This window comes from Flagellimonas sp. (genome assembly GCF_965233845.1).
In the GTDB taxonomy this organism is placed as follows: domain Bacteria; phylum Bacteroidota; class Bacteroidia; order Flavobacteriales; family Flavobacteriaceae; genus Flagellimonas.
The window spans coordinates 2,884,271-2,999,613 of the sequence record NZ_OZ247584.1; the positions used below are offsets into that span (position 1 = coordinate 2,884,271).

102 protein-coding genes and 1 other RNA gene (2 of these 103 running past the window's edge) are annotated in these 115,343 nt (G+C 42.2%); 50 read left to right on the forward strand and 53 right to left on the reverse strand.

The window, feature by feature from the left end; genetic code table 11:
- Both secDF and mdh read right to left on the reverse strand, forming a co-directional pair.
- Positions 1-1,497: the 5' portion of a protein translocase subunit SecDF gene (secDF, locus tag ACO6S0_RS12855; protein ID WP_422348764.1), read on the reverse strand. Its footprint begins 1,473 nt before the window's first position; only the first 1,497 of its 2,970 coding nucleotides appear in the window; it begins with the start codon at positions 1,495-1,497; its stop codon lies beyond the left edge, outside the window.
- 214 nt (positions 1,498-1,711) lie between these two features.
- Complete coding sequence (gene mdh, locus ACO6S0_RS12860; RefSeq protein WP_422348765.1) at positions 1,712-2,638, reverse strand: malate dehydrogenase; 927 nt, start codon at positions 2,636-2,638, stop codon at positions 1,712-1,714.
- 247 nt (positions 2,639-2,885) lie between these two features.
- On the opposite strand from mdh, the gene ACO6S0_RS12865 reads away from it, so the two are divergent.
- Entirely contained in the window at positions 2,886-3,257 is a 372-nt protein-coding gene (locus ACO6S0_RS12865; RefSeq protein ID WP_422348766.1) for a hypothetical protein, read from the forward strand.
- Positions 3,258-3,344: 87 nt separating this feature from the next.
- Here ACO6S0_RS12865 and ACO6S0_RS12870 read toward each other — a convergent pair whose 3' ends face one another.
- Positions 3,345-4,358: a DUF6588 family protein gene (locus ACO6S0_RS12870; RefSeq protein ID WP_422348767.1), complete on the reverse strand. Its 1,014-nt coding sequence runs from the start codon at positions 4,356-4,358 to the stop codon at positions 3,345-3,347.
- 268 nt (positions 4,359-4,626) lie between these two features.
- On the opposite strand from ACO6S0_RS12870, the gene ACO6S0_RS12875 reads away from it, so the two are divergent.
- On the forward strand, positions 4,627-7,203 hold the full coding sequence (locus ACO6S0_RS12875; protein ID WP_422348768.1) for an alpha/beta fold hydrolase: 2,577 nt from the start codon (positions 4,627-4,629) through the stop codon (positions 7,201-7,203).
- A 73-nt stretch (positions 7,204-7,276) separates the two neighbouring features.
- On the opposite strand, the gene gyrB is transcribed toward ACO6S0_RS12875, so the two are convergent.
- The gene (gene gyrB / locus ACO6S0_RS12880) at positions 7,277-9,217 is read right to left on the reverse strand and encodes a DNA topoisomerase (ATP-hydrolyzing) subunit B (protein ID WP_422348769.1); all 1,941 of its coding nucleotides are present in this window, start codon (positions 9,215-9,217) and stop codon (positions 7,277-7,279) included.
- 238 nt (positions 9,218-9,455) lie between these two features.
- A complete protein-coding gene (gene asnB / locus ACO6S0_RS12885) occupies positions 9,456-11,126 on the reverse strand; it encodes an asparagine synthase B (RefSeq protein ID WP_422348770.1) in 1,671 nt (556 codons plus the stop codon).
- A 245-nt stretch (positions 11,127-11,371) separates the two neighbouring features.
- Between asnB and ACO6S0_RS12890 the strand changes: the two genes are divergently transcribed.
- The gene (locus ACO6S0_RS12890; protein WP_422348771.1) at positions 11,372-11,914 is read left to right on the forward strand and encodes a DUF2911 domain-containing protein; all 543 of its coding nucleotides are present in this window, start codon (positions 11,372-11,374) and stop codon (positions 11,912-11,914) included.
- Positions 11,915-11,961: 47 nt separating this feature from the next.
- Here the strand turns inward: ACO6S0_RS12890 and ACO6S0_RS12895 are convergent, their stop codons facing one another.
- Together ACO6S0_RS12895 and ACO6S0_RS12900 are read right to left on the reverse strand one after the other, a co-directional pair.
- Positions 11,962-13,584: an amidohydrolase gene (locus ACO6S0_RS12895; protein WP_422348772.1), complete on the reverse strand. Its 1,623-nt coding sequence runs from the start codon at positions 13,582-13,584 to the stop codon at positions 11,962-11,964.
- A gap of 137 nt (positions 13,585-13,721) precedes the next feature.
- Complete coding sequence (locus ACO6S0_RS12900; protein ID WP_422348773.1) at positions 13,722-14,810, reverse strand: OmpA family protein; 1,089 nt, start codon at positions 14,808-14,810, stop codon at positions 13,722-13,724.
- Between the two features lie 151 nt (positions 14,811-14,961).
- Between ACO6S0_RS12900 and ACO6S0_RS12905 the strand changes: the two genes are divergently transcribed.
- On the forward strand, positions 14,962-15,303 hold the full coding sequence (locus ACO6S0_RS12905; protein ID WP_422348774.1) for a carboxypeptidase-like regulatory domain-containing protein: 342 nt from the start codon (positions 14,962-14,964) through the stop codon (positions 15,301-15,303).
- 27 nt (positions 15,304-15,330) lie between these two features.
- Here the strand turns inward: ACO6S0_RS12905 and ACO6S0_RS12910 are convergent, their stop codons facing one another.
- From ACO6S0_RS12910 to ACO6S0_RS12920, 3 genes are all read right to left on the reverse strand, one after another.
- Positions 15,331-16,422: an OmpA family protein gene (locus ACO6S0_RS12910; protein WP_422348775.1), complete on the reverse strand. Its 1,092-nt coding sequence runs from the start codon at positions 16,420-16,422 to the stop codon at positions 15,331-15,333.
- Positions 16,423-16,523: 101 nt separating this feature from the next.
- A complete protein-coding gene (locus ACO6S0_RS12915) occupies positions 16,524-18,275 on the reverse strand; it encodes a TonB-dependent receptor (protein WP_422351828.1) in 1,752 nt (583 codons plus the stop codon).
- Between the two features lie 11 nt (positions 18,276-18,286).
- Positions 18,287-21,304: a tetratricopeptide repeat protein gene (locus ACO6S0_RS12920; RefSeq protein ID WP_422348776.1), complete on the reverse strand. Its 3,018-nt coding sequence runs from the start codon at positions 21,302-21,304 to the stop codon at positions 18,287-18,289.
- Positions 21,305-21,513: 209 nt separating this feature from the next.
- Between ACO6S0_RS12920 and ACO6S0_RS12925 the strand changes: the two genes are divergently transcribed.
- The gene (locus tag ACO6S0_RS12925) at positions 21,514-22,197 is read left to right on the forward strand and encodes a cell division ATP-binding protein FtsE (protein ID WP_422348777.1); all 684 of its coding nucleotides are present in this window, start codon (positions 21,514-21,516) and stop codon (positions 22,195-22,197) included.
- A 208-nt stretch (positions 22,198-22,405) separates the two neighbouring features.
- Positions 22,406-23,179, forward strand: a complete 774-nt coding sequence (ppgK, locus tag ACO6S0_RS12930) for a polyphosphate--glucose phosphotransferase (protein ID WP_422348778.1) — start codon at positions 22,406-22,408, stop codon at positions 23,177-23,179.
- A 77-nt stretch (positions 23,180-23,256) separates the two neighbouring features.
- On the opposite strand, the gene typA is transcribed toward ppgK, so the two are convergent.
- From typA to ACO6S0_RS12945, 3 genes are all read right to left on the reverse strand, one after another.
- Positions 23,257-25,056 carry a translational GTPase TypA gene (typA, locus tag ACO6S0_RS12935; RefSeq protein WP_422348779.1) on the reverse strand — a complete coding sequence of 600 codons (1,800 nt, stop codon included), beginning with the start codon at positions 25,054-25,056 and terminating at the stop codon, positions 23,257-23,259.
- Positions 25,057-25,152: 96 nt separating this feature from the next.
- Complete coding sequence (locus ACO6S0_RS12940) at positions 25,153-25,695, reverse strand: hypothetical protein (protein ID WP_422348780.1); 543 nt, start codon at positions 25,693-25,695, stop codon at positions 25,153-25,155.
- A gap of 59 nt (positions 25,696-25,754) precedes the next feature.
- Positions 25,755-28,154 carry a TonB-dependent receptor domain-containing protein gene (locus ACO6S0_RS12945; RefSeq protein WP_422348781.1) on the reverse strand — a complete coding sequence of 800 codons (2,400 nt, stop codon included), beginning with the start codon at positions 28,152-28,154 and terminating at the stop codon, positions 25,755-25,757.
- 184 nt (positions 28,155-28,338) lie between these two features.
- Here ACO6S0_RS12945 and ACO6S0_RS12950 point away from each other — a divergent pair, with 184 nt between their 5' ends.
- Positions 28,339-29,397 (forward strand): sensor histidine kinase, encoded by a 1,059-nt coding sequence (locus ACO6S0_RS12950; RefSeq protein WP_422348782.1) that lies wholly within the window; start codon positions 28,339-28,341, stop codon positions 29,395-29,397.
- On the forward strand, positions 29,394-30,116 hold the full coding sequence (locus tag ACO6S0_RS12955) for a LytR/AlgR family response regulator transcription factor (RefSeq protein WP_422348783.1): 723 nt from the start codon (positions 29,394-29,396) through the stop codon (positions 30,114-30,116). Before ACO6S0_RS12950 ends, ACO6S0_RS12955 begins: the two co-directional genes overlap by 4 nt.
- 4 nt (positions 30,117-30,120) lie before the next feature.
- On the opposite strand, the gene ACO6S0_RS12960 is transcribed toward ACO6S0_RS12955, so the two are convergent.
- Positions 30,121-30,678 (reverse strand): hypothetical protein, encoded by a 558-nt coding sequence (locus ACO6S0_RS12960; protein WP_422348784.1) that lies wholly within the window; start codon positions 30,676-30,678, stop codon positions 30,121-30,123.
- 70 nt (positions 30,679-30,748) lie between these two features.
- Here ACO6S0_RS12960 and kdsA point away from each other — a divergent pair, with 70 nt between their 5' ends.
- The 6 genes from kdsA to ACO6S0_RS12990 all read left to right on the forward strand — a co-directional run bounded on the left by kdsA (position 30,749) and on the right by ACO6S0_RS12990 (position 39,139).
- A complete protein-coding gene (kdsA, locus tag ACO6S0_RS12965; protein ID WP_422348785.1) occupies positions 30,749-31,567 on the forward strand; it encodes a 3-deoxy-8-phosphooctulonate synthase in 819 nt (272 codons plus the stop codon).
- 12 nt (positions 31,568-31,579) lie between these two features.
- Positions 31,580-33,553 carry a DUF3857 domain-containing protein gene (locus ACO6S0_RS12970; RefSeq protein ID WP_422348786.1) on the forward strand — a complete coding sequence of 658 codons (1,974 nt, stop codon included), beginning with the start codon at positions 31,580-31,582 and terminating at the stop codon, positions 33,551-33,553.
- 221 nt (positions 33,554-33,774) lie between these two features.
- The gene (locus tag ACO6S0_RS12975) at positions 33,775-36,111 is read left to right on the forward strand and encodes a TonB-dependent siderophore receptor (protein ID WP_422348787.1); all 2,337 of its coding nucleotides are present in this window, start codon (positions 33,775-33,777) and stop codon (positions 36,109-36,111) included.
- An 85-nt stretch (positions 36,112-36,196) separates the two neighbouring features.
- Positions 36,197-36,919: a DUF4198 domain-containing protein gene (locus ACO6S0_RS12980; protein ID WP_422348788.1), complete on the forward strand. Its 723-nt coding sequence runs from the start codon at positions 36,197-36,199 to the stop codon at positions 36,917-36,919.
- 341 nt (positions 36,920-37,260) lie between these two features.
- Positions 37,261-37,560 (forward strand): hypothetical protein, encoded by a 300-nt coding sequence (locus ACO6S0_RS12985; RefSeq protein WP_422348789.1) that lies wholly within the window; start codon positions 37,261-37,263, stop codon positions 37,558-37,560.
- Positions 37,561-37,564: 4 nt separating this feature from the next.
- Positions 37,565-39,139, forward strand: coding sequence for a PepSY-associated TM helix domain-containing protein (locus ACO6S0_RS12990; protein ID WP_422348790.1), 1,575 nt, complete (start codon positions 37,565-37,567; stop codon positions 39,137-39,139).
- A gap of 5 nt (positions 39,140-39,144) precedes the next feature.
- On the opposite strand, the gene ACO6S0_RS12995 is transcribed toward ACO6S0_RS12990, so the two are convergent.
- Positions 39,145-39,510: a DUF1801 domain-containing protein gene (locus ACO6S0_RS12995; RefSeq protein ID WP_422348791.1), complete on the reverse strand. Its 366-nt coding sequence runs from the start codon at positions 39,508-39,510 to the stop codon at positions 39,145-39,147.
- A gap of 333 nt (positions 39,511-39,843) precedes the next feature.
- Between ACO6S0_RS12995 and ACO6S0_RS13000 the strand changes: the two genes are divergently transcribed.
- The 5 genes from ACO6S0_RS13000 to ACO6S0_RS13020 all read left to right on the forward strand — a co-directional run bounded on the left by ACO6S0_RS13000 (position 39,844) and on the right by ACO6S0_RS13020 (position 44,350).
- Complete coding sequence (locus ACO6S0_RS13000; protein WP_422348792.1) at positions 39,844-40,611, forward strand: YARHG domain-containing protein; 768 nt, start codon at positions 39,844-39,846, stop codon at positions 40,609-40,611.
- Positions 40,612-40,788: 177 nt separating this feature from the next.
- Entirely contained in the window at positions 40,789-41,394 is a 606-nt protein-coding gene (locus tag ACO6S0_RS13005) for a hypothetical protein (protein ID WP_422348793.1), read from the forward strand.
- Between the two features lies 1 nt (position 41,395).
- On the forward strand, positions 41,396-41,692 hold the full coding sequence (locus ACO6S0_RS13010) for a winged helix-turn-helix domain-containing protein (protein ID WP_420400599.1): 297 nt from the start codon (positions 41,396-41,398) through the stop codon (positions 41,690-41,692).
- Positions 41,693-41,743: 51 nt separating this feature from the next.
- The gene (creD, locus tag ACO6S0_RS13015) at positions 41,744-43,093 is read left to right on the forward strand and encodes a cell envelope integrity protein CreD (protein ID WP_422348794.1); all 1,350 of its coding nucleotides are present in this window, start codon (positions 41,744-41,746) and stop codon (positions 43,091-43,093) included.
- A 141-nt stretch (positions 43,094-43,234) separates the two neighbouring features.
- Positions 43,235-44,350, forward strand: coding sequence for an Sb-PDE family phosphodiesterase (locus ACO6S0_RS13020; RefSeq protein WP_422348795.1), 1,116 nt, complete (start codon positions 43,235-43,237; stop codon positions 44,348-44,350).
- Here ACO6S0_RS13020 and ACO6S0_RS13025 read toward each other — a convergent pair.
- Both ACO6S0_RS13025 and ACO6S0_RS13030 read right to left on the reverse strand, forming a co-directional pair.
- A complete protein-coding gene (locus tag ACO6S0_RS13025; protein ID WP_422348796.1) occupies positions 44,347-44,622 on the reverse strand; it encodes a hypothetical protein in 276 nt (91 codons plus the stop codon). The genes ACO6S0_RS13020 and ACO6S0_RS13025 overlap by 4 nt on opposite strands.
- Positions 44,623-44,705: 83 nt before the next feature.
- Positions 44,706-45,911 (reverse strand): NAD(P)-dependent oxidoreductase, encoded by a 1,206-nt coding sequence (locus ACO6S0_RS13030; protein WP_422348797.1) that lies wholly within the window; start codon positions 45,909-45,911, stop codon positions 44,706-44,708.
- Positions 45,912-46,149: 238 nt separating this feature from the next.
- Here ACO6S0_RS13030 and ssrA point away from each other — a divergent pair.
- The 10 genes from ssrA (at position 46,150) to ACO6S0_RS13080 (ending at position 52,404) form a co-directional block, all read left to right on the forward strand.
- Positions 46,150-46,549: a transfer-messenger RNA gene (gene ssrA / locus ACO6S0_RS13035) on the forward strand.
- A 126-nt stretch (positions 46,550-46,675) separates the two neighbouring features.
- A complete protein-coding gene (locus ACO6S0_RS13040) occupies positions 46,676-46,921 on the forward strand; it encodes a GIY-YIG nuclease family protein (protein WP_422348798.1) in 246 nt (81 codons plus the stop codon).
- A 91-nt stretch (positions 46,922-47,012) separates the two neighbouring features.
- Positions 47,013-47,297: a DUF2188 domain-containing protein gene (locus ACO6S0_RS13045; RefSeq protein WP_422348799.1), complete on the forward strand. Its 285-nt coding sequence runs from the start codon at positions 47,013-47,015 to the stop codon at positions 47,295-47,297.
- A gap of 215 nt (positions 47,298-47,512) precedes the next feature.
- On the forward strand, positions 47,513-47,638 hold the full coding sequence (locus tag ACO6S0_RS13050) for a hypothetical protein (RefSeq protein ID WP_422348800.1): 126 nt from the start codon (positions 47,513-47,515) through the stop codon (positions 47,636-47,638).
- A gap of 182 nt (positions 47,639-47,820) precedes the next feature.
- Positions 47,821-48,135: a hypothetical protein gene (locus tag ACO6S0_RS13055; protein ID WP_422348801.1), complete on the forward strand. Its 315-nt coding sequence runs from the start codon at positions 47,821-47,823 to the stop codon at positions 48,133-48,135.
- A 140-nt stretch (positions 48,136-48,275) separates the two neighbouring features.
- Positions 48,276-48,644, forward strand: coding sequence for a hypothetical protein (locus ACO6S0_RS13060; protein WP_422348802.1), 369 nt, complete (start codon positions 48,276-48,278; stop codon positions 48,642-48,644).
- Between the two features lie 11 nt (positions 48,645-48,655).
- Entirely contained in the window at positions 48,656-50,227 is a 1,572-nt protein-coding gene (locus tag ACO6S0_RS13065) for an FAD-binding protein (RefSeq protein ID WP_422348803.1), read from the forward strand.
- Between the two features lie 28 nt (positions 50,228-50,255).
- On the forward strand, positions 50,256-50,936 hold the full coding sequence (locus ACO6S0_RS13070) for an N-acetylmuramoyl-L-alanine amidase (RefSeq protein ID WP_422348804.1): 681 nt from the start codon (positions 50,256-50,258) through the stop codon (positions 50,934-50,936).
- 11 nt (positions 50,937-50,947) lie between these two features.
- Positions 50,948-51,487: a hypothetical protein gene (locus ACO6S0_RS13075; protein ID WP_422348805.1), complete on the forward strand. Its 540-nt coding sequence runs from the start codon at positions 50,948-50,950 to the stop codon at positions 51,485-51,487.
- Entirely contained in the window at positions 51,475-52,404 is a 930-nt protein-coding gene (locus ACO6S0_RS13080; RefSeq protein WP_422348806.1) for a ComEC/Rec2 family competence protein, read from the forward strand. Before ACO6S0_RS13075 ends, ACO6S0_RS13080 begins: the two co-directional genes overlap by 13 nt.
- On the opposite strand, the gene ACO6S0_RS13085 is transcribed toward ACO6S0_RS13080, so the two are convergent.
- From ACO6S0_RS13085 to ACO6S0_RS13130, 10 genes are all read right to left on the reverse strand, one after another.
- Entirely contained in the window at positions 52,397-54,352 is a 1,956-nt protein-coding gene (locus ACO6S0_RS13085; protein ID WP_422348807.1) for a hypothetical protein, read from the reverse strand. The genes ACO6S0_RS13080 and ACO6S0_RS13085 overlap by 8 nt on opposite strands.
- Before the next feature lie 7 nt (positions 54,353-54,359).
- Positions 54,360-55,841, reverse strand: coding sequence for a DUF2779 domain-containing protein (locus ACO6S0_RS13090; protein WP_422348808.1), 1,482 nt, complete (start codon positions 55,839-55,841; stop codon positions 54,360-54,362).
- 27 nt (positions 55,842-55,868) lie between these two features.
- Positions 55,869-56,654, reverse strand: coding sequence for a hypothetical protein (locus ACO6S0_RS13095; RefSeq protein WP_422348809.1), 786 nt, complete (start codon positions 56,652-56,654; stop codon positions 55,869-55,871).
- A gap of 24 nt (positions 56,655-56,678) precedes the next feature.
- On the reverse strand, positions 56,679-58,199 hold the full coding sequence (locus tag ACO6S0_RS13100) for a hypothetical protein (protein WP_422348810.1): 1,521 nt from the start codon (positions 58,197-58,199) through the stop codon (positions 56,679-56,681).
- Positions 58,200-58,201: 2 nt separating this feature from the next.
- Positions 58,202-60,229 (reverse strand): hypothetical protein, encoded by a 2,028-nt coding sequence (locus tag ACO6S0_RS13105; RefSeq protein WP_422348811.1) that lies wholly within the window; start codon positions 60,227-60,229, stop codon positions 58,202-58,204.
- A gap of 12 nt (positions 60,230-60,241) precedes the next feature.
- Complete coding sequence (locus ACO6S0_RS13110; protein ID WP_422348812.1) at positions 60,242-60,886, reverse strand: YEATS-associated helix-containing protein; 645 nt, start codon at positions 60,884-60,886, stop codon at positions 60,242-60,244.
- A 376-nt stretch (positions 60,887-61,262) separates the two neighbouring features.
- Positions 61,263-61,877 (reverse strand): response regulator, encoded by a 615-nt coding sequence (locus ACO6S0_RS13115; RefSeq protein ID WP_422348813.1) that lies wholly within the window; start codon positions 61,875-61,877, stop codon positions 61,263-61,265.
- Positions 61,874-63,562, reverse strand: a complete 1,689-nt coding sequence (locus tag ACO6S0_RS13120; protein ID WP_422348814.1) for a sensor histidine kinase — start codon at positions 63,560-63,562, stop codon at positions 61,874-61,876. The genes ACO6S0_RS13115 and ACO6S0_RS13120 overlap by 4 nt, the downstream gene beginning before the upstream one ends.
- 169 nt (positions 63,563-63,731) lie before the next feature.
- A complete protein-coding gene (locus tag ACO6S0_RS13125; protein WP_422348815.1) occupies positions 63,732-64,514 on the reverse strand; it encodes a hypothetical protein in 783 nt (260 codons plus the stop codon).
- 9 nt (positions 64,515-64,523) lie between these two features.
- Entirely contained in the window at positions 64,524-65,558 is a 1,035-nt protein-coding gene (locus ACO6S0_RS13130; protein ID WP_422348816.1) for a hypothetical protein, read from the reverse strand.
- A gap of 492 nt (positions 65,559-66,050) precedes the next feature.
- Here ACO6S0_RS13130 and ACO6S0_RS13135 point away from each other — a divergent pair, with 492 nt between their 5' ends.
- The gene (locus tag ACO6S0_RS13135; protein WP_420400615.1) at positions 66,051-66,185 is read left to right on the forward strand and encodes a hypothetical protein; all 135 of its coding nucleotides are present in this window, start codon (positions 66,051-66,053) and stop codon (positions 66,183-66,185) included.
- Positions 66,186-66,392: 207 nt separating this feature from the next.
- Complete coding sequence (locus ACO6S0_RS13140) at positions 66,393-67,199, forward strand: FkbM family methyltransferase (protein ID WP_422348817.1); 807 nt, start codon at positions 66,393-66,395, stop codon at positions 67,197-67,199.
- A 3-nt stretch (positions 67,200-67,202) separates the two neighbouring features.
- Here ACO6S0_RS13140 and ACO6S0_RS13145 read toward each other — a convergent pair whose 3' ends face one another.
- The 6 genes from ACO6S0_RS13145 to ACO6S0_RS13170 all read right to left on the reverse strand — a co-directional run bounded on the left by ACO6S0_RS13145 (position 67,203) and on the right by ACO6S0_RS13170 (position 74,068).
- Entirely contained in the window at positions 67,203-67,862 is a 660-nt protein-coding gene (locus ACO6S0_RS13145; RefSeq protein ID WP_422348818.1) for a hypothetical protein, read from the reverse strand.
- 84 nt (positions 67,863-67,946) lie between these two features.
- Positions 67,947-69,353: a putative oxidoreductase C-terminal domain-containing protein gene (locus tag ACO6S0_RS13150; protein ID WP_422348819.1), complete on the reverse strand. Its 1,407-nt coding sequence runs from the start codon at positions 69,351-69,353 to the stop codon at positions 67,947-67,949.
- A 46-nt stretch (positions 69,354-69,399) separates the two neighbouring features.
- Positions 69,400-70,599 (reverse strand): mannonate dehydratase, encoded by a 1,200-nt coding sequence (uxuA, locus tag ACO6S0_RS13155; RefSeq protein ID WP_422348820.1) that lies wholly within the window; start codon positions 70,597-70,599, stop codon positions 69,400-69,402.
- 3 nt (positions 70,600-70,602) lie between these two features.
- Positions 70,603-71,421: an SDR family oxidoreductase gene (locus ACO6S0_RS13160; RefSeq protein WP_422348821.1), complete on the reverse strand. Its 819-nt coding sequence runs from the start codon at positions 71,419-71,421 to the stop codon at positions 70,603-70,605.
- Positions 71,422-71,430: 9 nt separating this feature from the next.
- Positions 71,431-72,807, reverse strand: a complete 1,377-nt coding sequence (locus ACO6S0_RS13165; RefSeq protein ID WP_422348822.1) for a Gfo/Idh/MocA family protein — start codon at positions 72,805-72,807, stop codon at positions 71,431-71,433.
- Between the two features lie 13 nt (positions 72,808-72,820).
- Positions 72,821-74,068: a PmoA family protein gene (locus ACO6S0_RS13170; protein WP_422348823.1), complete on the reverse strand. Its 1,248-nt coding sequence runs from the start codon at positions 74,066-74,068 to the stop codon at positions 72,821-72,823.
- Between the two features lie 352 nt (positions 74,069-74,420).
- Here ACO6S0_RS13170 and ACO6S0_RS13175 point away from each other — a divergent pair, with 352 nt between their 5' ends.
- The 3 genes from ACO6S0_RS13175 to ACO6S0_RS13185 all read left to right on the forward strand — a co-directional run bounded on the left by ACO6S0_RS13175 (position 74,421) and on the right by ACO6S0_RS13185 (position 77,904).
- Positions 74,421-75,371, forward strand: coding sequence for a ThuA domain-containing protein (locus tag ACO6S0_RS13175; RefSeq protein ID WP_422348824.1), 951 nt, complete (start codon positions 74,421-74,423; stop codon positions 75,369-75,371).
- 72 nt (positions 75,372-75,443) lie between these two features.
- On the forward strand, positions 75,444-76,463 hold the full coding sequence (locus ACO6S0_RS13180; protein WP_422348825.1) for a LacI family DNA-binding transcriptional regulator: 1,020 nt from the start codon (positions 75,444-75,446) through the stop codon (positions 76,461-76,463).
- A 79-nt stretch (positions 76,464-76,542) separates the two neighbouring features.
- Positions 76,543-77,904, forward strand: a complete 1,362-nt coding sequence (locus tag ACO6S0_RS13185) for an exonuclease domain-containing protein (protein ID WP_422348826.1) — start codon at positions 76,543-76,545, stop codon at positions 77,902-77,904.
- 280 nt (positions 77,905-78,184) lie between these two features.
- Here the strand turns inward: ACO6S0_RS13185 and ACO6S0_RS13190 are convergent, their stop codons facing one another.
- The 4 genes from ACO6S0_RS13190 to ACO6S0_RS13205 all read right to left on the reverse strand — a co-directional run bounded on the left by ACO6S0_RS13190 (position 78,185) and on the right by ACO6S0_RS13205 (position 82,750).
- Entirely contained in the window at positions 78,185-78,958 is a 774-nt protein-coding gene (locus ACO6S0_RS13190) for an aldose 1-epimerase (RefSeq protein WP_422348827.1), read from the reverse strand.
- Complete coding sequence (locus ACO6S0_RS13195) at positions 78,955-80,256, reverse strand: M20/M25/M40 family metallo-hydrolase (protein ID WP_422348828.1); 1,302 nt, start codon at positions 80,254-80,256, stop codon at positions 78,955-78,957. The genes ACO6S0_RS13190 and ACO6S0_RS13195 overlap by 4 nt, the downstream gene beginning before the upstream one ends.
- A gap of 32 nt (positions 80,257-80,288) precedes the next feature.
- Positions 80,289-81,269: a PLP-dependent cysteine synthase family protein gene (locus tag ACO6S0_RS13200; RefSeq protein WP_422351829.1), complete on the reverse strand. Its 981-nt coding sequence runs from the start codon at positions 81,267-81,269 to the stop codon at positions 80,289-80,291.
- A gap of 239 nt (positions 81,270-81,508) precedes the next feature.
- Complete coding sequence (locus ACO6S0_RS13205) at positions 81,509-82,750, reverse strand: ABC transporter permease (RefSeq protein WP_422348829.1); 1,242 nt, start codon at positions 82,748-82,750, stop codon at positions 81,509-81,511.
- Between the two features lie 3 nt (positions 82,751-82,753).
- Between ACO6S0_RS13205 and ACO6S0_RS13210 the strand changes: the two genes are divergently transcribed.
- Positions 82,754-83,980 carry an exo-beta-N-acetylmuramidase NamZ family protein gene (locus tag ACO6S0_RS13210; protein WP_422348830.1) on the forward strand — a complete coding sequence of 409 codons (1,227 nt, stop codon included), beginning with the start codon at positions 82,754-82,756 and terminating at the stop codon, positions 83,978-83,980.
- On the opposite strand, the gene ACO6S0_RS13215 is transcribed toward ACO6S0_RS13210, so the two are convergent.
- Both ACO6S0_RS13215 and ACO6S0_RS13220 read right to left on the reverse strand, forming a co-directional pair.
- A complete protein-coding gene (locus ACO6S0_RS13215; protein WP_422348831.1) occupies positions 83,977-84,807 on the reverse strand; it encodes a sterol desaturase family protein in 831 nt (276 codons plus the stop codon). The two genes, ACO6S0_RS13210 and ACO6S0_RS13215, sit on opposite strands and share 4 nt — an antisense overlap.
- A 21-nt stretch (positions 84,808-84,828) precedes the next feature.
- Positions 84,829-85,323: a YkgJ family cysteine cluster protein gene (locus ACO6S0_RS13220; RefSeq protein ID WP_422348832.1), complete on the reverse strand. Its 495-nt coding sequence runs from the start codon at positions 85,321-85,323 to the stop codon at positions 84,829-84,831.
- A gap of 78 nt (positions 85,324-85,401) precedes the next feature.
- Between ACO6S0_RS13220 and ACO6S0_RS13225 the strand changes: the two genes are divergently transcribed.
- Together ACO6S0_RS13225 and ACO6S0_RS13230 are read left to right on the forward strand one after the other, a co-directional pair.
- On the forward strand, positions 85,402-86,109 hold the full coding sequence (locus ACO6S0_RS13225) for a class I SAM-dependent methyltransferase (protein WP_422348833.1): 708 nt from the start codon (positions 85,402-85,404) through the stop codon (positions 86,107-86,109).
- Positions 86,110-86,154: 45 nt separating this feature from the next.
- Positions 86,155-86,955: a hypothetical protein gene (locus ACO6S0_RS13230; protein ID WP_422348834.1), complete on the forward strand. Its 801-nt coding sequence runs from the start codon at positions 86,155-86,157 to the stop codon at positions 86,953-86,955.
- A 23-nt stretch (positions 86,956-86,978) separates the two neighbouring features.
- Here ACO6S0_RS13230 and ACO6S0_RS13235 read toward each other — a convergent pair whose 3' ends face one another.
- Positions 86,979-87,611 (reverse strand): 7-carboxy-7-deazaguanine synthase QueE, encoded by a 633-nt coding sequence (locus tag ACO6S0_RS13235; RefSeq protein ID WP_422351830.1) that lies wholly within the window; start codon positions 87,609-87,611, stop codon positions 86,979-86,981.
- 172 nt (positions 87,612-87,783) lie between these two features.
- Between ACO6S0_RS13235 and ACO6S0_RS13240 the strand changes: the two genes are divergently transcribed.
- The 3 genes from ACO6S0_RS13240 (at position 87,784) to ACO6S0_RS13250 (ending at position 91,023) form a co-directional block, all read left to right on the forward strand.
- Entirely contained in the window at positions 87,784-89,304 is a 1,521-nt protein-coding gene (locus ACO6S0_RS13240) for a helicase HerA-like domain-containing protein (RefSeq protein ID WP_422348835.1), read from the forward strand.
- Positions 89,305-89,441: 137 nt separating this feature from the next.
- On the forward strand, positions 89,442-89,987 hold the full coding sequence (locus tag ACO6S0_RS13245; RefSeq protein WP_422348836.1) for a hypothetical protein: 546 nt from the start codon (positions 89,442-89,444) through the stop codon (positions 89,985-89,987).
- 73 nt (positions 89,988-90,060) lie between these two features.
- Positions 90,061-91,023 carry a YybH family protein gene (locus ACO6S0_RS13250; RefSeq protein ID WP_422348837.1) on the forward strand — a complete coding sequence of 321 codons (963 nt, stop codon included), beginning with the start codon at positions 90,061-90,063 and terminating at the stop codon, positions 91,021-91,023.
- On the opposite strand, the gene ACO6S0_RS13255 is transcribed toward ACO6S0_RS13250, so the two are convergent.
- Complete coding sequence (locus ACO6S0_RS13255) at positions 91,020-91,448, reverse strand: winged helix-turn-helix transcriptional regulator (protein WP_422348838.1); 429 nt, start codon at positions 91,446-91,448, stop codon at positions 91,020-91,022. The genes ACO6S0_RS13250 and ACO6S0_RS13255 overlap by 4 nt on opposite strands.
- Before the next feature lie 92 nt (positions 91,449-91,540).
- Here ACO6S0_RS13255 and ACO6S0_RS13260 point away from each other — a divergent pair, with 92 nt between their 5' ends.
- Positions 91,541-92,380: an alpha/beta hydrolase gene (locus ACO6S0_RS13260; protein WP_422348839.1), complete on the forward strand. Its 840-nt coding sequence runs from the start codon at positions 91,541-91,543 to the stop codon at positions 92,378-92,380.
- 65 nt (positions 92,381-92,445) lie between these two features.
- On the opposite strand, the gene ACO6S0_RS13265 is transcribed toward ACO6S0_RS13260, so the two are convergent.
- From ACO6S0_RS13265 to ACO6S0_RS13275, 3 genes are read right to left on the reverse strand one after another with little or no spacing between them, the layout of a single operon-like run.
- Complete coding sequence (locus ACO6S0_RS13265; protein WP_422348840.1) at positions 92,446-93,888, reverse strand: Gfo/Idh/MocA family protein; 1,443 nt, start codon at positions 93,886-93,888, stop codon at positions 92,446-92,448.
- Between the two features lie 16 nt (positions 93,889-93,904).
- Positions 93,905-94,588: a 3-keto-disaccharide hydrolase gene (locus tag ACO6S0_RS13270; protein WP_422348841.1), complete on the reverse strand. Its 684-nt coding sequence runs from the start codon at positions 94,586-94,588 to the stop codon at positions 93,905-93,907.
- Positions 94,588-95,376: a 3-keto-disaccharide hydrolase gene (locus ACO6S0_RS13275; protein WP_422348842.1), complete on the reverse strand. Its 789-nt coding sequence runs from the start codon at positions 95,374-95,376 to the stop codon at positions 94,588-94,590. The genes ACO6S0_RS13270 and ACO6S0_RS13275 overlap by 1 nt, the downstream gene beginning before the upstream one ends.
- A 193-nt stretch (positions 95,377-95,569) precedes the next feature.
- Between ACO6S0_RS13275 and ACO6S0_RS13280 the strand changes: the two genes are divergently transcribed.
- Together ACO6S0_RS13280 and ACO6S0_RS13285 are read left to right on the forward strand one after the other, a co-directional pair.
- Positions 95,570-95,992: a VOC family protein gene (locus ACO6S0_RS13280; RefSeq protein ID WP_422348843.1), complete on the forward strand. Its 423-nt coding sequence runs from the start codon at positions 95,570-95,572 to the stop codon at positions 95,990-95,992.
- Between the two features lie 14 nt (positions 95,993-96,006).
- A complete protein-coding gene (locus ACO6S0_RS13285; RefSeq protein ID WP_422348844.1) occupies positions 96,007-96,849 on the forward strand; it encodes a 3-keto-disaccharide hydrolase in 843 nt (280 codons plus the stop codon).
- A gap of 4 nt (positions 96,850-96,853) precedes the next feature.
- On the opposite strand, the gene ACO6S0_RS13290 is transcribed toward ACO6S0_RS13285, so the two are convergent.
- On the reverse strand, positions 96,854-97,480 hold the full coding sequence (locus ACO6S0_RS13290) for a DUF2306 domain-containing protein (protein WP_422348845.1): 627 nt from the start codon (positions 97,478-97,480) through the stop codon (positions 96,854-96,856).
- A gap of 114 nt (positions 97,481-97,594) precedes the next feature.
- Here ACO6S0_RS13290 and ACO6S0_RS13295 point away from each other — a divergent pair, with 114 nt between their 5' ends.
- Positions 97,595-97,774: a hypothetical protein gene (locus ACO6S0_RS13295; protein WP_422348846.1), complete on the forward strand. Its 180-nt coding sequence runs from the start codon at positions 97,595-97,597 to the stop codon at positions 97,772-97,774.
- Here the strand turns inward: ACO6S0_RS13295 and folD are convergent, their stop codons facing one another.
- The 3 genes from folD to ACO6S0_RS13310 form a co-directional block, all read right to left on the reverse strand.
- The gene (folD, locus tag ACO6S0_RS13300) at positions 97,775-98,659 is read right to left on the reverse strand and encodes a bifunctional methylenetetrahydrofolate dehydrogenase/methenyltetrahydrofolate cyclohydrolase FolD (RefSeq protein WP_422348847.1); all 885 of its coding nucleotides are present in this window, start codon (positions 98,657-98,659) and stop codon (positions 97,775-97,777) included.
- A 73-nt stretch (positions 98,660-98,732) separates the two neighbouring features.
- A complete protein-coding gene (ffh, locus tag ACO6S0_RS13305) occupies positions 98,733-100,061 on the reverse strand; it encodes a signal recognition particle protein (protein ID WP_422348848.1) in 1,329 nt (442 codons plus the stop codon).
- A gap of 99 nt (positions 100,062-100,160) precedes the next feature.
- Positions 100,161-101,912 carry a hypothetical protein gene (locus ACO6S0_RS13310; RefSeq protein WP_422348849.1) on the reverse strand — a complete coding sequence of 584 codons (1,752 nt, stop codon included), beginning with the start codon at positions 101,910-101,912 and terminating at the stop codon, positions 100,161-100,163.
- A 111-nt stretch (positions 101,913-102,023) separates the two neighbouring features.
- On the opposite strand from ACO6S0_RS13310, the gene ACO6S0_RS13315 reads away from it, so the two are divergent.
- From ACO6S0_RS13315 to ACO6S0_RS13325, 3 genes are all read left to right on the forward strand, one after another.
- Entirely contained in the window at positions 102,024-102,521 is a 498-nt protein-coding gene (locus tag ACO6S0_RS13315) for an RNA polymerase sigma factor (protein WP_138835116.1), read from the forward strand.
- Between the two features lie 179 nt (positions 102,522-102,700).
- The gene (locus ACO6S0_RS13320) at positions 102,701-103,612 is read left to right on the forward strand and encodes a FecR family protein (protein ID WP_422348850.1); all 912 of its coding nucleotides are present in this window, start codon (positions 102,701-102,703) and stop codon (positions 103,610-103,612) included.
- On the forward strand, positions 103,593-106,160 hold the full coding sequence (locus tag ACO6S0_RS13325) for a TonB-dependent receptor (protein ID WP_422348851.1): 2,568 nt from the start codon (positions 103,593-103,595) through the stop codon (positions 106,158-106,160). The genes ACO6S0_RS13320 and ACO6S0_RS13325 overlap by 20 nt, the downstream gene beginning before the upstream one ends.
- 16 nt (positions 106,161-106,176) lie before the next feature.
- Here the strand turns inward: ACO6S0_RS13325 and ACO6S0_RS13330 are convergent, their stop codons facing one another.
- From ACO6S0_RS13330 to argS, 3 genes are all read right to left on the reverse strand, one after another.
- Positions 106,177-106,965 carry a phosphatidylinositol-specific phospholipase C/glycerophosphodiester phosphodiesterase family protein gene (locus tag ACO6S0_RS13330; protein ID WP_422348852.1) on the reverse strand — a complete coding sequence of 263 codons (789 nt, stop codon included), beginning with the start codon at positions 106,963-106,965 and terminating at the stop codon, positions 106,177-106,179.
- A 178-nt stretch (positions 106,966-107,143) separates the two neighbouring features.
- Positions 107,144-107,962 carry a zinc-dependent peptidase gene (locus ACO6S0_RS13335; protein ID WP_422348853.1) on the reverse strand — a complete coding sequence of 273 codons (819 nt, stop codon included), beginning with the start codon at positions 107,960-107,962 and terminating at the stop codon, positions 107,144-107,146.
- Positions 107,962-109,740 (reverse strand): arginine--tRNA ligase, encoded by a 1,779-nt coding sequence (gene argS, locus ACO6S0_RS13340; protein WP_422348854.1) that lies wholly within the window; start codon positions 109,738-109,740, stop codon positions 107,962-107,964. Before argS ends, ACO6S0_RS13335 begins: the two co-directional genes overlap by 1 nt.
- A 106-nt stretch (positions 109,741-109,846) precedes the next feature.
- Between argS and ACO6S0_RS13345 the strand changes: the two genes are divergently transcribed.
- The 3 genes from ACO6S0_RS13345 to ACO6S0_RS13355 all read left to right on the forward strand — a co-directional run bounded on the left by ACO6S0_RS13345 (position 109,847) and on the right by ACO6S0_RS13355 (position 113,465).
- Positions 109,847-110,272, forward strand: a complete 426-nt coding sequence (locus ACO6S0_RS13345; protein ID WP_422348855.1) for a hypothetical protein — start codon at positions 109,847-109,849, stop codon at positions 110,270-110,272.
- A 226-nt stretch (positions 110,273-110,498) separates the two neighbouring features.
- Entirely contained in the window at positions 110,499-111,983 is a 1,485-nt protein-coding gene (locus ACO6S0_RS13350) for a carboxypeptidase-like regulatory domain-containing protein (RefSeq protein WP_422348856.1), read from the forward strand.
- Between the two features lie 144 nt (positions 111,984-112,127).
- On the forward strand, positions 112,128-113,465 hold the full coding sequence (locus ACO6S0_RS13355) for an IPT/TIG domain-containing protein (RefSeq protein ID WP_422348857.1): 1,338 nt from the start codon (positions 112,128-112,130) through the stop codon (positions 113,463-113,465).
- A gap of 54 nt (positions 113,466-113,519) precedes the next feature.
- Here ACO6S0_RS13355 and ACO6S0_RS13360 read toward each other — a convergent pair whose 3' ends face one another.
- The gene (locus ACO6S0_RS13360) at positions 113,520-114,440 is read right to left on the reverse strand and encodes a hypothetical protein (RefSeq protein ID WP_422348858.1); all 921 of its coding nucleotides are present in this window, start codon (positions 114,438-114,440) and stop codon (positions 113,520-113,522) included.
- 62 nt (positions 114,441-114,502) lie between these two features.
- Positions 114,503-115,343, reverse strand: partial view of a citrulline utilization hydrolase CtlX gene (gene ctlX, locus ACO6S0_RS13365; RefSeq protein ID WP_422348859.1) — the 3' portion only. The gene runs 92 nt beyond the window's last position; 841 of the gene's 933 nt are visible here — the last part of the coding sequence; its start codon lies beyond the right edge, outside the window; its stop codon occupies positions 114,503-114,505.

The window sequence follows — 115,343 nt, forward strand, 5'->3', positions numbered from 1 at the left end:
ACCGCTATCGATAGCTTCTTGACCCAAAGATGGCCCAACTACTTCCGATTGGATAATTTCTGCTTGTGCGGGAAGCTTACCAGCTCTCAATACGTTGGCAATATCCTTGGTCTCGTTAACCGTAAAGGTTCCCGTGATTTCAGAACGTCCACCAGATATGGGTCCGTTGGTAACTCCTGGTGCCGTGTATACTTTACCATCCAATACAATAGCAATACCTGTTTGGTTGTTATAGGCATCCCCTGTCAACTTTTCCCAATCCTTGGCCCCTTTGGTATTCATGGTCATGCTTACCGCAGGCTTGTTGTATTGGTCAAAAGTATCCTGTGCATCAGATACTACATCCCCACTTATTCTGGGAACGTTATCCCTATTTGATTTAAGGGCGTATAACTCAGCAATCTCAGAATCCTTTGCAGGACGCTCCCATAAAAATTTGGTGAACTGGACATCAGCAGGCAACAATCTTCTAATTTCTCGCATCCTAAGATATCCGCCAATCTCAGCGGTATCAGAAACCAATGCTCTTGCAATGGCATGGCTCCCTGGGTTACCTGGAATCAGTTTGCCCAGTAATGGATTTACCTGAGGTGTCAAGTCCAAGGAATCTTGTGCAACATCGGATAACAAGGAATCAATCTCTGATTCTGGAGTAGCCTGCCCTTCCACTTCTTCCTCAACGGGCTCTAAAATCTCTTTTAAGCGTTCGTTGGCGTTCACAAAAAACGCACCTAAACTTTGATTGCTTTGCTGATAGGTTTCCCAGAATTCCAATTGTGCCGTACTGGAAAGTAGTTCCTGTGCCCTGGCAATGTCCCTGGCTCCAGGCAGTTCTACCAAAATACGACCGGAATTTCCTTCCCTTTGGATATTGGGTTGAGTTACCCCAAAACCATCGATACGCTCACGCAATACCTCAAATGCAGAAACAATGGCCTCATCAATTTTGGTTCGGATAATGGGCTTAACCTGGTCATCTGTCATCTGGAAGTTGATCACATCGCTTAGCCCCTTATTTGCAAAAATATCCGGAGACGCCAATTTGGTATCGCCTTTAATGGCATCAAAAGCATCAAAAAACAGTTCCAAATAGGTATCAGGGCTATTCTTGGATGCCGTATCCGCATCATCCAAAGCTTTATTGAAAACCGGGTTTTTGGAGTTATTTGCCAAACCTTGCAGGATATCCCTAACAGAAATTTGGAGGGTTACGTTGATACCCCCTTTAAGGTCCAATCCCTTATTAAGTTCTTTCTTTTTGGCATCTTCATAACTGGTAAAGCCCAAAATAGGATTGCTCCCAATGGAGTCCAGATACGATGCCTCTAAAGCCTCACGCTTTGCCACATACCCTTCTTCATCTTCCGAAATCTGGCTAATGGCGTAGGTTTCAGCATCCTTTTCCAACTTGCTTGTAATGAAAGTATAGGATAGCTGATAAACACTCACCAAACCAAAAAGGAGTGCAAAAAGCTTTATAAGTCCTTTATTTTGCATTGATTATTAAATTTTTATGATGTTTTGCTAAACAGCGTGCAAATATATCATTTCCCATAAGATTTGCCAATAGAAATTATGGGAATTGCAATAAGCAACTGGCGGGAATACTGTTAAAACAAAAATGTCATTTCAGCACTGACCAAAATCCATCCGTAGCAGACAGATTTCTCGCTCACGCTCGAAATGACATTTTATATGGTGGAAATTCAGCTTACAGCTGAAGCAGTCCGTTGGTTTTTTTCACGCCTTCGGCACTTTCCTGCATTTTGGCTTTTTCAGCATCGCTCAAATCAATTTCCACAATTTTCTCGATGCCATTTTTTCCCAGAATTACTGGTACTCCAATGCTCAAATCATCCAATCCATACTCTCCTTCCAACAAGGCAGAGCAAGGGAACATTTTCTTTTGATCACATGCTATGGCCTGCACCAATCCGGAAACGGCAGCTCCGGGAGCGTACCAGGCGCTAGTACCCAACAATTTGGTCAATGTGGCGCCGCCAACTTTGGTTTCTTCAACCACCCATTGCATTTTGTCCGCTTCAAGAAATTCGGAAACTTTAACGCTGTTTCGGGTAGCATGTCCAATAAGTGGCACCATACCCTTATCACTATGTCCGCCGATGACCATGCCGTCCACATCAGAAATGGGAGATTCCAAAGCCTCAGCCAATCTGTATTTGAAACGGGCACTGTCCAAGGCTCCACCCATTCCAATAATCTTGTTTTTGGGCAGATCTGTGGTTTTGTGCACCAAATAGGTCATGGTGTCCATAGGGTTGCTCACCACAATAATTATGGTATTGGGTGAATGCTCCAACAAACTGGAAGCAACAGACTTCACAATTCCAGCATTGATTCCAATCAATTCTTCGCGGGTCATTCCAGGTTTACGTGGAATTCCAGAGGTAATTACCGCAATATCGCTACCTGCAGTTTTGGAATAATCACCTGTGGTACCAGTGATTTTGGTATCAAAACCATTCAAAGAGGCGGTTTGCATCAAATCCATGGCCTTCCCTTCGGCATAGCCCTCTTTAATATCCAACAAAACCACTTCCGCGGCAAAATTTTTCATGGCAATATATTCGGCACAGCTAGCCCCAACTGCACCTGCTCCAACTACGGTAACTTTCATTTTTATAAGATTTTATTTTAAACGTTCAAAAATAAGGCATTTGTAGCAGATAAAACCTGACATTTTACCATTTTAAGTTGGATTGGAATCCTCCAACAAATTGTAGGTAAAGTATGTACAATGTTAACAAATTGTGCAGTTCACCGAAGAAATGGCAAAGACCTTTACCATACATCGATTTTCCAACAATACTTGGATCAAAAACACCGTTGTATTAGTCCCAAATTACATTTAACCTACTTAACCTATGAAAAAGTTCTTTTCATTGTTGGCCATTGCATCCATAGTTGCTGTTAGCAATTGCACCAGTATTCCTGAAAACAACGATCCCATTCTCGGGATTTGGGTAAGGGACGATGCCAATGGAGACGAAAACAAAAATGGAAGTACTTCGCGAGAGGAGTGGATTTTCAACGATGTATACCTAGGTCGATATCAAAGCTACTCCAACTCTAGCCTTACTTTTTATACCGATTTTAAATGGTCCGAGGAAAATGGTAAATACACCATTACCTATTCGGATGAACAGGTCACGGATGTTATTGTGAGCCTGGAAGAGACCAGCAACCCTGAAATATTAGCCTTGGAGAATGGTTCTGTCTTCGCCACCAGGGAATAATGGAAGGCACACCATATGAAAATAGGAAGCCCCAACAATTGTTGGGGCTTTCTTTATGTTTTGAGTTGGAATAGCTTAGCTTGCTTTCTACCTAAATCCGAAGTTGATACCAAAGGTCAAGGTACTGAATTCCGCAATGTTGTAATCCGCATTGACCCTAAAGAACCCTAATTTTAATTTGGTGCCGATATTGGCAGAGACCCCACTTGCTTTTTTGCTAATGGAGAATGGGTCTTCATAGGTTGTTTGAAATGGGCCTGAGGTCACCACATATGTTCCCAAAATATCGGTCTCAGATTTTCCGGTAATATAATTTAGCCCTCCATAAAAATTGATAACAGGTAAACGCGTGGAAACCGCTGCCCCAAAATTCCAGGAGTTAAATTTAGTGTCGATCCTCTGATTTTCACCATCTATTACCTGAGTATCGGTAAAATCATATTCTCCCGTAAGACTGGTATATCCAATGATTGCGGAAATGGCAACCGGAAGCAACTTGTCCGCAGGAAGGTGTTTGGTAAAATCATGCTGTAATCCAAAACCTATGAGTCCAATTTTAACATCATCGGTATCTATTTTGGGCAAAAATCTGGCTTTCACCTCTGTACCCTTAATAAGGCCCACACTGGCTTGAATATATCCGGAGGGAACAAAGTTTATGTCTTCTGAAGCCAGTCCTGATGGCAGTTCGAAATCAGCTCTTTCAGTTACACCTGGAGCAATTTCAGCTTCAATATAAACATCTATTCCTTCAATATCTCCCAAAGCGGTGGACACTTGTTTGGAAGCACTCCCGTCAGCAAATTGCAGATTTTCGTAATCAGCGGTATTTAGGGTAAAGGATTTTTTATCGTTTTTGTTTTTGAATCCCGTGATGTTCCCCACGATGGAAATTTCAAATCCGCCTAGGGGTTTGGCATCGGCAGAGTTATACCACCCATTGGAGATACTGTAAACACCTGCTTCGGTAACCGGAGCCAGCCACGCTGTGGTAAATCGCTCCGCATCGTTAAGTCCAGCAGCCAAAAGGTCATTCAAATTAGACTGTGCCATTCCCATGGTAGCACTGGACAACGTCAGTAAAAAAACTATCTTTTTCATCTTGTGAGGTTTTTCCCAAAACTATGAAACTGGGCTGGTTAGCCCGACTTTTTGTTGTGAAATGCCCTTATCTATATATTTAGGGGTATTACTGTGATGGCAATACAATAAAACCAGGGCAAAATCACACCTACTTCAACAGCTCTTCAAAATCGAAAAAATCAGTTGGTTGGTTTATTTATGTTGTCTGTCGCCCCTGCTCTATGAGTAATCTATTCTTTTTGCTGGCCTTGGGGCAAATCTTTACTTTTTCGCTAAAAATCATTTTATGGTAAAATTCTCGAATTCTAGATTGCTTGCCCTTGTTGTCTGCTTTGTTTGTGGTTCACTTTTACATGGACAAAAAAGACAAGGCAACATTGTTGAATATTTTGGCAAGGAAAAGGTAAACGAGGTCAATGAGGGCAAAGTAGCCCATGTGTTCAAGGAAGCACTCTATCTTCCTACAAAACGAAACGCTCTCAATTCCATTTCGTTTCCAACGGACAAAGTATTCAAGGATTTTTTAATGACCCATAAAACGGTTGCTGAGGGCGAGATTGGTCTGGTGGACCATTCCGGAACCGCGCAGCGATGGACCAAGATCAAAGTGGATAGCAGCAGCACCTTCAACAGTCCTGTACTTAGAGGGTCCTACGTTTACCTCAGCTACAAATCCAACAAGGAAGACGTTGTCCTTTTTGAAGCTTCGGGCCATACCCAGGCCATTATTAACGGGTTTCCGCATGAAGGGGATTATTATGATTTTGGTTATAGCCTGATCCCCATCAAATTGAAAAAGGGCACCAATGTGTTTGTATTGAAATCGGGGCGCTTCCCACGGGTGCGTGCTCGATTGATCCAACCAAAATCACCAATACTTTTGACGCAACGGGATATGACTTTGCCCGATTTGCTCATTGGCGAAAACCTTAATTATCAGGGGGCCATCAGAGTCATAAATGCTTCGGATACTTGGGTGAAAAAGCATGAGATTCAGGTAGCGCATCAAGGAAAGAAATTGACCTCAGAGATTCCGTCAATTCCTCCTATGAGCGTAAGAAAGGTGGCTTTTGAAATTCCGGCCGTGGCAGCCAATACCACTGCCCAGGAATCAAACCTCAATCTAAAGCTAATGAGTGGTTCGGAACAGACTTTGGATGATCAGGAAATAACTATACACATCAAATCCAAACACGATAAGCACAAACGCACTTTTATAAGTCAAATTGATGGTAGTGTGCAGTATTTTAGCGTAGCACCCTCGTCCGCACACGATCTGGAAGATGGGGCTTTGTTCCTTTCGGTTCACGGTGCATCCGTAGAGGCGGTAAACCAAGCCAATGCTTATAAGCAAAAGGATTGGGGGCATGTGGTAGCACCTACCAATAGAAGGCCTTTTGGATTTGCCTGGGAAGATTGGGGGCGTTTGGATGCCCTGGAGGTATTAAAAGAAGGCAAAAGGATTTACCAACCAAATCCACAAAAAATATATTTGACAGGTCACTCCATGGGAGGCCATGGTACCTGGTACCTGGGAGCCACTTATCCGGATAAATTTGCAGCCATTGCACCCTGTGCGGGCTACCCCGATCTATTGGGTTATCGGGACAGTTTTGTAAAAAGGGCCTTAAGTGCCAGTGACGAGGAGCTTAAACGCTGGGGCATTACGCCCAAAATGTTGGAAGAAATGCAAAAGAAGCCACAGCTCACAGATATGGACCATATGATTTTACGTGCAGGAAACCCAAGTAGGACCTTAAAATTGAAGCGAAATTATCTGCAGCAGGGAATCTATGTATTGCATGGGGAAAAAGACAATGTGGTGCCCACCTTTATTGCCCGGGAAATGCGGGAAGTGTTGGGTAAGTTCCATTCTGATTTTACGTATTACGAATATCCTGGGGGAACCCATTGGTATGGTGATCACAGTATGGATTGGCCACCAATCTTCGATTTGTTCAAACAACGGAGCATTCCTGCGGATTCCACCATCCAAAAAATGGAATTTTACACGGCCTCACCCGGAGTTTCAGCTACCTCCCATTTTGCAACCATTGTCCAACAGCAAAAACCATTGGAGATTAGTTCTATCAACTTCAACAAAGAAGACGGGGTCAAAATAGATACGGAGAATGTCTCCGTTCTTAAGCTGGATTTGGATGCCATGGGAATGGGTACCGGCAAGCTCCAAATTGACAACGACACCCTGGAAATTTCATCAACTGGCAAAATCTATTTACACCATACCAATGAATCATGGAGGATAGGAAATGCACCATCATCCAAGGAAAAGGGGCCGCATAGAAATGGAGGTTTCAAGGATGCCTTTAGAAATGAAATGGTCTTTGTTTATGCCACAAAAGGGACAGCCCAAGAAAATGAATGGTATTACAATAAAGCACGATTGGATGCAGAAACCTTTTATTATAGGGCCAATGGATCCGTGGAATTGGTAGCCGATGTGGATTTTAGCCCCAAGGCATATCCGAATAGAAACATTGTTCTCTATGGAAACAGTGACAACAACTCCGCCTGGAACAAACTCTTGAAACACTTTCCGGTTCAAATCAAAAACAATCAAGTTACGCTTGATGGGAAGGAAATAAAAGGAAACCAATGGGGGCTTTATTTTATTGCGCCTAGACAGGATAGTGATACGGCAAGTATTGGGGTGGTCAGTGCCACGGGAACAAACGGCATGAAGGCGATTTATAGCAATCACTATCTTTTGAACGGAACTTCTTACCCCGATTTGCTCCTATTCAGCAATGGAATCATGGATTACGGAACTGATGCTGTGAAATGTGCCGGTTTCTTTGGCAACGATTGGTCTTTTGAGCAGGGCGAGTTTACATGGAACTAACCAACACCAAATATCCAACCATAAAAAAATCCCAGGGTAACCTGGGATTTTTTGTTTTATCGATGGAACACTGTTATGCGTCTATGTTCGCATAAACCGCATTTTTCTCAATGAATTCACGTCTTGGCGGAACCTCATCTCCCATCAACATCGAAAAGATCCGGTCTGTTTCCGTGGCATTTTCAATGCTCACCTGGCGAAGGGTCCTAAACTCTGGATTCATCGTGGTATCCCAAAGTTGCTCGGCGTTCATCTCCCCAAGACCTTTATAACGTTGGATGCTTGCTCCTCCTTTCATGGATTCCACAATCTCATCGCGTTCCTTGTCGTCCCACGCATATCGCTTTTTGGAACCTTTTTTCACCAAGTATAATGGTGGGGTGGCGATGTAGACATGTCCATTCTCTATCAATTCCCGCATGTAACGGAAGAAGAAGGTTAGGATCAAAGTCTCAATATGGCTACCGTCCACATCGGCATCACACATGATAACCACTTTATGGTATCGAAGTTTTTCCAGATTAAGCGCTTTGCTATCCTCTTCGGTGCCTATGGTAACCCCAAGCGCGGTATAGATGTTCTTGATTTCCTCGTTTTCAAAAACCTTGTGTTGCATGGCTTTTTCCACGTTCAAAATCTTACCACGAAGTGGTAAAATGGCCTGGAAGTTTCTATCCCTTCCTTGCTTGGCCGTTCCTCCCGCAGAATCACCCTCAACCAAGAATACTTCACACTTGGTAGGATCTTGCTCTGAGCAATCCGAAAGTTTTCCAGGAAGCCCTCCAACACTCATAGGGTTTTTACGTTGGACCATTTCACGCGCCTTGGCAGCTGCGTGACGTGCCTGGGCGGCCAATTTCACCTTTTCTACGATCTGCTTGGCATCATCTGGATGTTCTTCTAGATAATCCGTAAGCATTTCTGATACCGCTTGGCTCACGGCACTGGTGACCTCTCGGTTACCCAACTTGGTCTTGGTCTGCCCTTCAAACTGTGGTTCGGCCACTTTTACCGAAACAATGGCGGTCAAACCCTCCCGGAAATCATCCCCGGAAATTTCAAACTTTAATTTATCCAGCAATCCAGAGTTATCCGCATATTTTTTAAGGGTAGTGGTCAATCCCCTTCTAAATCCGGATAAATGCGTACCTCCTTCATGGGTATTGATGTTATTTACATAGGAATGAAGGTTTTCGGAAAAACCGGTATTGTAAATCATGGCCACTTCCACTGGGATTCCATTCTTCTCACCTTCCATGGCAATCACACTTTGAATCAGCGGCTCACGGGTTTCATCCAAAAACTTGATGAATTCCTTGAGACCTTCCTCAGAAAAGAAGGTTTCAGAGATAAATTCTCCTTTTTCGTCCTTGTTTCTCTTATCTGTAAGGGTAATGGTGACTCCCTTGTTCAAATAAGCCAACTCGCGCATTCTGTTGGCCAAGGTATCATAGCTGTATTCCGTAGTCTGGGTAAAAATGGTATCATCAGGAACAAAGGTCACTATGGTTCCCGTTTCCTTGGTGGTTCCAGTACTCTTTACAGGATAGAGGGTTTTACCTCTTTCGTATTCTTGCTCCCAAATTTTACCTTCGCGATGTACCACCGCTTTGAGATGGCTGGATAGGGCATTCACACAGGAAACCCCAACACCATGCAGACCCCCGGAAACCTTGTAGGAATCCTTGTCGAATTTACCTCCGGCCCCAATCTTGGTCATTACCACCTCCAGGGCGGAAACTCCTTCCTTTTTATGCAGGCCAACAGGAATACCCCTACCGTTATCTTTTGTTGTGATCGAATTATCCTCATTGATAATGACCTCAATGGTATCACAATGACCACCCATGGCTTCATCAATGGAATTATCAACCACCTCATATACCAAATGATGTAACCCCCTTGTCCCTACATCTCCAATATACATAGAGGGTCGCATACGCACGTGCTCCATCCCCTCAAGGGCCTGGATACTATCTGCGGAGTATTGATTCTTTTTAGCTTCTTCGCTCATACATCTGCTTTATTTGCCTTGAAAATTTCAAATCTTACAAATATAACGAATACCCTATGTAAATAGGCGTTTCAGGTCAATTTGCCCCCTCAAGTTATCAACAAATAATTGTGGAAAAAGCGAAGTGGAATTTCCAGGAATTTTTCAACCAAAAAGCCCCTTGCAACAGGGGCTTTTCTGACTAATTGAAAATGAAACAAAACAGCATCTTCCTACTACATAAAATATAATGGGTCGGCTATTTTACGTATGCATCTTCATGAACATTGGCCACGGCCCTTCCTGAAGGGTCATTCATGTTCTTGAAGGCCTCGTCCCACTCCAGGGCAATCTTGGTGCTACAGGCCACTGAAGGCTCCTGTGGCACACTCATTGCTGCTGCATCCGAAGGGAAATGCCCTTCAAAAATGGAACGGTAATAATATTCCTCTTTGGTGGTTGGCGTTTGGATCGGGAACTTAAAGTGGGCATTGGCCAACTGCTGGTCCGTTACCTCTTCTTCCACCAACTCTTTCAAGGTGTCTATCCAACTGTATCCAACTCCATCAGAGAATTGTTCTTTTTGTCTCCAGGCCACGCTTTCCGGCAAATAGGATTCAAAGGCTTTTCTGATCACCCATTTTTCCATACGCTCCCCGTTGATCATCTTGTCCTTGGGATTGATTCGCATGGCCACATCCATAAATTCCTTATCCAAGAAAGGTACACGACCTTCAATTCCCCATGCGGCCAAGGATTTATTGGCTCTAAGGCAATCGTACATGTGAAGCTTATCCAGTTTTCTTACAGTTTCTTCATGAAAATCCTTTGCACTTGGTGCCTTGTGGAAGTATAAGTAGCCCCCAAAAAGCTCGTCAGCTCCTTCTCCGGATAACACCATTTTTATTCCCATGGACTTGATGACCCTTGCCATAAGATACATGGGCGTGGAGGCTCTAATCGTTGTGATATCATAGGTTTCAAGGTTATAAATAACGTCCTTGATGGCATCCAATCCTTCCTGGATGGTAAATTTGATTTCGTGATGGATGGTTCCAATATGATCAGCTACCTTTTGTGCAGCGGCCAAATCAGGGGATCCTTCCAAACCTACTGAAAACGAGTGCAGTTGTGGCCACCAAGCTTCTTTGGTGTCACCAGACTCTATTCGCATTTGGGAGTATTTTTTGGCAACGGCCGATGTTACCGAGGAGTCCAATCCACCGGAAAGTAGCACTCCGTAAGGCACATCTGACATCAACTGACGGTGAACTGCAGCTTCCAGGGCCTCTTTTAGCGCTGCGATGCTGGTCTCATTTTCTTTTACCGCTTCATACTCCATCCAGTCCCTTTTGTACCATCTCTTGAATTCCCCATCCGAACTATGTAAATAGTGTCCCGGAGGGAACAATTCGATTTTGGAGCAAGTTCCCTCCAAAGCTTTCAACTCAGAGGCCACATAAAAAGTCCCTTGTTTATCCCATCCTATGTATAGCGGAATGATTCCCATATGGTCCCGTGCAATGAAATACTCATTCTTTTCGCTGTCGTAAATCGCAAAACCAAATATCCCATTAAGGTCATCCACAAAATCCACCCCTTTTTCTTTATAAAGGGCCAGAATGATCTCGCAGTCCGATTGTGTCTTAAACTGATATTTTCCCTCAAATTGGGCTCTAAGCTCTTTATGGTTATATATTTCACCATTGGCTGCCAACACCAATTTTCCATCTTCGCTGAACAATGGTTGTTTCCCCGACACCGGATCCACAATTGCCAATCGTTCATGGGCCAAAATGGCTTTATCGTCTGAATAAATTCCACTCCAATCCGGCCCTCTATGCCTTACTTTCTTGGACATCTCCAATAATTGGGGCCTAAGGCTCTCTGTACTTTCTTTCACGTCAAACGCGCATACTATTCCGCACATATCTCTAATAAATTAGTAACAATTTCTGATACAAATATTATTGAATAACGTCAATTATAAAACATTATTGGAATTATTGCTTACATATTTTCATTTAGATTCATCTTTATTAAAAATTATGTTAGGTTATCAGAGATTATCTCATGATTCCCTATCACTTTGTAAGTCTTGTTAAATTTTAACGTCTTTTTATAAAATCATCATTCATTAACATCCTAGTTTTGGGAACATCTAAAATCATTATCATGAAAAAATTTCTCTCACTTACCATTTTAATGTTAACACTTACTTTTTCTACGGAGCTAGCCGCCCAAAAGTTTAGCGGTCTGGATATAAGCCCCGCAGATATTGCCACTTATCCTTCCAGTTATAGGGTATCGGACAAAGCCATAAAGGTGGTTTATAGCCGACCCAAACTGAAAAAAGATGGGGTTAAAAGAGATCTTGCCGACTTGGCCCCGGTAGGCAAAGTATGGAGAACAGGAGCCAACGAGGCCAGCGAAATTACCTTTTATAAGGATGCCACTGTTGGCGGAAAATCAGTGAAGGCCGGTAGCTACTCCTTATTTACCATTCCTGGAGAAGACGAGTGGACCATCATATTGAACAGCAACCTTAACCAATGGGGAGCTTATTCCTATGACAGTGCTGCTGATGTTGTACGAGTTTCGGCCAAAGCCAGTACGGCTAGCGAATCCTTAGACGTTTTTTCCATTGCTTTTGCAGACGACGGAGATATGGTCATGGGTTGGGGAAACACCAGAGTTTCACTGGATATCAGTCTATAAAAAACAACTCGTAAACGAATATGTAAAGCGGGCCTAAAGGCCCGTTTTTATTTTACCCGTTTTCCACCCAAAAACACCTGTTCCGCTTTTAAGTTTGGAATCTCTTTCGCAGAAATGGTCATGATATCATCACTGAGGACGACAAAATCAGCGAATTTCCCTGGTTCCAAACTTCCTTTTTCGTTTTCCTCAAAATTGGAATAGGCTGCCCAAATGGTCATTCCTCGAAGTGTTTCTTCACGGGATAGGGCATCCTTCATTTGAAATCCTCCTTCGGGATACTGATCCAAATCTTGACGGGCCACCGCTGCATAGAAGGTTAAGAAAGGACTTACCCTTTCCACAGGAAAGTCGGTACCCAGAGCTACAATTCCTGCCTTATCCAACAATTTTTTAAAGGCGTATGCCCCTTGAACCCGCTCTGACCCCAACCGGTCTTCTGCCCAATACATATCACTTGTGGCATGTGTAGGTTGTACGGACGGGATAATGCCTTCCGCGAAATATTCAAAGTCTTCTTCTGAAACAACTTGGGCGTGTTCCACTTTCCATCTTCTATCCTTGACACCCTCAAGCGACTTTCTATAGGCTCTTAGAACCACAATATTGGCAGAATCACCAATGGCATGTGTATTCATCTGATAATCTGAAGCCGCTATTCGTTCAGCCAAGGCCTCAATTTGATCTACAGGGGTGACCATGGCACCGAAATGTCCGTGTTGGTCCGAATAAGGTGCTTTAAGTACTGCTCCCCTGGAGCCCAAAGCACCGTCTCCATATACCTTAACCGATCGCACATTAAGTTTATCGGTCTTCAAAATCCCAGCCTGTAAATAGTGATCTAAATTTTCTTGGTTGTTGCTGATCATGGCATAGATCCGCATAGACAAGTCCCCCGTTTGGTGCAGGCTGTCTATAAGTTCAATGGTAGACTTATGAAGTCCTGCATCGTTCACCGTAGTTAGCCCGTAATTAAAACACAGGCTTTCGGCATCCTTCAGCGCCTGAATTTGTTCAGCTCTTTGAGGTCGTGGAATTATGTTATCGATTAAGGCCATTGGATTGTCCACCAATACTCCGCTTGGTTTACCTCCCGCTAAAATCACTTCTCCACCATCCACTTGGGTGTGCTCGTCAATTCCTGCCATATCCAATGCTCTCTGATTCACCAAATAGGCATGGCCGTCCACTCGTTGTAAAACCACAGGGATATCAGGGAATAGTTGGTCCAGTTGTTGTTTGGTTGGAAACTCTTTGATTTCCCAATCATTTTGATCCCATCCCCTGCCTTGGACAAAATTGGAAGGACGTTCCTTTTGGAAGGCGATTACCTTCTCGATGACCTCATCAAAACTCTTCGTCCCAACCAAATCTACTATCTGTTGATCCAATCCGAGATTATAAAAATGACAATGGGCGTCAATTAAACCTGGAACGATCGTCTTTGACTGGGCATCCAGATTCTCCTTGGCATTATATTTTTGTTGTAATTCTTCGGAACTTCCCACAGCCACAATCAGTCCGTCCTTTACCACCAAGGCAGTGGCTTTGGAAAATTCAGCATCAACGATGTAGATGTTGGCATTATGGATCAATAAATCTACCTCTTCCTTTGGAGTGCAAGCAACGAGCAAACAAATCAATAAGAATCCCAAATGATATTTTTTCATAAATCTGAAGGTTTCCTTCAAAAATAGAAAAATGTAGCAGTACTATCGGGGTCAACTAATTGATCCATGGGATATAAAAAAATCACCTCTAAAGAGGTGATTTCAATTAACAGTTGTAGTTGGTTATTTAAATATTTTTAATCCTTCACATCGGTCATTACAAATTCAACCCTTCTATTGGACAAATGATCATCCTTGAGTTTTCCATTGCCCAGCGGTCTTGTACTTCCTACCCCTTCCCATACAATCCTGCTGTCGTCAATTCCCATTTTTGTAAGATAGAGCGCCACCGCCCTGGCTCTTAGGGAGGAAATGAACTTGTCATAACCCGGTTTTCCAGCATTGTCCGAGTGTCCCGTAATCTTCATCTGGACCTCAGCATTCTCCTTAAGGTATTTGAATATTTTCTTGACATTGGCAATAGCCTCTGCGTCCAGCTCGTATCCCTTAGGTTCAAAAGGATTGCGCTCCAACACATAGATTTTATCTTTTTCATAATTGACCCTTGGCAACTCTTCCAGGGCAAAATTATCCACATAGTAATAGGAGAAGTCACTTGATAAAACTGGAGTGGTTTTTTCCAAAAGTGCTGTATCGGTATTGCTGGCAAAATTTCCAACAATGATATGATTTTCGAAACCCTTGGCTTCAAATTCTGCGGTAAGGGTTATCCATTCGTCCGTATTGGCCAAGGATTTATTTGGTTTTAGCTTTACTTCTTGGAATATTACATCTTCTTGAAAATCCAAACGGGAAGTGGTAAGTGCCGAGCTATTGGGTAGCTTGATCTTTTTGTTGACCAGCATTACCGAAATGTTTTTCAAGGCCAAAGTTGAAGCTTCGGCAAGACTTACTTGCAATGACAGTTTGTAAGGATGTTTTTCACGTAGGGTCTTACTGGTATTCAACTGAACATACTCCCGATAATCGTTAAGGGCATAGAAATACAACCCCACGTAGCCAGAGCCATCCGTTGCCTTTTGACTACCTTTAAAATTGGCAGGTACGCCAAAGTCATTGGAACCACACTCATGAAAATAATCTCCAGAACTTGATGAAGGAATTGAAATATCCTCAAGCAAAGAGTCAAACGCCGTAATATTAACGGGGCAGGAATTATGCTTCTCAAAGCTAGGATTCAATATCAGGTTTTGCGCAACCGTTGGTTGACCCAACAGGAAGCCAAATAATAGCAGTAAAAAAATACGAGTAACCTTATAAATCATAGAAATTATGTTTTTTAGGTTCTCGTACTGCCTATATAAACGTTGGATTTAGGCCTGTATTGTCTAATTTTTCAATTTTGTTGCCATCAGTTTAGCACGGTATATAATACTAACTTTCAATAAAATACGTTACTATAGTCCAAATCTTACTATGATGCGCATAGTGACCTTTATGCTAATAATGTGCCTTGTGCCCTGTTTTGGTTTTGGTCAAAATCAGATAACGGGCAAAATTGTAGACGAGCTTGGCTTTCCCATTTACCGAGCTTCCGTTGAAATAAGTGGTACCGATAGTGTGGCTTTTACGGACTACGATGGCTCCTTTGTTCTTACTAGCGAAAGGGCTTTTCATTGGAAAATCAATATCAAATCCAAGGGATACCGACCTGAATCATTCTTTGTCTTGGATGGTGGAAGTACGGAGAGTATTGTTTTGGAGTATGATGCTGAAATGAAGGAACTGCTCAGTGGCACTTCAAGCACCCAGCACTAAATCTAGAATAGAAAGAAAATCAGCGAATTACTCGTCGTCCACAAACTCCGTCATCACAAACTCCACACGACGGTTTTTGCGTCTGGCCTTATCGGTAAGGGCACTGTCCAAAGGCAGTTTATTGCCATACCCTTTGGAAGAAATTCGATGTGGTTTTAATCCCAATCCCATCAAATATCTGGCAACCGTGGTAGCTCTTTGTTTGGAGAGCACATTATTGTAGTCGTCGGAACCTTGATCGTCTGTATGCCCACTAATGGAAACCTTGAGTTGAGGGTTCTTTTTCAAATAGTCATAGACATCTTTTAAACTCTGTTTGGCCTTTGGCTCCAACTCAAAACGGTCAAAATCGAAGTTGACATGATTAAGTACATAACTTTGATTGGGTTGATAGTCCGGTCCCAAGTATATTAAGGCAACATCGTCCAAATAGTAGTAGGAGTATCCCTCTGCCCTAGCAGTTCGTTTACCAAAATCCAGGTAGTGCGTTCCACCATTGCTTTTAAAATTGCCCAATACCAAATGCTTTTCAAATCCTTTGGCCACAATATCCAAACTCACCTGCATCCATTCCTTTTTATCATCATAAAAGCCGGTAGCCGAAAATTGCTTGGCGTGCGTGGTTCGGGTTTGGCTCGATGCCAAAACTGCATTGGAAAGTTGTCTTTTGGTATGAATGGAGAGCGGTTTTTGGGCAAAAACAGCACCCAAATCCATCACGGCTCCATCGGATTTTTCAGAAAGACTCAAGGACAAGCTCAATCGGTATCTATGTCCTTTTTTTAGGGTTTCCTTAAGTTCCACTTGAATATACTCCCGGTAATCCTTGGGCGCAAAAAGATACAGGCCAGCATAGGCATTTCCTTCGTATGCTTCTTGATTTCCTTTAAAATTCATGGGAATTCCCAACTTGGTCTTGCTACACTCGTTAAAATAATCCGTGGTCCCCAAGGTTGGAGCACTCCAATACTCGGAATCACCGTTAAGATTGCTCATTTTAACAGGGCACTCCACAAAATCCTCGAATCCACCATTGTGGACGAGATTTTGGGCAACCCCCGATGCAATACACAGGGAAATTGTGAGGTTGGTCAATATGTTGCTGAATCGTAATCGCATGATTTCCAATCCATGTGGGGTAGCCTATCTGTCCCTTGCGAACCGATAGGCGTGCATGTAATAACGATTTTCTTAGCACTTTATTGTGTTTTTCCTACAAATCAGAAGTCGAACTTATACGAAACACCGGCCAAGGCCTGAAAGCCCTGTACCCTAAAATTGGCCCAGCGTTGGTAATTGTTGTTGGCAATGTTGGAGGCTTTTACAAATATGGAGAGCTGTTCGTTAAATCGATAGCCTGCATGGGCGTTGGCATCAAAAAAACTGTCCAAGGTCACAATGGTGGCAGGAAATTCTGATGGGGTCGCATTTTGAATGGCCTGCGCCATCAAATCCTCACGTTCCCCAACATAGAACAAATTGGCTCCCAAATACCATTGCTCATTGATTTGATAATCCATGAACACAGAGCCCTTAATGCTTGGAAGATTCCATGCTGGATTATCTGTTTCGGTATCGTAATCAAAGAACTCCGCATTGATACCTAAGGTGAAATTTCTATTTACATCAACGTTCAGTTCCCCAAAAATGCCCAAAGTTTTTACATCATCATAAAACACCTGAAATGAATTCCCATAGTAGTAGCCCTTGTCATCGGTACGGAATAGGTTCTGCGGATTCAGAAAGAACAATGGTTTTCTGTTTTCCGCCGTGTAGGATCCCCTGATGTTGTACCCCACATTGGACATCAATTGCCCTTTTATACCGACATGGCCCTCGTATTGTTTGTCAGTGGGCTGGATGTCCAAAGTTGGGGATACATAAGGATTGTCTTGAACAAAGTCGTAGTAGGAATTTTGTTCCAGTTGCCCTTCAATTCCACCATAGGCGATTACCGTTTCATCCACCAAACGATAGGAAGCGGTAATTGCAGGGTAAATATAGAAGTTGGAATCACTGTTTTCCGTGTCCAGGCCATAAACAAAATTGGCACCCAAATTCAAGGTCAAATCATCACGCAATACCAGTAAACTTGGATTGATTCCCACTTGAAACTGGCTATAATTGATTTCCCCGTCATTAAGGGTATTGTTCAAGGAAGCGTTTTTAAAATTCCCATTTACAAAGTCCAATTTGGCATTGATGGTCACCAATTCCTCTGTTATGGGCAATTCCACAGACGGTTCCAAAACCACACGATTCTCCCCGGATTTTGTAGTGTCCCAAAACCTTCGCAACAGCACCTTGCCACTTTTAAAATAGGAATCTTCCAAATTCAAATGTGCCTTGGCTTGGGCATTGAAATAGTTTTGCGTCTCATCAATTCCTGCCACAGTGGCTTCATCAAAAGTCCCATTTTCCAAACCATACCAATTGTATAATTGATGTTGAAGACCAACACTGGCACCCCAATCCATATCCCTGTCCTTTTTGGCATAGGAAGCATCAAACTTGGTGTTGTAAAAATCCGCATCCAAAGGAGTGGTTTCTATGGCTCCCCTTGAGGAGTGATGGTTTAATCCAAAATCCAAAAGATCCTCCCCACGATTGAATTCACGACTGGTATACAATTCCACCAAAGCATTGTTGTAGTTCCCAAGACCTACCGAAGCGTAGGAATTATACAGGGTTGGTGGTGGCGTTCGTTTCACCTTGGAGGCCTTTCCTTTTGCTGGAGTGAAAGTAGAAGCGACGGGCACCGAGAAGATACTATAGTTGATGTTCTTTTTTTGAAGTACAATGGAATCGTTTAGATTGGGTGCCGATTTGATCTTAAAGGCATCCGAAACGGTGGGGGAATACGGTTTTACCACCGTAACCGTTTCTGTACCTATGTCATCGGTTTCCTGAGCAAAAACTGCTCCCCAAAGGCTCAAAAATAGAATCGAAAATATATGGTTTTTCCTTTGCATCATGTCTCGTATTAATTGCCCGGATCAACGGATGAATTGCTTTGGGCCTCCCTAGATTTTATCAATGCCAGTTCACCTTTGGCCTCCGCCACAATTTCATCATACTCCGAAAAATTGGAAATCACGCTTTCCAAAATATAGGTGGCCTGGAAGGCATCCTGCAACGCATAAAAATTCTTAGCCATTAAGATCAAACCTTTGCCACCCCATTCTTTATAAGCGGAATAATCCTTGGCCAATTTTTGCACCGCGATATTGGAACTTTCAAAATCCTGGTTTTTATGCTTAAAGAGCGCATCATAATACCAAGCTTCGGCCGCCAACTCCCCAGTGGCAATTTTCTTGACTTCACTATATGCCGTCTCCGCCAAGGCTTCGTCGTTAGTAGCAATTGCAGATCGGGCAATCATGATCTGGGCATCACTTTTTATCCGGTTATCAATTTTAGGCGCTTTCAACACCTTTTCTGCATACGCAATGGTCTTGCTGTAATTGTCTTGCCCGTAATATCCCTTCATCAAATTGGATTGGGCAAAAGTTCTGTTTTGGGCTATTTCTGCCGTATTTTCCAATTGTTCCAAATAGGGAATAGCCTTTTGATAATCCTGTTTTCCCACGTAAATCTCGCACACCCTGGTCAGTGCCTGCTCGGTGTACTCACCGCTTCCGCTATTGGCCACTACCAAGTATTTTTCCAATGCTTGGTCTTTCATCTCTTTCCCAAAATACAGCTGCGCCAGGTTAAAATTCGCCTGTAGGGATTGGATTCCAGTTGGAAACTCCTTTAAATAATCTTCAAAAGCACGGATGGCGGCATCGGTTTTTCGCTCGGCATATTTTCTGTCTGCCGCCTCAAAACTAGCATTGTCCAACTCGGCATCGGTTACTTCCACAAAATCGAGATTTCTTACCCAAGCAGCATATTCGCTTACCCTACCCTCATCTACATACACCAATTTTGCCGTGGCCACGGCCTGTTTGGCCTCTTGGGTATTCGGGTATTTCTGAACCACAGCTTTTAATTTGGTCAGTGCTTGACCATTTCTGTTGGCATTGTAATGCACCAATCCCTGGCGCAACATGGCACGGGGCGCAAACTTGCTTCTGGAAAACTCTTCGATCAAACGATCGTAGCTCTGCAATCCCAAACTTTCATTATCCGATTTGATATAGGAATTCCCCAACTCGAACAAGGCATCATCCCGTAAAGAAGATTTGGGATAGCGGGTCAAAAATTGGTTGATCCCTTCAATTTTTGTGGAATTCTTACCCAAAAATCCATGACAAAGGGTCTTCTGAAAAGCGGCATAATCTCTTTCAGGGCCATTCATTTTTGAAGCCTCATTATAGGCCGACAGCGCTGAATTGTATTTACTGGTCACGAAGTAACTATCCCCCAGACGCACATAACTATCGTTGGTTTTTTCATCCGTTCCACCAGCTGTTGTCACTTTATTAAAATGTGAAATAGCCTTGTTGTAATCCTTCAATTTAAAATGGCAATACCCCAGATTGTAATCCAAATCCTGATACTCTTCCAAATTCCTTGCAGCAGAATTGCCTTCAAACTTTCCAAAATCAGATAAAGCTTCTTCAAAGCGATTTAACCTATAGTTGCTCTCCGCCATCCAGTATTGAGCCCTCGCCTCAAACGTTGGGTTCTCCGCACTCTTGATGGATTTGGAAAAACGCTCAACGGCAGCCTCATAATCGCCATCCAAAAACAATTCTACCCCTCGATAGAAAGCAACCTTCTGATAGGTCTCCTTGCTGGCATAACCTTTATTTTTTTCCAAAAGCTCCATAGCTCCCTCAAAATTCTTGGAGGTGATATAGGAATCCACCAAAAGTTCCTGTATTTCTTGTTGGTGTTCATCCCTTGGATATTTTTCCAAATAGGTTCCCATGACCTGGGGAACAGGCTCGTAGGCATTTCCAATTTCATAGCTCAACCGCGCATAGTTGAGCAATGCGTCTTTTGTAATCTCTGGACTAAAGTCCATTTGGGAAGCATTTCTGAATGCATTTAACGCTTCCGATTTTTTATTGAGCTTGAGATAACATTCCGCTAGATGGTAATAGGCGTTTTGCGAAACGCTATTGGTGCCACCGATGATCTTGTTGAACTGCTGTATGGCCCCTTCAAAATCACCTTGCATATAATGGCTATAGCCCATTAAGTAGTAGTCCGTATTGCTGAGCTTGCCTCTTCTCCCCTTGTATTTTTTAAGATATGGGAGGGCTTCGTCATATTTTTTCAGGTTGAAATAACTTTCCCCAATAATCTTGTTCAGTTCCGAAACTTCTTTACGATCTGATTTGGGTAGTTGCTTTTTGGCCATGGCGATAGCTTCCTCAAAATTGCCCAACTTGAAATTTAGGTCTGCTTGATAATAGGAAAGTTTTTCGTTAAGTAACTCCGGGTCTGTGATTTGATCAAATCGGGCACTGGCCTCATCGTAGTCATCCTGTTCATAGGCAATGTATCCAAGATAGTATTTGGCCTGGGAACCATATTTTTGGGAGGTGCTCACCCTACTCAAGTAACGTTCGGCTTCCTTTGGTCTTCTGGAAGCATACAATGCATAGCCGTTGTTGAAATTGAAGCGTTCCTTGTCCGCATTGGACATAGCGGACTGGTCCACCTTTTTGTACCACTTCAGGGAATATGGGTATTTACCCGTCTCAAAATAATAATCGGCCACATCCAAGAAAGCCGAATTACGCTTGGTGGATGTGGGATAACGTTCCACAAAATCCTCCATCATTTTATCCGCTCCGCGTTGGTTTAATCGAATAGCAGCATTGGCTGCATAGTAAGCACTATTGGCCTCTGTCTCACCATCAGAAGTGCTGGTCTTTACCTTTTCAAAAATAGCCTGGGCGGCTTGGTATTGTTGATTGTTGTACAAAGCCAAAGCATCTTGAAAAGCCTTGTCTTCATGGGAAAATACCTGTGTCTCTTGGGCAAAAAGAATTGAAACAGTTCCCAGAAAAATGGGAACTAAAAGGAAGCTTTTTCGACTCATAGTGTTCTACGCTGTTCTCGATTGACTGTTACCATAACGTCAAAATTCAAGCCAAAGTATATTTTTAATAAATCGAAAAGAGACAAAGTCCTGTCCAAGTTAATTTTAAACATGGTAACTTTGGAATAGGTTTTGACCTCTTTTTTGAGTTAAAATCTTGGTTCCCAAGGAGCAAAATAAATGCTTAACCTTATAAACCTTTGCCTTAAATGTCCGAAACGATTCTAAAATTACAGGATGTCGCCGTCTTTCAAAATGAAAATCTTATCCTAAACCATATTACCCTCCAAGTAAAAAAGGGGGAATTCGTTTACGTAATCGGTAAAACTGGCAGTGGAAAGAGCAGTTTCATGAAAACGCTTTACGCCGATTTACCCTTGAAGCAAGGAACAGGTACCATTGTGGATTTTGACCTGAAAAATCTGGAGGAGAAGGAAATTCCATATTTACGACGCAAACTTGGAATCGTATTCCAAGATTTTAAACTGCTCCCGGACCGCAATGTAAACAACAACCTCAGATTTGTGCTCAAGGCCACCGGATGGACGGACGACTCCAAAATGGATGCTAAAATTGAGGAAGTTTTGGACAAGGTGGGTATGAAAACCAAAGGTTTTAAGTTTCCCCATGAACTATCTGGGGGAGAGCAGCAACGTATTGCCATTGCCAGGGCACTCCTGAACGATCCCGAAATTATTTTGGCCGATGAGCCAACCGGGAACCTTGACCCACAGACCAGTGTAGAGGTCATGAAGGTTTTGCAGGATATCAATCAAACCGGAAGGACGGTCATCATGGCCACCCACGACTATGCCCTGATATTGAAATATCCGCACAAAACGCTCAAATGTGATGGTAGTAAGGTTTTTGAGGTCATCCAAAAAGCCGTCTAAATATTTGCACAAGGATTAGGATCAAGCGCAATTCCCTGGTTACGATTTCGAGCTTACCAAACCTAAGAACAAACCAAATTCATTGGAAAATTTGTGTTTACCCCATAGTATTTTGGTCGTTGATAACAATTGGAAAATCCAACAAATCAACACTTTGATGGCAAAAAGATTTTTGTTTCTTTGTCAAAATTAAATCTACACTCCATTCATGGAAATTCTTGGTATTGATATTGGCGGATCGGGCATTAAAGGCGCATTGGTGAACGCCGAAACTGGTGAAATGGTATCTGAACGATTTCGAATCCCTACACCCAAAGGACGCAAACCCAATGATATGGCAGAAGTTGTCATGCAAATTGTGGATCACTTCGACTATGAAGGTCCAGTGGGCTGCGGTTTCCCGACCATTGTCAAAAATGGGGTTTGTACCTCTGCCGGCAATCTGGATTCAAGCTGGGTAGGTGTCAATATTGACGAGCTTTTTACCCAGGCAACCGGCCATGAATTTACTGTGCTCAACGATGCTGATGCCGCTGGATATGCCTCCATGAATTATGGTGTTGGGAAAGGGCAAAAGGGACTGGTCATAATGATAACCATCGGTACAGGCTTGGGCAGTGGTGCGTTTTACAATGGCATTCTACTCCCCAATTTTGAATTGGGTCAAATTCCCTATAAAAAGTACAAGAAAATTGAGCAATGGGCAGCCGCCTCGGCCAAGGAACGGGAAAATCTAAGCTATGAAAAATGGGGCAAGCGTTTCAATAAGTTCCTTCATTATGTGGAATTGATTACCGCACCTGACTTGATCATTGTGGGCGGTGGCACCTCCAAAAAATGGAGGGAATTCAGCCATTTGATCACTATTGAAACCGAGGTGGTCAAAGCGGAATTAATGAATCATGCAGGAATCATCGGTCCTGCTGTTGCCTGTTTACGGGAACAACACCACGGACACTTGAATCTTAGTACGAACGGGTAATCAAGAATGCCATTCCCGCGACCGCGTGCCGCCAAAAGCTTTAGCGGCGACGCAAAGCAGGAATCCGTTAACCAACCTTAATCGATTTTGTTCCTTTTTCTATCTACCTCTTTGAGATAGATTTTTCTAAGGCGCAAATGATTTGGGGTTACCTCCACATACTCGTCCTTCTGGATGTACTCCAAAGCCTCTTCCAATGAAAATTTGATGGCCGGAACAATTTTAGCCTTGTCATCGGCACCTGCCGATCTTACGTTGGACAGTTTTTTGGTTTTGGTAACATTGATCGTCATATCATCCCCTCTTGAGTTCTCCCCGATGACCTGTCCTTCATAAATTTCTTCTCCCGGGTCAATAAAGAACTTACCACGCTCTTGAAGTTTGTCTATAGAGTACGGAATGGCGGTACCATTTTCCATGGAAACCAATGATCCATTAATACGTTGGGCAATCTCTCCCTTTAAGGGTTGGTATTCCAAAAATCGATGTGCCATAATGGCCTCACCAGCAGTGGCTGTCAACAATTGGTTACGTAGACCAATAATTCCCCTTGATGGAATCACAAATTCACAAAGCATACGGGAACCTTTGGCCTCCATACTGGTCATCTCCCCTTTTCGGATGGAAACCATCTCCACAGCCCTTCCCGAAACTTCCTCTGGAAGGTCTATGGTCAAATGCTCTACTGGTTCGCATTTTTGCCCATCAATTTCCTTGATGATTACTTGGGGCTGTCCAATTTGAAGTTCGTAGCCCTCCCTGCGCATGGTCTCAATTAAAACCGAAAGATGCAGAACACCTCTTCCAAAAACCATGAACCTATCCGCACTATCGGTCTCCTCAACCCTTAAGGCCAGGTTCTTCTCCAATTCTTTCTCCAAACGTTCCTTAATATGTCTGGAGGTCACAAACTTGCCGTCCTTACCAAAAAATGGACTATCATTAATGGTGAACAGCATACTCATGGTAGGTTCATCAATGGCGATGGTCTTCAACTTTTCTGGATTTTCAAAATCCGCTACCGTATCACCAATTTCAAATCCTTCAACCCCTACAATAGCACAAATGTCCCCAGCAACTACTTCTGCAACTTTTTGGCGTCCCAATCCTTCAAATGTGAATAGCTCCTTGACCTTGGTTTTGACAATGCTTCCATCTCTTTTAACCAAAGAAATTTGTTGTCCTTCCTTAAGTGTACCGCGTTGCAAACGACCAATGGCAATCCGCCCTGTAAAGGATGAAAAATCCAAGGAGGTAATGAGCATTTGGGTTGAACCTTCTTCCGGTTTAAACTCCGGTACATGGTCAATGACCATATCCAAAAGCGGTTCTATGTTGTCTGTGGGCTTTTGCCAATCCTCACTCATCCAATTTTGCTTGGCAGAACCATACACTGTTGGAAAATCCAACTGCCACTCTTCCGCTCCAAGCTCAAACATGAGATCAAAAACCTTTTCATGCACTTCTTCCGGAGTGCAGTTTTCCTTGTCTACCTTGTTGATCACCACACAAGGTTTCAACCCTAAATCAATGGCCTTTTGCAATACAAAACGCGTTTGCGGCATGGGTCCTTCAAAGGCATCCACCAACAACAAAACCCCATCAGCCATGTTCAATACCCTTTCCACTTCTCCTCCAAAATCCGCGTGACCAGGAGTATCAATAATGTTGATTTTGGTGTCTTTATAGACCACAGAAACGTTCTTGGAAACAATCGTGATCCCACGCTCGCGTTCCAAATCGTTGTTGTCCAGAATCAGGTCGCCTTTGTTTTCGTTATCCCGAAACAAACGGCAGTGGTACATGATCTTGTCCACCAAGGTAGTTTTACCATGGTCTACGTGCGCTATGATTGCAATGTTCTTGATCTTGGACATAAGCTGAATTTTAAGCCCGCAAAGATACTGCTATTTTTTACTTGTGCACCTTAAGAATTGTTATTTTTATCTTATTGATTATGAGGAAGTTTGCGCCTATCTATTTTTGCGAACAACCCAGCCCAATTTAATGGCTGCAAATAATCCAAAATCATCATCGAATTCATCAAAGAAATAGGCTGGCCCCACCTCAAATCGAAAACTGAGTCCTTTTTTTCCAACCCGCTGCAACCCATACACTGCGCCTGCAACCGCAAAGAAGTCTGACGAATAATCCAAATCTCCCAAGACAGCATTCCCGCCTTGCAATCCTATAGTTGGAGCGATGTAATTTCCCGTGTTTTCGGATATTTTCTTATCCAAATCCAGGCGTCGCTGAAAATTGTAGTAGTGCCGATACTGCAATTTTCCAATGGGATAAATCCCAAAACCAGAGCCGAAAAAATCGGAATCCCGGTACGCAAAGCCAATTGTAGCTTCGGCGGTTAAAGTTGAATTCTGGGAAATTCCATGTTCATACACCACCCCTGGCAGTAATACGTTGACCGTAAATTGGTGATCTTCGACATTTTTATTTGTTTGGGCACAAAGCAGTGCGGGAAGAAAAAATAGGAAAGTAAAAAAGTTGGAAATCTTCATTTGTTTAATTTTTGGTTATGCGGTTTTTTTATCAAAGACCGAACCAAAAATCTAATTCCCTAACTTCCAATACGTTTGTTTTCGTCCTCTAATCCTGTCTTGCGTTTTCTAGCCTTTTTTATCTCGTTTCTTCCAAAATCGTAGGTAAAACTAAAGGCCATCTGCCTTGAATCACTACCGCCATTGCCGTCTATAAATAAATTTCCAAACTGTGTGGTGCCACGCCAAGGGACCGTGTACAGTATGTCGTTGAATGACAATCTTCCAGTGACCTTGTTATCTAAAAATTTCTTCTGAAAAGCCAAATTCAAAGACCCCAAGGATTTGGTGGCATAGGTTCCGCCCCAAATGGACGGGGAACTAAACCAACCTGAAACTTCCATCTTAAAACCTTTGGACAGGGTAAATGTATTCTGGGCGTAGAAACTTAGAGTTTCCTGTTTTACGGCCAAAAATTCGGGACTTGTTGGTTTGTAGTCACTGATATAGGCATTCAAACTGAAGTAAAGGTTCCACCATTCGTAAATCTTCTTCGGATACGAAACCCCCAGATTGATTACCTCCTGATCGGCCACGTTCAAAGTGGTTAAAAAATTGGTGTTCTCCCCTTCTGCAACGGTCACCTTGGCAAAAAAGTCGGAAATGTAGGAATAGCTCAGCGAGGTGGTCAACCTATAATTGAAGGTGTGGGAAAGTTTGATGTTATCCGTATACTGGGGTTGCAAAAATGGATTGCCCTTTCCAAAGGAAAGCTCATTCAGTTTGTACTCAAAAGGATTTAAGGATTGATAATTGGGCCTTTGAATCCGTTTGCTGTAGGTCAATGCAAACTGGTTTTTGCGGTTCATTTGAAAAGTCAATCCGCCAGAAGGGAAATAATCTACATAATTTCGTTCTACCCGTTCATCTGCATTGTCCTGAGTGCTCTCAAGTATGCCATCGGATATAGTGTTTTCCATTCGCAAGCCCATTTGCATATTCCATTTTCTCCATTTTTTGTTGTAATTGACATAAGCCGCATTTATGTTTTCCTTATAGCTGAACTGATTGCTCTGGGAAGGGTCCAAAACATTCTGCTCACCTATTTGATTAAAAAAATCGAATGTATTATCGGTATTCACGTAAGAGAGTTTAAAACCCAATCCCAGTTTTCCTTTTATAAAATTCTGCTCATAGTCTGCTTTTACCGTTGCAATATCAATATCAATGGGCGTTTCTTGGAGTGTTATCCGCTCTACGAGTATTTGCGTTTCCGTTGCATCAAAATATCGGTTGGGTTGGTATGCATTTCTATCACTATTGTATTTCCCAAAATCCAAATCCACATTAAAACTGTATCCCAAGGTATCGGAATACCGATAGTTCAGATTAGCATTAATATTATAGGAAGTATTGTCTATTTGGTTCAAGGCTACCAAAATACTGTCCACTTGAATGGTCTCCACAGGTCTTATGGGTGTTCTGGAATTATCAGTGTTAAATCCGTTGTTGAAATTGCCATTGAATATGGCTCCAACGGTATTTTTATCATTGATGTAATAATCGTAGCCCAGTTTAATATTGTTGCTGTTACGATCATAAACACTATTGGTTTCGGCATCAAATTGGGTGTTCACCTGGGTTCGGTACAGATTAATGAACCCTGTACTTTTCCCGAACCTGTTGCTGTAAGTTCCATAAAAGTTGCCTTTTCTTCCCCTATTGTTAAAGTTCAGACTGGAATTGAACCTTGCGAAATCCCCATTGTTCAATCCTGAGGTATAGGTGCCGTTGGTTCCCAGACTTTTGTCTTTTTTTAGCTTGATGTTGATGATTCCAGCGTTTCCCGCAGCATCATACTTTGAGGAAGGTTGGGTAATTATTTCAACGGCCTCTACATCTGTTGCTTGAAGGCTCTCCAAATAGTTGGTCAAGTCCTCCCCTTGCAAAACCGAAGGTTTTCCATCAATAAAGATTTGAACCCCGGTTTTGCCTTCCACTATAATGCTCCCACTGTTGTCCACAATCACTCCAGGTGCTTTACGCAATAGTTCGAAGGCGCTGGTTCCTGTGGCATTGATGGTATTTTCCACATTAAACACTGTTTTATCCGCCAAGACCTGAACCATGGGTTTTTCGGCAACCACCGTTACCTCTTCCAGACTTTCTGCCGTTTCCAACAAAATTACCGGCCCCAGGTTCCGAGTGCCCCCTTGGAAATTCAACTTTCTGTCATTATCAGCGTAGCCAATACTGGATACCTTGAATTGATATTCGCCAGGCAGTATCCCTTTGAGTTCAAAAGTCCCGTCCTCTGCACTAATAGTAGCTTTCACCAGACTTCCATCCAAGACAGCGTTAAGGGTTACGGCAGCATAAGGAATGGGTATACCCGTTTCGGATTGCACATTGCCTTTTATGGATTGGGCCGAAGTTGTACCAACAGCAAGTAAAAAAAGGAGTGCGATGTAATGCTTCATGATTTCGGATTTAAAATTAGATACTCAAAATTTCCCCATTGGTTACAGCTATGAAAGTAGAATCTGATGAGTTGGCCCATTTCCGGTTAAATGGCCCGGACCATCTGTCGTCCTATAAGGCATCTCGTCAGAATAAGCTGTAACCAACTTCATTTTGTTAGTATCTTTCAAAAAAGATTTGATTATGCACAGAAAAATCTTGTGGGGCATTTCCGTAAAAGAAATTCTTATGGTATTGTCCTTTTATGTGGTGTCCTCCTTTTTTTATCACTTAACGGTATGGCTAAGCGCAGCCGATCATGCGGATGTGAATGTGACTTTGTTGGGAATCAAGGCCTTTGTGGACGGTGGCGGACTCCAGTATGGTATCTTTTTATTGTTCACCATTCCTATTTGGTGGTTGCTTTTTGTTAAGCTAAAACACAAGAAGTTATGGGTGCGACTTTCCCTGCACATAATTTTCCTTCCAGTATTCATCTATGTTTCCAGAATTATCTATTATGATGTATGCGAAGCCTTGGAATGGTTTCATCTAACAGGTTCCGCAGAAGTCTGGGACCTTTACATTCCTGCCATGTTCTACCTCATTCAATTTGGAATTTACCATGGGTACGAGCATTATCAGGAAAACCAGAAAAAACTGAAACTCGAAGGGGAATTGAAGCAGGCGGCCCTGAAGAGCGAACTAGCCGCAATCAAAGCTCAGCTCAATCCCCATTTTCTCTATAATGTGTTTAATACCATTAACGCTTCCGTACCCCCCAAACAGGAAAAGACAAGACAACTTATAGCCACTTTGTCCGACTTGTTCCGCTATCAGCTTAAGGCTTCCAAAAAAGAGCTGGTCACCTTGGAAGAGGAACTGGATTTTGTTAAAAAGTACCTGCAGCTGGAAAAAGCTCGTTTTGAAGAGCGCTTGACCATAAAAATCAATGTGCCCAAAAGTCTTTACCAAGAGCAAATTCCACCTATGTTGCTGCAACCATTGGTTGAAAATTCGGTAAAACATGGCATATCCAACACCTTGAAGGGCGGAACCGTTGCCATTTCCATTTATAAAGAGGAGGGCAAACTAAAGTTTGAAATAGCTGATACAGGTATTGGGATAAAGGACAAAGCGAATCTGTTTGACAAAGGAGTGGGACTCACCAACACCAGGATACGGCTCCAGAAAATGTATCAATCCCAGATGGAAATTTTGGACAATGAGCCCCAAGGCCTAAAAATTAGTTTTGCCCTATGAAAAAGGTCATTATTGCGGATGATGAAAATGCCGGAAGGGTCTTGATCAAGGAGTACCTACAGGATTACCCCGATCTTGTACTTATTTCAGAAGTGAACAACGGAGTGGATGCCATTGCCGAAATCAATAAATTCAAACCTGACCTTGTTTTTTTGGATATCCAAATGCCGGGTAAGACTGGCTTCGAGGTGCTCAATCATTTGGAGGAAATTCCCAAAATCATCTTCTCAACCGCCTATGATGAATATGCACTCAAGGCTTTTGAGGTCCATGCAATTGATTATTTGCTCAAACCTTATACCAAGGAGCGATTTAAAATTGCCGTGGAGCGCTTAAATGGGGAGAACGAAAAGTTAGGTGCGCTGGCCCAGAGTATTTTTATGGAAGATACCACCTATCCTACACGGGTATTGGTTCAATTCAACAAAAAGCTCATTACTGTAAAGTGCGATGAGATTCTTTGGATTGAAGCCTATGGGGACTATTCCAGGATTCATACGGTGGGACAAGTGTATTTGAGCAACTTTGGGATTTCGGATCTAGAAAAAAAACTGAATCCGCAATTGTTTTTAAGGGTACACAGATCCTCCATAATCAATTTGGACAAGGTTCAAGAATTGAACAAATATGGAAAAAGCTACGATGTTACCCTTGAAAATGGTGACGTTGTAAGAGTCAGTCGTGGATATATGGATACCATAAAGCGTCTATTGATTTAAATCACTATCGCCCCACGCACCAACGTTTTTCACTAATGATCCATCCAATGCTCAGATTTACCACGGGATGGATACCACCTTCAAAAGGGCCCAAATAATATCCTGCTCCAGCATCAATGGAGAAGCTTAGGCCGGCATCAAAACTGCGTTGAATCCCATAGACCAAACCACCATAGCCATGTACTCCGTCTATCGTCCTGCCCTCAACAACACGGGCGTCCGGAGAAAATAAGGCAACTGTTGGTGCCAAGTAATTACCGGAATTTCCATAGATGTCCCGTCCGCGTCTTTGCCTCCCATTAAAATTGTGGTAATATCTGTTTTGAACGGTAATAGCAGGAAAAAAGTCATAGTTTTCCAAGGGTTCTGAACTTGCGGGCTCCAAAGCTGCCTGCCAAGCAATGCGAACATCCAACGTACTGTTGACCCCCAATCCCATTTCGTACTCCAAACCAGGATTGGCGACATTGAGTTTGAACTGCCTTACCTCGCAATTTTTCCCATACTGGCCATACCCAAAAATGGAGCAGAACAACACTGTAATCACATGAATTCTAAACATTGTAGGTTAATTTGGCACTATTAAAACTATTCCTTGTTCAAAATAGTATTTTTGCACAAACTCTTTGTGCATGCAGTTAGACGTAATTCCCCAGATAAAACATACAAAAAGCGATAATTTTTTCCTTTTGGCGGGTCCTTGTGCCATTGAAGGTGAAGACATGGCCCTTCGAATTGCGGAGCGCGTGGTGGAAATCACCAATAAGCTGGAAATACCCTATGTGTTCAAAGGGAGTTTTAAAAAAGCCAACCGAAGTAGAATTGATTCCTTTACTGGAATTGGGGATGAAAAAGCACTTAAAATCCTGAGAAAAGTTTCGGAAACCTTTAAAGTGCCAACCGTAACAGACATTCATGAAGTTTCTGATGCCACCAAAGCTGCTGAATATGTGGATGTGCTTCAAATCCCTGCCTTTTTGGTACGTCAAACCGATTTGGTGGTAGCGGCAGCCAAAACAGGAAAAGTGGTCAACCTAAAAAAAGGGCAATTTATGAGCCCAGAAAGCATGCAACATGCGGTTAGAAAAGTTTCGGATTCTGGAAGCGACAAAGCTTGGATCACCGATCGTGGCACCATGTTCGGTTATCAAGACATGGTGGTTGATTTTAGGGGCATTCCCACCATGAAACAGTATGCTCCCGTGGTTTTGGACGTGACCCACAGTCTACAACAACCCAATCAATCTTCTGGGGTTACCGGCGGTAGACCGGCATTGATCGGAACCATGGCCCGTGCTGGTATAGCAGCTGGCGTGGACGGACTTTTTATGGAAACCCATTTTGACCCGGCCAATGCCAAAAGTGATGGAGCCAATATGTTAGATCTTAGTTTGCTGGAAAAATTGCTTGCCGATCTGGCAACACTTAGAAAAGCTGTCAATTCCCTATAATCTTCCACATTTATGAACCTCAAAAAAATGGCTCTGGCCTTTGCGTGCTGTTATTGCATTGTCTTATCTGGACAGGACAAACTTGAATTTGGACAACTTAGCAAATTCGAAAAAACTTTTACCGAATACCCTAAGGATACCACCGCCAATGCTATTGTCCTCCATGAAGTAGGTGAAGATCGATTTGCTGTCATCAATGATCGCATACAGTTGGTGAAAAAATACCATGTTAAAATTAAAATTCTAGACCGACACGGTTTTGACCAGGCAGATATTGCCATTCCGTATTACCATACTGATCAAGTTTCCGAAAAGGTTCAGAACATTAAAGCGGTCACCCATAATGGTATCGCAAAATATTGGGTTCAAAAGGCCAAAATATATGCTACAGACCTTACTGAAAATTGGTCCGAAAAGAGATTCACATTTCCTAATGTGAAAGAGGGAAGCATATTGGAATATGAATACGAATTGGTCTCCCCCTACCTTTTTAATCTTACAGGTTGGTCTTTTCAGAGCGACATTCCCAAAGTAAGAAGCGAATTTTACGCTGAAATCCCTGGAAATTATGTCTACAACAGATCCTTGGTAGGGTCTTTGGATCTGGACATAAATGAATCCAAACTAAAAAAAAGCTGCTTTAAAGTACCGGGGTTTGCCACAGCTGCAGATTGTGAAGTCATCCGGTATGTAATGAAAGATATTCCCGCCTTCAAGGAAGATGAGGATTACATGCTGGCAGCTTCCAATTATATTTCCAGAATCGATTTTGAAATGTCCGAGCACAAATCTGTCAATGGAAATGTGGAAAAATACACCAAAAGCTGGAAGGATGTGGATCGTGAGTTTAGAACAGATAAGGACATAGGGCGGCAGTTGACCAAGCAATCATTTTTTGGTAAAAATGTTCCTCAGATGCTTTTTGAAGAACCTGATTCCCTAAAAAGAGCCATGGGAATCTATGACTTTGTCCAGAATCACTTTACGTGGAACAACAAATATAGTATCCATAAGGGCAGTCGCGTAAAATCCGCATTTGAGAAGCAAACGGGAAGTGTGGGCGAAATCAATCTTACATTGATCAATCTGCTTCAATTGGGAGGCTTGAAGACAGATATTGTCCTTATGTCTACCAGAAAAAATGGGTTGCCCAAAAGAACACACCCCGTCATGTCTGATTTCAACTATCTCATAGCTAAAGTTGATATAGGAGGGACAAGTTATCTATTGGATGCAACAGATAAAAACATCCCATTTGGAATGCTACCCTTCAAATGTCTAAACCATTATGGGCGGGTAATGGATTTTAAAAATGGTAGTTATTGGCATGCCATTAATCCAACAAAAAACAATGCCAGAGTGGTAAGGGGACGCGTATTCTTGGATATGGAAAACAATCAACTAAAAGGAGAATTCAACACTTCGGAAACAGGTTATTTCGGGGTATCCAAACAAAGAACAACCCAATCACTGTCTGAAGATGATTATTTGATTGCGCTTGAAAAGAAATTTAGTCCCGGAATAGAAGGAACGATATCAGATTATGCCAAGGTGGAAAAGTTGACCAACATGAGCCAGGTGGTCGAAAAATTCAAGCTGGAATGGGAACAAGTATTGAATAAGGAAGTCCTTTACCTTAATCCCTTTTTTATAAGATTCTTCGAAGAAAATCCATTTGTTTTGGAAGAACGAAACTATCCTATAGATTTTGGCCATCCCAGAACGTTCACTTATCAAATTGCCATCCAAATTCCAGAGGGATATAGAATTGAGAGTCTTCCTGAAGGAAAAGCAATGGCATTGGGAGCTAAATCTGGACATTTGAGGTTCCAATGTTCCAGTGATCAGCGGTTACTTACTGTACTGTTCAACCTAAAAATAAATCATTCTTATTTTAATTCAGAGGATTACGACGCCCTTAAGGAGTTTTTTAAAAATGCGGTGGATATCCAAAAAAACACCATGATAAAGTTTTCGAAAAACTAATTTACCTTGTTCCTCTTGGAAACATCAATTGGGACAAAAGAAATCTTTCTTTAGGCAATCCAACCCACTAATGTTCAAAACCATAACCCGCCCAAGCTTAGGATAAAAGAATTTTGTTACTAAAATTATTTTTAATTAATCTAAATAAAGTTTGATTGAGACTTTTTTGAGGCATATATTTGTCAATAATTTTTATTTAGACTAATTATAAATAATCAATCATGAAGAATAATTTACTATTCTTATTTCTATTCACCTTTACCCTTTTCAATGCTTTTGGACAACAAGGAAGTATCCAGGGAAAGGTAACCTCCAAATCCAATCAACCCATAGCGGATGTTAACATTATGATTTCGGGCACCAATCTGGGTGCCACTACCACTAAAAGTGGTAGATTTTCAATCCATCAAGTTGAGCCAGGAAATTATATTCTGGTAGTTTCTTCCATAGGATACTCCACGGTCAGTGAAAAGGTGCAGGTAAACACCGGGCGAACCACCGAAATCAACATCAGCCTTACCGAAAAACAGGAACAATTGGATGAGGTTGTGGTGGAAGGACACGTAAATAAATATGTTGCAAGAAAACCTTCAACCTCCTTAAGATTAAAAACCGAACTGGTACAGCTGCCTCAAAACATCCAAGTGATCAGTGCTAATCTATTGCAGGATCAGCAAGCCACAAGTATGATGGAAGGTGTAATCCGAAATGTTAGCGGTGTAACCATGTTGGAACATTGGGGCCATTTTGCCCGAGTGCATATGAGAGGATTTAGATTGCCAGCTTTTCGAAATGGGGTGAACTTTTTGGATTCCTGGGGCCCACTTTCCGAAGACATGGCTTTTGTGGAACGCATCGAATTTGTGAAAGGTCCCGCAGGATTTATGATGTCTGCTGGCGAGCCAGGTGGATTCTACAATGTGGTCACCAAAAGACCCACCGAGAATTTTACCGCAAATGCTTCTTTCTCTGGGGGAAGTTTCGACTTTTACCGAGGTACTGTGGATGTTGGCGGCAAGCTTACCCAAAATGGGAAATTGCTCGGTCGCGTGAACGCAGTTTACCAAACTGGAGATACGCATCGAGGCAATGAAAAAGCTACTAGATATGGAGTAGCTCCTTCGTTTACCTACAACATTTCCAATCAAACCTCAATAACCGCGGAAGTTAATCTTCAAGAAGCCGAATCCTTTATTGGTGCTGCCTATGTCTTTGGTCCAGCATCTGAAGGTTATGGCAGTCTGGATCGTGACTTTAGGTTTACCGATACCAATTACGCCCCTACGGACATCCAAGAACTAACACTGTTTGCCAATTTCAGCCATCAATTTTCGGACAATTGGAGCCTTGAGGGACAATTTAGCCACATGCGTTATGATCAGGAAGGAAACTCAACTTGGTTATGGAGCTTTGATCCCGATAACGGTGATGCGGTCCGCTATGCAAGTGCTTGGGACGCTTTATCCCTGGGCACCTATGCTCAAGCTTACCTGAATGGTAATTTTAATACAGGGGATATTCAGCATAAAATCATGGGTGGCTTTGATTTTAGCGATAAAGAATATTGGGCAGATTTCAATCAATTGGGGCTAATTGATACAGCAACACCCTTTAACATTTACAATCCAGTATACGGCAATACCGAATTTCCAGAATTTGACCGTTCCGTTGATGTAAGAAATCGTGAAAACGCCTACACTTATGGATTCATCAATCGATCATATTATGTCCAGGACGAGATAGGTTTCCTGAATGGAAAAGCTCGGCTTACCCTTGCTGGAAGATACACCCATATCAGTACCATTGCCAAAGAAGAAAATGATACCAAAGTAACCCCAAGGGCTGGATTGAGTGTGGATATTTTACCTTCACTGACCGCCTATGCCTTATATGACCAATCATTCTTGCCATCAAGTGGACTTGACAGAAATGGAGATACCTTTGATCCTGTAGAAGGCAATGATATTGAAGGAGGAATTAAAAAATCCTTCTTTGAAGGAAGATTGAAAACCTCTTTGGGGGCTTACATGATCACCAAGAATAATGTTTTGGTGGCCGATCCGGAAGACCCTAATTTCTCTGTCCAACTGGGAGAAGTACAATCCAAAGGGATCGAGTTTGATGTGCAAGGTGAGGTAACCCCAGAATTGAACATAGTGTTAAACTATGCCAACACCAACGTGGAAATTACCGAAGATTCAAATCCAGACGTGATTGGCAACCGGGTTGCAGGCCATGCCAAACATATGACCAACGGCTGGTTTAATTACACCTTTGATCAAAAGTCGTCCCTAAAAGGGTTTGGTGCTTCTTTGGGCTACCAATATCAAGTGGATCGTTCTTCTTGGAATTGGGGGGCTGATAATGAATCTGAACTACCCAATTATTTTAGATTGGATGGGGCCCTGTCGTGGCGCAACCAACATTTCCGGGTACAAGTCAACGTCAATAATCTTTTGGATGAATATCTGTATTCCGGATCCAGCTTTGCCAACTACCTATACTGGCAATCCGAGCCAGGTATAAATGGAAGATTGACCGTAACCTACACTTTTTAAAATACTCGTTAGTTAGAGTTAGTTTGTTTGTGATTGCCCCTGGAATTAAGCCGCCAGGGGCTTTAACCCACCAAAATAACAAATCATGAAAAAAGCCATTACAACCCTGGTCCTGACCCTTTTGACCGCTAGCCCAATTTTTGCCCATTATCTATGGATTGAAACTGCGGGAACGGCACAGTTGGGAAAACCACATGAAATAAAAGTCTTTTTTGGAGAGTACACCTATGGTGTCCTGGAGCAAGTGGAAGGTGAAAACTTTCCAAAAGTTGCCAACTTTGAACTTTGGCTGATCGCGCCTGATGGCACTAAGTTACCCATGAAAACAGCTCCAAAAGATGACCATTATTCAAGCCTTTTTACCCCAACGCTGGAAGGTACTTATACTGTAGTCCTCACCAATAATGAAATTGATGTCATTGATTATACCCAATATGATTTTGGCATTTTTAAGACCCATTACCACGCTACCTCAAAGATTCAAGTAGGAACGTCAAGTGCTTCCACCGTATCACCAAATGTGGGAGGTCTGGCCATCAATCAATTGGAATCTTCCAATGGGGAGATTCGTATGCAGGTATTTTACAAAAAAAAGCCCCTTCCTAAAAATGAATTCAAAATTTATATGTCAGATGTTTGGTCCAAAACCTTGGAAACCGATGAAAACGGAATGGTAAGTTTCACCTTGCCCTGGAAAACCAAATACACCATGGAAACCACCTATAAAGAAGAAGTGCCCGGAAAGTACAAGGGTGAAGCTTATGAGTTTATTTGGCATTGTGCTACCTACTGCATCATTAATAATTGATTTTTTCATGGTCACCCTTGCGTTTGTATTCATTCTAATTGGTTTTCTATGTTTTTATGTCACTTCACATAAAACAGAACTGACTCAATGGAGCAACCTTCAAAAATGGTGTCAAAACAACAGCCTCCAGACTAAAATGTTAGGAGGAATTGCGCTAATTATTTCCTGTTCCTTGGCTATTGTTGCATTCGGTCTGGGGGCAGGGATTTTGGCGTTTGTTGTGTTTTTGATGACCATTGGCTGCCTTATTATCCTGTTGGGACCCATACAAATTATAAGCTCTAAAATCCTTGTAAGCATGGGTCTGTTGTGTCTAATTTTTGAACTATTCCTGTTGTAAAATGCCCGCAAACAGAAAGTATCTTACCACTTCCAAATGGCAGCGATTTGCCAAAATAAGTGCTGCTATTTTAGGTGGTTATTTGGTATCAGCCACTTTTCATATTGCGTTGGCCAGTTGGTTCAACCATGTAACCGTCATCATTACAAGCACTTATAGCACCTTCATTGTGTGGGCTACATTAATGATTTTTGCCTTTCTAGCTAAAAATGGGTGGCGAATATGGGGCATATATATTTTGGTTTCCCTGACATTGGTAGGTGTCAATATTCTTGGTAAAATGTTCAATCCAGTCATATAATCGCATGGGCAAACGAACCTATAATATCCTATTCCATACGCATACCATAAGTGGCATTGTCATAAGTGTAGCATTGTACGTCATCTTTTTTGCAGGATCTTTCGCATTTTTTAGAGATGAAATAAATAATTGGCAACGTAACCATAAAGTTGAGGTCATTGATGAACTTCCCAGTAACCTGGATGCCCAACTGGAACAATTATCCCAAACATATGAACTCCATGGAAGGGATGTAGAACTTAGGCACAATTACAATGAAAGAAATATTGCTATAAGCCTAAGTGCTTCCAAAGATTCCTTAGCCTCCGAAAAGAATAAGGAATCCGCTTTTTTATATCTGGATACAACCAGCGGACATAGCTCGACCTATATAGAATCCTATGCCCTAGGTGAATTTCTATACCGCCTCCATTTTTTTGCCCAAATCCCCTATCCCATCGGATATTATCTCTCCGGTTTTGTGGCCTTCTTTTTCCTTTTTGCCATTATTACGGGGATCATAGTCCACTGGAATAAAATTGTATCCAACTTTTTCGTGTTCAGACCTTGGGCAAAAATTAAAACCCTTTGGACCGATGCCCACACAGCCCTTGGTGTGATAGGCTTTCCATTCCAATTTGTCTATGCCGTTACTGGTGCCTTTTTTATGATCAAAAGTTTGCTTGTCATTCCAGTCCTCATAGGTCTCTACGATGGAGATCAAAAAAAGCTGTACGAAGACTTGGAGTACACCCATCCAGAATTTGCATTTCATCAAAAAAAACTTAATAAGCCTTATAGCTTGGACTTGTTGGTGGAGGAAACCAAAAAGCAATGGCCGGGATTTTTGGTGACCGAAGCGCACATTTTCAACTATGGCGATGAAAACATGCATGTAGCCTTAAGCGGAAACATGTCTTATAATACCAAACTCAATGGAACGGGGTACCGAATTTACAAGCTAAGGGATCGCAGCATTGTTAAAGAACGGAATCCCAATAACAATAATTCCTATCTAGATGGGGTAAAGAACATGATGTTCCGATTACATTTTGGGGACTACGCCGGATATGATCTTCGGATAATTTCCTTTATTTTGGGCTTGATCTCCTGCGTGGTCATCTTGTCGGGAATTATGATATGGTTGGTGGCAAGAAACAAGAAAAACGTTCCTGAAAAACGCAGGAAATTCAATCAGGCTGTGGCCAATATTTATATGGCTATTTGCTTAAGTATGTATCCAGTAACGGCCCTGGAATTTATTTTGGTCAAATGTTACCCAATCGCCAATATGACCTTTATTTACAGAACATATTTTATTGTATGGCTACTTGCAGCTTTGTTTTTTATACTGAAAAAGAACATCAATTTCACCAATAAATGGACACTGGTTTCCGGTGGAATCCTTAGTGTTCTGATTCCTTTTGTTAATGGGACGGTCTCTGGCCAATGGATTTGGAAAACTTGGGGCAACGGCTTTCTTGATGTTCTAATAGTGGATTCTATCTGGTTGGGCATAGGTTGCATTAGTCTTTGGGTAGCTTTTTTCAAGCTCAATGTAAAAATTGAAAAACCAACTATTACCACTAGGGCAACTTAATATATCTATTTCCAAAATCCTTTGTGATTGACTTCCAGCGCATTCTGGAGCACTTCAATCAATACTTCGGCATCCAAATGTTCCAAACTATGGTATCTTAGGGATTTCATCACCTTTCTTCCTTCGGTAACCATTTTATCCTGATGGACCGTCAAATGGGCGGAGCTCCAAAACCCCACATCGACATAAGGTTTCTTTTTAGGAACGTTGATATAACAAAAGGGTTTTCCATCCAAATAGTAAAATGGAATCCTGTATTTGAACTTCAGCTCCACTTCCGGAATGGTGGTCTCTATAAGGACCTGCAATTGCAGCAATATGGATTTAAAAGGTTCTTTTTGGTTTAGTATGTATTCTTCGGCGGGGTTCATGATATAAAATTCGAAAATACAAAACAGATAGAAGCTTATAACCTCAAAGATTATTTTGGGCTCACCTGTAAATCTAGAATATTTTATATCTTTCGCTCAGACATTTCTTAAATATTGGCATTTATTGGTCTTCGGCCTTTCTGGCCAAAGCTTGTAAAAAGCCAAATCTTCAACCTCCACATATTTTTATTTATCTGGTAAGGAAACAAACCTCGTTTTCGTTTCACGATTGGAGCTTTGCATTACCTCCTTAACCTCAAGATTTTTATACCAAATGGATATATCCTTAAAAGGAACATTATCCACCTTAATTCTAAGAAAAAAACAAGGGTTATGTTTAAACAAAAAGTAACTGGTTTGAAATTAAAAACGTATTTATCTGTATTCATGTATTTTTTTCATGGATTCGCATTAATTGGACAATGTGAAATCCCTATCCGTGAAGAAAACAGAATAATTTGGCACCTTCCCAAGGATTTAAGTATGGAATTTGAACACGCCATTAAATACAGGGATGTCGATTCATGGATAGACGAGGTTTTAATCGAGAAATCAGGGTTTCGGGTAGTTATTTTGGCAGGATACGTGGGAGAGTTTGAGGCAGGTAATGAATTTTCCGATGGTGGTTCCTATACCCAATATTATTTAGTCTTAATTGATGAATGCAATAACCCTCTTTCAGCCAGATATATTGGAACCAATGATGACTATATCATGCAATTCTCCTACCAATTTGTTCCATCCAAAAAGTTACTTGTTACCTCAATCCATAATCTTGAATCCTACATAAAGCAATATTATGAATTGTATCAAATTTCAGATGAGGGTAACATCAATAAACTGGATTCGAATCCAATCGCGACCCAACCTTTTAATAAGGAACAATTGAGGCTTTTTGACCAAGAATACCTTAGAATTTTACGGAACACAATTTTTGCGGTCAACGGCTATATTTTCAAATCAAAAGATATGAAGGACTATTTTTCTGAAAAACCTTGGTATGATCCCAGGTATAATAATGTGAATCATCTATTGTCAGAAGTTCAACTAAAGAACCTCTGCGTAATTCAAGAAGTAGAAAAAGAAAAAAGAAACCATTGAACACTTCAAAGCCATTCCAACCGCTGAGAGTTCACTACTCAATTTCAAAGGAAAAATTGGAAAATCGGCATTGAACCCCAATTCCTTGCGTTTTACATTGTGACCAAAATCATTTTCCCAAAAAATTGTAGGTGAATTCAAAAAATAATTTAACTTTGAATTTCAAAGTACTTTAAAATGGAATCAAAAAAATACTTGGAAGACATTTCCCAGATCAAAGATCTGATGAACCGTTCTTCCCGCTTTATTTCCCTTAGCGGCTTATCAGGAATACTTGCGGGTCTCTATGCCATAACTGGTGCATTTATAGCCTATATGTTCTTTTTGCCCAAGGGCGATTACGTTGCATTGCACAGCTGGAATTTTAAAATGATTACTGGAATATTGATTGCAGTGGCCGTACTGAGTTCGGTCACCGCTTACCTGTTAACATCCAAAAAGGCTAAAAAAAACAATGAAAAGGTATGGGATGAAACCACCAAGAGACTTCTTATCAATTTTTTGGTTCCCTTAGCCACTGGTGGCATCTATATCTTGATCAAATTAAACAGTCAACATTACGGATTAACGGCATCCCTAATGCTTATCTTTTATGGTCTTGCCCTTGTGAATGCAGCCAAATACACCATTGGCAACGTTAGATATTTAGGCTATCTTCAAATCATTCTTGGATTGATCTGCGCTGCCCTTCCCGGCTACGGATTTTGGTTTTGGGTCATAGGTTTTGGGTTGCTCCATATCATATATGGCAGCTTAATCTATTTCAAGGAAGAAAAGGCATAGCATGGGGCTAATTGATAACATAAACAAACTCTTTGACCATCGTATACGCTTGGGTATTATGTCCATCCTGATGGTCAACGAGGAAGTGGATTTCAATAGGTTAAAAGAACTATTGGAGGTCACAGATGGCAATCTGGCCAGCCATACCAAAACCTTGGAAAAGGCGGAGTACATAAAAATTGAAAAGTCCTTTATCGGGAAGAAACCAAACACCCGATATTCCGCTACATCCTTGGGTAAAATGGCATTCAAAAAACATATAGGGGCCCTGGAACAGCTTATTAGAAAACAAACATAATTTTTTTAACCATATACTTTGTAATTCAAAGTACTTTTAAAACATATAAAAATGACATCGCAAAAACAGAAAATTGGAAATTGGTTTAGAAACTCCATTTCGGCCAAAATGTTGATGGTGGGTTTCCTCATCCTAATTCTTTTGATTCCTCTGGGATTTGTTAAAGACCTGATCAGGGAAAGAGGCTTTAGACAAACGGAGGTTATTGAGGAAATAAACACCAAATGGGGAAACCAGGTGGTTCTCAATGGTCCCATCCTAAAAGTCCCCTACCACGTCTATGTTGAGGAAAAAGTGTTCGACGAAAAGACAAAAACTTTTTTGACCTCCCAAAAACCGGAAAGGCACGTTGCCTACTTTTTTCCCTGGGACCTAGAAATCAATTCCAACGTAAAAACACAGCCCCTGGAACGAGGTATTTACGAATCTGTGGTCTATAACGCCAAGACCCAAATCAAAGGTAAATTCGCAAAGCTTAACTTTTCCGTAAAGGAAATTGCCGATGAGAACATTCTTTGGGACAAAGTCACCGTATTGTTCAAAACCAGCAACTTAAAAGGTATCAGGAACACAGTGAAAGTGAAAATTGGGAAGGAAGAATACGCTCTGAAACCCAAGTTTGACAATACCTACATGAACACACTGGAATCCGGGTTTCTGAACAAAATTCAGTCCATTCAAAATGAACCCCTTTCATTTTCGTCAACTATTGATATTAACGGAAGTAGTTCCCTGCAATTTATCCCTATTGGGAAAGAAACCCAGGTCTTCATGAAATCCAACTGGCATTCACCCAGCTTTAACGGTAACTTTTTACCGGAAACTGAAGGCAAAAAAATTAACCCGTCCGGATTTGAGGCTCAGTGGAAGGTATTGGAGACCAACCGAAGGTTTGGACAGTATTTTTTTGATAGTCTACCTAACCTTACCGACTTTTCTTTTGGGACGGAATTCATGGTTCCTGTAGACGATTATCAAAAAACGGAACGTACCAGCAAATACGGACTTATGATCATAGGGTTGACGCTGCTCGTGTTTTTATTGATACAAATCAGCAGTAAAATTGCCATCCATCCGTTTCAATACCTTATGATCGGTTTGGCCTTGGTCATGTTCTACACCCTGCTGATTTCCATTTCAGAACACCAAAATTATCTGTTTGCCTATTTAATATCAGGAGCTGCTGTGGTTGCATTGATTACCACTTACTCTCGTTCCATTCTCAAAAATTCCAAATTTACCTTGTTGGTTTTAGGTTCTATGTTCAGCTTGTATACGTTCATTTTTGTGATCATCCAACTGGAGGACTACGCCTTGTTGGTTGGTAGTATTGGCCTCTTCGTTATTTTGGGAACCATCATGTTCACCTCTAGAAAAATTGATTGGTCCGGGGCTCAATAGTCCTCATGGCTTTTGCAAAACCGTCCTGAAATTTTCAGGACGGTATGTTTTTCACTCGGATAACCATTTTTTAACCAAGAAAACCCCTTTTTTCAAATCATGGGATTCCATGGTTTTATACCTTTGGTAAAAACCAACCTTATGAAAGTCCAAGCACTATTTTTCACCCTTCTGGCATCTGCTGCCCTATTTGCCCAAGAACATTCCCATAAAAGCTCAGGAGCATTGACATATCCTGATGTTCCAGGGTTCGTTACCTTAAAAACCGATTTTCACCAGCATACCGTTTTTTCCGATGGAAATGTTTGGCCCACCATTCGGATACTGGAGGCCCTCCGTGATAATTTGGATGCGGTTTCGTTGACCGAACATTTGGAATATCAGCCGCATTCCGCAGACATTCCACATCCAGATAGAAACAGGGCCTATGAGATAGCATTGCAAGAGGCCAAAAACCATGACCTAATGGTGATTGCGGGCTCTGAAATTACCAGGAATGCACCTATGGGCCACAGCAATGCCATATTCATTTTGGATGCGAACAAACTGCTTGTGGACAAGGCCGAAGATGCTTTTGCCGCGGCCAAAAAACAAGGGGCCTTTGTGTTTTGGAACCATCCCGCTTGGCATCCCCAAAATCCGACAGGAAATCCCAAACTGAGCGATTTCCAGAAAAACCGAATCAAAAATGGGGAACTTCACGGTATTGAAGTTATTAATGATAGGGATTATGCCGAGGAATCCTTGGCCATGGCCTTGGAGAACAATTTGACGATTATGGGAACAAGTGATATCCATGGATTGGTGGATTGGCGCTTTAAGGAAAAAGGACATGCCCGCCCCATTACCCTGGTTTTTGCCAAGGAGAAAACACCTGCATCCCTGAAGGAGGCTTTATTTGCAGGACGCACGGTAGCCGTATTCAATGAATTGCTGGTAGGCAAGGAAGAAAACTTGAAACCCCTTATAAAGTCATGTATTGAAATTGGCAAGGCCAGTTATATCAACAACACTTCCATTGTTAAAGTGGAATTGAAGAATAACTCGAGCAGTGATCTCTTGCTGCAAAACAAGATGCCATATAATTTCTATTCCTATCCTCCCTTGTTTACGCTTCCGGCCCAAGGTTCCGTGACTTTACAAATAAAAACATTGGAGCAAAAAGAGCAAATCACACTTTCTTTGGAAGCTGTTGGAGCCTATATTGCCCCCAAACAACATCCCACTATTGAATGGGAACTAAAGGTGGAAAACTAAGCAACTGAGAACAAAGCGGAGCCATTGATATCACGGTCAAAATCTGCTTTGATTTTTTGTATGATGTCATAAGGGGTGTCCTCTGAAATCCAAACCCACTCGTTTTTTAGGTCCACATCAAAATGGAATTTGGAAAAATCCAACAGGTAATCTCCATCAAACTGGGACAGAAGAAACTTGGTGATTCTCGGTCTAAGCCTGTATTCCAAGTCAATACAGACCTTCTTTGTTGCTGGATCAGGGGTTCCAGATATTAGCCAGTTGAATCTCACTACTTAATCTTAAAGGAACGAACAAGATAGTAAAAAGTTTCAACTAGGCACCAGAGTGCTAATACTGTTCGACCAAGCAGTGATTATTCCAGACCATCCACGTAATCTTGCAAATACGAGTACCGTTTGGTAAGCTTCCCATTTTGGGTCATTCGGGAGCGTTCCAAAATGCCGTCCTCATCGCCATTGAAAAAGGCCGGAATCACATATTTGGAAAAGGCTTCCCCAAACCCGGTACTGGCATCCCGTGGAAGTTCGCAGGGTAGATTATCCACGGCCATAACGGCAATGGCAGATGGGTTTTTAAAATCTACCTCGGATTCTGTTTGTGGATCATATCCGTAGATGGGGTCCGCTACTTCAGATGGGCGAATGGTGGTAGCCACAGGTCCATCAATATCACAGCTGATATCCGCCACTACCTTAATCTTAAAAATAGGGTGTTTGGCATCTTCCCTGGTATAGAGATAGGGCGCACCGTCGCCATAAAAGTGACCGGCTATATAAAAGTCCGTTACCTCCGCAAAACGGAAAAAGTTGGACTTGTATTCCTCCGGATTCTCAAAAAAGTCGGCCTTGTTGCCACGAACACCGTCTTTTCTTTTGTTGTATTCCGATGCGTCAATTTGGCAATACACGGGTTCATCAAATTCCTCTTTTAGGTATTCGGCCACATTGACCTTCTTCAGACCCATTGCCTCCAACATTTCACGGGATCCATTGCCTACCCTGCCCTTGCCGGTAAGCAAGATTTTGATATTGGGCAGTTTTATTTTGTTCAGCTTATCGATTAATGCCTGCTGATCTTTCAGGGTTTCCGCCTTGGGTAAATGGAAGCCATTGTATTTGAGTCCATAGGCCCTAACACCATTGTAGGCACCAACAATACCCGCATAGCGGCCAAAAGCCACCAAACGTTGCCCTTTAGGGTTGGTAATCACCTCATGATCATACAGCTCAATGTTTTTATCCAAGACAGCCTGCAACAGTTTTCGGTTGTAAGGCTGTTTTTTGATAGTATGCGAAAAGAAAAAATATTTTTTATTGGGTATTAAGGCCTCAATCGGAACTTCCTTTACACCTAGTAGTACATCACATTTACTTATATCCTGAACTACCGGGATATTGACATCGGCATATTCCTGATCTGAAAAAACCCTGATAGGAGAAGTTTCCACTTGGATTTCTGCCTGTGGGAAGTTGGACATTACTTTTTTACATTCGGTTGGGGACAACACCACCCTGCGATCCGGTGGGTTCTTTCGCTCTTGGATTAGGCCGAACTTCATTAATTATATAACTTTTTGTTTCATAATTGTTACAAACATAAAATATTGAAAGCAGGATTTCAAAACTTTTTTTGGAATGCTTTTTGGGGTACCTTTGCAGGCCTTGCCCTGTTTTAAAGGCATGGCAAACGTACGGAATTTGTTCTTTGATAAAAAAATGAGATTTGAATGAAATGGTCCCGAAGCAAGTTCGGGACGTAATTCGTTTACGGTAAGCAAAGCTTACCTAACTCATTACGGGGCCGACTGGTTTTGACAGCGAGACCACTGGCAATGTAAGCATGCCGAGCTATGAAATTAATGCTCGTAAATCTCTTATTTCAACTTTTTAAATGGCGATAACAACTACGCTTTAGCTGCTTAATCGACTGAATTATAGTAAGTCTTAGCCTAGTCGCGCCAGGCGCGAAAGCTAAATGTCCCTTGGTAGCCCTTGTTGATGGCGACCTTTTTAGGGGCACCATAAAAGTCAACATAGCACTGTTGCGGCTTCGGCACTAGTGTAAAACTTAAGAAGCTAAGGGTATGGTAGGCGGTCTTTGGTCAGCCATGCCACGAAAACTGAACATGGACTAAGCATGTAGAAAGCATTGACTTTGCTTGTTTGGACGGGAGTTCGATTCTCCCCGGCTCCACCTACGCTCCCCGAAGCTTTATGCGAAGGGGAGCTTTTTTCTTTAAATGCATATCTTTCTGGTCTTCAAATTCTGGCGTTCCCAAGCGGTGAGCTACGGTGGACACCGTCCAATTTATATCCAAATCTTATGACACTCCCTTATTCCGTTTACATTCTAAAATGCTCTAATGGTCAGTTTTATACTGGATTCTCAGCTAACTTAAAGCAGCGTTTGAAGGCCCATGCAAAGGGCGAGGTATCTTTTACAAAAGACAAGTTACCAATAGAATTAATCCATGTTTCCACTTTTTCCAACAAACTAAAGGCATATGATTTTGAGCGGTACCTCAAATCCGGTTCGGGGATTGCGTTCAGGAATAAACGTTTAATATAGTGTGCTCCGAAGCTTTTCGCTGCGCTCAAAGCGAAGGAGGGCCTCACAATTTCGTTGATTACCATTATCTTAGAGATTATCAATTACTCCCATGTCCAAAGGAAAATCTTGGTTACGAATTCTAATTGACCTTATTGAGGTTTTTATAAACAGTAAGAAGGAAAATAAGCGAGGTCGTACATGGCACCAACATGTGGTGCCTTATGAAGAGGGTTGGGCCGTGCGTCGTGAGGGCAACAAACGCATAACAAGCAAACACCGTAAACAGAGTACTGCCATCAGAAAAGCCAAAAGTCTGGCCAAAAAATATAAGGCAGACGTTATTATCCATAGAGCCAGTGGCGGGATACGAGAACGGATAAATTATAGCGAATAGCAGCGCAATTGAAGATGTAGGCAATTCAAAAATTCATCATCTCGGTTAGCCTTACTTCTAAAGCATTTGCAACTTCAAGTAAAGTATACAACGAAGGATTTACCTTCTCAATTTCTTAGTATTTATTGATTATCAAGCATTTGTCAACTTTTTGTGTGACAATAATCTCAGTTAATTGTATTTCCTTTGGAAAAATAATTCCCAAATCATTTTCCATGAAAGACAAGAAAAAAATCAATCTGGACAAACTCGACCTACCCATTGAAGCCTATTTTGGTTCGCTAACTCCACCTGCTACCGCTAGACTATGTCTAGTGGTCTATACAATTGCAAGAAAATAACAAAAGCTACTCTGGTAAAACACAAGAAGCTATTTGTTTTACCACAAGATGCAATCTTGCGGTAGCTTACAATCAGCATCAAAATTTTCAAATTAATCGTAAAAACTAGCTTTACGCGGACGATAGTCCGCGGTTTTCTCCAATTTTTTCTTTTCATTTGAATTCACTCCCAAATCACTACCATGAAAAACAAGAAAAAACTTAACCTAGACCATCTTGACCTCCCCATTGAAGCCTATTTTGGTTCGCTAACTCCCCAGAAAAATGGTTCTAGTGCCACCCATCTAAAGTTTAAAAACTATCGCGACCTGCTTTTTAAGTTGGAGTCGCTCCTTAATGTTTGCATTTTGGCCTTGGACAACGAAAATTCGGGAAATCACAGCGGCATAGTAGAACCGGATATAAACATCTTGTCCGTTCTGGAGTTGGCTGCCCAAATAATCCCGTTTCCGGAAGGGGAGTTTTTGGATATGGTTAAGGAGCATCTTCCAAAATAAAATCCGGTTGTTTTTAGGGCTAAAGAATATTCGTGTAGAATTATACACTAAAACCTACAATTTATACATATCTATCTGTATTTCAGGCATTTTATAGGTATCTTATAAAATGTAAGGCCGTTCAACCAATCCATCCGAAAATGAAAAAAGATACCCCTTTAGCATGCATGCTTTTCATCTCTTTTGCCCTACTGTTATCGTCCTGTGTCAGCACGCGCATTGAGGCAAGTCCTTATCAAGATAGTGTTGAGAATTTAGAGTGCCAACGAAAGTCCAGTTGGAGCTATTGGTGGGGCGTAGCCCCAGGGAGCACCAAAACGGTAAGCGCCAATCCAGATATTGCAGATACCGAATGTGCTTGCGCTGAAAGAGCCATGTCTTGGACCGTGGTAAAAACCTCATTTCCAGATTTTTTACTGAGTCTTGTTACCCTTGGAATCGTGAACCATAGAACCGCCATTTACGGATGTGCCAGACCACAAGGTGGAGAAGGTGATCTGGATCAATAAAAACACTTGCCATGCTACCAGAAGGAATTACAAGATTGCCCATCCAACAATGGACCAACAAACACGAAAACTTTACCCATAATTTGGTGCAGAATGCCTCCTTTAAAGTGAGGAATCCACCGGGGCAATCCCATAAAGAGCGCTACCGAAAAACCACCCAAAACTTCCAATGGCTCATACAACATGCCCTGGACAATAATATACGACTGCGGGCCATGGGAAGTGGGTGGTCCTTTACCAAAGTGGGGGTTACCGAAGGAGGGCTAATTGATACCGCTTCCCTTAATTTTTCCTTTCCCTTGACCAATACACATGTGGATGCCAATTACCCCAACCAACCGGATGACCTTTATTTTATCCAATGTGGAACCATTATCAATGAGATCAACACCCGTTTGGACCGGAAACTTCCTCCAAGATCCATTAAGGCCTCGGGGGCCAGCAATGGTCAAACGGTGGCCGGGGCCCTTTCCACGGGTACCCACGGAGCTGCCTTTACGGTTGGTGCCATCCCAGATTTTGTGGTAGGACTGCATTTGGTCACTGGACCCAACTCCCATGTTTGGCTGGAACGAGCCTCGTTTCCCGTAGCGTCCACGAAATTTGTGGATTGGCTGGATGCGACTTTGGTACGTGATGATGAACTTTTTGACGCTGCCTTGGTATCTTTTGGGAGTTTTGGATTTATCCATGGGGTCATGATCGAAACGGAACCCCAATTCTTGCTTACCGAACACCGGGTGGCACAGGTTCCGTACGATGCTAAACTGAAGAAGGCCATGACACAGTTGGATTTTTCCGACCTTAATTTGGCTGGAACTGGACAAAACGGCGATCTATATCATTTTGAGGTGCTCTTTAACCTCCACAAGTTTGAAGCCAACAATCCAGCAAAAGGGGCTTTTATCAAATACATGTTCAAAAAACCGGTGGTACCGCACCCTCCTCTATTACGTGACAACAATTTCACTTATGGGGATGATCTTTTGGGCATAATCTCCACTGTATTGGACAGATTGCCCGGTTCCGGTCTTTTGATTCCCGCTATGGTCAATGCCATGTTTGGATTGGCTTTTGAAGCCCAACCCCCAATCCAAGGTACGGTAAAGGAGATTTTTAACTATACCAAATTCCGGGGCAAAGTGGCAAGTGCCGCTGTTGGAATCGCCATAGAAGATTCCCCAAAGGCAGTGGAACTCATTGTGGATGTGAACAAACAAAAACCTTTTCCAGGGGGATTGTCCTTGCGTTATGTAAAAGGTACCCAAGCCACTTTGGGCTTTACCAAGTTTCCCAATACCTGCGTTTTGGAAATGGACGGTGTGGATGGCAACAAGGCCAGACAGTTTTATGAGGCAGTGTGGAACAAATTTGAGCAGGAAAACCTACCCTACACCCTGCATTGGGGAAAAATCAATTTTAATCTGAACGAGAATCGGGTCAAGAATATGTATGGCCCTGCACAAGTACAATCCTGGATAGATGCTAGAAATGAGCTTCTTGCACCTCAGGTGATGGAGGTTTTCAACAATAAGTTTATCGAAGATTGTGGGCTGGACAAGGTCAACGGTCCAATCATCTAGTTTGAAATGCCAACTCAAAACCAACAATATGAACCCTCAAGATTACCATTTTAAACTACCTAAAAGAGAATTTGACAAAACCATTAAAATACCCGAGGTCTGGTATCCCGGGGTCAAAAAATACTGGGAACGTTGTACAACCCGACGTGTTTTCAACCCTATTTTAGGCATTAAAGGGATAGTGATCCATGCCACCGCGGGACATAGCTCTGCAGGTGCGGTTTCGGTAATGCGGGATAGAAAGGGGAGTTTCCATTGGTTGATCCCGGATGAGGATGAACCTGAACATGGACAGATCATTTGGGCCACTGTTCCCGAAACCCTTGCGGCTTGGCATGTTCGAAATTCCGTTAAGCACCCTGATGTAAACCAAGGAAACAACAAAACCAATCATTGGTCCTTGGGCATTGAATTGGTGAACTCCCAGATCAATGACCCTTTTTCGGAATGGCAAGTGAAGATGGCAGCGGATATTGTAAAATATTGCTGGTCCAAATATCCAAACATTGAGGATGTGGTATCACACGCCAAATTGGATCCCTCCCGAAGATCTGATCCAGGAGTGGATTTTCCCTGGAACACTTTTAAAGAGATGGTCTTGGCCGGTGGCATGGATGATTTGGTGGCTTTTGAGGCAATCACTGAAAACCGTCTGTCCAATCCAGATGCGGAAAGTCATGATGCCATAGATGGGGATGTTTGTTGTTAAATGAGATCATTATGGAAATACCTCTTTTTTTAGACACCGATAATCTTCATGAGAAACCTCCATATGTTAGGTTCATCTATTGGACCTTGAAAATTAAGGAGCTTGATTTTGATTTGCTCTGTGACTGTGAGGATATGCCTTCCAGTTCTCCTTTAAAAAAACTCAAGTTGGTCTTCAGCTATGACCAATTGATCATATTGGGTCTAAAGGACACGGACAAGAATTACCACTTTACAAGTGCCGTAAAATTTGAAAATCTTTTCCAAATTATTGATCAATTTAATGAAGCAATGGACTACATCTATTTGATGATTGATACCCAATATGTTACATGTCCATACAACAAGCTCAATTTCGATGTGACTCCCAAAGAGGATACTATTAGGGGTAGCATATATAGATTGGAGCCAAAACGTTTTCAACTTTCCAATCTACTTTATTCGGAAGAGGTATACGGATGGGATAACTATGAACCTTTATGCCTGCATTATATGGAAGAAGAAACCAAGTCTTATAAAGACTATTTAATTCAAAACAAATGGGCAATTTAAAAATCATATTTCTATCAGTTGGAAATGGAGATTCCATTTTTTTGGAATACATCGATGATGCTGGAGAATTTCACTTTGGTCTAATTGATTGCAATGACATCGGGAGATTTAAACCAACGCAGACATTTTTAAAGCGATATTTTGAATTGAAAGACCATGAACTAAAGGCTCTAAAACGCAAAAAAATCCTAGAAAGCAAGCATCCCTTTATATTTGATTTTATTCTAGTTTCCCACTCCCATGCAGATCATACAAATGGAATCAAGGATATGATCCGAAATTTCGGGACTAAACAGCTTTTCCACTTTAAATATAATAAATGGGGTGGGCAGGCTCCCCTTATTCAATCCTTAAAAAAAGGCTTTAGAACCAACACCTGGTATCAGAAAATTGCAAATGAAGAACCATTGGTAGCCGGTGACGAACCAGTGCTATTTGAAAATTCCAGTGAAAAAGTAAAATGCGAGGTAATCTGGCCTTTTGATGGCGAAAAAAGTAGTGAGGAAAACAATAATTCCTTAATGATCTTAATACACTACGGTCGCTTCAAGTTTCTCTTTGGTGGGGATGCGGAACATAAGGTTTGGAATGATAAAAGAATTAAATCCAAAATCAAGCAACTTGAAAAGATCCATATACTTAAAGTGCCACATCATGGGGCAAAAAATGGCTTTTTAAATACTAAAGGAGATTTTATTGCACCGGAACTGGCAGCTAAAATGGAATATGCCATTGTAAGCAGTCATATTTGGAGATATAAGCATCCTTCAACCAAAGTCATCCAAGAGCTTGAAAGTCATAGCACCAACGTATTGCGAACTGAGGTAGACCAAAACCAAAATATTGAGTTCAATTCCGATGGCGAAAGTCTAAGTCTGAAATGCTTCACTGAATTTCAAGCACATTATATCAACTAAAAGATCGGTCCAAGTAGGTTCCGGGGTTTTCCCTAGCTATCAGATCAAAGTCTTCATCCCCTAAAAGGGTCTTTATATCTACCAGCAGGTTTTTATCGGATTTGTGGTTGCGCACTACATAAAAGTCGGTTCCAAAAAGTACTCTGCTACGCAATTTATTTTTGCCAGTTAACGGAGTAGCTCTTTCATGAATGTCCCTTTCCAGAAGATATCTTTCACAATCCTGCGAGGGCTCTTCACTCTTTTCCAAGGTATATTTGATCAATGGATGCACTGATTCCTTGCTCAAAATATAGCTTAAATCAGCATAGACGTTGGGGTAACTGATCATTAAACTACTGATGATGGAATACCAATCCGCGTCATCCCAAACCTCATTGATTTTGTACCACGAAAAGACCTTGTCATCGTTTTGCATAAAGTTAATGCCTTTGAAAGGGTCCCGCATCAGTCTTTGGCTATACTTTTCGCGATCCTGTTCCATATATCTGATCCATTCTTCCTCTCCCCCATAGTGGGCCAAACAAACTTTTAAGTCTTTGAGGGCTGCATAATCAAACGTTGGATTCCCTGATTCTGGGTTAATTACGAATGCATCGAGAGCCCGGCTGAATTCATTTTCTTTAACGGACGCCAATGTGCGTTGGAACAAGTCGGGTTCCAAAAGACATAAATAATTAAGCGGATGGGTAAAATTCCATTGAAAGTCCACATTTTTGGTTTCGGGCAATACTTTTGGGCTTTCCGCATCATAATCCAAAAAAACGGGATGATAGTGCCAATCCGCTTTGATCGTTCCTCTGTAGTATATGGTTCCCATAATGCAATGGGCCATAATGGGAATTTGATTTTCCGCTGCGTACCGCCAAATAGGCAGCAGGTATTCATCAAAACAATGATACCCCAAGGCCGGATAGATTTTGAATCCGCTAAAACGACAATCTTCCATATATGTATGCACAAAGCACCCTTTCTTCAACTTCATTCGCCATTTTTTTTGCCCATTGGTCCCTGTCTGGCTCACCCATTCCCAATCAAAGAACTTCTTTCCTTCTTTTTTGATTCTTCTGGGATCCACGAACAGAAAAGGGTAATATTGCTTAGTGTCTTCACCAGCATCCTTCTTGACTAAATTCCATAATTCCAACATTTGATATTTATAACTATCGTTCAGGTCTTTCCCAATGGGTTGGTCTTGGTATTTTTGAGCAATTTCCTTTTGCTTTTTTGAGGCCGAAGTTTTACCTGCATGCATAAATTCCATGTCCATGGGAAGAATAACCAACCCAGCATTCTGGGGTAGCTGGTGCACCGCCCTTTCCGCTATTCGTTTTTGGGTTTTATAGGTTGTGGCAAACCTTCCCAACAAGTAGTACCGCTGCATAAGATCGAGAAAGGAAGTGCTGAACACTTTTTTAATGGCAGGAAAAACTCCTTTCAACACAAAAAGTATGGGCCTTCTGCTCGATTTTATAATCAATAGCACTGCCACAATCCAAATAATTCTATAGAAATCCCCCAAGTCAAAGTATAAAAAGTGCTCTTGCAGCCAATCTTTGATCAGCAGAAAATATTTGTTCGCAAATTCATCTACTTTGAGAATCAAGGCCACAAATTCTACCAAATAGATGACGGCAATGGCACTGATCCAAAAAACCACCAACCGAAAAGGGATACGAACCCAATAATTGCCCAAAACCAAGAACTTTATCTTGAGAAATTCCTTTTTGAGAAATTTCCAAAAACGTACTATCCACAACCGGTGAATCTTATCTGAATACCTAATTCCATGTTTGATTTTAAAAAACAGCTTGACCAAGCCAACCACCATGGGGGTATAAATTAGATAGTAGAAAGGCCAAGGTACTATGGTCTTGGCCAAGAAGGGTGGGACAAAGTTTCCTGTGAACACATGGGTATGGCAGTTAACAAGCTGTTTTTTGGGCATAACGGGTTTATTTTTCGAGTTGCTTTTTCAGAAATTTATAGATTTCGACCATAGCAAGGGTATCCAACTCACAATAGGCCAAAAGGCTTTTTCGGATTTCCTGCACATCCGATGATGGGGTTGCTCCGGAAACCAGTTTGCCCCAGGTATCCATGGCCATGGTTCCATCCTGAACTTCCAAGTCGCCATAATCCAGGTCCGGGACCAAAACGGGAAGCACTTTCTTAATGGAGGATGAACCTTTAAACCGATAGTCTATATAATCTTTGGCAAAAACCGTTTCCAAATCAAACATATGGTTGTTGATATAGTCCAAATAATCATTGAACTGGGGCAGCCAAAGCTTCATAGTGTTGTTCCTCCCCTTTTCAAAAGAGGCGTGCCAAGAGACAAAAGTTCCTGCTGTTCCAGTGAATTCCTGCATACCTTTCAGCATCTTCTCCGGCATTTCCAAGTCATCTGCCAAATGCTCAAAATGCTTTAGATCCCCATTCTCATCCATACTATGAATGCTAACTTGAAAGGGTATATGTTCATGGGGGCGTAGTCCGTCCATTTGGGGAACGGCACTCGCAAAGGTTTCATAATCAATAAAATGCAGGGGGAACACAAGGGCATCCAACTGATCTTTAATGGAATTCCAATCCACCATGGGTTTCCCTTGCCGCAAAGAGATTACTTGAGCACTTTGAGATTCGTTAAGGCTGGCATCTTCTTGGATTTCTGAAATCCCATACTGGTTGGCGTCCAAAAATCCATTGAGTTTACTTTCGGTTATGCGTTTAATTTCATGTACGGGATGTTTTGGCAACCAAGCATTGAAATAATCAAAATTATCGCAGTGGTTGCTTCTCGTTTTTCGCAAACAGGAACATTTGTCTTCTTCAATTTCAGGCAGGTTTATAAAATCCAAAGCTTCTTGAATCTGCTCCATTATAGTTTCATAAACCGCATTGACCTGGCTGGTAACTTCCGATATTTCCAATAGCTGCGAAGCTTGGACTTCTCCCTCTCTCAGGTATTCCTTGTTCAAATGAATCACCGAAACCTTGCCCACTTGAAGGCCATTTTGCTCCAAAACATATTTCTGGAAAGCCGTATCAAAAATATGGTTGTGACTTTTTTTGGTGCTAACGCTAGTGGAGGACTTCACTTCATACAAATGCCAAGCGTTATTTGGTAAACGCTCAAGAATATCCACTCTGGCGAGTGCTCCTTTTGTTGTTCCAAAAGTGGCTTGGATGAATTGTGAATTTGATTCTCCCAGTGCTTCCCTTGTTTCTTCAAAACTGCCATTATCTGGCAACTTAATGGCCTCTGGGAAAAGTTGTTCTGCATAGGACTCAACCTCATATCCTTCCGCTATTATTTTCCGAAGAAATAGGGAATATTCGTCCTGTTTTGCTTTTTCAGGTTTGTTTTTGCTTAACCAAAGTGACTCTGGGCAACGGAGGTAATGTATAAAATCAGTTTTGGTCAGCGTATTCATAGGTTAAAACATACAATTCATATGGTTTTATGAATCGGAGGTACCAAAATCCAGCTCATCCGGATAGACGGTGGCCATCTCCCAATCCGCATTTCTTGTTGCAGCAAAGCCATGGCCCAGTTTCCAACTTCCCAAAAATCGTTTTCGATATCTGGCCAATCCTACAAAAAGTTCCACATCATCGTTCCAATCCTTGATGAATGCAGCGTCCTTAAAACTGGACACGGCGAATTTCAAATTTGCTTTTATGTCTCCCGCCGCACCTGCCTGCAAGGTTTGGGTTTCACCGGATATGGTCAAGGAGCCTTGACTTGAATTGGATTGCATCACCAAGGCTTTTTTTGCCGTCCGGACGGAGACCACAATAAAGGATTTATTCCAATCCCCGGTATATTTGTTTCTTATTTTGTTCAAATTGGTTCTGAGCTTGTCCATATCCTCAATTCTGGATTCACTTAGCCCCGTGGCCGCCAAATAGGTAGAGCCCTCTTTGGTAAAGGATACATTCAGTTCTCCTTTTCCCACATTACCTGCATTGGCTGCAGCTTTGAACTCCATGCTTACTCCATTTCTACTGGAAAACCGAACAGCTCCAAGCCCATCATCTGTTGCCACAGGTAAATCCAGTCCCAGCGTGTGGATCAAATTGGTTTCCTTCCTAAAACTTCCTATAGGTTGGGGCCTTCCAAGCGCATTGGTATGCGAAAAGGTAATAATATCTCCGGGTTCTATTTTAGTGCCCGGTAAATATACCGGTATCATGTCCAACTCCTTTATAATCTCTTTTGAATAGGTTTTTGCCAATCCTGCCATGATGATTCCATTTTAATCTTTTTGTTATTCGTCTATGATATCCAAATCAAAGTAAAGGTCATTAATATCAATCCGGTCCAAGAACTTTTGCCACTCCGGATCCGAAATATTGGCATTGTCCGTTTTTTTGACCACATCCTCATCCGTTTGAAAAACTCTCCCCTGTGCCTTCTCTAGCAACGCGCTCTTAATACTGGGCAAGGGATGTCTCCAAGGTGGACTGTTTTTAGTCATGGCCCATTCGTTCACTGCGGTGATCATTGCCGTAAACTCTTGGGCGTATTTGCCTTGGGCCATCCATCCCAAATTGGGGTAATTGTCATTTATAGTACCCTTAAGCGTGGCATTATGACTTGCATGGTGACCTACCTTGTAAAGTACGGTACGTCCCAGAATGTCTTTGGCGGTGATGGTTTTGTCCCCTCGCTTCCATTCATTGTCATCCCAAGAAATCCAATTTCCCCTTTGTGCATCCGCAGCAAACAACAGCACTTTTTTTGATTCCGGTAATTCAAATCCCAGTACCAAACTTGTATTGTTTACCCCTCTATTGATTTTTAGGGCCAAATTCTCTGTTGAATACAACCATTCATCATCTATTCTACGCCAAGAGGCGTTTGGGGGAACCTCCACGTTGTCGCTATCTTCATCTTCGTGCTTATCTGTATCTGAGCCATACCATTTTTTAAAAAACCCATGTCCAAAAGCACTGTTTTTTTCCACCCTATACTCCCTTCGGAAAGGACAGGCTGCACTATCTCCAGCTAAAACCGCTGCATTAAACGACAAGTGATGTCCATTTTGGGATGGGAACGCCTCATCGCCAATAGGGTCTTCATCCAACAGTAATTTTTCCCTGCGCGGCGGACCCAATACATAAGCACCTATACCCTCTGTTTCTTTCAATTCAACATAATCACCGGGATTGAGGTAGCGGATGCCCTTGTTTTTTTGGGCTTTGTCCTTGATCAGTTTCATGGATTGCTTATTCCTGGACTTGGAGGGGTCTTTGGCCGCAGCACTCAAGATTTTATGATTGAATGCTTCTTCCTTATCTCCGCCAAACTCCATACTCAACAGATTGTCAATAGTTTTAAGGGTCGGATTGTCAGCTTCCAATGAGAGCCCCAAAAGCCTTCTTCCCTCCACTAGACCCAACAATTGGTCTTTATGTTTTTTGCGGATTTTCTTGGCAAGCCGATCTGTGGGTGATTCTGTCCACGCAAACCAGGCTTCCTTAATATCAATATTCTTAAAAAAGGGGCTTCTCTTTTTCCAAAAAGCATTCACATGATCTTGGTGTTCGTGGGTGACCACGACCAAATCAAGGGTTCTATTGGTGGTTGCAGCGATATGGTCAATGACCTTTTTTACGTCCTTATTGGGAAGGAAGTTCTGAGATCCAGGTTTGTATCCACAATCGATCAAAATATAATAGGGCACATCGCTGTCCTTTCTTGGCATTCCAATTAAGAAACAATCACCATGACCAATACGGTACATCCTTACCCGAACTCCATTTTCCGGTATTTTCATTGTTGCCATAACTATTCTTCGGTTTGTTTGTGTAACATGTAAAAAGGTTCATCGCGATGGGATTCGTTCTGCGCAACAAATCCTGCGTTGAAGGAATTACCGACCACTCCATCATCTCCCATAATAAAGTCTCGTAACCTATTCAATTCTTGATCGGACCTGATCGTATCCGGGGTTCTGATAATTCTCCGTATTTCTTGACTGGTCGGGTTGATAATGATGGTACATCCTGCCCTATAAGTGAAGTCACCATCTTCGGCAGGTGTCACCCCGTTTTTATCCTTTTCCTCTTGAATAGCGGGATCAAAATAACCTCGTCGCCTCTGGGTCACCTCAACGACTATGTCCGTGGTAAAACTACCTGCTATGGTTTGCCGGACTGTTGGCCTAACCGAGTGCACTTCCAAGGTGGGATCGCCGTGTTGATCGCAATAAATGGTTTTGGGCATATTCGGCTCCTGATAAATGACCAACCCAAACAATTCTCCATAATCCCTCCCTATGGCATCACCCTGTTTCAACCAATTGTGGACTTGTATTCGAAGCCGCCTTAGAATGTTCCAGACCTTGAAACGGTCACTCTCCAAATTCCAATTATCTATCTTGCTAAGGAAATTCCCTCTCATGTACTCTTTCATGGAGACTTTCTTTTGGTCCTGTTCCTCCTGCCTATGCTGAAAGGCCTCGTCAGTATCTTGATACTGCGTGGAGGGCGTGTTCCTCATCATTTCATCCGAACTGGGCCATTTCAAACCGTCAATTCCCGTACTTGTGACTCTTTTTGGAAGGATTCCCCATTCCCTGAAACTTTGGATAAAGACGATTCTATATTTCTCATTTTGTGGTGAAAAATCCAAATCTGCGGTGATGACCCCTCGTAAAAAATCCCCAAACGTAATGCCCAATGGAGGGCAATAGTCAATGGCCCTAATACACATTTGAAGTACTCGGTCCGCTGCTTCGGCCGCTTCTTGAGACAAGCGATTGGTCAAATCCGGGTGGATGTCACCCTCAGGAAGATTTCCAGTTCCTTGGGTGGCAATTCGGAACAAGTCCGCACTGTTCTCAGAATAAATCAGTAAAAACGCCCTAAAAACAGCAGCTACCAAAATAGCACCCCGGGCGTGAGGCTCAATTACATTATTCAGGGCAAAGGGATCCGGAGATCGCAGCTCCCATTCTCCCGTTTCTTTGTTGATTCCTCCCAAGGCATCCCGTAAGGCGGCACCCCTGCCTGTGGCCCTTCCAAATTCTTGAGCCAGTTGACCAAGCAGGTTTTCACTCTGAAGATTACCACGTGTCTTTTTGATTTGGTTTTCCAGGACCTGGGGATATGAAAAGTGTTGGAAAAGTGCCACAATATCAGCGAAAGCTTCGTGAAATGCATGTACATCAATATTGGTGGCATCATTGAATCTGGGATGGACGCCATCCAAGAGAGCGTGAGTCACCTCGTGGGCAATGATATCGTGGGAAAGACAAGTAAATACCAAGGTTCCCGGTGAATTGGACGGGTCTCTAGAGGTTATGGGGAAATATCCAAACAACAACGCCTTTTTGGCCGGACTGTAGTAAGCATTTTTATCCCGAAGTGCATGAGGGTATACCCGAAGTCTTCGTACAAACTGATCAATGTACCTACCGTCCGGGAGTCTCTCCACCCGATCAGACCAAAATGCTACCCTGCCCAGGGCTCTTTCAAACTGTTTTATGGTGGTCATGACCACCGCATACACCATTTGCTGATGAAATTGGGGGTTGGATTCGGAAGGCGTTAAGCCGTCCCGGGCAATAAGGTGTGAATCTTCCAAATTGACCGGCTCATAAAAAACCCCGCTGGCCGGATCGTAGTCAACAACTTCTATATACTCCCCTATAGGTCCCAGGGCAAGATCTTCCCAAGGGATGTCAAGGGTAAGTTGGTTCATCTCGGCGGTTTCCAAATTAATGGCCAGACTAGGGTCAAAAGCCAATACTCTAAGTTTCCTAAAGTATGGGGCTTCCACTGGTATCTTGGATACTAAATTAAAACTGATCATACCAAGTCTTTTTCAATCGGTTAATGAATAGATGCGTTTACCGCCACGTCCCCGGTAGCGTTTTATAATGTTCTTTTGCTCCAATTTGTCCATTAGGGCTTTGGTCTCACCGCTATCCAGACCACTGTCCTTGGCAATGCCTTCCACTGTGCGGAATTTGTACTTTTCGTTTTGGAAAGACTCAAAAATTTTGTTGGCCACCTCTGCCGGTACCTCATTTTTAATTTCTTCCAACTTCCGGGGTTTGGCCGCTGTAGTTCCCCCATCGGTCTGTTCTTCCACCAGGGCTTCCACTTTTTCGGAATTGTCTTTGGTTTCTTCCTCGATCACATCGGTTTTTCGTTTGATTTTTTCGAGATCCTGGATGACTCTGTCTCCTATTGAATTCATAAACCTATTGGAGAAGAAAGCGGCAATGAGACAAAAACCCACAAACACAAAATAGTCTGTTGGAGCATTCTGAAATTCCAACAAATCACTGGATACCATGTTAAGAAATAAGGGGATGGTAAAGGCAGCAATGGTACCTAAAAAAATGCTTTTTACCAGATGGTACCCTTTGGCCTCCAAATTGCTCTCAAATCGGAAAAAATTTCCAACACCACCTACAATACCGCTGGCTAAAATGAGAACAACAATTAATGTCAATTTATCCATAAAGCTATCATTTTATCAACTTCCAGGAACCAAACAGAAGCAGGTTTTTATTCACGGAAAAACAATGGATATTATGTCTGCTCTATCGAGAGCAGCATATCGATTACCCAATTAGAAATCAACAAATTACAGGGGAACAACCAGTTATCAAGATAAAAAAATATGATGTAAAATCATTGCACAAAATCCCTAAAAAAACTGGGGATTTTCCATAAAAATCACCTTAGTTATTGCCTTTTTTTGATTTCTAAACCTAAAATGTTTGGAATCATGTCATTCGTTAGATTCCTATTACCTCAAATGTATTTTTGAAGCCTAAACAAAAAAATCCCCATAAATGGGGATTTTCAACCTAACTAACTAAAAAACAAGCCCTTTAGAACTCGTATTTTTTCTCTACGGCATATCGTAGCAGCTCCCCGGCCCCACTCAATCCAAGCTTGCGTATCATATTTTTGCGATGGGTATCCACGGTACTTTTACCAATAAAAAGTTCTTCTGAAATTTGATGCGAAGTGCGGCCTTTGGCAATCAGTTGTAAAATTTCGCGCTCCCGGGAAGACAATACACTTTTGGAACTATTTTTTTCCGTATGGGGTAGATGAAGTTTCCTATCATAAAACGTTTTCCCAGATGCAACGGCCCTAATGGCCTCCAAAACCACATCAAGACTACTGTTTTTAAGAATGTATCCATGGGCGCCCGCCTCGAGCATCTGCCTTACCGCTTCATCCTGATCAAACATGGTAAAGGCCACAATCTTGGTATAGGGTAATTCCTTAAGGATAATTTTTGTGGCTTCTATGCCATCCAATTTGGGCATTCGAATATCACAGAGAACCACCTTGGGCTGTTTTAACCGGACAATTTTTAGCAATTCTTCCCCATTATTGGCATGACCTATGACTTTGAGGTCGTCCTCATAGCGAACATACGATCGTATGCCATCAATAAGGGCTTGGTGATCTTCAGCTAGGGCAACAGTAATCATACGGGTATATCTATTAAAATGGAGGTACCTTTACCCAGGACACTGTCTATGGTAAAGTTCCCCTCCAAATGTTCCACTCTTTTTTCAATTGTGGTCAGTCCCATTCCATTATGGACCTTGCTGACTTTGGTGCTATCAAAACCCATCCCATTATCTTCCACTATGATGTTGAGCTGGTCCTCATGCTGGGTTAGATGGATGCCAACTTTTGTTGCATCCGCATGTTTAATGGCATTCGCCACAAGCTCCTGCACCATTCTGAATATGGTCAGTTCCAAGGAGTTTTCCAGACGTTCCCCCAGACCAAAATCCTCTACAGTTACGTTTAGTGCATTGGTTTCGGAGATGGTCCTGGCCATTTTTTTGATAGCTGGCAACAATCCCTGGTCGCTCATTACCCCGGAATTTTTGCTATGGGCCATTCCCCGAATCTTTTGATAGGCTTCTTCCAACAATTTTTGGGCATTTTGCATGGCAGGATCTTTTTTGCTCACCTTGGTATTATCAAAATGGAGCTTGATCGTCGCCATAAGACTGCCTAGATCGTCATGGAGTTCATTGGCCACTTTTTGTCTTTCTTTTTCTTGGCCCTCGATCATGGCATCTATACTTACCAATTCCTGTTCCTTCAAAAGGTTTTCCACACGTTGCTGCTTGAGCTGTGATTCCTGCTCCGCCAACAAGCGTTGTTTAGTGGTGTTTTTTTGGAGGAGGATGGCAATACCAAGGCCCAAAATAAGGGTTATTCCAGCTGCAATTAGCCAGTTCCGATTGGCTCGGACCTTTTGTTGTTCTTCCAAAATCTTTTTTTCCTTTTCGGCGGTTCGATATTTTGTTTCTAAATCGTTGAGTAAATCATCATACCTATATTTTCTTAAACTGTCTTGAATTAGTTCGTATTGTCTGTACTTGCGATAGGCCATCTTAAAATTACCATATAAGGTATCCTTTACAGAATCATAGAAATAAAAAAGAGAGCTTAGCTGCAGATCAGTCTTGTTAGAGCGTGTATTATCAAACTTGGACAAGTAAGAATCAAGGATTTCGCGTTTGTTTTCCTTGGCAGCAATTCTAGCTGCAAATACCAACAATTGATTATATCTACTTTTTGCGTAAGCAAATTCTATTTTGGAAAACTCATTTTCCGCCTCACGTATAAAATACCAAACTCTTTCAAACTCTCCGAGCTCCTCATAATAGCTAGCAAATACAGTATAGGTAATACCTTTAAGGTATGGCAAGTTATTATTCTCAAAGTATTTGGAAAGCCACTCGTAGGATTCAGAATTCCATTGATCAACCTTATAATTCTTAAAGTGCAGAATTAGATTGAAATAATGGTAAAATGCCCTCTCATAGTCATCATACGCATAGTTCTTATAATCTTCAAGATATTGTTCAAATGTGATGTTGTCATAGAGATAGTGTGTTCTATGGACTGTAAGAATTTTTTTTAAGGCTTCGCAAATGAGAATGGAATCATTTTGGGTTTTAGCCAACACCAGAGCATTCCGATATTCTTCCAATGCTTGAAGATTTTTATCATTGAACTTATAAAATAGGTAGTCCCCCATATTTATGGACCCATAAAAACTTTGGTATATCCCGTCCATTACATTTGAAGCCTCGGCATGCTGATTTGGACTCTGTATCCCATCTCCATAAAAATCAAATATTTTAAGCATTTTTATCTGCCAAAGAAGTGCATTGCCGTCTGATTTTTTGGTTGTAAGGAGTAAATTCTCAACCTCCTCCAATTGATATTTTCTCAAATAATTTATCGCCTCTTTTTCTTGGCCAGAAACCAAAAAAGAAACACAAAAGGCCCATAACAAATGGAAGGAAACTTGTATTTTATTTTGGTAAAATATAGACATCAGAAAGTTTCATCTTACATGGTCGGCCTGCTCCAATGGCCGCAAATATCAAATCTTCCTCATCTCCTTCCACATATGATTCGTTCAACATTTGGGTTATGTTTTTTTCTTTGGCCATCCTTTTGGCCTTGTTTAAGCCATCTTCTTCCTTAAGTGCATTTATCAATTCAATTCTTGTCTGTGAATCCTTTAATAATCCAACCTCTTCACCATCCCTATAAAGATATAAGGGATCAGCAAACAAACATTCGTTATTTCTAATCTCGCTATCTTTTTCAAGAATTTTGGAATATTTGTTGTCCACATGCTCGTAGAAGACCACAACCTCTATCACATCACCTTGGTAAAGTTTTAAGTTCAATGCTGGTGGTATAGGTTCTCCTTCAATCGGTTCTTCAGGGAGTGAACCTTTGAATTCCTTGTTAAATCCTTGAAGAATCATATAGATTTTTATTAACCGACCTGTTGAAAATCCTTCCAACATAAAATTGGAGGGTAATTTTTTATCCTTGTAATCAACAACCTTCTTAATGCCCATTGTAATATCACCCGTGTAGTTTTGCAATCGAAAGTTCATTTTTTCAACTAGAAATCCGGTTTTACCATTGTCATCAATTTCCCCTATAAAATCGCCATATATTCCAAAATGGGTACCGTATTGTATATCTGAGTAGATGGGTTCAAATACATATTCCACTTTACTTTCACTAATAAGTTGTCTATTTAAGACCAAAGGAAATCTAAGTCGTTCGTGTGCCATAATTGTTCTCTAATTAAATGTTTCTATTTGTGGTATTTTCATTTTGTCGTCTTTATAACCGTGAAATCCCCCGTCAATTTCTTTTGTAAAATCAAGAGGGTTCGCCAAACAATATTCATAATTGGTAATATCTCCAGCGAACAACAATCCAACTAGATTTCCATCAGTTGTTGAGACAATTGATCCTGAATCCCCATTTTCGGCGTTCATACGGCACCGAATTTGGTTCTTAAAAATGAGCTTTCCATCTGGATATTCGCTATGCAACACTTGAACCGATGAAGGAAAATCCATTATTCGACCATGAGTGCACTTTGTAGATCTGCCGTGCTTCTGAACTTCCATATCCTTTTCAGGCCTAATAATGCCCCCTAGGACTTGTTGGCACATGGTACCTGACCCTACTTTTACGGTATCATATACTTTGGCAATTGCGGCATCAAAATGACTATCCAAGCGATACCAAACTAGCTCCCCTATGGAATGTTCACTAGTTCGACCTCCATCAAGACGACATGGTTGCATAATAGGGTCTCCTAATCTTCCATTGGAATTCACAAATACATGCCAATTGGATAAAACATAGTTTGAAGAATCATTTTTCAGCCTAAAAGTGCATCCAAGGGTACCTGGACCTCGGTATTTATGATTCATGGAACTGCAACCTCCCAATAATGGTCGAATAGGATTTGTCAGTCCATAATATCTGTTTTCAGGAACTAACAAAACCTCAACTTCAAAGGTCTTATTTATGTCAAAAAGCAGTGGGAAATTTGTATGATTTTCGCTCGAAACGATCAGCTTTGAAGGCAGATTATAATTGTCTGCTGCAACAAACTTGTATTCTCTTTTTTCTGCCACCACCCCAGCTTGTATCATCCATGGAATTTGACTACCAGTAGCGTTGGGTGCTTTGACAATTGTCAAGGAAACGAGTTTACCTTCACCTTGGTACCATTCAATTTCTTGCCATTCCAATTCGGATTTTATGACCCTATATGCGCTTTCCTCATATTTAGAGTCAAAATGCTCTAGTAATTCCATATACAAAGATTAATCTGCCAAGCATAGTAAAACATCCCCATTCTTGGGGATTTATATCAAAAAAAAGTGAAAAGTTGTTGGAAACGATTGTGAGGCCCCGAAAATTAGACATTCGACCTCTAAAACCATTGCAGATTTCCCTGAAAAAAACTGGGGTTTTCCCACAAAATCCCCATAAATGGGTATTTTTTTTGACTTTGCGCCCTTCTAATTTCCCCACCTAATTTGTTGCCCTTCATGGGTAGGTCATTCAAATTTTGGGGGAAACGAGAACGACTGAAAATGAAGGGCTCCTTTTTTGGATATCCCTCCAAACAAAACTGCCCATAGGTCGTTCTTCGGTTGTGATCCATCGACCAAAAAAATAGGCCAAAGGTGTTTTTATTCGATTAACCATGGTTTTTATCCCATTCGTCCGGTCTTTATCTCATTTAACCAATAGTTTGGGAACACTTCTTAGGTATTCAAAACTTTACATCAAAGATTTAACCTATGAAAGCAATTCTACACAACATCAAAAAGGAGTTTTCCATCCCCGAAAACCTAACCGCGGGCATTAGCTGTTTGATCATTGCCATTACCGTTTTCTTTATCATGGCCGTACTTAATAGGGAGGTGTTGCTATAGTGGCCAGAGGCCTCTTTTTTGACTGAGTCCATAATGTTCTGACCACAAGCTCGCTTAAATGTTCTTTAAGTTTTAGCTTGCTTTTGTTATTTGGGTATTTTTGGTCTTTAAAATTCAAATTGACCAATGAACTGGCTGCGTTCGGTTATATACCAACCCCAAATTAATTTTCTAATAAGAAATACTTGCAAACTGTTTCCCACCGTTTTGCCAGAAGGGTTGAAATTGCCGGCTTCAGGTTTGGTCAAAATCAATATTGATGGTATTTCCCCATTTAAACTAAAGACCAACCAAACCAGCTACATTACCCGCCAACTCTTTTGGAACGGCCCCATGGCCTTTGAGTACACCCCGATTTTTAAAGAACTGGTGAAGAAGGTTGGGACTTTTTGGGATATTGGTGCCAATATTGGTTACTACAGCGTTTTGGGATGTAAATCCAATCCCAACTTAAAGGTTAAGGCTTTTGAACCTTCAGATGGTGCCAAGGCCTATTTGAAAGCTAATGTTGAACTGAATCAATTGGATAACCAGGTCAAGGTTGAGTCTTTGGCTTTGTCCAATTTTAAGGGCGAAATAGAATTCCACCAAATTGTGAATCCAAAATTCCCCAATATTGCCAACCTTTCCGGGGAACATAATATCGGAACCAAAAAAAATCTGCCTTCCAAGAAAGTTAGGGTTAAAACCCTGCGTATGGATGATTATGCTTCCGACATTGAAAGCATTGACCTGATGAAAATTGATACCGAAGGGGCAGAGGTGGAAATCCTAAAAGGAGGATTGGAGACCATAAAAGAACATCAGCCTATTATTATCTGTGAAACCCTGTTCAACAAAAATGAAGCTGAAATAGAAGCTATATTGGGTGCATTGGGCTACGAATTTTTTAACCATACCCCAAAAGGACTTCAAAAAGTGGACACTTTGAAAAGAAATAAAGATAACGGTGTCCGGGATTGTTTCTGCGTACCCCCTGCAAAAGTTTCCCTCATCCAGGAATTTTTGGCTTAAACCCTAAATATTTAAGCAGTTATCCTTTCTATAGAAGACCGAAGTGCACCACTTTCCAGAATTAATGGGACCCAAACCATGAAAATCCAATCGCTTGAAATTATTGGATTCCAAAAACTGATAACCCTTCAAATACTCCTCCCTATCAGAATTGTCCCAAATGATAACACCATCTTCTTTCAACGCATTCAAAGCATTCAAACAACAATTTACCCTATCCCTGCCATCCAACACAATGATGTCAAACACCTTGGAATAATTCAAAATTTCCTGAGCATAGGCCTTGGATTCCAAATCCCGCCAGAGGTATTTTGTTTTAGGGGTTGAGTCTAAAAGAGGCTGCATTTGCCTATACCAATTTTCATCGTGTTCCACCGATACCAAGGTGCAACCTTTTTTGTTGAACCACAGGGTGGAATTCCCACTCCCATATTCAAAAATGGACATTTCGCTGTGGATTCTTTTTTCCAAAAAAGCTATAAAGGCATAGGTGAACCAAGGAAGCTCGTTCCCATTTTTTCTGACAGGTTTTCCCGTTGCCACACTTTTACTCCAACCCATGGGAAACAGAAATTTCTTCTGAAGGAGATAATTGGCCAAAAGTAACCGCCCAAAACCTGTTAGACTAAAAATATAATGGATAAAGCGCTGTAACGGATTCAACAGTTTTCAATATCGATTGGTGGTACGCTACAAATCTATGTCTTCCCTTTTTAATTGGAGCCAATTATTGCAAAAAAGGAAAAGTCAAGGCTGTTGCTTGGCCAATTTTAAGGCTTCCGTGGTGGTATAATATTTTACGAGCATGTTGGGTATTTCCCATTCCGGAAGTTTACCATCCTTTAAAAACTCTAAGTATTTTTCCGTTACCTGTCCAAAATGCGCTTCATGCCCTACCTTATATCTTTCCGGGATGCCCACCTTCCATAATTCATCCCCAACCTTTTCCAGGTCAAGGCCAGGATACGCTTTGGAGAGTTCCGATACGGCATGCTGTAAAACCTCATCTGTCGGTTGTTGATTTTTGGTTTGAATATACAAAGTGGGTTTATAAGCTTCCTTTTCGCCCTGCTCTATAATCAAATTACTTTTTGAACCCCGCATAATGGAATAATGTGTGTCTTTGGCGCCTTCAGGGGCCTTAAAGTTCCAAATTACCGACGCTTTGGCATGTATTCCTTTGAGTTTGTAAACAAGTTCTCCATTACTGTATGTTTTAAGTGTATCCCCTTGAACATCTTTTTTGAGGTATTCCGGGTATTCCTCCAGTCCTGTCACGCTTTGGAACATCTCTGGGGTCAGGTCCGTGGTCCAGCGCTTGGCCGAGATTAATTCAACATCCGTTTTGGACAATATTTGCTCTGGAAAAGTCTCCCATTGGATCAAATCCACCAAATGGGTGTTGACATCCACTAACCCCTCCCCTTGCTGTTCGGTATCAAAGAACCATGCAGGCCTGGTTAATGGTTTACCTGCAACCAACTTGGAAAAATGATGTACACTTTCCTTGGTGATGGCGGGTTTATCGGGGGTTCCCGGTAAAAGTTCCCCGAACACTGCTGGCATTTGCGATAACTCCCTCTGAAGCATGGTCGTGATCTCATAGCGTTCGGTCATAATATCATAGATCAACAACCCCTTTTCTTCCGCTACTTTAAATGCTTTCTCCAATGACGGGTAATCCTCTGCGTTAATGACCATGGGTTTATCTGCAAACACGTTTATCCCAGCTTCCACAGATTTGAGAATGTATTCTGTTTTCTTGGCATTATTTCCAGATACATTCATCACGTTGCCTGCTTTTTCAGCAAGCATCCGATCAAAAAAGTCATCTCCCCGATACACTTTTAAATCCCACGAGGTTGGGTCTTGCTCACGGTTGTTAAACCCTTCTATTCTTCGGAGATGTTGATTCAAATCGGCTCCCTCAGGTGCATATACATACACTTCAGGATTTATTTGATCATACATGGTCTTTAAAATCAATCCCGCATGGAAATGTCCCGGATCCAGGGTTATTAGTTTTACTTCCCCTTTATTCCCCGAAAATTGGTTAGTCACAGTCTCTTTTTTATCCGATACTTTTTGATCCTGCTTGCAGGAAACCGCGATTAGCACAATTGCTAAACAAAGTAGATTCAGGTTACTTTTCATGATATTATTGTTTCGTTTTTTGTTCTATTCGTTTTGAGCCCATTTGTTATGATAAGCCAAGTCCATTCCTAACTCCCACCTCTAAACCTTTGAGTTCTGCCATTCCCATGACCCTTCCTATAAGGGAATAGCCCGGATAAAATTTCATTTCCCGGTCCAGATCGTCCAACATTACAAGACCATGGTCCGGTCTCATTGGAATAGTTACCTCTTGGTTTCCATTCTGCACTCGTCTTTGTTGTTCCTGAACAAGTTCCCGCATTACTTGTGCCATGGGAACCGACCCTCCCAAATGCGAACTTTCATAAAAACGACCTTCACCTTGCCGTTCCACATTTCGAAGATGGATGAAATGGATTTTATCCCCAAAATCCTGGATTATCTTTATCAGGTTATTGTTTTCAGATGCACCTAAAGAACCCGAACAAAAGGTGAGTCCATTGCTTGGGGAAGGACAAGAATGCAATATGTTTTGTACATCCTCATGGGTGGAAACGACACGTGGAATTCCAAATACGGGAAAAGGCGGGTCATCTGGATGTATAGCCATCTTAACTCCCAAATCCTCGGCTTCTGGAATGACAGCATTAAGGAAATAGGCTAAATTTTCCTGCAAAGCCGCTTTATCCAAATCTTCCAAAGCCTGAAGGTCTCTCTTAAAGTGCTCCAAGGTATGCGATTCCTTGGTACCAGGCATTCCAATCAGAATATCCTGTGCCAGTTTTTGCTGCCCATCAGCATCCAAATTTTGAAAATATATGTTTGCTTTATCCTTTTCTGCGTCCTTATAAAGCGTAAATGCCTTTTCCCTTTTCAAAATGTGCAGGTCAAAGGCTGTAAGGGCAACAGGATCAAACAGCATGCTAATTGCCCCTGTTGGAAGTTGGAAACGAAGATGGGTGCGTGTCCAATCAAACAAGGCCATAAAATTATAGCAGATGGTAAAAATTCCATTGGCTGCAAGATGCTTTAGGGTTTGAATGTAGTTTTCAATGTATTTATCCCTTTCCTGCGTACCATACTTAATAGAACGGTGCACATTTACACTCTCCACAACAGACCATTCCATCCCATGCCTTTCTATCTCTTTTTTGACCGCCGTAATGTTTTCAGTTGGCCATACTTCGCCTATCGGTATTTCGCTACAAGCAGTTACGATTCCCTCAACACCCAACTGTTTTATTTCTTGGAGCGATACCCCAAAGGAAGGGCCAAACCAGCGAAATGTTTTTTTAAGAAAGTCCATTGGCTATACCCCTGAAAATGAACTAAACCCCCCATCAACTTCAAAGATGGATCCCGTGACAAAACTTGAAGCATCGCTCAGCAAATAATGAACCATCCCATTAAGTTCTGAAGTATCCCCAAAACGGCCCATTGGGGTATTCGCCAAGATTTTCTCGCCCCTTTTGGTATATGTCCCATCTTCATTGATCAAAATGGCCCGGTTCTGATTTCCAACAAAAAAGCCAGGAGCAATGGCATTCACCCGTAAGCGATCATTGAATTTGGATGCCAGTTCTTGGGCCATCCATTTGGTAAAGGCGTCCACTCCCGCTTTGGCCATGGAATATCCCAAAACCCTAGATATACTTTGCCGGGCAGCCATGGAAGAAATGTTTATGATAGAACCAAATCCTTGCTTGGCCATCAACTCGCTTAAAACTATGGTAGGGGTTACCGTTCCAAACAGGTTCAAATCCACCACCTCTTTGGTATCCTCGATTTTCACGTCATAAATGGTCTGGCCTTCTTGAAGAGTGGCTCCAGGAATATTCCCCCCCGCCAGATTAACGATGCCATCCAATTTTTCGAATTCCTTGCTTATTTTTTGCTTCAAGGAACTCAATGCCACCTCATCCCTTAAATCGACCACATAGGTGAAGGTACGTCCAGCTTGGATCTCGTCCAGTTCTTTTTGTTTGTTTGCCAACTTATCTTCCGATCTTCCCAAAAGAATTACCTTGGCTCCTTGTCCTACCAAATAGGTCGCAATTGATCCTCCCAACGCGCCTGTAGCCCCAGACAGTAAATAGTGCTTGTCTTTTATCGAAAAAAGTGAATCCATTTAATCCTATTAGGCTTTCACATTATCTGTTCCATATGGATTCCGCTGAGACCTTCCCAACATCGCATTGGCTTCATCGTCATTGATGAATTCCTCCTTTTCATTATCCCACTCCAATTTACGCGGTAGCTGCATGGCAATATCACTGATTAAACAGACCACGCATGCCTTATGCCCAATTTCAATTGGAGAGATGGGCGCTTTTCTACTCTTGATGCACTCCAACCAGTTCCCATGCTGATCATCTATCTTGTAGAGATGGGTCTCATTTTCTCCAATTGTAGAAGTTAGGATTTTAGGGTCTGAAGCGGCCAACGCCTTATTGCTTTGCTTTTTGGACACCGGATCAGAGGCCGAGGCACTATAATTTCCTCTGGACACAAAAATCCAACCGTCCGTACCCTCGTAGCGGATACCATTGGTATAACCTCCGCTCGTGTAAACGGTAATACCGTTACTGTATTCTTGCTTCACCAGAAAATCCCCATGCACATTCCAAATCCCTGATTTCGGAAACTCGGCCAAGGCTTCCACAGAAGTTGGCCCGGATAGTTCAGTGTTCATTCCCCAAGCTGCGGAGTCGTAATGGTGTTGACCCCATCCTGTGATCATTCCGGCACCATAATTACGAATCCGCAACCAACCCGGTCTGCTGTAATCTTGTTGCGGATGAACTCCGATTTCGGTATAGGGCACCATGGGTGTGGATCCCAACCACATATCAAAGTTTAAGTTTTTTGGAATTGGCATTTCTGGGGCTTCAGGCCCAGCAGGATCTCCGGGAAGTCCTATTTTGACGGTGTGCAAATCTCCAATTCGGCCATTTCGAACCAATTCTGCCGCGATTCGGAACTGCTCCATGGCTCGCTGCTGTGTGCCAACTTGAAGAATCACCTTTTTCTTTTGGACCGCATCCCGAAGCTGTTGCCCTTCCTTAACGGTTAGTGAAGTGGGTTTTTGCAAATAGATATCCTTACCGGCCAAAGCAGCCTCCATGGCGGGTTGGGCATGCCAATGGTCTGGAGTGCTTATAACAACGGCATCTATGTCCTTGTTCAAAAGCATTTCCCGATAATCCTCATAGGTTTTGACATCTACATACTTTGCTTTCCCTGTCTTTTCTTTGTAGTAGGAATCCACAAGGATCTTGGCCTCATTCATTCGTTTTGCATCCACATCGCAAACCCCAATAAAGCGGGTCTGATCAAATCGGATAGTGTCATGGATATCATGGCTCCGCGCTATTCTTCCGCAGCCAATCTGCCCAATGTTTATTTTATTGCTTGGCGCATCCTTTCCCAGCACATGGGAGGGAACTATACTGGGGAAGCCAACCATTGCGGCTGTTCCCAAGGCCGATTTGTTAATAAATGTTCTTCTTTGCATGGTTCAGTTAATTTTAGTCGTTCACAACAATTGTCCAAGGTTGATGGGCAAATAATTGCCAATAGGACTCAGCTTCTTCCGGGCCGAGTTCACCATCAAAAACAATCATTCTATATTTCAGTTGATACTCTTTTCTTGATTCAATTTGCCAGGGTTCATAGCGGATTGGGCAAAACTCAAAAAACATGTCCCCCCTACCTCCATTGCTATATATGGGCCATACCCTCATAGGCTCTGGGTGCATTCGGTTTTCAGGATGGCTTAAAAACAAAATGCCGCTGGTTCCCTTGCCATCTGCAGACTCCCCACTGACGATACACCAGCGAGCATTTGAGCCGTCGGCGGTAAGTCGGTCATTCCCTTCCGAGGTAAGTACTTTACAATTATCCTTGTGCCATCGTTCTGTAAATCGCATACCTATTCCACCACCATATCTATAGGCCTCAAACAGCAATCCGGATTCCAATGGGGAGTTGAAAGTGGAAGTATAGTCTAGGACATATCGGTTTTTGGATTTTGAACTCCATAGTCGTAGTTCCAATTTTTCATTTAGGGCGATGCTGTTTTCCGCTTCTGCACCAAAATCCAAATGTTCCTGATACGCAACCAAGGATGCAAAAACATCTCCAGCCGCCATTGTGCCAAATTCTTTAAATAGAACGGTACCTTGTCCTTCTCCCAAATTCCAAAAATCCACCGATCTATCTTCAATTTTAGTCCTAGTCCAAGGACCCCAAATGCCATAATGGTGATAATGGTCTGGGGGCTGAATTCTTGTAAGCGTATCTCCTTTGGGAGTTATCAAGGGATGGACATAGCCCGACTTACCGTATATGGAGTCGATTCCCTTTGGCGGATATTGGGTCTTGAATTGATAACTGGTAACAGGATTTTTTCCTAGCAACAATTGTAGCTTTCCCTCTGTTTCTCGATATCCTACAGCTGTATTGACATTAGGCAATTCATCTTGAAACTCAATGTGATATGTACGAGTTTCTCTGGGATTATGGACGAACCAGAACTTTTCTTCCCCTTCCTTATCCCATTGAAAGGGAACCTTGACCAAGTTCCCATCGCCTTCCTTTAGCAGGACCATTTCCTGCTTTGACCCAATAGGGCCCAAATCCAATTGGTCCAAGTTCACCGAAATGGGCAATTCTTGTTGTAAAGAGCCATCCAACTTGACTTCAAAACTGTTTACATTCTTGGTAATACAAGAGCATAACATTGTAAAAACAAAAAAGAGAAATACAGGTTTCATGAGGTCTAGGTTGGATGGCTTAATTTAACTAAAAACTAACTCAATTTATTAGCAACATTATCTCCGTTGGAAGCTTACCATAAACAATCAAAATTGTTCCAATTCCAAACCAAACCTTTTTTGGAAAAACGAATCTTAACGGGTATAGCGTGGTAAAACTACTTATTTACTTAAAATTACGCAACCGATTGCATTAAATTTTTAATGAAAAAGCTGAACACGACCCTTACTTTTGTAATAAAATTGATTAAAATTGGTATTTTTGGAAGAAAAATTATACATGGAATGTTGAAATCAATCAATTTGTTGCGTAAATTGCATCAATAGATTTTACGAACCATAAAAACCTAGGATGAAGAAAACGTTTGTTCTATTTACTCTCCTTTTGGTCGCCCAGATCAAGGCGCAAGAAGCAGAACCCTTTGTACTGACAGAAGATTGGCTGTCCAAAATCGAATCTCTGGCTCCGGCCTCATCTGGCACCCAAGATTCAGAGGTTAAGAACTTGCTCATATTTTCCCTGCACACTGGCTTTGAACATTGGACCATTCCCCATACGGAAGCGGCGGTCAAAATAATAGCTGAAAAATCCGGAAAGTTTAAGGTATTCACCAGCAAGGACATTTCGGTATTTAAGAAAAGTAACCTAAAAAAATACGATGCCATTGTCTTGAACAATAATTGTTCTATTGGACCCAAACGGGACCTTTTCTGGGATGCACTTGAAAAAGATAGTTCCTTGAGCGAAAAAGCCAGGAACAAAAGAGCAAAACAACTGGAAACCAACCTGCTTAATTATGTAAAGAAAGGGCATGGTCTTATGGTTGTCCATGGTGGTATTGTGATGCAGAACAACTCAAAAGCTGTGAGTGAAATGGTGGGTGGCAGTTTTGATTATCATCCCAAACAACAGGCCATACACATCAAATTGGTGGATGACGCGCACCCCATGGTCCGATGTTTTGACCCATCTGGGTTTAAACATATAGACGAACCCTATTTTTTTAAAAACGCCTATTTCGATTATAATTTTAGACCGCTATTGTATCTGGAAGCCAACAAACTTGATGGGCTTAGGAAAGAAGTTCCAGACAACATCAAATATGTTTCTTGGATCAAAAAATATGGCAAGGGAAGGGTATTTTATTCCTCCCCATCGCATAATGCACAAAGTTTGGAAAATCCAGATTTGCTTCAATATTATTTAAATGGGTTGCACTACATCACCGGAAGTCTGGACTGTGATGATTCTCCCATTGGACGGAACCACATTGGGTCAAACACGGTCAAAAGCTCCCGCTAAACCAAAGGTTATAGCAACGACGCTTTAGTTTATTAAGTAATATTGTCAGCGGTTAGAGCTACACTATTTACCATGGGTAAAAAAATAACGATTTATGATCTAGCGGAACAGCTTCACGTTTCTCCGGCCACGGTTAGCCGATCCTTGAACAACCATCCGTCCATTAGCATGGAAACCAAGACCAAAGTGGTGAGAGCTGCGCAAGAAGCTGGATACAAGGTGAACAAATTTGCGGCCAATCTCAGTACGCAAAAATCCAATACCATTGGGGTAATCGTTCCAAAGCTCAATTCCGCTTTCATGTCCACCATCCTTGCCGGGGTGGAAAAAATTGCAAATGAAGCAGGGTACAATCTTGTGATCAGTCAATCCCTGGAATCCATGGAGAAGGAAAAAATGAATGCCCATGCGCTATTTCAGAGCGGGGTGGATGCGCTCATTGTTTCCTTGGCTTACGATACCTCAACCTATGATCACTTTAGCAATTTTACCAAAGTTGGGATTCCGGTACTCTTTGTAGATCGGGTATATCCCATGGAAAATTGCTCCACCATTGTAATTGACAACCAACAAGCGGGTTATGACGCTACGGAACACCTTATACAACAAGGGTGCAAAAATCTCTTGCATGTTTCTGGGCATCTCAATCGGAGCATTTATGCCGAACGACTTCAGGGGTTTAAAAATGCCATGGCGCAACATCAAATGGAATTTACGGATGCCAGTGTGCTGGAGAGCGACCTTGACCCCAGCAAGGTAGATGAACTCATCAACCACCTGCAACATGTGAATAGAGTCATTGACGGGATTTTTGTTTCCAACGATAGATTCGCTGCCACCTGTATTAAGGAACTTCAAAAACTACACTATAAAATCCCAGAAGATATCAAGGTAATCGGTTTCAATAACGATTCCATCTGCGAGTTAATGACCCCTACCCTAAGCACTATAGATTATCCCGGATACCAAATGGGTGTTTTGGCGGCCCAAGGGGTGATCAGCCATTTAAACGGAAATATTGATTTGCTTCCTGCCAATTCCATTAGCCTTAGACACAGGTTGGTGGTTAGGGAGTCCACCTCCAATAATTAATTATAACTTCTTACCTGTTCCGTTTATTTGCCATCTTTTTCCATAATTCCTAACTTCAATGCCCATTTGTTTATAGGTATTGTACACCATCATCGACATAGAGACCACGGGAAACGGCATTAAGGGTAACAAGATTACCGAGATTGCCATTTTTAAGTTTGATGGCGTTGAAATCCTTGAAGAATACTCCACCCTGGTAAATCCGCAAAGCCCCATCCCAAGTTTTATAACGGGGCTTACAGGGATTGATGACCAGATGGTACAAGATGCCCCAATTTTTTCCGAGATAGCGGAGCGCGTACAACAAATGACCAAGGATTGCATTTTTGTGGCCCATGCTGTTAATTTTGATTATGGGGTGATCAAGGAAGAATTTAGGCAGTTGGGGGTTGACTTTGTTCGAAAAAAACTCTGCACGGTACGGCTCTCCCGAAAATTGATTCCCGGGCTGCAGTCCTATAGCTTGGGGAAACTGTGCTCGGCGGTTCAGATTCCGTTGATCGATCGGCACCGCGCCCGAGGGGATGCGCACGCCACTACCCTGTTGTTCCATAAATTGGTTCATCTTCCAGGCGCTGAGGGAACCATCCAAAAGTTTTTAAATGCCCGAAGCCAAGAGGCCACCCTTCCACCACATTTGCCCAAATCCATTTTTGATGGTATCCCACAAAAACCAGGGATTTACTATTTCAAAAACCAAAAGGGGGAAATCATTTATGTGGGCAAGGCCATCAACCTAAAAAAAAGGGTCTTGGGCCACTTTTATGACAAAAGCACCAAGGAAACCCGAATGTGCAGCGAAACGGCTTCCATAGATTTCAAACTATCGGGCAGTGAACTTGTGGCCTTACTTATGGAATCTGCGGAAATCAAGCGCCTTTTCCCTCCTTACAACAGTGCCCAAAAACGGATTGGCAAACAATACGCTCTGTTTGCCTATGAAGACCGCAAAGGCATTGTTCATTTGGCCTATAATACCCTTAAGGGTGCACCCAACCCCATCAAGGTTTTTTACAACCAAACGGATTGCCGGGCTTTTCTGGAGCAATTGTGCAAAACCTTTGCGCTTTGCCCAAAATACTGCCATCTGCAACAAACCAATACCGCTTGCTCCCACCATGAAATTACCACTTGTGAAGGCATTTGCGCTGGTGAGGAAAGCATATCTGATTACAACCAAAAAGTGGAGCATGCCATTTCCAGTGTAAAATTGGCCCAAAACGAGGTACGCATTATCAAGGAAAAAGGAAGGGAGCCCAATGAAAATGCCGTGGTATTGATTTCGGAAGGAGTTTACAAGGGTTACGGGTTCATTGACCACCAAGTGGAAATTACCTCTATGGAGGACATTGAGGCCTTCATCATTCCGCAAAAAAACACTGTGGAGACCCAACGAATCGTAGAATCGTTACTACCGCGCTTGGAATCTTATGTGATCTAAATCCAGGGTTATTTGTTTATCCTCCGATACATTTTAATCATGAAAGCAATCCAAACCACCAAAATAACAGCAGCAAATACAATATAGGGCAAGAGGATATCCATAAACAAAGTAAAATTTGATGTTGCCCCAATACTGGAATTCCTAAAGCGGAATTCTTATTTTTTCAAAAGGAAAGCAATGTGCCAAGCAATTACGTTTCCGATATCAGTCTAAATTAGTAAGAAAAGGAATACGTTTGACACCGAAACTGTCAGGAAACCCTGCAATTCGTCGAAAATTAGACCGAAAGCACCACCTTGAACACGGCCTCTTCCCCTTTCAGGTGTTGAAATCCCAGGTGCAGCTGATCTTGTGACACGGTATATGGGTAAAATGAAATGGGCTCAATGCAGATCATGTTCCGAACCTCCGTCCAGTACATAAAATGTCCAAAACCTTCGGTTGAAATAGTAATATCCCTTTTATCACGAAGCAGGATTGAGGTGGTGTCTTTCACCTGAAAGGCACGGTTGCCCACTTCCAAGACATCATCCAATTGGATTTTGTCCTGTCCCGCAATGATCAACGGCCTTTCAGTGTGCAATTTGAATGCCGGATGATACCCAAGCATAAAGGGCATGTTTTCCTCCCCGGAAATCTTAAAGCTGATTTCCAATTGATTGTCCTTTAAGCGGAAGGTCTTTTCAAATCGGAAATCGTAGGGCCAAACCAACCATTCTTCGGAAGACTTTTGGGGAAATTTCGAGTTTTTTACCGGTGTACCCGCTTTATATTTCTTAACAAAAGATGCGGTCGCCTCGGTATTAGATTCCAAAACATAGTCCAATTCACGAAGCAATCCATGCTGATCTTGAACGGCATTTCCTTTGGGCACCTTTACCCTAAAATCTGCCTGATTTACCGGGCCGATAATCGGGAACATTTCCGTATCCGAACTTCGCCAACCGGGACTCCCTTTTTGGTGGATGAACTGATGCCCTTGGTTTTTAAAACCCACAAGTTCTCCCGCTTCAATGGTAACGGTGGTATTGCCCTGCTGTAATGTTATCATTTCTCGGAATTGATTAGTCGATAAATCAAAATGGCGGTTCGCTTGGTCAATGCTTCTATGGTGTTCAAATTTACAGTCTCTTGCGGCGTATGCGCTCCGGTTCCCATGGTACCCAATCCGTCCAGACAATCCACATATGCTGCTACAAATGATACGTCAGCAGCCCCTCTTTTTCCGGGATCATAAGCCAAAACTTCTCCTTGGCCCAAATCCAAACTCACCTGATTCAAAATTCCGAGCAGGGCAAGGTTTCCTTCTGTAGGCCCCATAGCCGGATAGCTATCCGTAAATGAAATAGAGGCAGAAGTCATTGGAAGGTTATTGCCCGCTATTTCCCGCATTTTGTTCCGAGCTCGTTCTTTCTGCTCTTCGGAAATAAAGCGAAGCCCACCTTTGGCAAGGGCCTTTTGGGCCACCACATTACTTTTTCCAAAGACATCTCCTTTGCTGGTCGAGGCATCAAAATTAACAAAGGTCCCGCCCAAGACCGTTCCGGGATTGAAGGTCAATAAGTCCTCTCCCTTCACATCCGTATAAAATTGATGTAGGATTCTGGACATTTCAAAAATGGCTCCTGCCCCAGTGCGCTCACTGAAAATTCCTGAAGAATGCGCTCGTTTTCCTTCTACCTCCACCGCCCAGCCCGATGCTCCCCTTCGGGCCACGGTGGCATAATTGAAGCCCGTTGAAGTTTCAAAACCCAGGGCAATGTCGCTGCGCTTTGCCGCTTCCACCAAATCCTTTCTGCTTATGGACAACGGTTTTCCCGTACTCTCCTCATCTCCTGTAAAGGCCACAATGATCTGTGCATCACCCAGAAGACCGTTCTCATGCAAAGCCTTAAGTGCGTACAAAACAATAACGTCTCCACCTTTCATGTCGTTTCCACCTGGTGCATGTGCAATACTGTCATTGACCATTTTAAATTTTTGAAATGGACTGTCTTCCTCAAAAACAGTGTCCAAATGGCCGATCAACAAAAGCTTTTTACCCTTATTTCCGCTAGTTTCTGCAAAAAGGTGCCCTGCCCTACCCATTTCCGGTGGCATTTCAATCCAACGGGAATCAAAATTGATGCTTTCAAAGGCATCTTTAAAGACCATTCCCACTTCCTTTACTCCTTTGGCATTTAGGGTGCCGCTATTGATGTTCACCACTTGCTCCAAAAAAGCAATGGCATCGGCATTATTTTGAGTAATGGTTTTTACAATTTTTTTCTCGGTACGAGATAGTTTTTGGGCAGTAAGTGTTCCTGCCATAAACAGGCTTAATACACTAATTAGGATTTTGAAATGCATGGATTTTGGCTTTGGGTTGAATTTATTAAATTTTAGTCAATAAATCCTTTTTCCCGCATCCAGTCGTCATTGAACATCTTGCCTACATATCGGCTTCCATGGTCATGAAACAAAACCACCACTACATCGTCCTTAGTAAAGTGCTCCTTTAATTGTAGCACTCCTTTTATGGCAGCGCCGGCTGAATTCCCGAGAAACATCCCTTCTTCCTTGGCCAAACGTTGTGTAAACACCGCCGCATCCTTATCGGTTACTTTGGTAAAACCATCTATGATATCAAAGTTGACATTTTTGGGTAGAATATCTTCTCCTATTCCTTCTGTGATATAGGGGTAGATCTCGTTCTCATCGAAAATTCCTGTCTCGTGATATTTTTTGAAAACAGAACCATAGGTATCGACTCCCCATACCTTTACCTTGGGATTTTGTTCTTTGAGATAACCTCCTACTCCGGAAACGGTTCCCCCAGTACCAACTCCCACTACAAAATGGGTGACTTTTCCTTTGGTTTGCTCCCAAATTTCAGGGCCGGTGCTCAAATAATGGGCTTTGGTATTGCTCGGATTGTCATATTGATTGACATACCAAGAGTTGGGAATTTCAGTGGATAATCGCCTTGCTGTTGAGTAGTAACTTTGGGGATCATCAGGTGCCACATCCGTAGGACAGACATAAACCTCACTCCCCATAGCCTTTAAAATATCTACCTTTTCCTTGGATTGTTTATCGCTTATCACACAGATCATTCGGTACCCCTTGACCACCGCCGCCAAGGCCAATCCCATTCCCGTATTGCCCGAAGTCCCTTCAATGATGGTCCCTCCAGGTTTTAGCAGGCCTTGTTTCTCCGCATCCTCGACCATTTGCAGAGCCATGCGATCCTTAACAGAATTACCTGGGTTAAAAGTTTCATATTTTGCCAGTACCAAACACGGTAGTTCTGCCGTGAGCTTGTTGAGTTTTACCAAAGGGGTATTCCCAATAGTCTCCAATATATTGTTTGCATATTCCATAGTCAGTGCAAAGATAGCCATAAGGTTGTCGGAGTTCTGTACTGAAACTAAATTTTGAGTCCTGTAAATTGGATTGTTTGGTGCTTGACGTTTGGTGTTTGGTGCTTGGTGCTTGGTGTTTGGTGTTTGGTGTTTGGTGTTTGGTGTTTGGTGTTTGGTGTTTGGTGTTTGGTAATAAATGAACTTGTTATTTGGACTACAACCTTATTCCTTCCACCTTTAACACTAAACTTTCCCTTTTATTCAAACTTAATGGCTTTGACCGGACTTATTTTGGTGATGATATAGGATGGAACCAGTAGCATAAGCAAACACAACAACATGACACCTAGATTCAGGAGAATTACCGAGGGGACATCGATATGAACCGGTATGTATTCAATATAGTATTCCTCCGGATTTGGGAATTTAAACCACCGGTATTTGTCTTGAAGATAAAGTAAACCCAGCCCAAGTCCGTTGCCCCACAGCAACCCTATGCCAATCAAGTAAGCGGCATTGTACAAAAACACCTTGCGAATGCTCCAATTTTCAGAGCCCAAAGCTTTTAGCACCCCAATCATTTGGGTACGTTCCAAAATCAATACCAGTAGTGCCGTGATCATGTTGATTCCCCCTACAATGATCATAATCCCAATAATGAGTGCTATGTTAAAATCGAAAAGGCCGATCCACTCAAAAATTCTGAAATATTTGGATTTGATGTTGATGGCATCCAAATTGGATGGGGTTTTGCCATAAATTTCATTGCTTTTTTCCTCCAAATGGTCAAAATCGTCCAAAAAGACCTCAAAGTTCCCAATTTCATTCTCGGTCCATTTGTTCATTCGCTGGATGTGACGGATATCCACAAAAACGTAGGTGGCGTCAAACTCTTCAAATCCACTGTCATAAATTCCAACAATCTCAAAACGTCTGTTGTTGGGAACCCTGGAAGCATCACCATCCTTAAGAAAAAAAGAGAAAAAAGTGTCCCCCAATTTCATTTGGAGACGGTTGGCCATAAGCCTTGAAATCAATACCTCATCATTCAACCTTCCTTTATAATCCGGAATCCGACCCTCTATAAGGTATTCCTCAAAAACTTTCCAATCATAATCCGTGCCCACCCCTTTGGCCAACATCCCCTCAAAGGTTTCCTCGGTGCGGATAATTCCACCTTTGGTGGCAACAGCCTGAATGTGCCGTACACCATCCACATCGTCAAACTTGGGGTAAAAATCCTGTTCCAGGGAAACTGGAATCACGGAAACTTCGGAGGTATTGTTATCGTAGTTGGAAATTTGGATGTGTCCATTAAAAACGGATACCTTTTCACGAATCTTGTGCTTAAGGCCAACACCAGTGGCAATTGCTATAAGCATCATCACAATACCAATGGCAATGGCTGCAATAGCAATTTTTATTATAGGAGCGGAAATGCTAATTTTATGCTCCTTCCCTGTTATCAGGCGTTTGGCAATAAACAATTCTAAATTCAACGAATGCCCATTTTATCTCCTTTCAAAAGTACAGTTTTATTGTTGGTTTTGCTGCTTTCTTCCTGCAAAGGACAGGAAGGCAAAAAAGCCGCTGCATCAGAAAATGAACAACAGGCCCTAGTTCCGAAAATTACGGTTGCCGCCAATAGAACCCAGAACTACCTTCCGCTGCTCCAAGATAAAAGAGTGGCCGTGGTGGCCAATCAGACCAGCGTTATTTTTCAAGCGGATGGCTATACCCATCTGGTGGATTCCTTGCTATCCAGACAAGTGGACATTAAGACTGTCTTTGCCCCAGAACACGGTTTTAGGGGTAAGGCAGATGCAGGAGAACTGGTGAAGGATGGGGTGGATACCAAAACCAACCTGCCCATTGTTTCGCTTTATGGAAAAAACAGAAAGCCATCCCAGGAACAGTTATCGGATGTGGACGTTGTCCTATTTGACATCCAGGATGTTGGGGTTAGGTTCTATACGTACATTGCCACGCTGCAGCTGGTTATGGAAGCTTGTGCAGAAGCAGGCGTGCCCGTCATTGTATTGGATCGCCCCAATCCCAATGGACATTATGTTGATGGCCCAACCATGCTAAAGGAGCATACCGGTTTTCTGGGAATGACCCAGATACCCCTGGTCTATGGTTTGACGATTGGGGAATATGCCAAAATGATCAATGAAGAAAAATGGCTGGAAGGTGACAGCAAAGCGGATTTGACCATAGTTCCTTTGGAAAATTACACCCATGACTCTGACTATCATTTGCCCATACGCCCCTCACCCAACCTTCCCAATGACACTTCTATAACGCTTTATCCCAGTTTGGGACTTTTTGAAGGTACCCATGTTAATGCAGGTAGGGGGACCGAATTTCAGTTTCAGCGCTACGGTGCTTCATTTTTGGATAGTACGCAATACAACTTCAACTATATTCCACAACCCAATTTTGGATCCAAACATCCCAAAGAAGAAGGCAAAAAGTGCTTCGGCAAGGATTTGGCAAAATCCAAAAGGATGAATGCTGTTTCCTTGGAATGGGTTCTGGACGCCTACAAAAATTGTCAGGACAAGTCCAAATTCTTCAGGACCAATTCCTTTACCAAGCATTCTGGCACCCCATTACTTCAACAGCAAATTGAAGCTGGATTGTCAGAGGCTGAAATCAAAGCCACCTGGTCAGCTGACCTGGAACGCTTCAAGAAAATACGGGAGAAATACTTGATGTACGACTAGTTTTCCGTAGTTGGTCTTCGGTACTTATGGAAAGGCTGCTTTAGCAGGCCCATAATGCTACTGTTTTCCTTTTCATCGGGAAAGGTGTCCACTCCGTACACAATCTTTTCGGTATCCAAATACATATACGTTCCAAAAAGCCTATCCCAAATGGCAAAGATGTTGCCATAATTGGAATCGGTATAGGGTAATTTGTAGTGATGGTGCACCTTGTGCATATCCGGGCTTACAATGACCCAACTAATGGCTTTGTCCAATTTCTTGGGCAATTGAATGTTGGCATGGTTGAATTGGGATAGCACAACCGACAAACTTTGATAAAGCATAATGATGCCAATAGGCGCGCCCACCAGAAAAATCCCCAACAAGGTAAAGGAGTAGCGAATCAAGCTTTCCAAAGGATGATGTCTGTTTGCCGTGGTGGTATCCACATTATGATCGGAATGGTGTACCAAATGCACCATCCATAAAGGTTTAACCTTGTGCTCCACCAAATGGGCGGTATAGGCCCCAATCAAGTCCAAAAACAGCACACCAAGGATTACATAAAGCCATAACGGCATCTCTGGCAACCAATTGATGATACCGAAGTCGTTGGCAACCGCCCAATCCGAAGTCATCAGAAAAAGGAAGGCCAAAGGAAAATTCACCAAAATCGTGGTTAACGTAAAAAAGAAATTGGGCACAGAATGCCTCCATTTTTTATACGGAATGTTAAATAGGGGAACTATTCCCTCCAGAATCCAAAAAAAGGTGATGCCCCCAACCAAAATAAGACTTCGGTGAAGTGCAGGAATGTTTTCAAAATAGGTAATGGTCTGCTCCATACTTTCAAATATAAAAAATAGCTAGAGCTTTATTTTTTTCTTCATTTCTTCCACAATATTGAAAGCCGCCGGGCAAATGGCCACATTCTTCAAGGTAAGATGGCCAATTTGGTGAAATTTTTTTCGATCCGTATGTGGAAACTCCCTGCACGCTTTGGGTCGTACATCATAAATGGAACAGTAATTATCCACATCCAAAAAAGTACAAGGCACCTGCTGCAGAACATAATCGTTCTCTTCATCCACCCGTAGATATTCTGATATAAACTGGGAAGGCTTAAGCCTGAAATGTTTGGCAATACGCCCAATATCCGCATTGGTAAACAAGGGCCCGGTTGTTTTACAGCAGTTGGCACAATCCAGACAATCCGTTCGTTGAAATTCCTCCTCATGCAGTTCCAACATGAGGTAGTCCAAGTTTTTGGGAGGTCTCTTTTTGAGTTTTGAAAAAAACTTTTTGTTGGCACTATGTTTTTCCTGGGCCTTTTTGGGCAGCCCATCCAGTTCTTCTTGCATACCACAAACTTAGAAAACCCAATCCATTAAACCTTTGTTTACAAATAAAGTCCCACTTTTGCCACAGTTACTGTTTTTATGGCGGACATTTTTGGAAAAGCCTTGTTGGATTATCACTTTGGAAACTATTCCGAGGACATAAAAACCTACTCGTCTTTGGATGAGGAAGATTATATTCCCCTGCCCTATTTGTTTCGGGATTTTGATAAAATGCCCATGCTGGAACTAAAGGCCTTGGACTTGGCTCAAGGAACCGTATTGGATATAGGCTGCGGTGCGGGAAATCACTCCTTGCACCTTCAAAACAAAGGTTATGAGGTAACTGGTTTGGATGCATCCGAAGGCGCGATCAAAGTATGTGAAGCCAGAGGACTTGAATCCACGGTGCATACCAAACTTTTGGATTTTTCGGGAAAGCAATTTGATACCCTTTTGTTGCTTATGAATGGTATTGGCCTAGCTGGAAAACTGAATAATTTGAGCACATTTCTATCACATCTCAAGTCCCTGTTACGCCCAAATGGCCAAATCTTGTTGGACTCGAGCGATATTATTTACATGTTTGATCAAGACGATGATGGCGGATACTGGATTCCCAACAACGGAAATTACTATGGGGAAGTGACCTTTACCATGGAATATAGAAAAGAAAAAAGCAGCCCCTTTCCATGGCTTTATTTGGATTTCAATACCTTGCAGAATGCATGTTTTGCCAGTAATCTAAAGTGTGAACTTGTAAGCGAAGGGAATCATTACGACTATTTGGCAAAACTTTTGCTACAATAATAATAGATGTTGCCATGCAGCGTTCTATTTTAATACACTTGTGCCATGATTAAGAAAATTGCTATTTACACCTTAATTTGCTTGGGAATCATCCTTAGCTGCTCCAAGGACTCGGATGATTCAACCCCACCCGGTAATACTGTAGACAAAACGGCCAATCTTCAGGCCACTGGTTCTTCTGCCAATGACATTTTGGCCAATACCAATTTTGATGCATTGATTATAGAAATTGCTTATGTAGAGGGTTTTAGGCCAACCACGACCGCTATAACCAATTTTGAAAACTTTATCCGGGAAAGAACCTTTAAAACAGACATTGAGTTCACTTACAAAAGCTTGTCCTCTCCTACCGAGGAAACCTTGACCACCGAGGAGGTTGCAGAATTGGAAGAGGAAAATCGTACCGTATATAACAATGGTACCACTTTGGCCATGTACATCTATTTTGCAGATACCCCATCTGAAGGGGATGAGGAGGATGAAGGATTGTTTACCCTTGGTGCTGTTTATAGAAATACATCCATGGTTATTTACGAATCCACCATAAGAGAGTTGGCTTCGCAAAGCAATTTTATTACGGTGAGTGATGTAGAGACTTCGACTTTAAACCATGAGTTTGCCCATTTAATGGGGCTTGTAAACTTAGGTACCGAGGCGGTTAATGACCACGAAGACCCAGAAGCCGCCAATCACTGCAACGTTTCGGGTTGTCTTATGCGAGCCGCTTTGGAATTTGGTGTTCCTACCATGAAGGTTTTGGAAAGTAATGCGGCTAAAGGTGCTGCTCCTGTTCCCGGCTTGGATGCCGAATGTATTTTGGACCTTCAGAATAATGGAGGTAGGTAATTTACTTTAGCGGCAACTACCTTCTACGGAATATTCAAATACTTGTGGGTCTGGAGTGAAACTTTCCATTTTGGGTTCTGCATGACAAAATCCACAATCAAAGGAACCATTTTGTCCCTGACACTCCATTCTGGCTGTAAATACAGAATGCATTTTGACCCCACCTGAGCTGCCTGCTCTTCCGCAAAGACAAAATCATGCTTATTGTAAACAATGACCTTAAGCTCATCGGCTAGGGGATAGATTTCAGGTACGGGCAACTTGTTCTTTTTTGGGGAAAGGCAAATCCAATCCCACGCACCTGATAAAGAATAGGCACCGGACGTTTCAATGTGGGTTTGCAAATTTTTGGCTTTTAAGCTCTGGGTCAATGGCCCCATGTCCCAAGTAAGGGGTTCTCCACCTGTTACCACAATAGTATCCGAATATTTGGCAGCGTTAATCGCAATACTTTCAATATCCGTTGGTGGATGGGTGCCTGCGTTCCAGCTTTCCTTCACATCACACCAGTGACAACCCACATCACATCCCCCAATCCGGATAAAATACGCTGCAGTTCCCTTGTGGTACCCTTCACCCTGAATGGTATAGAATTCCTCCATTAAGGGAAGCATTACGCCTTTATCCACCAATTGCATCACTTCTTCTGAAATCATGGCGCAAAGATAAGGTGCAGGATCAAGAAACCCGTATTCCTGAGCAGTTTTCAAAGGCAATTCCAACTTGGAGGTAAACTTTAGACCGGCCCAAAAAATCTACTCATATTGTTTGATTGCATAGGTTTGGTTTTGCTTAAAATTACCCTATTTTTATCCGAAATAGAAGTCCATGGGCACCAAGGAAAAATTCTTTGAACACATAGAGAAAGGGTATACCACCAAAGGAGATTACATTACTATGGGAGCTGGAATGTTGAACGGTCAAGCGATTAAGAACGCTTTTGTCAAGATTCCGCTTAAAACGCTCAACCGCCATGGCCTGATTGCGGGGGCCACAGGTACAGGTAAAACAAAAACGCTACAAGTTATTTCGGAAAACCTTTCCGATAAGGGCATCCCGGTATTGCTTATGGACCTTAAAGGGGACTTGAGCGGCATTGCCCAACCCAGTCCAGGGCATCCCAAGATTGATGAACGCCACGAACAGATCGGACTTCCCTTTGAGCCCAATGCATTTCCTGTAGAGATTTTATCCCTTTCTGAGCAGGATGGGGTTCGATTACGAGCCACTGTTTCTGAATTTGGCCCTGTGCTCCTAAGTCGAATTTTGGATTTGACGGTTACCCAAGAAGGTATTGTTGCTGTAGTTTTTAAGTATTGTGACGACAACAAACTCCCTCTACTGGATTTAAAGGATTTCAAGAAAGTCCTGCAATATGCTACAGGCGAGGGCAAAAAGGAATTTCAATCGGCTTATGGCCGCATCTCAACCAGTTCCACAGGCACTATTCTCAGGAAAATCATTGAATTAGAGCAGCAAGGTGCCGACCTCTTTTTTGGGGAAAAGTCGTTCGACGTAGAGGATTTGGTCCGTATCGATGAAAATGGCCGGGGCTATATCAATATTATTCGGCTAACAGATATCCAAGATCGCCCGAAGCTGTTTTCAACCTTTATGCTGAGTCTTTTGGCAGAAATCTATGCTACATTTCCTGAACAGGGAGATAGCGACAGACCTGAGCTGGTTCTTTTTATTGATGAGGCCCATCTAATTTTTAAGGAGGCTTCCAAAGCTCTGCTGGAACAGATTGAAAGTATTGTGAAACTTATCCGTTCCAAGGGGATTGGTCTGTATTTCGTGACGCAAAATCCCACGGATGTACCCGATGATGTGCTGGGGCAATTAGGGCTAAAGGTACAGCATGCATTGCGTGCCTTTACCGCAAAGGACAGGAAAGCCATCAAATTAACGGCAGAGAACTATCCCATTTCTGAGTTTTATGATACCAAGGAAGTACTAACCTCTATGGGAATTGGGGAAGCCCTGATTTCTGCCTTGGATGAAAAAGGTAGGCCCACCCCTTTGGCAGCCACATTGCTTAGAGCTCCCATGAGTCGAATGGATGTACTAACGGATGCCGAACTGAAGCAAGCTATAGGTAATTCAAAACTAATTAAGAAATACAATGAGGAAATAGATCGGGAAAGTGCCTATGAAATCCTCAATGAAAAGATAGAAAAAGCCCAAAAAGAAGCGGAGAAGGAAGAAGCAAGGGAACAAAAGACTTCAAGCTCCCGAAAAAGTTCTTCCAGGCGTAGCAGCACCCGAATGAATCCGGTTGTAAAAGTACTGACAAGCGCCACCTTTATACGAGGGGTTCTCGGGGTATTAAAAAAGGTGATTAGGTAGATGTTAGATGTTAGATGTTAGATGTTAGATGTTAGATGTTAGATGTTAGATGTTAGATGTTAGATGTTAGATGTTAGATGTTAGATGTTAGATGTTAGATGTTAGATGTTAGATGTTAGATGTTAGATGTTAGAAAGATGAAAAAAACAATTCTCATTCTTGGAATTTGGAGTTTGATAGTTTTTGGATGCACACCAAAGGACACCACTTTCCTGATTTCAGAAAACAGCGTAGGTCCTTTGAACAGGGATACGAGCGTTGAGGACATTAGAATGGTGTTTGCCCAAGATTCCGTGGTTCAGGATACCACGAACCTTCAAGTGGGGGCCAAAGCCAAAAAAATCCACATTTTTGAAAAGGGAGGAAAGCATTTGCTAACGCTCACACCCAATGCAGATAGCATCCCCACAATTGAAAATGTACGGGTTTTTGATGCCAGATATGTTTCGGACAAAGGGATAGGACTGAACAGCACCTTTCAAGACATCCAACATGGCTATGGAATTAAGAAGATTGTGACCACCCTGAACAGTATTGTGGTATTTCCAAAGGGCAGTAATTTATACTTTACCATTGATAAAGAGGAGCTACCGGACAATCTGAGATATGCTACAACCAGCATCGAGGCCGTTCAGATTCCTAATACAGCCAAAATCAAATATTTGATGATGGGATGGGAGTGAGCTGTTAATATATTCTTAATGGAACCCATCTCTTGTTTCAATTTGGGTATTTTGATTGGACAAAGTCCAACCCATGAAACTATCAGCACTCTCTTCCTTTCTGTTGTTGCCCATTCTTGTTTTTGCACAATACAATTTTGAACCTTCTGCCGAGCACCCTTTTGGTCTTCCCAATCCAGAAGCTCCAAAAGAACTAATGGATTTTGCTCCCATGATCGGTGAATGTAATTGCAAATCCGAAACCAGGAATGCGGATCAAACCTGGGCGGAACCCGTTGATATGGTTTGGCGTTTTAAATATATCATGAACGGAATGGGGGTTCAGGATGAAACCTTGAAAGAGGATGGGACCTACTCTGGAAGCATCCGCCAATTTATTCCAGATAGTACCCGTTGGTATGTGCACTATTATTCCACAAGGGCACCTTCCACCGTGCTTCCTGTTTGGGAGGGACGTAAGACCGAGGAGGGAAAAATAGTCCTGTACAGGGAACAAAAAGCCCCCAACGGCATGGATGGATTTTACCGACTATCCTTTTACGATATTGATGACAAGGGTTTTAAATGGATTGGGGAATGGGTAGATAAAACAGAGTCCGTGGTCTTTCCTACTTGGAAAATTGATTGTACCAATGGAAAAATCAATAGGGGTACTGCTGAAATACAGCAACAAATTAGGGAGGCCTCCAAGAGATTTTCCAAAGCGTACGTGGCACAAGATTTTGATACCATGGCCAATTCCTATACCCTTGACGCCAAATTGATGCCTTTGGGAACCCCCATTGTTGAGGGTAGGGAAGCCATTAAATCCAGATGGATGTTGGGTAGGGACACAAAGATTCTAACCCACAGTATGGATGCCTCCGAGATTAAGGTTTTGGGAAATTATGCCTACGACTATGGCCATTATCAAGGAACCAGCCAAAAAGGAGACGATCCAGTAATACACTGGAAAGGCAAATATGTGGTGGTCTGGAAAAAAGAGGCAGGCAGCTGGAAGATGTACCTGGATATTTGGAATCGACTGAAGGATTAGATCAATCCATACTTTTCCCTATTGGCCAATACTTTTGGGCTATTGGTCTGCATCCATTCGGTGAGTTCCAGCAGTTTTTCCACATAAGATTGACCAAAATCCGTTAAGCTGTATTCTACTCGGATGGGTACCTCGGCATACGCTTTTCGTTGAACGTAACCATCCGCTTCCAGCACTTTTAGCCGTTGACTAAGCACCTTATTGGAAATACCATACACAAATTTTTTAAGCTTGTTGAACCTTAAGACAGGAAAATATCCCAACCAAAGGATGATAAGGGAGCTCCACTGATCGGAAGCCACAGACATTACATCCCTAACGGGGCAAAGTTCCGGTGGGTTCTTATAGTCAATATGGCCAAACATTTTTTCTAATTTTTTTGCAGTTCTAACTTTCTGATTATCAGTAATAGTTTCTGTTTCCATACCAAGTTGAATTGAGGTGACTTCTTTTTTCTTCTAAAAGGAATATGTACTTTTAGTATCTATTATAGAGTAAGTTACAAAAAGTAACCGTCATGAAAAAACTGATTGCCAAAATAGTTCCCTTAGCCTACGGTCAATATTTTAATATTTCTTCATTGATCCTACCTAAAAAAATGGCCCATAAAGCCTTCAATCTTTTTTGTACCGTTAGAAAGGGCAGGGTTTTGCCCCAACAAAAAGACTATTTGGACGATGCCAAGTTGGAAATTGAGCAGGTAGCGGGACACCAGCTTCAGTCGTATCATTGGCCAGGCAATAAGGAAACCGTTCTTTTGGTCCATGGATGGGAAAGCAACACTTTTAGGTGGCGCAACCTTATACAAAAACTTAAAGAGGCTGATTTTAACATCGTGGCTTTTGATGCCCCATCCCACGGGTACTCTACCGGCAAACTTCTATATGTGCCTCTATATGAACAGGCTCTTCATCATATGGTTAAAAAGTATGATCCCAAATATCTTGTAGGACATTCCGTAGGTGGCATGACCTTGATGTACAACGAGTATAAAAACCCAAACCCCGGTGTTGAAAAAATGGTGGTGATCGGTGCTCCTTCGGAGTTTCATGAAATCATGCAGCAGTACCAGGATATTTTGAAATTCAACAACCGATTTATGGGAGTATTGGACAACTATATCCGTAATCGTTTTGGATTTCAAATCAGGGATTTTTCCACTTCAAAATTTGCAAAGACCAATACTAAAAAAGGGCTGCTCTTTCATGATAAATTGGATATGGTAGCACCATACCATGCCTCCAAACAAGTCCATGCATCCTGGAAGGGAAATAAATTAATAAGCACAGAAGGTTTAGGACATTCCATGCACCAAGAAGAGGTCAATGATGAAATCATCAACTTTCTTGTGGCCTAACGTGTACCGCAAAAAAATCCCAAACACTTTTGCATTTGGGATTTTGAAATTTTTTAATGGGTGAACTAGAACTTTCTGTACTCCCCAGCCAAATATTGATTGGCTTCTTCCTCAGCAAATTTAGCCTTTGCACTGTCCCAATGTAGGGTTTGATTCGGAAAACGACCGGCAATAACACCCAGAAGAATGGTTTCGGTCAAACGTGCGGCATACTCAAAAGGAGCCGTGCATTTGTCCTTGCCCAAGCAGGCATCAATAAACTGGTGATAGTGCTTGGGGCCTTCGCTGGTGTAGTTTCTAATAGGCTCTCCCAGATTTTGCTTCGCAATTTCCTTGGAAATGTCAACATATTTGCCCCGAACAATTTTTCTGGGCAACTGCATAAAATGGGGCAATAACAAACGCCCTTTTGTTCCCACAAACATGGCACCTTGCTCCGGCAATTGGCCTTCTGCAGCTACCCCAGCATCCAAGGAATTGTTGTTTTTTACAGTTTGCTTCTTTTTTCCCGCGGTCTTTGCCCCTGGAAGCACCAAATCTTCATGGGCAGGAGGCATTCCCGGACCATCATACCAAATCCATTTTAAGGTTTTTCCAGTGTATTCGGTTCCTGGAAACTCATAGGTGACCGTATTGTTTTCCGGATACCCAAAACCGTTCGGTTCACGGCATTCATTTTTAATGGTCATGGGTACATCCAAATTCAGCGCATTATAAGGGGTGTCAAAAATATGAACCCCCATGTCGCCCAAGGTACCGCATCCATAGTCCATTAGTTTTCGCCAGTTCCCTGGATGGTAGTATCCTTCCTTGTAGGGCCGTTCTGCGGAAGTACCCAACCAAAGGTTCCAGTCCAACTGTGCCGGTACGGGATCTTCCCCTTCTGGCTCGGCGCCATTATAGCCCCAAGATTTTGGGCTCCATGCATGAACCGTGTGTACTTTACCAATAATGCCATCCTGAATCAGCAAGGTGGCCAATTTATAATCGTAGAACGAATGTACTTGTATCCCCATTTGGGTGACCAGACCTTTGTCCTCAGCCATTTTCTTCATCGCCCTGGATTCGGAGACATAGTGGGTCAATGGTTTTTGACAATAGACGTGCTTGTCCTTCTCCATGGCCAACAATGAGGCAGGAGCATGGGTATGGTCCGGTGTGGAAACGATGACCGCATCAATATCATCCGCCATCTCATCCAACATCACACGGTAATCAAAAAATACGCGGGCTTTGGGATGTTGCTTTCGTGCCGTAGATAAATTAATGGCATCAACATCACAAAGTGCCACCACATCCACTTGTGGGTGCGATGAAATATCATTGAGGTCCGCAGCTCCCATATTGGCCACTCCAATATGCGCTGTCCTAATCCGGCCATCCGGCTTTATTGCTCTTAATTTCTCATGGGCACTTAGAACGGAAGGTGCTGCCAATAAACCCAGGGCTCCCACACCACTTTTCTTCAGAAAATCCCTCCTATCCTGATTTGATGTCTTCTTACTCATATTATACTTTTATAAATTATTTTTTTGATGGTAATTCTTTGATTTTAATATTTCTAAAGCGAACAACATCCCCATGTCCTAAAAACCCGATATGTCCTATGTCCCTTTTCAAACCGGGATGGTCTTTTTTATCCAAGGTTCCATTTTTGGCAGCCTCCTGCAAATCCGCATCAACAATAATACTTCCATTGAGTACCACCTTGATTTTTGGACCATTGACGGTTACTTCCTGAACATTCCATTCACCCACGGGTTTTAGAAAACCGCGTTTAGCCGGGATAACCCCGTAAACCGACCCGTGATATTGATAGGGCTGTAAACTGGCGTATTTTTCTGCTGTGTTGTCCAATATTTGGAGCTCTTTCCCAACGTAGGCCACATCGCCTTCCAAAGGTGCATGAATGCCCAATCCATTGTTTGCCCCCGGGGTCAACTGAAATTCAAATTTGAACACAAAATCCCTGTACTCATCTTCGGTCAGTAGATTTCCTCCACTTCCTCCCCCACTTGGGTCAACTACAATATAGCCATTTTCAACACGATAGGACTGTTTGTTTCCAATCCACCCGTCCAGATTTTTGCCATTGAAAAGTTCCACAAAACCCTCATCTTTTGTTGCTTGCTTTTGGGCATTGCAGGGAAATTGCGCAAAAAGACAGCACAATATTCCCAAAGAAACTATTCTTCCAATGGTCGTCATTACAGCTTTTTGATTTTAATATTCTTGAACCATATGGGACTGGAATGATCCTGCAAGGCTATATAGCCCTTTTTGTATTTTCCGTAGTCGGGGGCGTTATCCCACTTTCCTGAGTTTTTCTTTTTGTTCCAATCCTCGGACCAAGGTTGAAATTCCAACAACTTTTTACCATTGAGCCAATGTTCCACTTTTTCTGGGGTGAACACAATTTTGGAGGAATTCCATTCCCCAACCGGATTCAATACTTTTTGGGACTCATCCGCAACATGCATGGCATAATCGGCACCGGTTTTTTGCCAGTCCTGCAACAATTCTGGGTGTTCGGCTCCAAACTGGGAGTTGTAACCGGTCAAATCGTGTATTTTGGCATAATTTTCATCATCGATAAGTTGATATTCAGGTGAAACTACCGGTGGACCATCATAACCTTCCTTAACGTGATAAAAGATTCCGCTATTACCACCTTCTGGGATTTTCCATTCCAGATAAAGTTCAAAATTATCGAACTCCTCGGCACCGTAAATAATGTCCTTGCCCCCTTTATAGTCCTGTTCCAGGCCGAGTTCTGTGTCAAATGTCAGTGTACTGTCCTTAATGGTCCAACCCGGAGGGAGTGCATCCCCGTTATATGCACGCCAACCTTCGGTACTGGTTCCATCAAAAAGATAGATCCACTCATCGGATGTTGAATTGGTTTCCTTGACATCCGCTTTTTCAGCAACAGCTTTACTTCCCTCTTTACAGGCACCTACAATCAGTAGCGATACCAGAACGGCAATTTTCTTCATTTTAATTTGTAATTCAATTGGTTATAGTGACAGCTACTAAAGGTAAACACAATTGCGTGATGTGCGAATTTTTTTATACCACCAACACATCATAAACCATGAATGTTATAGAATCTTGGAATTAGCTGTTGATGGGCTTCTAAACTCCAATTCAATTTGCACGGTTGGCCAATGCACTTTACTTTTATTGCTTATGCATTACATCACACCATTTCACCTTGCCATTCCCGTTCATAATCTTGCGGAATGTCGAACCTTTTATCGAGAGGTTTTAGGTTGCGAAGAAGGACGAAGCAGTGACCATTGGGTAGATTTTAATCTTTTTGGTCACCAATTGGTCATTCATTACAAACCAAAATCCGAGTCATCTTTACACACCAACCCGGTGGATGGCAAAAACGTGCCTGTTCCGCACTACGGTGTGGTATTGCCTTGGGAAGTCTTTGAAAGCTTCTCCAACACATTGAAACAAAAAGGGGTGGATTTCATTATTGAACCCTATGTCCGATTTAAAGGGGAGGTGGGTGAACAAGCAACTATGTTTTTTTTAGACCCAGCCGGAAACGCCTTGGAGTTTAAGGCCTTTAAGGATATGTCTCAACTTTTCGCAAAATAACTAAAACCATTTCCATGACCAACCGATTAAAACATCTTGTCTTTCCAGCTTCCATGCTGGCTGTTTGTATATTGTTATTGAATTGCAAACCCAAAACAGCGGACAAAGCACAACACGAAGAGCAAATTCAAACACAAACGGAAGATCCCTGGGTTCATTTGTTCAACGGTGAGGATATTGAAGACTGGACGGTTAAAATCCATCACTACGAAGTGGGGGATAATTTTGGGGATACCTTCCGGGTAGAGGATGGGATGATCAAAGTGCGTTATGATAATTACGAGGGGGACTTTAATGAGCGTTACGGGCATTTATATTACAATACCCCCTATTCCCATTACCATCTTAGCATGGAGTATCGTTTTGCCAGCCCATGGTACGATACCGCCCCAAGTTATACCGTGCTTAATAGCGGACTTATGTTCCATTCCCAAGATCCCGGGACGATGCCCAAGGAACAGGATTGGCCCATTTCGGTAGAGATGCAGTTTCTTGCCGAAGTCAATGAAGGGGAAGCCAGACCCACAGGAAACATGTGCTCCCCAGGCACTGATGTTGTTTTTGAAGGAAAAATAGATCCAAGGCATTGTATTAGCTCCACCAGCAAGACCTACAAACCCAATGAGTGGGTCAAGGCAGAGCTCATTGTACGCGGGGATTCATTGGTCACGCACATCATAAATGGGGAAAAGGTATTGGAATATACCCATCCTCAAATAGGTGGTGGGGTTGCCAATAGGTATGACGAAAGCATAAAAATTGACGGAAAGCCTTTAAAAGAAGGGTTTATTGCACTTCAAAGTGAAGGACAACCTATAGATTTCCGTAATATCAAACTTAAAATTTTGGAGCCTTAATTGGTTAGACCAGGGAAATTCCCTTTTTCCGAACCCAGAAATAGGCGAAAAATATGTTGGGTACCCAGCATAGCCAAGCCACAATTTTATAGGCAATTAAGAACTCTCCGAAAGCCAGAGTCAAAAGTGGTAACCAGATACGCAAAGTAACTGCCGCAAAACAGGCTGCGTAGCTGTAAATCATCATGCCCTGATGCAACCCCAAATCTTTGGCCCTAACCGCAAGATAAGCTTTGAAGGTTGTATACAACCAGACCAATCCCAAGCCAATAAAACCCAAAGATGTAATCCACCCACCGGTAGCATAAAATCCAATATAAACTGCGCAAACCCCACTGATCAACGCAGAAATCACGTAGATTTTACCCAAGTTTCTATGAAGCTTTAATTTCCGAGATCTTAACTTTTTGCTGAACTGCGACCATCCAGTCAAAAGGGCTATCCCACCAAAGGTGATATGGCCGTAAAACCCAATGTTCCAAAGATGGCTTTCCAAAAGTGCCGGAGCTTTGCCCAATAAAAGGCCAAAAGGTTCTGAGGTTACCCAATACAAAATGGGATAAAATCCTACTCCTATGGCCAAAAAGGCAAATACAACCCATGCAATTTTGTTTCTAGTTGTGCCAGACATCTTAGTTGATTTGCATACAATTTATCGAATAAATGCTTGAAAAAATAAGATTGGCCAGGACAATCCGTTATATTTTAAGTTGAACAGGCATTTTTTGAGCCCAAATCGTGAATTATGAAAACTGTTCTGTTGTTTATCACGCTTCTTTTTTCTTCCCTGGCCCTTTCAAGTTGCACCAACGATGAAGGTGACAATGATTTGGATTTTTTGACTCCGGATGAGGAAGAAAACCAGATTCAAGATCAAACTCAAGTCCAAACGCAAGTTCAGGAGAGAAGTAGAAGTTTGGGTTGATTAGCCCTTGCTTTGATGTCTTTCCCTTGCCAATAAGGTGTTTTTGAGCAACATGGCAATGGTCATTGGTCCTACCCCACCAGGTACGGGGGTAATATAGGAAGCCTTTTGACTAACCCCATCAAAGTCCACATCACCGGTAATGTAATAACCACGCTCCCTAGATTCATCAGGAACCCGGGTTATTCCTACGTCAATAATGACCACCCCATCTTTGACCATATCGGCTTTCAGGAAATTGGGAACACCAAGTGCCGAAACCACAATGTCCGCTTGAAGGGTAAGACTCTTTAAATCCTTGGTTCTACTATGGGTAATGGTTACGGTGGAATCAGCTGCCTTTCCTTTTTGGCTCATCAAAATACTGATAGGCCTACCCACGATGTGGCTTCTTCCAATAACAACGGTATGCTTGCCCGAGGTATCCACGTCATACCTGCGCAACAGCTCCATGATACCAAAAGGGGTTGCGGGAATGAACGATTCCATATCCAGGGCCATTTTTCCAAAGTTGGTGGGATGAAAACCATCCACATCCTTATCTGGATCTACGGCCATAAGCACTTTTTGCTCATCTATATGTTTTGGGAGGGGCAATTGAACTATATATCCGTCAATGTCAGGGTTTGCGTTGAGTGCTTGAACCTGACCCAACAATTCTTCTTCTGAGGTTTCTTCCGGAAGATGGATCAAAGTGGACTCAAAGCCAATTTTTTTGCAGGAGCGCACTTTACTCCCTACGTAGGTAAGGCTAGCACCATCATTTCCTACCAAAACTGCAGCCAAATGCGGTACTTTTTCGTCCCGTTCCTTCATTTGGGCCACTTCAACGGCTATTTCGTCTTTTATTTGGTTGGATACTTTTTTTCCATCAAGGATTTCCATGGGTTGGTTATTGGTGTTTGGTGTTTGGTGTTTGGTGTTTGGTGTTTGGTGTTTGGTGTTTGGTGTTTAAAAGTTATCGCATGTTCTGCATCATCTGCATCATCTTTTTACCGCCCCCACCTTGCATCATCTTCATCATTTTGCTCATCTGCTCAAATTGTTTCAACAACTGGTTGACTTCTTGTATGGTACGTCCGCTACCAGCCGCAATTCGCTTTTTACGGCTTGCATTTAATTTTGAAGGGGTAGATCGCTCATCTGGGGTCATGGAATGGATGATAGCCTCTATATGCTTAAACGCATCATCATCGATATCCAACCCTTTTAAAGCCTTTCCTGCTCCAGGGATCATTCCCATGAGGTCCTTCATGTTACCCATTTTCTTGATTTGTTGGATCTGACTCAGAAAATCGTCAAAACCGAAGCGGTTCTTGGCTATTTTCTTTTGGATTTTCCGTGCTTGCTCCTCATCAAATTGCTCCTGGGCCCGTTCCACAAGGGAAACCACATCCCCCATCCCCAGAATCCTATCGGCCATACGTGAAGGGTGGAAAACATCAATGGCTTCCATCTTTTCCCCTGTACCGATAAATTTGATGGGCTTATCTACAACAGACTTAATGGATATGGCTGCACCACCGCGGGTATCACCATCCAACTTGGTCAAAATAACCCCATCAAAATTAAGGATGTCATTAAATGCTTTTGCAGTGTTCACAGCATCCTGTCCTGTCATGGAATCGACCACAAAAAGTGTTTCCTGGGGTTCAATGGCCTTATGAATATTGGCAATCTCGGTCATCATTTGCTCGTCCACGGCCAAACGACCTGCGGTATCAATGATCACCACATTGCAACCAACGGATTTGGCATGCTTTACCCCAGCCTTGGCGATGGCCACAGGGTCGTTATTCTCCCGGTCAGAATATACCTCCACACCGATTTGCTCCCCAACCACATGCAGCTGGTCTATAGCTGCAGGACGATATACATCACAGGCGACCAATAGCGGCTTTTTGCTCTTCTTATTTTTAAGATAATTGGCCAATTTTCCAGAAAAGGTGGTTTTACCCGAACCTTGTAAACCGGACATTAGTACCACAGAAGGGTTCCCGGACAAATCAATTTCCTCAGCATCACCTCCCATCAATTGGGTAAGCTCATCCTTAACGATCTTAACCATGAGCTGGCCTGGCTGCAAGGTGGTCAACACGTTTTGCCCCAAGGCCTTTTCCCGTACTTTATTGGTAAACTCCTTGGCAATCTTAAAATTGACATCGGCATCCAACAAGGCCCTACGGACCTCCTTAACCGTTTCCGCTATATTGATCTCGGTTATTTGGCCACGTCCCTTTAGGACGTGAAGTGCCTTATCCAGCTTTTCACTTAAATTATCGAACATGTGTTCCCGTCATTTTAAAGGAGGGACAAATTTAAGAATAAAAAGAAAAGGACGGCTTTGGGGAGAGCCGTCCTTTTCAAAAAAAGATAGGGGAAAATCTTATAATTTCTCGAAAACTAAAGTTTCAGTCGAATTTTCATCTTCGTGTACCAGCTCAATACGACCGGCAGTCACGGATTCAATATACCAATCATCGGTAATGTCATTGAATTTACCATCGTGATCAAAGCTGAGGAAGAATTTTAAATAGTTATCATCTCCTCTTAAAACTCTCCAAACACCTTGGATGATTGGATTGTCGTTTTCGTCCACGTTTACCTGATGCATTTCATTGAAGTAGAAGTCCAAACCAGCAAAATCCTCCGTCTTGTTCATGTCGTCTTCTTCGTACAGGGCCACTACCCAAGTACCATCCTTCATGGCACTTCTGATTTCGGTAACATCTCCGTCGTTGGCATTATCGTCACACACTCGGAGTAACGTCAACTCATAACCCACTTCTTCAACGTCAAATTTAAGTCGGTGATCATCCAGGTCCCTAAGCGGCCACTCAAAACTTACTCCTGGCTCATCGCCCATGGTAATCATCAAGGAGAGTACCAATTCGCTGTTAAGTCCAATGTCCCAAGTTCCCTCTGAGGTGTTTATTCCGTTGCTCAAGGTTACAACACCTTCGGCATGGAACTTAAATTCCCAACCTAGCAATCTGTCAATTTCCTCACCTTGGTTTTTCACTTTTTTAATGATCCACTCGCACTCCTTCAAGATTTCGCGCAAGGTATCAGGTCCTGGTAGGTCATCTTCACAAAGTTGCTTAAGAATGATCTTGTTACCGTTCTCATTGTACAATTTGATGGTATGATCACCAATTTCGTACACTAGCCACTCCAAGTTAAAGTCAACCAATGTTTCAAACTCCAAGGTCAATAGCGGTCCACGATCAGTAAAACTACTGCTCCAAGTTCCTTCTACCATATTCCCACTTCCATCGGAAACACTTACGGTACCATTTTCATTGAATATCATGATACGGGCATAGTACTGATCGGTCTGGTTCACTTCATCCCGAACAACCTCCATTACTTTCCATGGGCATTGGGTCAAACAGAAATCGAACCTTTCTTCATCAAAATCGTCATCATTATAATCATTGTCGTCATCCTCATCACACTCATCTTTGGCCAATTCCAATGCTCGGGCCAATTCTGCGTTGCTGTCCACAACGATTTCGGTACCGTCATATTTTTTCAAAGTAATAGGGAACTGAATGCTCACAAGGGCGTCACCTTCCAATCCAGCAAAGAACCTTCTCAACTGCTCATCACTCTCAACGGTGACTTCACCGGTCTGCTGCACATTGATATCAAAAGTGTACAAGGTAATAGGATATACAAAGTCTATACATTCAATGTCATCATCATCTCCACCTTCCTTACATTCGGCAGCCAACTCACGAAGTTGTTCAATGTTCTCGATAACTACTTCGGTAAAATCAGCTAGGGTAATTGTAATAGGGAAAATAATTTCCAGGATATCATCATCAATATCCACTTCATCAAAAATATCTTCAATAGTGTGAAGATCTTCACGGGAATCAATGCTAACTTCTATACCGTTTACTTCAACGGTGTAAGGAAACTTAAGTGCTATACAACTGGCACCATCCACAATATTGTCATAAGAACCATCATTGGAAGATGTTTTCTCTATTAACAAGGCCGTGGAAGAATTAGCTTGGATGGTCTCATTTTCCGTACCACCTGTCACCTCTTCAAACTCATCTTGACAGGAGGTAAATGTAAGGGCCATTAGCACAAAGCCGGCATACATTAAGTTTATCAACTTTTTCATAACGATTTGGATTTTTAGTTAGAATTCAATCATAAAACAACTCACCGATAAAAAACCCTACTTCATCTTTGTTTTTTTTCAAATATCTTTGGTCAAAACTAAACCTCCTAAATGGACAACGTTTGCGAAGAGCAGGTTTTTAGCTCCGTTTTCAAGGCTAATTCCAAAACGGTATTCAACTATATATATTATAAGTTTGGCAATGAGGAGAAGGCGCATGATGCTGTGCAGGAGGCTTTTGTGAAGCTTTGGGAGAATTGCGCCAAGGTGGTTCCGGAGAAGGCCAAGTCCTATTTATATACCGTGGCCAACAATCTATATTTAAATGTGCTCAAAGCCGAAAAGGTGCGGTTGAAGTACGCTGCCCCCACTTTGGAACACTCCAATGAATCCCCTGAGTTCTTGATGGAGGAACAACAGTACAAGGAAAAATTGGACAAAGCCCTGAACGATTTGCCTGAAAACCAGCGCACCACCTTTTTATTGAATCGAATAGATGGTAAAAAATACGCCGAAATTGCAGAAATGGAAGGGGTGAGCGTAAAGGCCATAGAAAAACGGATGCACTTGGCACTAAAAACCCTTAGGGAGCAGATTGATGGAATCTAATTACAAGGAGCAGTGACCAATGTATAATTAAGAATGAAAATGGAAAATGAAAAATGAAAAATTTGGGGTTCTCAAAGTCGGGAGACAGTTTCATTGTACATTGCCCATTGATCATTGTTAATTGAAAAAGTAGGGTAAATTGGAAGTGAGTTGTTATTAATGTGTAAAGCATAGAAATCATGCAAGAAAATTATTTGGCAAAATGGCTTAGCGGAGAGCTTTCTGAAGCGGAGCTATCGGAGTTTAAAAAGTCCGATGCCTATGCTTCCTACAATAAGCTCAAGGAGGTTTCCAGTACCATGGAAGCTCCTGAATTCAATGCGGACCAAGCTTTTCAAAAGCTTATGGACGAGCGCATTGGGGCCGCCCCAAAAGTGGTTGCCCTGCACCCGTTTAAGAAGTTCTTGCGTGTGGCAGCGGCCATTGCTATTTTGTTGACAGGTTCTTATTTCTATGTAAACACTTTGGATGAATCCGTTAGCACACAGTTGGCGGAGCGTACTGAAGTAATTCTTCCGGACAATTCGGAAATCCTTTTAAATGCGGACTCCAGAATTTCTTACAGCGAAAAAAATTGGGATGAGGAAAGAAATGTAGCCCTTAAGGGTGAGGCATTCTTTAAGGTGGCCAAAGGAAAAAAATTCACGGTTTCCACAGATCATGGAACAGTGGCCGTCCTGGGTACCCAATTCAATGTGGAAAACAGGGAAGACTTTTTTGAAGTAACCTGTTTTGAAGGCTTGGTCAGTGTGACCTACAACAACAAGGAAACCCAGTTGCCTGCAGGTAGTTCATTTGTGGTAATCGGGGGTCAAATAGTGGATGCTCCAAAACCCATTACCGCACAGCCTAGCTGGGTTAACAACGAAAGCTCCTTTGAGCGCATTCCATTGGAATTTGTACTTGGCGAACTGGAGCGCCAGTTCAATATCAAGGTAAAAACACAAAATGTTGATAAGAATCTGTTATTTACAGGAACTTTTAGCAACACAGACTTAAATATGGCGTTAAAAAGTATTAGCACCCCATCTCGAATGAATTACAAACTTGAGGGCGATAATGTACTTTTCTATGCTGAAAAGACTCCTTAGCAGCCAATTAGGCCTCTTCTTGGTGTTTATACTTCTCCTGACCCCAAATCTTAGTGCACAGGTAGAATCGGGAACACCTGCAACCCTTGTGGCCTATATCAAGACCCTTGAAGAGAAGTTTGACATTAAGTTTTCCTATATCCATGAGGACTTGGAAGGCATTACCATCACTGTTCCCTCCAATCTGGTGGCTTTACAGGATATCCTGGATTTCATTGGTTCCGAGCTCCAAATAAAATCCCAAAAGCTTAACGACCGTTATTACACGCTTACCAAAAGCACCTTGGTTCGTGTTTGCGGACAGGTTTTGGACAATTTTGCAGAAAACAACGTCCCGGGTGCCACAGTAGAGGTCTTTGGAACCGAAATTGCCCAGGCTACAAACCCTGATGGCTCATTTCTGTTAACCGATATTCCCAGAAATGCAACCCTTAAAATTCGATATTTGGGCTTTAACACCAGATACATAACCGTTGAGGAGTTGATGAAAAAAGGCGGTTGCCCCAAAATCTTGTTGGCTCAGCATTACGAGCAACTCCAAGAAGTGGTGGTTTACCAGTTCCTTACCACGGGTATTATCAAGGAAACGGATGCCAGCATCACCCTAAACACGGCAGATTTTGGCATTTTGCCAGGCTTGATAGAACCAGACATTCTACAAACCGTGCAAGCGCTTCCAGGAATTAAGAGTATTGATGAGACCGTATCGGACATCAACGTTCGTGGAGGTACCAATGACCAAAACCTAATTTTGTGGAATGGTATCAAAATGTACCAATCGGGGCATTTTTTTGGCTTGATTTCGGCCTTTAATCCATATCTCACGGATAAAATCACCGTTTTCAAAAATGGCACGCCCTCAGCATTTGGAGATGGGGTAAGCAGTGTAATACAAATGGAAACCAGCAATGAGCTTACGGACTATTTTGTAGGCGGGGCGGGCTTTAACTTTATTAGCGGGGACATCTATGGTCAAATCCCTATAACCGGTAAACTTGGATTCCAATTTTCCGCACGACGTTCCACTACCGACTTTTTGAACACCCCTACCTACAACAAATTTTTCGACAGGGCTTTCCAGGACAGTGAGGTCACCAATGCAAACAATGTGGTTATAGATGATGAAATTCTTCGCAACGAAAATTTCTTCTTTTATGATTTTACGGGCAAACTGCTTTATGACATCAATGATTATCACCAGCTACGCCTAAATTTTATCGGTATGGCCAACAATTTAGATTATACGGAAACCAACCTTACCGATGCTGAGAGTACCAACAGTATCCTGGATCAGACCAACATTTCTGTTGGGGGGCAATTGCATAGCGATTGGACCAATAATTTCACATCCAATCTAAACCTGTATTACACCAAGTATGTTTTGGATGCCGAGAGCATTTTTGCCAACCAAATACAGCTGTTGTTGCAACGGAACGAAGTGTTGGAGACCGCTCTTAAACTGGACACCAAGTACAAACTGACGGATAACTTTGAGTGGAACAACGGTTATCAATATATAGAAACGGGAATTGCCAATACCACCATAATCAACCAACCTGCTTTTAGCAGCGAAATCAAAGGAGTTGTTCGAATACATGCACCTTATTCAGGGGTTGGCTACAAAACTGATGATCTAAAATTTGCTGGGAGAGCAGGAGTGCGCTTAAACTATATGGAAAATCTGGGAACCTTTACCAAATTTTTGGTGGAACCCCGATTAAATCTGAGCTACGCCTTTGCTCCAAATTTTAGGATAGAGGCTCTCGGTGAATTTAAAAGTCAATCAACCAATCAGGTGATCGACCTGGAACAAAACTTTCTTGGAATAGAAAAACGACGCTGGATTTTATCTGATGATGACACCTTGCCCATTACGCAAAGTAAGCAAGGGTCCATAGGCATCAACTACGACACCAATAAGTTCTATATTGGTTTGGACGGTTTCTATAAAAAAGTGGATGGGATCAGTACCAGTACCCAAGGGTTTCAAAACCAAAACCAGTTTGATGGAGAAATTGGGAGCTATGATGTTAAGGGTGTGGAATTTTTGGTCAACAAAAAAGGAAACAACTACAGCACATGGTTAAGCTATACTTACAACAAAAACGATTATACATTTGAGGCCATTGTACCCAACAGTTTCCCCAACAACCTGGATATTAGGCACACCCTCACCTTTGCAGGGACCTACACCTACAACAACCTAAAATTGAGTCTTGGAATCAATTATAGGTCCGGAAAGCCCTTTACGGAGCCCCAAGATGGGGATTTGGCAGTGGACACTTCTGTTTTTCCTGCCCAAGTCAACTACAAGGAACCCAACAGCAGTAGATTGGACGATTATTTTAGGATGGATGCATCAGCAATCTACAAGTTCAATATCAGCCAAAGAATAAAAGCCAATGCAGGCGTGTCCTTGCTGAACATGACCAATCGAAAAAACAGTTTGAACAAATACTACCGCCTCACGGAAGAGAATCAGGTTGAAACGGTTGAAAATATCTCCTTGGGCCTTACCCCAAATGTTAGTTTTAGGGTCAATTTTTAATAGCGGGAACCTTAATTTATCTATGTTGGGACGGCACTTTCTTTTTAAGATAGGCCTGTACCTCCTCCGGTTTATCCGTGTTGATATAGTTTACTCCCCAAGATATTAATTGATCCCAAGCGTTTTCTGTATCAGGTGTTGCCCAAAAACGAATAGGTTTAGAAAACTTACGGGCAGCTTCCACAAATCCGTTCACCTTTTTTTCATCCTTTTCCGAAATGCCTTCTTTCCCGTTCCACTTGGAGAAATTCCTAAAACTGGTGCTGATCATAGCCACTTTAGGCCACATCTGTTCTGGCATTCCTGAAATGTCTTGACAATCAAACAGGATAAAATCCGGATAGTTGGCATAGTCCGTCTCATGAGGACGATTTCCAGAGATAATAATGGAAACTCCTGTTTTGTTGTAAGGCTTTAAATAAGACTTGTATTTTTCCAAAAGCTCAACGATAGCCTTAAGTGATGTATAGGCTTCCGACTTAACATCAATCATCAATTGAAAATCCAAAGATTCTTGCCCATACATTTGATTTGCTCTTTGTAGCGGTAGCAAATAGACAGTTTCCAAGGTTCTTTCAGGAAGGATATTTTCTTCTTCATGGGCCACAAAAAGCTTGCCTTCAACTAAGAACACATCTGCTTCAATGGATTTCGCGCCAGCGGAAAAAGCACCCCAAAAGGGAATTCGTTGTTCATAATCGTTATGGGAGTGAATACCGGTATTTTTCTGGGCAATTCCAACGCTAAGGATGCACTGAAAAAACAGGAGTGCAACCCAAGTCGCATGTTGATAATAATTCGTCAATTCGAGTGGTTTTTTAGGGTTATACCCTGAAAAATTATATCGAGAATTGGAATTTTAAAATAAAACCCTTGTTCTCGATACTTTTTCCTTCTGAAAAAACTCGAACTGACGGTTTTTTGTATCACGGAAGCTACAAATTTGCAACGGGCTAGTACAATCTGTGTCAGTCTCATATATGTCAAATCAATTCCATATTGAACATCCTTTTAACGGTATCGTATAACTCAGCAAACTCGGATTTAAATTGCTTTGGGCTTTCCACAAAATTCTCCGCCATTACGGCAAAGAATTCATAGAAGTTGGTCATACCATAGTCTCTAAAGTAGTCCGTGTTTGATAGCTTGTCTTGAAACTCCCTAGATTCAAATATGTTTTTGATTTGTATCAAACCCACCTTGAACCTCCGAGCTTCCCAGGAAGCTTTTTTTCTGGTTTCGAACATCAAGGCATGCGCCACTTCATGAATGCCAAGATTCCTGTTGTCATTGGGTATACGAAATCCCTTGGCCAAGTCCTCCGCAGAAAAAACCAAGATTCTCAAGTTTGGATTGTATTCTCCAATATGATGACTTTTCCCAATTCTGGAGTAATATTTATCTGGATAAATGATAATTCTTGAAATAGACCTCTCAAACCTAAAATCGTTCATTCCCATGGTCAACAAAATGGCCGAGGCAGATACATACGCCTTAATTTCCTCCTTGTTCTCTATATCGCCATAGAAGACAAAGGGTTTTTTGGATTTAAACCAGGCAAAGCGTTTTAAAAAGGTCTTGCGTTCCTTATCATTATATTGTCGATAGGGCAATAGAAAACTACTGATGAAATTTCGTTCCCGCGCCGTAATCCGTCGAACAGGATGAAGTACATTGTAAAAAGTGAATCGTTCACCAAAAAATTGCTGATAACCTACCCGGGCAAAAACATACAGCAAACCAACCGCCAAAACCAATGCAGCGATTTCTTTTTGTGTTGGTGTAAGCCCTAGTCCATCCATTACATCCGTTCGGGAACATCTATCCCCAAAAGCCTAAAGGCCGACTGGATGACCTCCCCTACTTTGCTGGACAACAGTACCCTAAAATGCTTTTTGTTTTCGTCAGGTTCTCCCAAAATGGAAACCTGCTGATAGAAGGAGTTGAACTCCTTTACGAGGTCGTATGTATAATTGGCAATTAATGCCGGACTATAATTTTCCGCTGCCAATTGTACCGTTTCCGGAAACAGCTGAATTTGTTTGAGTAATTCCTTCTCCTTTTCGTGCAAGCCCAAAGAGGTCTCGACTGCGCTCGACCCGACATCTTCCGCTTTCCGCAAAATCGATTGGATCCGAGCATAGGTGTATTGAATAAACGGCCCGGTATTCCCTTGAAAATCCACCGACTCTTCCGGGTTAAACAGGATTCGTTTTTTGGGATCCACCTTTAGAATATAATATTTAAGTGCCCCAAGTCCAATTGTGCGGTACAGCTTTTTTCTCTCTTCTTCGGAGTAACCGTCCAATTTGCCCAACTCTTTGGAGATCTCCTCTGCGGTTTCCTCCATACTGCTGATCAAGTCGTCCGCATCCACCACGGTGCCTTCCCTACTCTTCATCTTTCCACTGGGTAGATCCACCATTCCGTAGCTCAAGTGGTACAATTGCTGTGCCCACTGGTACCCCAATTTTTTAAGGATAAGGAAAAGTACCCTAAAGTGATAGTCCTGCTCGTTGCCAACCGTGTAAACCAACCCTTTGATGTCCGGAAAATCGGTTACCCGTTGAATGGCCGTACCAATATCCTGGGTCATATACACTGCTGTGCCGTCTGATCGTAGTACAATCTTCTCATCCAAACCTTCATCGGTAAGATCTATCCAAACACTTCCATCTTCTTTTTTAAAGAAAACGCCACGCTCCAAACCATCCTTTACCACATCCCTGCCCAAAAGATAGGTATCACTTTCATAGTACAAGGTGTCAAAATCAACTCCAAGATTTTTATAGGTTATATCAAACCCATCATAAACCCAGCCATTCATTTTTTTCCATAGCGCAACGGTATCAGCATCCCCTGATTCCCATTTCCGAAGCATTTCTTGGGCGTCCAACAAAATGGGTGCTTCCTTATCAGCTTGTTCTTTGGAAGTTCCTTTATTTACCAACTCGGCAATCTGGGCTTTATAGGCCTGATCAAAGGCTACATAATATTTCCCCACCAAATGATCCCCCTTTAATCCTGATGACTCTGGGGTTTCACCATCACCAAACTTCTGCCAGGCCAGCATGCTTTTGCAGATATGGATTCCACGATCATTGATGATCTGGGTCTTGTACACTTTCTTTCCGGCGGCCTTTAAAATTTCCGAAACCGAATATCCAAGTAGATTGTTTCGGATGTGGCCCAAATGCAAAGGCTTATTGGTGTTGGGGGAAGAATATTCCACCATCACGGCATCTTCTGATGCTGTTTTTACATATCCATAGTCCTTTTGGTCTACTATGGAATTGAAAAAGTCAAGATAATAACCGTCTTCGACCACAAGATTCAAAAAACCCTTGACCACGTTGAATTTGGCCACCTCATTGACATGTTCCTGCAGATATTCGCCAATCTTGTTCCCAATTTCAACAGGGTTGCCTTTTACAAAGCGTAACATGGGAAAAACAACCACGGTAATATCTCCTTCAAAATCTTTTCGGGTAGGTTGAAATTCAACGGTTGGTAGTTCCACTTGGTACAACTCCCCCACCGCTTTGATCACACTTTGTGAAATAACTTTTTGCAAACTCATGTATCTGGGCTTTTCAGCCAGCAAAACTACATATTTTTTGTACGTTTCCACCAAGAATAATGGGCTTTGCTCCTAACAAACCCAACGATTTTGGTTAATTTTAAAGATGCTTTTGAACGTCTCCTACAACGACAAATCCAGAACACAAAAGATTGATACCGCAGTTGGGAAGCCCTTTTCATTAAAAGAGCGATGGGCATTGGGTGGCATTGGTTCCCCTAAACTTTTTATTACTGAAACCAGTATGGAAATCCAAAACCTGCTGATTCTGGACAACAATTTGAATACCTGCAACATTGAGATTCGTCCCAAAGGCATCATTGTCCGCTTCCGATCCCTCTTGGAAACCTATGGGTTGATCATCCCGTATTACAAGCTCAAAATATACAAGGGGGATTTGGCAGTTTATTCGATCTACAAAGACCATTATTTCATCAAGGTCAAATCTGACACCAAGGCTGTCCAGAAATTTTTTAAAAAACTGTTGGACCATAAAGCGGACAACACCCCAACTTCCATTGAAGACCTATAAAAACTTCTTTATTCAATAAAAAGGGAGGGAATGCAAAAAACATTTGTGCAAATTGCAAAATACATGTCCATATAAATGATAATGGGATTAAACAGTCACATCGAGCGCAGTCGAGATGTCTTATCTGGAACAATCCTTGTTACATCTTCCCCTGTAATTCGTCTTAAAATAGATGCAACCTTTTTGCCTTAATGGTTGTCTATATTATGACATCAAACTCAAACCCATGACTCAATCCAAAGTTGCACTCGCACTTTCCTTCTTCATAACTCTAGTTTTTTCAGGCATGGCCCAGACTGTGAGTTCCCGACTTGTTGACACCAAAACCCAGAAGGGAATTCCCTACGCCACTGTCCAATACGGGGAACATCAGGGTGTGATTACCAATGAAGAGGGTCGTTTCAGCTTTATTTTGGACGAAACCATCGCCCCTGATTCCATTTATATCTCCTCCATGGGTTATCAGAAAAAGGGCTTTAGCTTGCAACAACTGCAAGACAGTATCATTGCCATCTCTCCCAAGGCCATAGAACTCACAGGGGTCTATCTCTTTGATAAGGAATTGACCGTTGATGAAATTATGGAACGTGTAGAAGAACGACTACCCACCAATTACAACAAGAAGCCCTTAAAACAGCGTTTCTTTTTGAGGCAGTCCAGTTTTAACACGCTTCAGAAAATGGACATCGAATTCAAAAAATCCACGATTGCGGAACTGGACAAGCATTTGATAGACAGCATCGTGTCCATTCTCCCAAGAAACTCGGCCTATTATACCGAAACTTTGGGCGATTACTATAAAAACGGGGAGGAAAACAAACTGGAAATCATAAAGGCCGCCGAATTGTATGACAAAAGCAATGAGGGATCCATGGAAGCTCTATCAGATAAAATGGAAGCCATTTTTAGAGCCAATGTAAAACCGAATTCTTATTTGAAGATCAAATCAGGGATTTTTGGGGAAAAAGTGCCGGTGGATTCCATTCTGGAAAATGAGGACGAGGCCGCTGAAATCCAAGAGGAACTCAAAAAACCAGAAAAAAACTACTTTTTGGGTAACCGCAAGCATATTTTGAGCGAAATCACCGAGCAGTTTTTTGGAAAGTCCAAATTGGATGTGGTTAAAAAATTGAACCGTTATGAGTATGAACTTTTGGGCTATTCCGAGTTGGATAACCAAGGAGTTTACGTAGTGGGCTTTGCCCCGAAGCGAAGTGCTGATTTTCAAGGGAAGCTTTTTGTGAACATTGAGGATTTTGCCATTATGCGTATGGACTATGAAAATGTAAAGACCATACGCAGCATTAAGTTATTGGGTTTTAGCTATCAAGAACTCAAATATTTTGGTAGCACGGTTTTTTCCAAGTTTGATGGAGACAAATACCAGCTCAAGTTCATGAATTTCACTTTTGGACGCAAAATGGGAGTGGACAGACCGCTAAAAGTGATTGAGAAGAACAAACACGTTAAAGGCCGAAGAAAACAGAACGAACTCTCCCTGGCTCTTGACCTGGTCAATTACAACACCGAAAAATACGAATTGGTGGTCTATGATTCCGATACCGTCTCCAAAACTGATTTTGAAGCCTTGGAAGAGGATGAAACCGTAAAGGCCACTTACTTATCGGCCTATAATCCAGAGTTTTGGAAGGGCTATACCATTATGGAACCAAATAGGGCCATCAGGGAGTTTACGGTTAAGGAGGAGTAAATTTCCACCCTGCTGGCTTGATGTATATGTCAAAAAGCATGGCATTTCGTAGATCCGTCAACCCAAAACGGTCATCCATCAATTAGTACCCTCCATTTACAAATCACCACACTTTCTTTATCCCAAATTTTAAATTCTTAAGTTATGGGAAAGAAAACCCCACTTTGCTTGTGCCTATTATTTATAGGCCTTTTGATTTTGTCCTGTCAAGATGAATCCCCCAAGGACACTGCTGCAGTCAATTTACCTTACATCTCCGGTTTCAGTCCGTCTGAAGGAAAAGCTGGCAAGACCACTGTTAACATTAGTGGTGGAAACTATGAAATATCAGCTGAGGAAATCACGGTGAAATTTGAAGGTATTGTTGCTAAAATAAATGCTGTGTCCGAAAACGGAATTGAAGTTGTTGTTCCTGAAAATGCACAGTCTGGTCGTATTAGCCTGATTTCCGACAACAACATCAGCTTCTCCACAAAAGACTTCACGGTTATTGAGACCCCAGAACCGAAAATCAAAAAATTTGATCCTGGATTTGGTAGTACCGGAACAACGGTCACTATATATGGAAAGAACTTTGGTGCCACTCCAGAAGAAAATTTGGTAAAATTCAATGGAATTGAAGCCACAGTTACGGAAATTACGGACGACGGCTTAAAAGTTGTTGTCCCTGAAGGAGATGTGCATGGCTTTATTACAGTAAGAGTTGATGATATAACAGGAACAAGTTCCTATTATTTTGGCAAGGAACTATCCTTTTCCGGTTTCGAACCTGCTGAAAGTTTTGCTGGACAGACCGTTACCTTAAGTGGCGGTAACTTTCTTTCCGCAGTACCCCTATCCATCTATTTCAGTGACCTTCAAGCAAGTATCCAAAGTATTACTGATGACCAAATCGAGGTGGTAGTTCCAGAGAATGTTATGGACGGGCCAATTACGCTTTCCACTCCTGGACAGTCCATCGTTAGTGACAAAGATTTTTTAGTGATCCCTCCTCCAACCATAACACAAATTGACCCTCTTGAAGGGCCAATAGGTGCCAAGATAACTATTACAGGTACCGAATTTGATCAAGGAACCATTGCAGTTTCATTCAATGGTGTAGAAGCCGAAGTCACATCTTCCACAGATGCGCAAATTGAGGTTACCGTACCCATGGAAGCAACCACTGGGCCAATAGAGGTGAACATAGGTGGTCAAATCGCCACTAGCGAACAAAACTTTATTGTTATTCCTCCTCCAGTAATAGAAACCATAGAACCCATGCAGGGAACCCCTGGTACGGAAGTTACCATTACCGGTTCTGGTTTCTCCCATGGCACGCTCACCGTGGATTTCAATGGTACAGCAGCTGTCATTTCAGATTTTTCAGATACCAGTATCACCGTGACTGTTCCTGATGGCTGTGAAACGGGACCCATCAATGTAGATGTGGATGGGCAAAGCACCCAAAGTGAAAGTGATTTTGAGGTAGAAGTTCCATAAACCCTGCCTAGATTTTAATGAAAGGGTCGCAATGCGGCCCTTTTTAGATCTTCTTCAATCCTTTAAGTTGTTGGACTGCTGTTCATACTTCCAGCGCAACTTCCTAAACTCAGTAACATAAATATGGGTACTTTTCCCTTTTAAGCTATCACTGCTTGTGTAATATAGATATTTGCCATCTTTGGTCAAATAAGGATAAAGGTCACTACCGGAAGTGTTCAGTTCTACCATATTTTGAGGTTGTGTCCAAGCGTTGTCCTGCTTAAAACTAATATAGAGGTCACCATAGGGCGAAACGTTGGTCTCCCGCTGGGAAGCCTCAAAAATAATCAGGTTGCCTTTGTCATTGACCTCTAAGTTCCATTCGCCAAAGGACGAGTTAAGGGTATTTCCCATGTTCATCGGTGGTTGTAACTCCCCATCTTTCAATTTGGACACATATAAATCTCCCTGGCCATAACCTCCAGGTCGGTCCGAGGCAAAAAAGAGGTTGCCTTCCCCATCTGTTCGCGGGCTGTATTCCGTTTTTTCAGAATTTATGGGATAGGGTAAAATCATGGGGGTTCCCCATGCACCTTTTTCATTTCTAGCCACACTCCAAATGTCCGCAGATCTAGTTGCGTTAGCTGATGGCCTATTGGAAATAAAATACAGCGTATTGCCATCTATGGTCAAGTGCGGGTCACTGTCGTCATGGGTTCCTGAAAATGAAGCTACTTTAGGAGTAGACCATTTGCCATTTTTCTTTTTAGCATGGTAAATGGTACTTTTTATATCCCCACTGCCCCATGCTTGTTCACTTCTGGCAAAATAGATTTCCGTGTCGTCTGAAGAAAATGTACAGGAATACTCAACGGCTTTTGTCGAAATGTTACCCGGTTCAAACTTGACAATACCTTTTGGGTTGGTGCATCCAATACATAGAGACGCCCCTAAAACCAGTAATGCTGTGCTAAGTTTACTTGGACTTTCCATATTGAACCCTGGCTTATATTAGAGCTCAATCAAGATACGAAATGAACTGTTATCTGACCGTCTTAACTTTTAGGCAAAAAAACCTCAGCCATCATACAACGGGCCGAGCCACCTCCACAGGTTTCAATCCAATGCAAATCACTATAGATAATGGGTCCACGCTTTTCTATGGTCTTAAGCTGAGATGGTGTTAAACTTTGGTAGGCATCCGCACTCATGACCATATAGGATTGGTTATCAGCTCCTTTAACCTGAAGCATATTCCCTGCAAAATGGGTTACCTGCTCCTCCGTGATGGCAACAATTTCCTTCCCATCTGCCTTTAAATGGTTCACCACATTTTTGCGCTCTTTTTTGTCATCTATGCTATCCAAACAGATTACGGCCAAATCTTCTCCCAAAGCCATCATCACATTGGTATGGTAAATGGCCATACGTTCCCCATTCACGGTCTGGTTGGCGGTAAAGATTACCGGGGTATACTCAAAGTCCTCACAGAATTCGATAAAAAGCTCCTCATTCGCGCGTGGGGACAAGGCGCAATACGCTTTTTTGTTCACTCGATCCATTAAAATACTGCCGGTGCCCTCCAAAAAAAGATTTTCAGCCTCTGCTGAGGAATAGTCCACTACATTTTCAATGGCAAATCCTTTTTCTTCCAAGGTTTCCAAAACGGCTTCCCTACGTTCCCTTCTCCTATTTTCAGCAAACATGGGATACAACGCGGTTGTACCATTAGCATGAAAGGATATCCAATTGTTGGGGAAATGGGCATCCGGAGTATCATCGGCTTCCACTGCATTGACCACTACAACATTGACGCCTTTGTCCCTTAGTTTTTCGACAAAAGCATCAAACTCAGACTGGGCTTTTTCCAAAAGCTCGGCTTCGCTTAAATCTACG

Coding starts and splice junctions, on each gene's coding strand:
- ACO6S0_RS13010 (WP_420400599.1), top strand. CDS start 41,396: ATGGGGCTAATTGATAACATAAACAAACTCTTTGACCATCGTATACGC.
- ACO6S0_RS13190 (WP_422348827.1), bottom strand. CDS start 78,958: ATGATAACATTACAGCAGGGCAATACCACCGTTACCATTGAAGCGGGA.
- ACO6S0_RS13350 (WP_422348856.1), top strand. CDS start 110,499: ATGACTCAATCCAAAGTTGCACTCGCACTTTCCTTCTTCATAACTCTA.
- gyrB (WP_422348769.1), bottom strand. CDS start 9,217: ATGAGCGAAGAAGCTAAAAAGAATCAATACTCCGCAGATAGTATCCAG.
- ACO6S0_RS13085 (WP_422348807.1), bottom strand. CDS start 54,352: ATGCCCAAAAAACAGCTTGTTAACTGCCATACCCATGTGTTCACAGGA.
- ACO6S0_RS13215 (WP_422348831.1), bottom strand. CDS start 84,807: ATGGAGCAGACCATTACCTATTTTGAAAACATTCCTGCACTTCACCGA.
- folD (WP_422348847.1), bottom strand. CDS start 98,659: ATGGAAATCCTTGATGGAAAAAAAGTATCCAACCAAATAAAAGACGAA.
- ACO6S0_RS12875 (WP_422348768.1), top strand. CDS start 4,627: ATGGTAAAATTCTCGAATTCTAGATTGCTTGCCCTTGTTGTCTGCTTT.
- asnB (WP_422348770.1), bottom strand. CDS start 11,126: ATGTGCGGAATAGTATGCGCGTTTGACGTGAAAGAAAGTACAGAGAGC.
- ACO6S0_RS12975 (WP_422348787.1), top strand. CDS start 33,775: ATGAAGAATAATTTACTATTCTTATTTCTATTCACCTTTACCCTTTTC.
- ACO6S0_RS13075 (WP_422348805.1), top strand. CDS start 50,948: ATGGAAATACCTCTTTTTTTAGACACCGATAATCTTCATGAGAAACCT.
- ACO6S0_RS13200 (WP_422351829.1), bottom strand. CDS start 81,269: ATGGAATATGCAAACAATATATTGGAGACTATTGGGAATACCCCTTTG.
- ACO6S0_RS13030 (WP_422348797.1), bottom strand. CDS start 45,911: ATGAAGTTCGGCCTAATCCAAGAGCGAAAGAACCCACCGGATCGCAGG.
- ACO6S0_RS13180 (WP_422348825.1), top strand. CDS start 75,444: ATGGGTAAAAAAATAACGATTTATGATCTAGCGGAACAGCTTCACGTT.
- ACO6S0_RS12870 (WP_422348767.1), bottom strand. CDS start 4,358: ATGAAAAAGATAGTTTTTTTACTGACGTTGTCCAGTGCTACCATGGGA.
- mdh (WP_422348765.1), bottom strand. CDS start 2,638: ATGAAAGTTACCGTAGTTGGAGCAGGTGCAGTTGGGGCTAGCTGTGCC.
- ACO6S0_RS13135 (WP_420400615.1), top strand. CDS start 66,051: ATGAAAGCAATTCTACACAACATCAAAAAGGAGTTTTCCATCCCCGAA.
- ACO6S0_RS13020 (WP_422348795.1), top strand. CDS start 43,235: ATGAAAGTCCAAGCACTATTTTTCACCCTTCTGGCATCTGCTGCCCTA.
- ACO6S0_RS12890 (WP_422348771.1), top strand. CDS start 11,372: ATGAAAAAATTTCTCTCACTTACCATTTTAATGTTAACACTTACTTTT.
- ACO6S0_RS13060 (WP_422348802.1), top strand. CDS start 48,276: ATGAAAAAAGATACCCCTTTAGCATGCATGCTTTTCATCTCTTTTGCC.
- ACO6S0_RS13235 (WP_422351830.1), bottom strand. CDS start 87,611: ATGATTTCAGAAGAAGTGATGCAATTGGTGGATAAAGGCGTAATGCTT.
- ACO6S0_RS13065 (WP_422348803.1), top strand. CDS start 48,656: ATGCTACCAGAAGGAATTACAAGATTGCCCATCCAACAATGGACCAAC.
- ACO6S0_RS13250 (WP_422348837.1), top strand. CDS start 90,061: ATGAAACTATCAGCACTCTCTTCCTTTCTGTTGTTGCCCATTCTTGTT.
- ACO6S0_RS13000 (WP_422348792.1), top strand. CDS start 39,844: ATGTTTAAACAAAAAGTAACTGGTTTGAAATTAAAAACGTATTTATCT.
- ACO6S0_RS12925 (WP_422348777.1), top strand. CDS start 21,514: ATGTCCGAAACGATTCTAAAATTACAGGATGTCGCCGTCTTTCAAAAT.
- ACO6S0_RS13265 (WP_422348840.1), bottom strand. CDS start 93,888: ATGAGTAAGAAGACATCAAATCAGGATAGGAGGGATTTTCTGAAGAAA.
- ACO6S0_RS13320 (WP_422348850.1), top strand. CDS start 102,701: ATGCAAGAAAATTATTTGGCAAAATGGCTTAGCGGAGAGCTTTCTGAA.
- ACO6S0_RS12995 (WP_422348791.1), bottom strand. CDS start 39,510: ATGAACCCCGCCGAAGAATACATACTAAACCAAAAAGAACCTTTTAAA.
- ACO6S0_RS13315 (WP_138835116.1), top strand. CDS start 102,024: ATGGACAACGTTTGCGAAGAGCAGGTTTTTAGCTCCGTTTTCAAGGCT.
- ACO6S0_RS13245 (WP_422348836.1), top strand. CDS start 89,442: ATGAAAAAAACAATTCTCATTCTTGGAATTTGGAGTTTGATAGTTTTT.
- ACO6S0_RS12950 (WP_422348782.1), top strand. CDS start 28,339: ATGCACAGAAAAATCTTGTGGGGCATTTCCGTAAAAGAAATTCTTATG.
- ACO6S0_RS13260 (WP_422348839.1), top strand. CDS start 91,541: ATGAAAAAACTGATTGCCAAAATAGTTCCCTTAGCCTACGGTCAATAT.
- ACO6S0_RS13005 (WP_422348793.1), top strand. CDS start 40,789: ATGGAATCAAAAAAATACTTGGAAGACATTTCCCAGATCAAAGATCTG.
- ACO6S0_RS13055 (WP_422348801.1), top strand. CDS start 47,821: ATGAAAAACAAGAAAAAACTTAACCTAGACCATCTTGACCTCCCCATT.
- ACO6S0_RS13115 (WP_422348813.1), bottom strand. CDS start 61,877: ATGATTACTGTTGCCCTAGCTGAAGATCACCAAGCCCTTATTGATGGC.
- uxuA (WP_422348820.1), bottom strand. CDS start 70,599: ATGGACTTTCTTAAAAAAACATTTCGCTGGTTTGGCCCTTCCTTTGGG.
- ACO6S0_RS13120 (WP_422348814.1), bottom strand. CDS start 63,562: ATGCTTAAAATATTTGATTTTTATGGAGATGGGATACAGAGTCCAAAT.
- ACO6S0_RS13105 (WP_422348811.1), bottom strand. CDS start 60,229: ATGATCAGTTTTAATTTAGTATCCAAGATACCAGTGGAAGCCCCATAC.
- ACO6S0_RS13175 (WP_422348824.1), top strand. CDS start 74,421: ATGAAGAAAACGTTTGTTCTATTTACTCTCCTTTTGGTCGCCCAGATC.
- ACO6S0_RS13360 (WP_422348858.1), bottom strand. CDS start 114,440: ATGGAAAGTCCAAGTAAACTTAGCACAGCATTACTGGTTTTAGGGGCG.
- ACO6S0_RS13110 (WP_422348812.1), bottom strand. CDS start 60,886: ATGGATAAATTGACATTAATTGTTGTTCTCATTTTAGCCAGCGGTATT.
- ACO6S0_RS13130 (WP_422348816.1), bottom strand. CDS start 65,558: ATGGAATTACTAGAGCATTTTGACTCTAAATATGAGGAAAGCGCATAT.
- ACO6S0_RS12970 (WP_422348786.1), top strand. CDS start 31,580: ATGAACCTCAAAAAAATGGCTCTGGCCTTTGCGTGCTGTTATTGCATT.
- kdsA (WP_422348785.1), top strand. CDS start 30,749: ATGCAGTTAGACGTAATTCCCCAGATAAAACATACAAAAAGCGATAAT.
- ACO6S0_RS12955 (WP_422348783.1), top strand. CDS start 29,394: ATGAAAAAGGTCATTATTGCGGATGATGAAAATGCCGGAAGGGTCTTG.
- ACO6S0_RS13090 (WP_422348808.1), bottom strand. CDS start 55,841: ATGAATACGCTGACCAAAACTGATTTTATACATTACCTCCGTTGCCCA.
- ACO6S0_RS13270 (WP_422348841.1), bottom strand. CDS start 94,588: ATGACGACCATTGGAAGAATAGTTTCTTTGGGAATATTGTGCTGTCTT.
- ACO6S0_RS13255 (WP_422348838.1), bottom strand. CDS start 91,448: ATGGAAACAGAAACTATTACTGATAATCAGAAAGTTAGAACTGCAAAA.
- ACO6S0_RS13045 (WP_422348799.1), top strand. CDS start 47,013: ATGTCCAAAGGAAAATCTTGGTTACGAATTCTAATTGACCTTATTGAG.
- ACO6S0_RS12910 (WP_422348775.1), bottom strand. CDS start 16,422: ATGCGATTACGATTCAGCAACATATTGACCAACCTCACAATTTCCCTG.
- ACO6S0_RS13210 (WP_422348830.1), top strand. CDS start 82,754: ATGCCCATTTTATCTCCTTTCAAAAGTACAGTTTTATTGTTGGTTTTG.
- creD (WP_422348794.1), top strand. CDS start 41,744: ATGACATCGCAAAAACAGAAAATTGGAAATTGGTTTAGAAACTCCATT.
- ACO6S0_RS13285 (WP_422348844.1), top strand. CDS start 96,007: ATGACCAACCGATTAAAACATCTTGTCTTTCCAGCTTCCATGCTGGCT.
- ACO6S0_RS12980 (WP_422348788.1), top strand. CDS start 36,197: ATGAAAAAAGCCATTACAACCCTGGTCCTGACCCTTTTGACCGCTAGC.
- ACO6S0_RS12865 (WP_422348766.1), top strand. CDS start 2,886: ATGAAAAAGTTCTTTTCATTGTTGGCCATTGCATCCATAGTTGCTGTT.
- ppgK (WP_422348778.1), top strand. CDS start 22,406: ATGGAAATTCTTGGTATTGATATTGGCGGATCGGGCATTAAAGGCGCA.
- ACO6S0_RS13310 (WP_422348849.1), bottom strand. CDS start 101,912: ATGAAAAAGTTGATAAACTTAATGTATGCCGGCTTTGTGCTAATGGCC.
- argS (WP_422348854.1), bottom strand. CDS start 109,740: ATGAGTTTGCAAAAAGTTATTTCACAAAGTGTGATCAAAGCGGTGGGG.
- ACO6S0_RS13275 (WP_422348842.1), bottom strand. CDS start 95,376: ATGAAGAAAATTGCCGTTCTGGTATCGCTACTGATTGTAGGTGCCTGT.
- ACO6S0_RS13195 (WP_422348828.1), bottom strand. CDS start 80,256: ATGCATTTCAAAATCCTAATTAGTGTATTAAGCCTGTTTATGGCAGGA.
- ACO6S0_RS13100 (WP_422348810.1), bottom strand. CDS start 58,199: ATGGCAACAATGAAAATACCGGAAAATGGAGTTCGGGTAAGGATGTAC.
- ACO6S0_RS13240 (WP_422348835.1), top strand. CDS start 87,784: ATGGGCACCAAGGAAAAATTCTTTGAACACATAGAGAAAGGGTATACC.
- typA (WP_422348779.1), bottom strand. CDS start 25,056: ATGTCCAAGATCAAGAACATTGCAATCATAGCGCACGTAGACCATGGT.
- ACO6S0_RS13070 (WP_422348804.1), top strand. CDS start 50,256: ATGAACCCTCAAGATTACCATTTTAAACTACCTAAAAGAGAATTTGAC.
- ACO6S0_RS13170 (WP_422348823.1), bottom strand. CDS start 74,068: ATGAAACCTGTATTTCTCTTTTTTGTTTTTACAATGTTATGCTCTTGT.
- ACO6S0_RS13225 (WP_422348833.1), top strand. CDS start 85,402: ATGGCGGACATTTTTGGAAAAGCCTTGTTGGATTATCACTTTGGAAAC.
- ACO6S0_RS13150 (WP_422348819.1), bottom strand. CDS start 69,353: ATGAAAAGTAACCTGAATCTACTTTGTTTAGCAATTGTGCTAATCGCG.
- ACO6S0_RS13125 (WP_422348815.1), bottom strand. CDS start 64,514: ATGGCACACGAACGACTTAGATTTCCTTTGGTCTTAAATAGACAACTT.
- ACO6S0_RS12900 (WP_422348773.1), bottom strand. CDS start 14,810: ATGATTTATAAGGTTACTCGTATTTTTTTACTGCTATTATTTGGCTTC.
- ACO6S0_RS13050 (WP_422348800.1), top strand. CDS start 47,513: ATGAAAGACAAGAAAAAAATCAATCTGGACAAACTCGACCTACCCATT.
- ACO6S0_RS13345 (WP_422348855.1), top strand. CDS start 109,847: ATGCTTTTGAACGTCTCCTACAACGACAAATCCAGAACACAAAAGATT.
- ACO6S0_RS12905 (WP_422348774.1), top strand. CDS start 14,962: ATGATGCGCATAGTGACCTTTATGCTAATAATGTGCCTTGTGCCCTGT.
- ACO6S0_RS12940 (WP_422348780.1), bottom strand. CDS start 25,695: ATGAAGATTTCCAACTTTTTTACTTTCCTATTTTTTCTTCCCGCACTG.
- ACO6S0_RS13325 (WP_422348851.1), top strand. CDS start 103,593: ATGCTGAAAAGACTCCTTAGCAGCCAATTAGGCCTCTTCTTGGTGTTT.
- ACO6S0_RS12985 (WP_422348789.1), top strand. CDS start 37,261: ATGCCCGCAAACAGAAAGTATCTTACCACTTCCAAATGGCAGCGATTT.
- ACO6S0_RS13280 (WP_422348843.1), top strand. CDS start 95,570: ATGCATTACATCACACCATTTCACCTTGCCATTCCCGTTCATAATCTT.
- ACO6S0_RS13160 (WP_422348821.1), bottom strand. CDS start 71,421: ATGGATTCACTTTTTTCGATAAAAGACAAGCACTATTTACTGTCTGGG.
- ACO6S0_RS12895 (WP_422348772.1), bottom strand. CDS start 13,584: ATGAAAAAATATCATTTGGGATTCTTATTGATTTGTTTGCTCGTTGCT.
- ACO6S0_RS13355 (WP_422348857.1), top strand. CDS start 112,128: ATGGGAAAGAAAACCCCACTTTGCTTGTGCCTATTATTTATAGGCCTT.
- ffh (WP_422348848.1), bottom strand. CDS start 100,061: ATGTTCGATAATTTAAGTGAAAAGCTGGATAAGGCACTTCACGTCCTA.
- ACO6S0_RS13220 (WP_422348832.1), bottom strand. CDS start 85,323: ATGCAAGAAGAACTGGATGGGCTGCCCAAAAAGGCCCAGGAAAAACAT.
- ACO6S0_RS13165 (WP_422348822.1), bottom strand. CDS start 72,807: ATGCAAAGAAGAACATTTATTAACAAATCGGCCTTGGGAACAGCCGCA.
- ACO6S0_RS13335 (WP_422348853.1), bottom strand. CDS start 107,962: ATGGATGGACTAGGGCTTACACCAACACAAAAAGAAATCGCTGCATTG.
- ACO6S0_RS12960 (WP_422348784.1), bottom strand. CDS start 30,678: ATGTTTAGAATTCATGTGATTACAGTGTTGTTCTGCTCCATTTTTGGG.
- ACO6S0_RS12990 (WP_422348790.1), top strand. CDS start 37,565: ATGGGCAAACGAACCTATAATATCCTATTCCATACGCATACCATAAGT.
- ACO6S0_RS13230 (WP_422348834.1), top strand. CDS start 86,155: ATGATTAAGAAAATTGCTATTTACACCTTAATTTGCTTGGGAATCATC.
- ACO6S0_RS13095 (WP_422348809.1), bottom strand. CDS start 56,654: ATGGCAGGATTGGCAAAAACCTATTCAAAAGAGATTATAAAGGAGTTG.
- ACO6S0_RS13040 (WP_422348798.1), top strand. CDS start 46,676: ATGACACTCCCTTATTCCGTTTACATTCTAAAATGCTCTAATGGTCAG.
- ACO6S0_RS12915 (WP_422351828.1), bottom strand. CDS start 18,275: ATGCAAAGGAAAAACCATATATTTTCGATTCTATTTTTGAGCCTTTGG.
- ACO6S0_RS12945 (WP_422348781.1), bottom strand. CDS start 28,154: ATGAAGCATTACATCGCACTCCTTTTTTTACTTGCTGTTGGTACAACT.
- ACO6S0_RS13080 (WP_422348806.1), top strand. CDS start 51,475: ATGGGCAATTTAAAAATCATATTTCTATCAGTTGGAAATGGAGATTCC.
- ACO6S0_RS12920 (WP_422348776.1), bottom strand. CDS start 21,304: ATGAGTCGAAAAAGCTTCCTTTTAGTTCCCATTTTTCTGGGAACTGTT.
- ACO6S0_RS13290 (WP_422348845.1), bottom strand. CDS start 97,480: ATGTCTGGCACAACTAGAAACAAAATTGCATGGGTTGTATTTGCCTTT.
- ACO6S0_RS13295 (WP_422348846.1), top strand. CDS start 97,595: ATGAAAACTGTTCTGTTGTTTATCACGCTTCTTTTTTCTTCCCTGGCC.